Consider the following 115343-nt stretch of genomic DNA (forward strand, 5'->3'; position numbering starts at 1 on the left):
GCGATCCCCGCTACCCTGACGAATAACCCCAACCCAATCGGACCCAGAGACACGAGCCATGAGCACAGACTTTCTTTCTTCGGACGAGATTCGCGATCGCTTCTCGAAGGCCATGTCGGCCATGTACCAGGCCGAGGTGCCCCAGTATTCGACCCTCCTCGAGCTGGTGGAGACGGTCAATCGGGAGACCCTGGACAAGGACCCGGCCCTGGCCGAGCGCCTGGCCGCCCATGACGAGCTGGCGCGTCTCGGCGTGGAGCGTCACGGCGCCATCCGCGTCGGCAGCGCCGAGGAGCTGGCCATGCTGCGTCGCCTCTTCGCGGTGATGGGCATGTTCCCGGTGGGCTACTATGACCTCTCCGAGGCCGGCGTGCCGGTGCACTCCACCGCCTTCCGGCCCATCGATGACGCCGCCCTGGCCCGTAACCCCTTCCGCATCTTCACCTCGCTGCTGCGCCTGGAGCTGATCGAGAGCCCGGAACTGCGCCGCCGCGCCGAGGAAATACTCGCCCGTCGCGATATCTTCACCCCCGGGGTGCGCGAACTGATCGCGCGCTGCGAGGCCCAGGGCGGGCTGAACGAGGCCGATGCCGAGCGCTTCGTGGCCGAGGCCCTGGAGACCTTCCGCTGGCATCAGGAAGCCACCGTGGACCTGGCCACCTACGAGGCCCTCCACGAGGAGCACCGCCTGATCGCCGACGTGGTCTGCTTCCGTGGCCCGCATATCAACCACCTGACCCCGCGCACCCTGGATATCGACGAGGTGCAGCGGCGCATGCCGGCGGCGGGCATGAACCCCAAGGCGGTGATCGAGGGCCCGCCCCGCCGCGACTGCCCGATCCTGCTGCGTCAGACCAGCTTCAAGGCGCTGGAGGAGGCGATCCGCTTCGCCGGCGAGCAGCAGGGCACCCATACCGCCCGCTTCGGCGAGATCGAGCAGCGTGGCATGGCGCTGACCGCCAAGGGCCGCGAGCTCTACGACCGGCTGCTGAACGAGGCGCGGCGCCAGACCGCGGGCCTGGCTAACGAGGAACACCAGCGGGTGCTGGGCGAGGTCTTCACCGACTTCCCCGATCGGGATGACGAGCTGCGCCGCCAGGAGCTGGCCTTCTTCCACTACCGCCTGAGCGAGGCGGGGGAGCAAGCCGGCAAGCAACCGGGTGCCGACCTGGAGGCGCTGATCGAGGGTGGCCTGGTGGTGGCCCAGCCGATCACCTACGAGGACTTCCTGCCGGTGAGCGCCGCGGGCATCTTCCAGTCCAACCTCGGCGGCGGCGAGAACCAGGCCTATGCCGGTAACGCCAACCGCGACGCCTTCGAGGCGGCCCTCGGCGCCCCGGTCACCGACGAGCTGGCCCTCTACGCCGAGCGCCAGGAGGCCTCCCGTCGCCGGGTGCTGGACGCCCTGGCCGGGTAACGTCGGGTCCGTCACGGCATCGGGGGGAAGCCAGTCACTGGCTTCCCCCCGATCGTTTTCAAGCTGGGCGCTGGCTAAGGCGTCTGCGACTAGTCGTCGGTACTCAAGGCCGCGGCGCCGACCAGGTGCTCGACGAAGCGCCGCACCTTAGCCAGCTCGCCCAGGTGCTCCGGGTAGACCAGGTAATAGGCGCTGGCACTGTGCAGCCGATAGGGGGCGGCGATGGCCAAGCGCCGGTCCTGGAGCTCCTCAGCGACGATAAAGCGCGGCACCAGGGCCACGCCGCCGCCGGCCATGGCGGTGCGCACCAGCATGGCGAAGGTCTCGAAGCGGGTGCCGTGGTAGCTGCGGTCGGTGGTCGCCCCCTGCTCGGCGAACCAGCGGTGCCAGGCATCCGGGCGGGTCGACAGGTGGAGTAGCGGCAGGTCGGCCAGCTCGGCCACGTCCCGGGGCGCATGGCGCGCCAGCAGGGGCGGCGCCGCCACCGCCACCATCTCCTCCTCCAGCAGCTTGTGGCAGGCCAGGTTGGGCCAGCTGCCGTGGCCGTAGAAGAGCGCCACGTCGATATCCTGCTGCTCCAGGTCGAAGTCCTCGACCCGATCGTGAAACTCCAGGCTGATGCCCGGGTTGTCGGCCAGGAAGGCGGGCAGCCGGTCCGCCAGCCAGCGGGCGCCGAAACTCGGCAGGGTGGCGACCTTGAGTACCTCGCTGTTGCCGCTGTAGGTCATGATGGCCTGGGTCGACATCTCGAGCTGGGCCAAGACCTTGCGCACGTCGCTGAGGAAGATGGCGCCCTCCGGGGTCAGCAGCAGGCTGCGCCGTACGCGGCGAAACAGCTTGTGCTGGAGGTGCGCCTCGAGCTGGGCCACCTGCTTGCTGACCGCGCTCTGGGTCAGGCTCAGCTCATCGGCGGCGCGGGTGAAGCTCATATGCCGGGCCGCCGCCTCGAAGCACTGCATGGCGGTGGTGGAGGGGAGATTGCGTGAGGCCAAGCGTGAGACTCCTGATTCACGGCGCGCCTCCCCGGCGCCAGGGCGCCGGGGAGACACGAGGGCTCGAGGAGGCTGGCTCATGCCGTCGGGGAGGCCAGGTCCTGATGGGCCGGGCGCCGCGACTGACACCAGGCCACCAGGGCCATGGCCAACAGGCCGATACCGCTGGTCAGCGGCTCGGGAACCACCATGGCCAGTCCGGCCGCCAACAGTACCAGACGTTCCCAGGGCAGGGAATCTCTGACGAAATGCCCGATCAGGGCGCTGCTGACGCCCATGATCCCCAGCAGCGAGAAGAGCACCGCCGCCAGCAGGCCGAGCAGGGTGGCATCCACCATCACCAGCATGGGGTTATAGATGAAGGCGTAGGGGATGATAAAGGCGCCGATGGCCAGCTTGACGGCGGTAAAGCCGGTCTTCATGGGGTTGGCGCCGGCGATCCCGGCGCCGGCGAAGGCCGCCAGGCAGACCGGGGGGGTGATATCGGCGATGATTCCGAAGTAGAACACGAACAGGTGCACCGCCATGGGCGGCAGGCCGAACTCGTTGATCAGGGCGGGCGCGGCGATGGTGGCGGTCACCACGTAGTTGGCGGTGGTGGGCAGGCCCATGCCCAGCACGATGCAGGCCACCATGGTGAACAGCAGCGCCAGGATCAGCACGCCATCGGCCAGGCTGATGATGCCGGCGGCGAACTTGGAGCCCAGGCCGGTCATGCCGACGACCCCGGCGATGATGCCGGCGCTGGCGACGGCGGCGATCACCGGCAGGGCCACCCGGGCGCCCTGCTCGAAGATCTTCACCAGGCCGACCAGGGAGGGGCGGGTCTCCTTGCGGATCATGCCCACGGCGAAGGCGCAGGCGATGCCCAGCAGGGCGGCGCGCTGGGCGGTGAAGCCAAGGCTGATGGTGGTGACGATCACCAGCAACGGCAGCAGCATATAGCCCTTCTCCAGCATCAGCTTGCGCTTGCTGGGCAGCTGATCCTTGGGCAGGCCGAGGATGCGGTGCCGCTTGGCCTCGAAGTGCACGCCGATAAAGATGCCGGCGAAGTAGAGCAGGGCGGGAATCAGCGCCGAGAACATGATCTCCCGGTAGGAGACGCCCACGTACTCCACCATGATAAAGGCCGCGGCACCCATCAACGGCGGCATGATCTGGCCGCCGGTGGAGGCGGAGGCCTCGGCGGCGCCGGCGACCTCGGGCTTGAAGCGGGCATTCTTCATCATCGGGATGGTGAAGGAGCCGGAGGCGACGGTGTTGCCGATGGAGCTGCCGGAGATCATGCCCTGGAAGGAGCTGGCCATCACCGCGGCCTTGCCGGCACCGCCGGTGAAGCGGCCGGTGACCGCGAAGGCCAGATCGTTGAAGAAGCGACCCACCCCGGTGTGCATCAGCACCACGCCGAAGAACAGGAACAGGAAGATAAAGCGCGCCGAGATCTGCAGGGGCGTGCCGAAGACGCCGCTCTCGCGGAACCACAGGTAGGGCGACACCTCGCCGAGGGAGAAGCCGGGATGCGAGAGCATCTGGCTGGGGATATGGTTGCCGAACAGGGCATAGCCGATGGCCAGGGCGGCCATGATCACGATGGGCACCCCCACGGTGCGGCGGGTGGCCTCCAGCACGAAGAGCACCCCCAGCAGGGCGGTGGCCAAATCGAGGCTCGAGTAGCCGGTGACCCGGGCGCGCAGCACCTCTTCGTAGAAGAGGATCTTGTAGTAGGCGGTAAAGGTGGCGGCGAAGGCCAGGATCACGTCATACCAGGGGACGCGGGCGCGACTGCCGCTGCCCCGGGTGGCGGGGAAGAGGATAAAGATCATGCCCAGGGCCAGGCCCAGGTGAACGGCGCCCTGCTGCTGGGAGGGCAGGGTCCCGAAGTAGCCGGTATAGAGGTGGAAGCCGGTCAGCGAGACCCCCATCAGGGTCACCAACCAGGCCCACTTACCCAGATGCAGGCGGGTAGCGGATTCGCGATCGTACTGGTCTAGTACGGACGCATCGTCAGCGGTTTTTTTTTAACCACGGTTCAAGGCCTCACGAAAGGCGGCGCTGCCGGAGGGCCCGGCGGCGCCGCGGGGGGATCGAATCAGTTGACGAGATCGTCGAAGGAGGTGAAGTCGGAGCCTTCACGGGAAACGATCTGGATGACTTCCGGGTAGATGTGGCCGATAAAGGCGACGTTATCCACCTGGGCACCCTCGAACTCGCCCTGGCCGGCCACGGCATCCTGTGCCGGGGCATGTACGGTCATGCCCAGGTCCATGCGACCGTCGCGGATGCTGACCAGGTTCTCGATGGAGGCGCCGGTCTCGATATTGGTGAAGTTCTGCTCATCCAGGTAGCGGTTCCAGATGGTGGCCATCTCGCCGCCCAGCGGATAATAGGTGCCGCCTTGGCTGCCGGTGCCGAGGATAAACTCGCGCTTCTCCTCGATGTCACCCAGCTCGGCCACCGGATTGGTCACGGTCAGGCCCTGCTCCTCGTAGTAGCGCTTGGCGCCCGGGTGGATCGGCAGGCCCTCGGAGCCGTTGAGGGCGTTCTCCAGGGTCATGAAGGCCGACTGGGCGTGGGTGTTCTCCTCGGCATGCTCATGCATCAGGCGCGCCAGCTCGTAGCCCAGCTCCTCGCCGATGGTGTCGGTGCTGCCCACCAGCACGGCATAGGCGGTGACGGTGTCGACGTCCTCTTCCTGGAAGGCGTAGCTGCCGGCGGGAATGGTAAAGCGGCGATAGGCGCTGTGGGTCTCGAGGTAATCGATGGCCGCGTCGCTGAGGCCGACCAGGCGCGCATCGCCGCTGGCCGCCTGGAGGTTCTCGATGCTGCCCGAGGGCAGGCCCAGGATGCCGATGGAGACATCGATATTGCCATCCTGCACGCCATCGAGGGCGGCCCCGAAGCCTTCCTGGTAAGTGCTGTAGGCGTCTTCGCCGATGCCGTAGGCATCGAGGATCAGCTGCGACACGTTCTGGGTGGTGCTGGCGGGCGGGCCGATGGCGATATTCGGCTTGCTGGCGGCATCATCGCCGCAGCCGACCAGCAGGGTACCGGCGGCGAGGCCGACCATGGCCAGGGGGAAAGTGGGCTTCATAACGTCTCCTGATACCTGAGATATCTTATTGTGCCTCCCCGGGCGGGCGGCGCCGGGGAGTGAGCGGCGCGTCCGGCCTCGCGGGTCGGAACGGCATGCGTTGCAGGGTGCCATTGTTCCTGCCCCGGGCATAACAGACAAAAGAAATTTAGTTACCTACGCATTCTTTTTTGGAATCTATGGCCCGGGTGTTCTTATAGTGTGCTGCGTCAGGTGCTAAGTCGTTGGCAGGGCTTCCACTAAGGAATGGAAGGCCGATCTTGGTTGCCACGGGTGCCTGGCGTAGAGTAGGGGGATTACCGACTCGGCGAGGGAGCCGCCCGCGTGTCCTTCTTCAGCCTGCAGACCTGTACCCTGGGGCGCCAGCACGTGGCCCACGAGCATGCCTACCATCAGCTGATCCTGGCCAGCTCCGGCACCACCGAGCTGGCCCTGGAGCATCGCGGCCAGCGCATTACCCGGGAACTGGGCTGCCTGATCCCCACCGCCTGCCATCACGAATACCTGGGCGATGGCCGCAATCAGACCCTGGTGCTGGACGTGCCCCTGGCCAAGCTGGAGCGCCTGGCCTGCGCCGACGAGCTGCAGCGCCTCTTCGAGCGGCCGCGCTTCTTCGCCGTCTCGCCCCAGCTACAGCAACTCACCGTCAGCCTGATGGCCCAGGCCGAACAGGCCCCGGCGCTGCATGACGAGATCGCCACCCTGTTGCTGCGGGCCCTCTACCTGCAGCTGCACGATCAAGAGCTGAAGCGTGCCGAGACCACGCCCCAGGCCCGTTCACGACTCGATCTGGTGCGCCTCAATGCCTGGATCGATGCGCACCTGGACGCCGCCATCCGTGTCGAGACCCTGGCCGAGCTGTGCGCCCTGAGCCCCGGCCACTTCCATGCCTGCTTCCGCGAGGCCACCGGCCTCACCCCCTTGACCTATGTGCAGCGCCGGCGCCTCGACCACGCCCGCGGCCTGGTGGCCGGTAGTCAGCTGAGCCTGGGGCATATCGCCGGCCTGGTGGGCTTTCGCGACCAGGGTAGCTTTACCCGCGCCTACCGCCGCCGCTTCGGCGAGGCTCCCTCCCGGGCGCGGCGCTAGGCTCTGTACGAAAACTGCCTGCGCTCGCCGACTTTTCGTACAAAACCTAGACGAGGCGGTTCGTTGTGATAGCGCCCCGCCTCGCCGCTGGCGCTGTCGTTTCCCCCGAGTCTCGGGCAAGGCCGGCGGAGTCTCGGCCAAGTGGCGGGACCGGGAATGGCTTAAGGTCAAAGAGCACCCTCCAACAACAATCAGGACAGGGACTCATGACCACCACACCGCGACTTCCCAAGCGCTGGGGCAAGCCCCTCGCCCTGGCGGCACTGCCGCTGGCCCTGGCGGCCGCCCAGGCCCAGGCGCAATCCTACGAGATGGTGATCGCCACCCAGTTGCCCGAGAGCCTCAGTAACAACGAGATCTATCCGGCCCTGGTGCACTTCAAGAACCGCGTCGAGGCGCAGACCGACGGTGACCTGGCGGTGACCCTCTTCGGCGGCGGCCAGCTGGGCTCCGAGGTGGAAAACGGCACCGAGGTGCAGGGCGGACGCACCCTGCAGTCCACCATCATGTCGGCGGGGGCCATGTCCTCCTTCTACCCGGACTACCAGCTGGTCACCGCGCCCTTCCTCTTCACCAGCTGGCGCCAGGCCTGGGCCTTCTTCGACGGCGAGTGGTTCGCCGACTTCATGACGGGCACCCGGGAGGCGGCCAATATGCGCTACCTGGGCACCTTCGACGACGGTGGCGGCTTCGTGGCCTTCACCAACAACGTGCGGCTGATCGAGACGGTGGAGGACCTGGAGGGGCTGAATATCCGCACCGAGGAGAACCCCGCCCACGTGGCCATCATGCGCGCCCTCGGCGCCTCCGCCACGCCGCTGCCCTGGGGGGAGCTGATCACCGCCCTGGAGACCGGCCTGGCCGACGGCCAGTTCAATGCCCCGGTGCTCAATACCACCTTCAACTTCGATGCGGTGACCGATTACACCACCCTCACCGGCCACGTCTACAACAGCGCCCCCTGGGTGGTCAGCGAGTCCTGGTATCAGGCGCTGCCCGAGGAGTACCAGGCGGTCCTGGTCGGCGCCGCCCGGGAAGCCATCGAGATCAGCCACGGCATGTCCGGGGCCCTGGCCACCGCTAGCTGGGTGGAGTCCTGCGAGCGCTTCGAGGCCTGCTACCTGATGCCCCCGGCGGAGCGCGAGCGCATGGCGGAGATCGCCCGACCGGCCTGGCAGGAATGGATCGTCGACGACTTCGGCATGGAGGCCGGGCGGGTCGAGGCCTTCCTCGGCGAGGTGGAGCGGGTCGGCCGCCAGGTGGCCGAGGATGACCTGCGGATCTACGGCCAGTAATCGCGCCGAGTCCGGTGCCCGTTCCGGCGGGCGCCGGCCCAACGAGGCTTGCCATGACCCTTCTGGTTTCCCTGCGTCGACTGAGCGATGGCGTCAATCACCTCGCCGTGGTGCTCTGCGTGGCCTGCATCCTGGCCATGCTGGGCATCTCCTTCACCGCCTTCCTCTACAAGCTGCTCACCGGCAGCACCCTGAGCTGGACCTACTCCCTGGCGCGGCTCTTCCTGCCCTGGATCGGCTTCCTCTCCATGACCATCTCGCTGCGTTATGGCGAGCACGTGGCCATGACCCTGCTGGTGCGCAGCCTGCCCCGGCCACTGGTGCAGCTGGCCGCCGGTGCCTGCCTGGCGGTCATGGCGCTCTTCGCCGCCATGCTGGTGTGGTATGGCTGGGGCTTCTTCCAGAACGCCACCCAGATCTACATGGTCTCGGATCGCATCCAGATCCCCAGCCAGGTCACCGCCATCGTGGTGCCCCTGAGCGGCCTCATCATGCTGCTGCACCTGGTGCACGGCTTCGCGCTGCTGGAGCACTTCATCGATGACGAGGCGACCATCCACGACCTGATCGAGACCCCAGACTCGGAGACCCCGCGATGACGCCAGCCATTCTCGCTTTCGTGGTGCTGCTGCTGATCGGCGCGCCGGTGGCCATCGTCATGGCCATGTCGGGGCTGGTGGGGGGCTTCACCCTGGGCGGTGAGCGCATGCTGGGCATCATTGCCGATCGCATGTTCTCCGGCGTCTCCGGCTTCCTGCTGATCGCCGTGCCCTATTTCATCTTCACCGCCGAGCTGATGAATCAGGGCGGCCTGACCCAGAAGCTGATCGCCTTCAACAACGCCCTCTTCGGCCGGGTGCGCGGGGCCCTGTCCCACGTCAATATCTCGGTCTCGGTGTTCTTCGCCGGCCTCACCGGCGCCGCCATCACCGACACGGTGGCGATCGGCAAGATCATGATCCCGGAGATGAAGAAGCAGGGCTACGACGCCGAATACGCCGCCGCCATCACCGCCTGCTCGTCGATCATCGGCCCGATCATCCCGCCCAGCGTGGTGATGGTGGTCTATGCCACCCTGCTGCGGGATATCTCGGTGATCGATCTGTTCGCCGGCGGCATCATCCCCGGCCTGCTGATGGCCCTGGCCCTGCTGCTGGTCAGCTTCTTCCTGGCCTGGAAGCGCGGCTACCCCAAGCAGGCGCCCACCCCGTTCAGGCTGGCGGTGGTCGCCTTCCTGGTGGCCCTGCCGGCCATGGTGGTGCCGCTGATCATCCTCGGCGGCATCCTCTCGGGGCTGACCACCATCACCGAGGCCTCCGGCTTCGCCGCGGTCTACGCCATCGTCATCGGCGTGGTCTTCTATCGCAACCTGACCTGGCAGAAGATCTGGCAGGCGCTGGTGGTCACGGTGCGCTTCTCCGGGGTGGTGTTCTTCCTGCTGGCCACCTCGGCGGTGCTGGGCTGGTTCGTGACCCGCTCCGGCATCGCCCGGGAAGCCGCCGGCCTGATCACCACCTTCAGCGACTCCGCCTTCCTGCAACTGATGCTGGTCTGCCTGCTGCTGATCCTGATCGGCACCGTGATGGACGTGCTGCCGGCCCTGGTGGTGGTGGCGCCGGTGCTGGTCCCGGCGATGATCCAACTGGGGTTCGACCCACTGCACTTCGCCATCCTGATGATCGTGGTGCTGAACGTCTCCAACGTGACACCGCCGGTGGGCATGACGCTGATGACCGCGGCGCGGATCGCTAACGTGCCCTATGAGCGGGCGATCATCGCCTCGCTGCCGTTCTATACCGCCTATCTCGCGGTGATCGTGCTGCTGGCCGCCTTCCCGGCGCTCTCCACCTGGATTCCCTCCCTGCTCGGCTAATAAGGATAAGGACAAGGATTCGCCATGAAGCTCTACTACCACCCCGACCAGGAGCGCCATGCGCCGCCCACCTTCCTGCTGCGCGGCGCCCCGGCCCCGTCGCCGGAGGGGCCCAAGCGCGCCGAGCTGCTGAGCCTCGGCCTGGCCCAGGCGGGGCTCTCGCTGAGCGCCCCGGCCAAGGCCGATACCCCGCGACTGCGCGAGCGGCTGGGGCGCATCCACAGCGACCGTTACCTCGACTTCCTCGAGACCATTCACGCCCGCTGGCAGGCGCTGCCCGGCGCCGCCGAACTGGTGGCGCCCAATGTGCACCCCTGCGGCGGCGGCCATCACTACCCGCGCCATCCGGTGGGCCAGGCCGGCTGGCACCTGCACGACATGGCCTGCCCGATCGCCGCCGACAGCTTCCGCGGCATCCTGGCCAGCGCCGCCAGCGCCGAGGCCGCCGCCGAGGCGGTGCTGGGCGGTGAGCCGGCCGCCTATGCCCTGTGCCGGCCGCCGGGCCATCATGCCGGGCCGGAACGCGCCGGTGGCTTCTGCTTCCTCAATAACTCGGCCCTGGCCGCTACGGTGCTGCGCGAGCGCTTCGCCCGGGTGGCCATCGTCGACGTGGACCTGCACCACGGCAACGGCACCCAGGACATCTTCTATGCCCGCGGCGACGTCTGGACCGGTTCGCTGCATGCCGACCCCACCGACTTCTACCCCTTCTTCTGGGGCGGGGCCGACGAGACCGGCGAGGGGGAGGGGCAGGGTGCCAACCTCAACCTACCGCTGCCGCTCGGCAGCGACGGCACGGTCTTCCTGGCCGCCCTGAAGCGGCTCTTGGCGGCGCTGGCCGAGTTCCGTCCCCAGGCCGTGGTGGTGGCCCTCGGCCTGGACGCCCACAAGGACGATCCCCTGGCCGGATTGAGCCTGGAGACCGAGGACTTCCGCGCCATCGGCGCGCGCCTGGCCGGCCTCGAGCTGCCCACGGTGCTGGTCCAGGAAGGGGGCTACCCCACCGAGTCCCTGGCCGACAACCTGCACGCCCTGATGGCGGGCTTTACCGCCGCCTGAATCCTGGACTTTCGCGAGATCATCCAACTGAAAAGAGAGACACGCCATGACCGTTAGCTATCACCACAGCAATGCCCGCATGAGCCAGATCACCGTGCACAACGGCACCGTCTACCTGGCCGGCCAGGTGCCCAGCGACCCCTCCGCCGAGATGCGCGGCCAGACCGAGCAGGTGCTGACCCGCATCGACGAGCTGCTGGCCGAGGCCGGCACCTCCAAACAGCACCTGATCAGCGCCCAGATCTGGGTCACCAGCATGGCCGAGTTCGATGCCATGAACGCCGCCTGGGACGCCTGGGTGGTGCCGGGACGCCCGCCGGTCCGCGCCGCGGTGGAGGCCAAGCTGGCCAAGCCCGAGTGGAAGGTGGAGATCATGGTCACCGCCGCCCTGCCGGAGGCCTGAGATGCGCATTATCAGCGCCGAGGAGGTCGCCCGGGCCCTGGACTGGCAGGCCCTGGTGGCTCGTCTGGAGAAGACCTTCGTCCAGGGGGTGGAGGCGCCGCCGCGCCACCACCACGCCATGCATCGCCCCGACGGCGAGGCCACCATGCTGCTGATGCCGGCCTGGGAAACCGCCGGCTATATCGGCGTCAAGATGGTCAACGTCTTCCCGCAGAATGCCGAGCACGGCCTGCCGGCCATCGCCGGGGTCTACCTGCTCAGCGAGGGCCGGCATGGTCGGCCGTTGGCCTGCCTCGACGGCAGCGAGCTGACCCGCCGGCGCACCGCCGCCGCCTCGGCCCTGGCGGCCCAGGCCCTGGCCCGGGACGACGCCGAGACCCTGCTGGTGGTGGGCACCGGCAAGCTGGCGCCCATGGTCATCGAGGCCCATGCCGCGGTGCGCCCCATCCAGCGGGTGCGGGTCTGGGGGCGCAATCCCGACAAGGCCCGGGCCATCGCCGCCGACTACGCCGAGCGCTTCGATAGCGCCGCCGTGGAGGACCTCGAGAGTGCCTGCCGGGAGGCGGATATCGTCAGCTGCGTGACGCTTTCCAGCGAGCCGCTGATTCGCGGCGCCTGGCTCGCCCCGGGCAGCCACCTGGACCTGATCGGCGCCTTCCGTCCCAGCATGCGCGAGACCGATGCCGACTGCCTGGCGCGCAGCGAGGTCTACGTGGACACCTACGCCGGGGCCAAGGGCGAGGCGGGGGATATCCTCCAAGCCATCGACGAGGGGGCCTTCGCTTTTGATTCCATTCGCGGCGAGTTGGCCGAGCTGCTGCGCGGCGACACGCCCGGACGCTCCTCGCCCGAGGCGATCACCCTCTTCAAGTCAGTGGGGGCGTCGCTGGAGGACCTGGCGGCGGCCATCGAGGTGTGGGAGCGCCAGGAGGGCGGGGCATGAGTCCGGCCGTCGGGACGGGTTTCTTCTGGCACGAGCGCTGCTTCTGGCACGACGCCGGGGCCATCGGGGTCTTCTCGGCCCCGGGGGAGTTTCTGCAGCCCCAGTCCGCCTCGGAGAGCCCCGAGAGCAAACGCCGCCTGAAGAACCTGCTGGAGGTCTCCGGACTGATCGACGAGCTGGTGGTGCGCAAGGCCCTACCCGCCGACCGCCAGGCCCTGGAGCGCTTCCACACCGCCGCCTACCTGGATGCGCTGGAGGCGGGGGACGCGGCCCGCGGTGGCGATGGCGGCGATTGCGCCCCCTACACCCCCGGCAGCCTGGCCGCGGCGCGCCACTCGGCGGGGCTGGCCATGGCTGCCGTGGCAGCGGTGGCCCGGGGTGAGCTGGCCAACGCCTATGCCCTGTGTCGACCGCCCGGCCACCATGCCGAGGCGGATCGCGGCCGCGGCTTCTGCCTGCTGGGCAATATTCCCATCGCCGTGCACCAGACCCGCGCCACGGGGCCCTTGGGGCGGGTGGCCATCCTCGACTGGGACGTTCACCACGGCAACGGCCAGCAGTCGGCCTTCTACGCGGACCCCGAGACCCTGACGGTGTCGATCCACCAGGCCGCCAACTACCCGCTGGACAGCGGCGCCTTCGAGGAGCGCGGCGCAGGGGCGGGGCAGGGCGCCAACCTCAACCTGCCGCTGCCGCCGGGCTCGGGCCTGGGTGCCTACGATTACGCCATGCGTGAGCTGGTGCTGCCGGCCCTGGAGGCCTTCGCCCCGGAGTTGATCATCGTCGCCTGCGGCTATGACGCCGGCGCCAAGGATCCGCTGGGCAAGATGCTACTCAACAGCGCCGCCTTCGCGGCCATGACCGCCCAGGTCAAGGCCCTGGCCGAGCGCGTCTGTGGCGGACGCCTGGTGATGATCCACGAAGGCGGCTACTCGGAAGGCTATGTGCCGCTGTGCGGCCATGCGGTGATCCAGACCCTGGCCGGCAGCCGCATCGCCGTGCCCGACCCCCAGAACGATGAGATCGCCGCCTGGGGCTACCAGGCCCTGCAACCCCACCAGCGCGAGCTGATCGACGGCTGGCGGCGTAGGCTCGAAGGAGAGGCACGATGACGCCCCCGCTGTATGATCGGGATGGTGGCACTTGTCAGCGGCTCGACGGCCGGCGCCGTCTCCCGGATCCTCGGAAAGGAGAGGCACGATGACGACTCCGCTTTATGATAGGGACGGTTGGCTCTGGCTCGACGGCGACTGGCTGCCCTGGCGGGAGGCCCAGACCCATCTGCTGACCCATAGCCTGCACTACGGCATGGGTTGCTTCGAGGGAGTGCGCGCCTACGCCGGCCCCGGCGGCACCCACCTGTTCCGGGTGGCGGAGCATACCCGGCGGCTGCTGGATAGCGCCCACGCCCTGGATATACCGTTATCTTGCAGCGCCGACGAACTGATCCAGGCCCAGCGCCAGTGCCTGACCAAGAACGGCCTGAGCAACGCCTACCTCAAGCCCACCGTCTTCCTGGGCGCCGAGGGGCTGGGACTGCGCGCCAAGGGGCTCACCAGCCATGTGATGATCGCCGCCTGGGACCTGGGCGACTATATCTCACCCCAGGCGGCGCGCCTCGGGCTGCGCGCCCTGACCTCTTCCTGGGCTCGCCACCACGTCAATATCAGCCTGTGTCGAGCCAAGACCAACGGCCACTACGTCAATGCCATGCTGGCCCTCAATACCGCGGTCAAGGCGGGCTTCGACGAGGCCATCATGCTCGACCCGGAGGGCTATGTGGCCGAGGCCTCGGCGGCCAATGTCTTCCTGCTCCGCGACGGGGTGCTGCATACCCCGGAGGTCACCTCCTGCCTGCAGGGCATTACCCGCGACAGCGTGATTCGCCTGGCCCGCGAGGTGCTGGGGATGGAGGTGCGCGAACGGCGCATCACCCGCGACGAGCTCTACCTGGCCGACGAGGCCTTCCTCACCGGCACCGCCGCCGAGCTGCTGCCGCTGCGCGAACTCGATGGCCGCCATATCGGCGCCCGGGCCGGGGCGCCGGCGGTGGGCGAGCCCATCGCCGACGACTCGCTGACCGCCCGCCTGCAGGCGCTCTACCGGCGGGTGACCCGGGGCGAGCTCGCCCCGGAGCTCGCGGCCTTCCGCGACTGGTTGACCGCCGTTTAAGCCTTATCGCGGCATCTCTGGCATCATAAGCGCGAATTCAGGGCGTCGGAGGTGGCATGGCGTGGGCGGTGTTACTGGTACTGCTGTCGGGGAGCTGGGGGGCACTCGCGCTGGAGTATCGGGCGGGGCGCCCCTGGGCATTGGCCTGGGGAGGAATCAGCCTGGTGATGCTAGGCCTGGCCCTCTGGGGCCGGCCCTGGGCGGCGGCGCTGGCCCAGGGTGGCCTGCATGCGGCGTTGCTCGCCTGGTGGTGGCACCTGCGCCCCTGCCTCGACGGAGACTGGCTGCCGGAGCTCGCCGAGCTGACCCATGGTCGGGTGGAGGGCGAGCGGCTGATCCTCGCGGGGGTGCGGGACTTCCGCTGGCAGGACCGCCATCGCGCCGAGCCGTGCTGGGAGACCCGCGACTACGACCTGGCGCGGCTCGCCTCGGTGGATCTGTTGCTCTCCAACTGGGGGCTGCCGATGATCTCCCATGTGATGGTGTCCTTCGGCTTCGATGATGGCGAGGTCGTGACTTTCTCGGTGGAGATCCGCCGCGAGCGGGGCCAGGCCTTCTCGGAGCTGGCCGGCTTCTTCAAGCAGTACGAGCTGAGCATCGTCGCCGGCGACGAGCGCGACCTAGTGGGGGCCCGCGTGCGGCATCGGGACGAGCGGATGCGCCTCTATCGCATCCAGATGTCGCTCAGGGCGCGGCGGGAACTGCTGCTGGCCTACGTGGAGGAGGCCAACGCGCTGCGCGAGCGGCCACGCTTCTATCACACCGTCACCGCCAACTGCTCGACCCTGGTCTACGCCATGATGCGGCGCATCGTCGACGGCCTGCCCCTGGATTATCGATTGCTGCTCACCGGGCGGCTGCCGGCCTATATCCACAAGGTCGGCGGCCTGGTGCCGAACCACTCCCTGGCCGAGCTCCAGGCCCGCGCCGATATCACCGAGGCGGCACGCACCGCCGGCGAGGCCCAGGACTTCTCCCGGCGCATCCGTCAGGGCGTGCCGGGGTGGGAATAACCAAAAAAAACGCCGCCGACTCCCGTCGGTGGCGTGGTGATCCTGGCCCTCCCTGGGCACCCTCCCGGTGCCGATGTTCCCTGCGGGGCCTCCTGACCCCTCGCGTCCCTGGCGTGGCGCTTGGCAGTGTCCCTTGCCGCCATTTCACTCTAGTCGGCATAGATGACAATCGCATAACGATGTCATTAACGGTTGATGACGGCCAGACTTTGTTTGAAAAGTCGGCGAGCGATGGCCAGACAAGGCAAAAATCGGCGAAAAGACGGAGTTTACGGGCTGTAAATGAGTACTTTGATCGGACTCGCGCACGAGCCGATTTTTAACGCCGTATGGCCGAGCGCAGCCAGTTTTCAGGCACAGCCTAGCGTAGGGCCCGCTCCAGGATCCTTAGCCGCCCGGGCGCCAGGGCGTCCTCCACTGCGGTGATGCGCAGGATGTGCCCCAAGGCCGGGTGATTGGGGCGGGCGATCAGTCGGCCCGCCTCCAGCAACTGGCGATTGACGCTTTCGGCCAGCTCGGCATCGGCCAGGCGAATGCCGATAAAGTTGGTGGCGCTCGGCAGCACCTCGGCGCCGAGGGCGCGGAAATGCTCGGCGAGACGCTCGCGGCGGGCCTTGACCGCGGCGATATGGGCGGCTACCTCCTCCGGGTGATCCAGCACCACCTCGGCGGCGGCCTGGCTCAGGGTCGAGACCGCGTAGTGGATGCGCACCTTCATCAGCAAGGCCAGGGTCTCGGCCTCGGCGATGGCATAGCCGACCCGCAGCCCCGCCAGGCCGTGGGCCTTGGAGAGGGTGCGCAGGCGCACCACCCCGGGCAGGGCCTGGTTCAACTCGGGCGCCTCGGCGTCGTCGCGGAAGTCGTGATAGGCCTCGTCGAGCAGCAGCCAGCACTCCTCGGGCAGGCGGGCGCGCAGGGTGCGGATGGCCTCGTCGTCGTGGAGGTGGCCACTGGGGTTGTCCGGGTTGGCCAGGTAGACCAGGCGTGCCTGGGTGTCATGGGCCGCCGCGATCAATGCCTCCAGGTCCGGGGCCAGTACGCCCGGCGCCTCCCGATAGGCCACCTCGTGCAGATCGAGCCCCTGACCCTGGGCGAAATAGCCGAAGGTGGGGTAGGTGCCGGCGGTGGTCACCACCGTCTCACCGGCGCTCACCAGGCCGCGCAGCGCCAGGGCGATCAGGCTGTCGGCGCCGGCATCCACCAGCAGTTGCTCCAGCGGCATGCCGCGTTGCTCGGCGAGGCGTTGGCGGATGCCCAGGGCCTCCGCATCGCCATAGCAGTAGACGTGCTCCGCGAGGGCATCGCCGAAGTGTTCGCGCAGCGCCCGATGAGGCATATCGAGGCCCTCGTTGGAGCCCAGGCGGTGGGGAATCTCCCGACCCAGGCGCCGCTCCAGGACCTTGATGCCGGGGAAGGGGTTGGTCGGGCCGGAACCCGTCAGATGCTGGGGAAAGCGGGGCATAGCTCAGCCTTGTTGCCGAAAAGCGATGGCCCCATGGTGCCATAACCGGGCGGGGATGGGGGCCTGCTGGGGCGCCTGCGGCGCCAATCGTTCGGGAAACCCGAACTCCCACAACACCAGTGGCCACCCATACCGTGGGAGCGCGGATTTCGACGGTCCGACGCTTCGGCGATATCGCCCGAAGGGCGATCCTGGTGTCGGCGTCGGTGGGATTCTACGGCTCCAGCGACGCCAGCAGCCCGCGCAGCAGGGAGAGCTCCTTGCGGTTGGGCTGGGCGCGGGCGAACAGCGCCTGCAGGTGCTGTTCGGTGCGGGCGTGGGGCTGGGTGATAAAGCCGCTGGCCTGCATCACCCGGGCGAGGTGGGCATGGAAGTGCGCCAGTTCCTCGCGGCTCGGCTGGCGCTCCTGGGTGGGGCGAGGGGGCACATAGCCGCTCTCCGGCCGCCGGCGCCAGGCCTTGAAGACCTCATAGGCCAGCACCTGCACCGCCTGGGAGAGATTGAGGATGCCGTAGTCCGGGTTGGCGGGAATGCTCACCTGATGGCTGCAGCAGCGGATCTCGTCGTTGGTCAGGCCGAAGCGCTCGCGGCCGAAGACCAGCGCCACCGGGTCGTGCTCGGCCTGGGTGACCAGGTCGCGAGCCATGGCGTCCGGCTCGTCGTAGTGGGGCAGCGGCTGGTTACGCAACCGGGCGCTGGCGCCTACCACCTGCACGCAGTCCGTGACCGCCGCCTCCAGGGACTCCACCACCCGGGCGGATTCGACGATATCCTCGGCGCCGGCGGCCAGCCGGCTCGCCTCCGGGTCGGGAAACTGGCGGGGATTGACCAGCACCAGGTCCGTCAGCCCCATGGTCTTCATGGCCCGGGCCGAGGCACCGATATTGCCGGGGTGGTAGGTCTGGACGAGGACGACGCGAAGATTGGCGAGCATGGCAGAGTGGCACCGGTGATCAAAAACAGGCGGCAGAGTCTAGCACGGTGATAGGGGGAAGGCTGGCGTCTTCCCCAAGGGCGCCTGCGGCGCCAATCGTTTTAGCCATGGTCCGATGGTTCGTCGATTCCGCCTATCTCAGCCATCAGATAATCACGAATAAAGTGGTGCTTTCTTTCGGCAACCAGACCGAGCACGACCTCGATATCCAGATTCAGGTAGTCGTGGACGATACGGTTCCGCAGCCCGATCACGGCGTTCCAGATCGGCAGGTCGGCGGAGTCTACTCGGCCGTGAATCGATAGGCTCTTGAAGGCATCGTAGGCGGAGACCGGCACGGGTTGATTCATGGCCTTGAGGGTATGTTTCGCCTTGCCGATGGCATTTTCGCTGAGCACTTGCAGGCTGTGCAGGACCCCATTCTCCTCCAGCGGGCTCAGGGCGCGCCCTTGATCCAACAAGGTCGCGGCCTGATCCAGGACGGCACTCTGTCGTGCTGCCAACTGGCGGGTTTCCGCCAGATAAAGATCAAGCCGCATACTCTTGCTCCAGATACCAATGCTCGAGGTCATGCCAGGTACGACTCAAGAAGCGCATCCATGGCAGGTCGTCCTCTCCGGCCAAGGGAATGCCTTCTTCGGCAACTACGGCGCGAATCGTCAGGTTGGCCCGCTTCAGGTCGATAATATCGATGGTGTCCGGCTCACAGGCCAAGTGCTGAGCCAGGACGGATTTGAGACGCTCATTGCGTGACAAGGTCTCCAGTGCCGATGTGTTGTTATTTTTCCACTGGACGGCGATATCCCAGTCACTGTCCGGCCGCGCATCATCCCTGGCGCGGCTACCGATCAAGGTCGCGAAATCAAGGCCGTCGATAATCGAGAGGGCATGGCGCAGCGCTACCAGAGATTCCTGCATGGCCATCGTGGCTCCTTGGACCGCCTATCGATATCCCCATTGTCGGTGGCGTCCACCGGAGTGGCAACCGTCGGTTGTGGATTCAACCTATCAGTGCCGTGACAGCCGGGTCAGGCTGGCGGGGGCTAGGGGCGGTCGGTCGCGGTGCTCGCTTAGCGGCCGCCCTTCCAGGGCGGTGAGCAGGATCTGCAGGGGGTCGCCGTGGCTGACCAGCAGCAATGTCTGGTCGGCGTGGCGGCGCTCCAGCTCGTCGATCACCGCGGTCAGGCGTGCGGCCACCTGGGCGACGCTCTCCACCCCGGCGTGGCGGTGGGTCGGGTCTCGGGCGTCCCGGGCCCAGACCTCAGCGTAGTGGCCGTCGTCCTTGCCCTCGAAAGCGGCGAAGTGGCGTTCCCGCAACCCCGGGTGCGGAGTCAGCGCCAGGCCGAAGTGGTCGGCCAGGCGCTGGGCGGTCTGGGTGGTGCGTAGGAAATCGGAGTGGTAGATGGCGTCCGGGGCCGGGTCCTGCCAGGCGTCGATACAGGCCGCCAACTGGGCCTCGCCGCGGGCCGAGAGGCCGAAGCCGGCGACCCCGCGGACGGGGTCGCTGACGATGAGTCCCGCGGCATTGGCCTGGCTATGGCCGTGGCGCATCAGCAGATAGCGGTTGGCGAGCGGCATGGATAACTCCTAGATCAGGCGCTTGCGGATCTGCACCACGAGCAGCTCGATCAGCAGCACCACGGCGAAGATGGTCAGCAGGGCGGTGGCTACCTTGGGCCACTGGAAGAGGTTCATGGCGTCGTTGAGGACCACGCCGATGCCCCCGGCGCCGACCAGGCCGAGCACCGCCGACTCGCGCACGTTAATGTCCCAGCGGAACAGTACCACGCTGTAGAAGGCCGGCTTGGCCTGGGGCCAGTAGGCCTTGAGCAGCACCGCCAGCGGCGAGGCGCCGGTGGCGCGTAGCGCCTCCACGGTGTCCATGTTGACCTCCTCCAGGGCCTCGGAGAAGAGCTTGCCGACGAAGCCCACCGAGCGCAAGGCCACCGCCAGCACCCCGGCCAGCACCCCGGGGCCGAACACCGCCACGAAGAGCAGTGCCCAGACCAGGGAGTTCACCGAGCGCGAGGCCACCAGGAAGAACTTGGCGACCCAGTTGAGCCAGGCGGAGGGGGTGATATTGCGTGCGTTGAGCAGTGCCAGGGGCACCGCCAGCAGCAGGCTGAGCAGGGTGCCGAGGGTGGCGATATGCAGGGTCTCGAGCATGGCGCCATGGATCGTGGCCGGGTAGGCGGCCAGGTCGAGGGGCCACATGCGCCGGAACATGTCCGCCATCTGCTGGGGGGCGTCGTAGAGGAACTCGGGGATGATCTCCACGGTGCGCAGCGAGGCGATAAAGGCGGCCACCACCACCAGGTAAACCAGGTAGCGGGCGCTGCGCTCCAGGGGCGTGAAGCGCTGCCAGCGGCGGCTGTCTTGGGGCTTGGTGACGATGGATGCGCTCATTGGAAGACCCTCCGCACGGTGTTGGACAGTGCCTCACCGACCAGGATCAGGGCGATGATGGTGATCAGGATGGCGGTGACGAAGTCGTAGTCGAAGCGCTGGAAGGCGGAGAAGAGGGTGCCGCCCAGGCCGCCGGCGCCGACGATGCCGACCATGGTGGAGTTCCGCAGGTTGGAATCGAGCTGGTACATGGAGAAGCCGATAAAGCGCGAGAAGACCTGGGGCAGCACCCCGAAGAGGATGATGCTGGCGAAGCCGGCGCCGGTAGCGCGAATCGCCTCCACTTGCTTCAGCGAGATCTCCTCGATGGCCTCGGCGAACAGCTTGGCGATGAAACCGATGGAGGCCACGATCAGCGTCAGGATACCGGCCAGCGCGCCGAAGCCCACCGCCTTGACGAAGAGGATGGCGATGATTACCGGGTGGAAGGTACGGCACAGGGCGATAAACACCCGCATCGGCGCGCTGACCAGATTGGGCATCAGGTTGCGGGCGGCCAGCAGGCCCACGAACAGCGAGATCGCGATGCCCACCACGCTGGCGATGATGGCGATCTGCAGGCTCTCGATCAGGTCGCTCAGCAGCAGCTCCCAGCGCGCGAAGTTGGCGGGAAAGAGTCGCCCCAGCAGTTCGCCGCCCTGGTCGATCCCTACCAGGAAGCGCGCCCAGGTCAGGTCGAGGGTGGTGACCGCGTAGACCAGGTAGAGCACGAGGCCGGCCCACAGGGCGCGGCTGCCCCAGCTGGTACGGAAGGGGTGGGCGCGCTCTGGGTCGCTGGCCCGGGGGGAGGTGTGGTTCAGCTCAGCCATGATTCCCCCCCGTAGATGCGCTTGAGGTGGTCGTCGGTGATGCCGTCCGGGGCGCCGTCATAGACCACTTCGCCGCCGCTCATGCCGATCATGCGCTTGGCGAAGCGCCGCGCCAGGTTGACGTCGTGGATATTGACCAGGGTGGGGATGCCCTTGTCGTTGGCCAGGGTGGTGAGCAGTTCCATGATCTCCACCGAGGTCTTGGGGTCGAGCGACGAGGTGGGCTCGTCGGCCAGCAATACCACCGGGTCCTGCATCAGCGCCCGGGCAATGCCGACTCGCTGGCGCTGGCCCCCGGAGAGGGCATCGGCGCGCTGCTTGGCGAAGTCGCCGAGGCCGACGAAGTCGAGCAGGTCGAAGGCGCGCCGGATGTCCTCGGCGGCGAACTGGCGCCGCCAGGCCTTCCAGGCGGACATGTAGCCGAGGCGCCCGGTCAGCACGTTCTCCAGCACCGTGAGGCGTTCCACCAGGTTGTACTCTTGGAAGACCATGCCCACCTGGCGGCGCAGTTCGCGCAGCGGGCGGCCCTGGACCGCGGCCACGTCATCGCCGCGGAACAGGATGCTGCCGCCGGAGGGCTTGATCAGGCGGTTGATGCAGCGCAAGAGGGTGCTCTTGCCGGTACCGGAGGGGCCGATGATGGCCACGATGCCGGGCTCGTCGATGGTGATATTGATATCGCGCAGGATCGGCGTGTCGGCCACATAGGCGTGGTGCAGGCCGCGAATCACGAGATCGCTCATAGGGGGCTTCCTTCGGGCAAGAGGGGGCCGTCAGGCGGCCACAGTGGCCGCCTGGCTGGGGTCTCGAGAGGACTCGGGTTACTCGCGGGCCGCGGCGGCCTCGCGCTCGGCCAGTTGCTGCAGGCCGCGCTCGGTGTAGGCGGTGCCGGTGGCGTGGGCGATATCGCGGATCACCTGCCAGTCCTGCTGGTAGGTGATGGGGTAGAAGCGGTCGGCGCCGTCGAAGGTCTCCTGCATCTCCTCGGGGAAGCGGTAGCTGAAGAAGGCCTCCTCGATCTGCTCCACCAGCTCCGGGTTCAGGTCATGGGCATAGCCGAAGGCCGAGGTGGGGAAGCGGTCGCTGGTGTAGATGATGCGGAACTCGTCGGCCTCGACGCGGCCCGCCTCGACCATGCGATCGAAGACATCGGAGGCCACCGGGGCGGCGTCGTAGTCGCCGGAGAGCACGCCCATCACCGATTGGTCGTGCTTGCCGGAGTAGACCACCTGGTAATCCTCGTCCGGGGTCAGCCCCATGCCGGGGAAGAGCGCCCGGGGCGCCAGGTTGCCGGAGTTGGAGGAGACCGAGGTATGGGCCACGGTGCGCCCCTCGAGATCCGCCATCGACTCGATATCGCTGTCGGCGCGGACGATGGTGATCAGGTTGTAGCCCTGGAACTGGTCCTCGTAGCCCTTGACGGCGATGGGCACATAGCCGGCCAGGTTCACCGCGTAGCCGGTGGGGCCGGTGGAGAAGCCGGCGATATGCAGGCGCCCGGAGCGCATCGCCTCCACCTGGGCGGAGTTGGAGTGCACGCTGTAGTAGACCACCCGCCGGCCGGTGGCCTCGGAGAGGTGTTCCTGGAAATCGGCGAAGGCGTCCTGATAGACCGCCGGGTCTTCCACCGGGGTATAGGTGAAGACCAGGGTGCTGGGGTCGCGCCAGCGGCTCTCGTCGCTGGGCGTGTCGGCGACCATGTCCTGGTTGTCGTCGCAGTAGATATCGTCCAGGGCGCCGCGGTGGCCGCACTCCTCGGCGAGGACGGGGCCGGCGACGGCCAGCAGCAGGGCACCGGAGCAGGCGAGGGCGGATCGGATCATCATGATATGGGCATCCTTGAGCATGGCGTTATTGATGTTGTTGTTGCCCGCCGCGAAGGCGTGGCAGGACCACCTCGTGTGGCTGTTATCTCCTTAGCAAGGGGGATGCCAACTCGGTGCATCGGCACGCAGAGCGCCCCATGCCGGGGCATTCGCCCTGCCTGGCGCCCAATTCCGCACCCACGTTGGGACACTAATGACCCAAAGACGGGGGCGCCCGGGTCAGGGCTGGGACATCGGCTCCTTGCCATCCCGGAAGGCGGCCTTGTCCAGGCCATGCTTCTTCATCTTGCGGTAGAGGGTCTTGCGGGACATGCGCAGCGCCTCGGCGGCGCGCCCCACCTGGCCCTGATGGTTGGCCAGGGCGTCGCGGATCAGCTCGCACTCGAAGGCCTCCAGGCGACGTTCATGATCCGCCGTCGTGGCGGTGGCGTCGTGCTCGGCGTCCGCGGAAAGGTTAAGCCCCTCGCCCACCAGGCCGAGCACGAAGCGGTCGGCGGTATTGCGCAGTTCGCGCACATTGCCCGGCCAAGGGTGGCTGAGCAGTTGCTGGCGCTGGGCCGGCCCCAGCGCGGGCCGGGGGCGACCGAAGCGCTCGGCGGCCTCGCGGCCGTAGTAGTCGAACAGCAGCAGGATATCCTCGCCGCGCTCGCGCAGCGGCGGCAGGCGCAGGCTGGCCACGTTGAGGCGATAGTAGAGGTCGTGGCGGAACTGGCCCTGGTCGCTGAGGACCTGGAGGTCCGCCTTACTGGCCGCGACCACGCGGATATCGATGGGAATCGGCTGGGTGCCGCCGAGGCGCTCCAGGCAGCGCTCCTGGAGCACGCGCAGCAGGCGGATCTGGGCGGTCAGCGGCATCGACTCGATCTCGTCGAGGAAGAGGGTGCCGCCCTGAGCCGCCTCCAGCTTGCCGATGCGCCGCTGGCTGGCGCCGGTGAAGGCCCCCGCCTCGTGGCCGAAGAGCTCGCTCTCGATCAGCGACTCCGGCATGGCGCCGCAGTTGATCGCCATGAAGCGCTGGTCGCGCCGTGGGCTGGCCTCGTGCAGGGCCCGGGCCAGCACGTCCTTGCCGCTGCCGGTCTCGCCATAGACCAGGGTATCGATATCGGCATTGGCCAGCACCAGCAGCTGCTCGCGCAGCCTCGCCATGGCCGGCGAGTCACCCAGCAGGTGCCGGGCCAACTGGGCCTCGGTGTCGCCCTGGGGCGCGGCATCACGGTGGGCCAGGGCCCACTGGCGGTGACGCTGGGCCTGGCGCAGGCGCTCGATCAGGGTCTCCGGCGCCACCGGCTTCTCGAGGAAGTCCACGGCGCCCTCGCGCATCGCCTGGGTGGCCAGGGGAATGTCGCCGTGGCCGCTCATCAGCAGTACCGGCAGCTCCGGGTCGAGGGCCTGCAGCTCGGCGAGCAGTGCCAGGCCATCCTGACCGGGCAGGCGCAGGTCGCTGAGCACGATCGCCGCCGGATCGGCGTGCAGGGCCGCGACCACCCCCTCGGTACTGGGGAAGGCCTGGGTGGCGAAGCCCTCCAGCTCGAGCATCTCGCCGAGGGTCTCCAGCACGCAGGGGTCGTCATCGATGATCAGTATGCGTATCGACATGGTGGCTTCTTGTGGTGGGGTCGGTCGGGGCGCTGGCGGCCGGTAGCCAGAGCTCGAAACGGGTCCCGTCGGGGCCGGTCTCGGCGAGGCGAATCTGGCCGCCGAAGTCCTGCAGGATGTTGTAACTGATCGAGAGCCCCAGGCCCAGGCCCTTGCCCTCGGCCTTGGTGGTGAAGTAGGGGTCGAAGATATGCTCGCGGCGCTCGGCGGGGATGCCCTCGCCATTGTCGGCGACGCCGATCACCACCCAGGCCGGGTCGGCGGCCTGGGCCCAGCGCACGGTGATGCGTGGCGACGCCTGGCGCTGGGTGGCATCCAGGGCATTGGTCAGCAGGTTGACCAGCACCTGCTCCAGGCGAATCGGCTCGGCCAGCGCCCAGAGGTCGGCCGCGCCGCTCGGCTGCGGGCGACAATGGCCGGAGCGGGTCTGGGCCAGTTCGATGGATGCCGTGACGATGGGCGCCACCGCCACCGGGCCGACCCGGCTGTCGCTCTTGCGGGCGAAGCCGCGCAGGTGGCGGGTGATGCCGGCGGTCTTGTCGAGCAGGGTCGCCAGGCGTTCGAGCCCCGGCAGGGCGCGCTGGGGTTCGCCGCGCTCCAGCCAGCGCCCCAGGCTGTGGACCTGGTGGCGCATGGCCGTCAACGGCTGGTTGATCTCGTGGGTGATGGCCACGCTGAGCTGGCCGAGGGCGGCCAGCTTGCCGGCCTGGATCAGCTCCTCCTGGGCCAGGCGCAGGCGCCGCTCGGCCTGCAGGCGCTCCTCGGTGGCCTGGGCCAGGGCGCGCCGCGAGCGCTCCGCCTGCTGGGCGGTCTGCTGGAAGTGGTGCAGGTCCCGGGCCATGGCCGCCACCTCGTCGCGCCCGCGGATCACCACCTCGGTCTCCAGCTGGCCGCTGGCCAGGGTGCGCATATTGCTCTGCAGGCGCTGCAGGCGGCGCAGGATATTGCGCCGCACATAGAACCAGGAGATGGCCGCCGCCAGCAGCAGGCTGACCAGCGATAGCCCGAAGGTGGCGGTACTGGCGCGGGCCACCGCCTGGCTGGCCAGCTCGATATCCTGGCCGATGTCGCCATGCACCCGCCCCGTGTAGTGGGAGATCTGGGCCGCCAGCTGCTGGATATGCCGCTGGCTGTTGGTGACCAGGTAGCTCTCCTGGTAGCGCAGGTCCAGCGCCTCGTTCTTCAGCGCGAACAGCTCGCCCTCCCGGGAGGCCAGCCGCAGCAGCCGCGTCAGATCCCGCTGGGCCGAGTCGGGGAGGGGCGGCGTGCGGGCCAGCTCGTCGCGTATCGCCTGGCCCAGCGCTTCCAGGCGCAGGAAGGTGTAGTCCAGCTCGTTGAAGCTGGCATCGGTGTAGAGCTTCTCGGCCAGGGCCGCCAGGGAGTGGAGGTGCAGGCGCAGCGTGGCCCAGTCGCCACTGGCGGCATCGCCCAGGGCCTCGTCGATGCGCAGATAGAGCGGATGCAGCTCTAGGCGCCGCTGGTGGGCTTGCCAGTCGAGGCGTTCGCGGCGATCCACGTGGCGATGCAGCAGGCCGATGCTGTAGCGGATCTGGTCGCTGATCTCGACGAAGTAGCGGTTGTAGTCGGGGAGGTGGCCGACCCATTGCTGCATCTCGTCCAGGGTCTCGTCGAGGCGCGCGCGGGTCTGGGCCCGGGCATAGTTGGAGTCGCCGCCGGCCAACTGCGGCACCCGGGCGGTGAGCTGCTGGGTCAATTCATTGAGGCGTGCCGAGGCGTAGAGCGCCTCGATGCTCTCGGCGCGGATGCCCTCGAGGCGCGCCTCCAACTGCTGGCTGCTGCGAAAGGCCAGCCCCGCCGCCAGTAGCGTCATCGCCGCCACCAGGCCCAGCGCCAGGGCCAGGCGGGCGCTGATGCTGTCGGGGAGCAGGGTGCGAAGCAGGCGCTTGTACAAGACGGACATCCTTGGCCGAGGGAGCCCCTCAGGATGTCATGTCCCGCCGTCGGAGCGAGCGCGACCTTGGTCGAAGATGGGTGGGCGGTGCTGGAACAGCATGAATTGCCGGAACAGTTCCGCCTGGCTGCCGATATTCAGCTTGGCGTAGAGGCGCTTGCGATGGTTCTTGACGGTGCCGGGGGTGATGCCGAGCTCGGTGGCGATCTCCGGACCGGTGTGGCCGCGCAGGATCAGCCAGGCGACCTGGCGTTCCCGCTCGCTGAGCACCTCCTGGCCGAAGCTGTGCAGCAGGCTGGGCGACTCGTCCGGGGTGGGCAGGTGCAGGCTGCTGGCCAGCCAGAACTGGCGAATCAGCGCCTCGAGCAGTGGGAAGAGGTAGTCGAGGGTGGCCAGGAGTTCGGCCTGGCTGGTGTGGTTGCGGCGATAGAAGCCGAAGGAGAGCGACAGGCAGTCGCCGTCGTCCAGGGGAAAGAAGGCCGACGCCTCGTCGTAGAGCCCCAGGTCCCGATAGTAGGTGGCGTAGTAGTCGCTGTGGCGAAAGCCCGACGGGGCCAGCTCGTCGAGGCTGGCCAGGCCGCCGTGGCGTTCGGCTTGCCAGTGGCGGTAGCAGGGGTCGAGCAGGTACATGCGCTCCACATAGGGGGCCAGCACCCGGCGCTCCAGGTCGGCGCTGAGGTTATGGGCCAGCACCGTGGGGCGGCCCCGGGCCGCGAAATGAAAGACCACATGGCTGATGCCCGGGAAGTAGGCCTCCAGGGCCTGGCCCAGGCCGGTCAGAAACTCCGGGGAGCGGATCTGGTCCGCCAGCCGGGCCATGGGCGCCAGGCTAGCGGGGGGACGGTTGGTGGGGGACGGGGGAGGGGCCGACACCATGGGGGAGCACTGACTCCGTCAAAAGGGCAAAGTGGTCGAGGGCGACGATCATCCGGCGCTGGGGTAGAGCGATGGGCCTAGCATAGCATGGTGGCATGACCCCCAGGGCACCCACCCGGTGGCACCCCCCACCCTGTAGGAACTGACTTCAGTCGGCGATGGGCGCCAAAGGCGCCCCGATATACCACAACACCAAACGATCTCACTGCGGCCCGCGAATCTCGCCCACCAGGTCGGCGGCGCGTCCGATCAGCTCGGCCTGGTGGGGCTCGAGGCCCTGGCCGCCCCAGCGGGCGATCTCGTCATTGGCGGGGTCCCGGGCAGCGATCGCGCTGCCGGAGAGCGCCTGGATCACCGCATGGCCACAGAAGGGCACATAGCCTTCCGAGTAACCGCCCTCATGCACCATCACCAGGCGCCCCTCGCAGAGCCGCTCGGCGACGGCCACCAGCTGCTCGGTCATGCGCCCGAAGGCGGCGCTATTGAGCAGCATGCAGCCCAGCGGGTCCATGGCGCTGGCGTCGTAGCCGCAGGCCACCACGATCAGCTCCGGCCGGAAGCGCTCCAGGGCCGGGATCACCACCCGCTCCAGGCAGGCCTGGTAGGCGCCGATGCCGCTGCCGGCGGGCAGGGGCACGTTAAGGGTATGGCCGAAGCCCGCCCCCTCGCCGCGCTCCGCCAGGCCGCCACTATCCACCGGGTAGTTGCTATCGTGGTGCAGCGAGATGGCCAGCACCTCGTCGCGCTCCCAGAAGGCCTGCTGGGTGCCGTTGCCGTGGTGGACGTCCCAGTCGAGCACCGCCACCCGACGGACACCGTGGCGTTCCATCATGGTCATCACCGCCACCGGGATATTGCCCAGCAGGCAGAAGCCGCGGCCCCGGTCGCGCTCGGCGTGGTGGCCCGGCGGTCGGCACAGGGCATAGGCGTTGTCGCAGTCGCCGCGCAGCACAGCGTCCATGGCGGCGATGGCCTGGCCGGCGGAGCGTTTGGCGATCGCGTAGCTGTCCTTGCGCAGGGGCGCGCACTCGCCAGCATCGCCGAAGCCCTGCTCGCTCATGGCCGCCAGTCGCTCGAGGTAGTCACGGGTATGGAAGCGCAGCAGGTCGGCCTCCTCGGCGGGGGCGCCCTTGAGCGGCACCAGCTCGTCCATCAGGCCGGTCACCTCCAGCAGGTTGCGCAGGCGGCGCTTGGTCTCCGGGTGCTCGGCGGCGCCGGCGGGCTGCACATGGCCGCCGGGCGCGGGAAACACCGAGCAGGGGCCACCGTCATGCCATAGGCAGTGTTCGTGAAAGGCGAAGGCGGTACGGCGCATGGGGAGTCTCCTTGTGGGTGTTGTGGTTTAGCCGAGCAGGAAGAAGAGGGTGGCGCTGACCCCGGCCGCCAGCAGCACATAGGGCAGTTGGGTCAGGGCGTGTTGCATGGGGGTGATGCCGCAACCCCGGGCGCTGAGCACCGTGGAGTCGCCGAAGAAGCAGGCGTGAGAGCCGAAGGCGCCGGCGGAGATCATGGCGCCGAGGGTCAGCGGCAGGGAGGCGTCGGTGGCCTGGGCCAGCGGAATCACGATGGGGAAGGCGATGGCATAGACGCCCCAGAAGGAGCCGGTGGCGAAGGCGAGCCCCGCCAGCACCAGGAAGGTGATGCCGGGAAGCCAGGCGCCGCGCATTAGCGGCTCCACCCAGCCGATCAGCGTCTCGGTGAGGCCCAGGGACTCGTTCACCGACTGCAGCATAAAGGCGGCGAAGACGATGCCCAGCGGCAGCAGCATCTGCTGGAAGCCGGCCAGCAGCTCATCGAAGAGGCGGTTCAGCGGGGCGATATCCTGGGCCACATAGAGCGCCAGGGTCACCAGCAGGGCGAAGCCCACCCCGATCAGCGCATCGATATCGAACCACCAGGTGGCCAGCAGCAGGGTGGCCACCGGCAGCAGGAAGTTGATCAACCGCGGCGGCCGCCGGGTGCAGGTCTCCTCGGGCTGGGCCAGGGCGTCATCGTCCAGGCGAACTTCTTCGCCACGCTCGGCGGCCTTCATGCGACCCAGCACCGGCACCACCCCCAGGGCCACAAGGAGTACCAGGGCCAGCGCCACCCAGGGGTAGAAGAGGTAGGGCACCAGGCCCAGGTAGTAGGCGAAACCCTGGCCGGACTCGGCCACTCGGTTGCTCTCCAGCAGGCCGGCCAGGTAGATGGCCCAGGTGGAGAAGGGGATCAGCAGGCAGATGGGCGCCGCCGTGGAATCGACGATATAGGCCAGCATGGAGCGGGAGATCTTCAGCTTGTCGAAGAGCCGCTTCATGGCCGCCGAGACGGTCATGGCGTTGAGGTAGTCGTCGATAAAGATCAGTGCGCCCAGGCCCGTGCTACCCAGCATGGCGCCATGGCGGGTCGTCAGGTAGCGCCCGGCGCTGCGGCTAAAGGCCTCGGTGCCCCGGGCGAACTGCAGCAGGCCGATCAAACTGCCCAGCAGGCCGCAGACCAGGATGATCCAGCCCATGGTGGGGTCCTGCATCACCGTGAGGCCGGTGACCGCCATCTCCTGGACGGCGGTGGTGGGGGAGAGCAGGAGAAAGCCGCTCAGGGCCCCGGCCAGCAGCGCTTCCAGGGTGCGTTGGGTAATCAGCGCCATGCTGATCACCACCAGGGTGGGCAGCAGCACATAGGCCCCGTAGTGCCCCTCGGTGGCCAGCCAGTGGCCGCTCAAGCTGGCTACCAGGACCACCGCCAGGAAGATCAAACCACGGCGCAGGCCGCTGTCGGCGCGCAGGCCATGCCCACGCGGATGGGAGGTCGCCTTGTCCATTGTGGTCACCTTGTTGTTGTTGAGGTGTGGTGACGCCAGTGGAGCACCCCGGGCGCTGGCCTGGCGATATCCCCAAGGGGATAGGCGCACGGCCTGAAGCCCAATGAGACAGACGAGAAAGGGCCGTAACGGCTTAAGAAGGTTTCGTCGAGAAGCCAGAGAGGGGCCGGGAGAAGGCGTGTAGAGGCCCCTGGTCCACTAGCGTAGAATTACCAGGCTAGACACAACGGCGGTGCCCTAACGCCAGGGCGCTGTCCACGGGCTGACGGGCAGGGGAATCGTTCCGGAACAATCCCTGGGCGGTAGCGTGCCTGTTTACCGGCTTTACTTGTTGCCCGCCCCTTGACCCTTGTTGCGATTAATTTATGAAACTACTGATCACCGGCGGCGCGGGCTTTATCGGCTCGGCCGTGATTCGTCATATCATCCGTAACACCGCCGATAGCGTCGTCAACGTCGACAAGCTCACCTACGCTGGCAACCTGGAATCCCTGGCGGAAGTGGCCGACAGCAACCGCTATGCCTTCAAGCAGGTCGATATCTGCGATCGCGCCGATGTGGAACGCATCTTCCGCGAGCATCAGCCGGACGCGGTGATGCACCTGGCGGCAGAGAGCCACGTGGACCGCTCCATCGATGGCCCGGCGGAGTTCATCCAGACTAATATCGTGGGCACCTATACGCTGCTAGAAGTGGCCCGCGCGTACTGGAGTGGCCTGGATGCCGAGCGCCGTGATGCCTTCCGCTTCCACCATATCTCCACGGACGAGGTGTATGGCGATCTGGAGGGGCCAGAGGGCTTGTTTACCGAAGCGACTGTCTACGCACCGAGTTCGCCCTATTCGGCTAGCAAAGCAAGCTCGGACCATCTGGTGCGTGCTTGGCAGCGCACCTATGGCCTGCCGACGCTGATCACCAACTGCTCCAACAACTACGGGCCTTATCACTTCCCCGAGAAGCTGATTCCGCTGATGATCCTTAACGCCCTGGAAGGCAAGGCGCTACCGGTCTACGGCAAAGGTGAGCAGATTCGTGACTGGCTCTACGTAGAAGACCATGCCCGGGCGCTCTATAAGGTGGTGACGGAAGGGCGGGTAGGAGAGACCTACAATATCGGCGGCCATAACGAGAAGCAGAATATCGAGGTGGTGCGTACCATATGCGCCTTGTTGGATGAAATGGTACCCGTAGGAGCCCACTTTAGTGGGCGATCAGAACTTTCCTCATATCGTGACTTAATCACTTACGTTGCCGACCGTCCCGGCCACGACCTGCGCTACGCCATCGATGCCGGCAAGATTGAGCGCGAGCTTGGCTGGCGCCCGGAAGAGACCTTTGAATCCGGCATCCGCAAGACGGTGAAGTGGTATCTGGATAACCAGGCGTGGTGCCGTCGCGTGCAAGACGGCAGCTATCAGCGCGAACGGCTGGGTACCACAACAAACGTGTAGGAGCGCAGATTCTGCGCGATCCATCGCGAAGCGATGGTAGCACACAAAACACTAAAAGGAATCACCATGGCACGCAAAGGCATCATCCTCGCCGGTGGCTCCGGCACCCGCCTGTACCCCATCACTATGGGGGTTTCCAAGCAGCTGCTGCCGATCTACGACAAGCCGATGATCTACTACCCTCTCTCGGTACTGATGTTGGCGGGTATTCGCGAGGTGATGATTATCACTACCCCGGAAGACCGTGCCAGCTTCGAACGTTTGCTGGGTGATGGCAGTCAGTTCGGCATCGAGCTGATCTATTCCGAGCAGCCCAGCCCCGATGGCCTGGCCCAAGCCTTTATCATCGGCGAGGAGTTTATCGGCAGCGACAGCGTCTGCTTGGTGCTAGGCGATAACATTTTTTATGGCCAGGGTTTTACTCCAAAATTATTGCAGGCAGCGAGCCGGCAAAGTGGCGCTACGGTATTCGGTTATCAGGTCAAGGATCCAGAGCGTTTCGGCGTTGTCGAGTTTGATGATGAGCAGCGTGCTATTTCTATCGAGGAAAAACCGGCCAAACCCAGGTCACATTTCGCGGTCACCGGTCTCTACTTCTATGACAACGATGTGATCGAGATCGCCAAGGGTGTGGAGCCGTCGCATCGCGGCGAGTTGGAGATCACCAGCGTAAACCAGGCCTATTTGGAACGCGGTGACCTCAATGTGGAGCTGCTTGGCCGAGGATTCGCTTGGTTGGATACTGGCACCCACGAGAGCCTGCTGGAAGCCGCCCAGTTTGTGGAAACCATCGAAAAGCGGCAAGGGTACAAAATTGCCTGCCTTGAAGAGATTGCTTACAACCAAGGCTGGTTATCGACAGTGAGTCTGGAGGCTCAGGCTCACTATTTAAAGAAAAACAGCTACGGTGAGTATCTCTCTGCTTTGCTGCATGGAAAACTCTGAGTGGTGATTTTGTGATCTTGCATGTGGCTGGTCTAGATAAATTTATTCCTCCCTTCGTTAAGCTAGTTAGATTTGAGTTTAATGAGGAAGGACATCATTTTTGGCTCGCTGGCTCACTAGAAGCATACCCACTAGAATGTGAAAGTGATGTTCATCTGTGTGGCGGCGGAATTTATGGGAAAATCAAAGGCTATGTAACATTGTTGCGTCAGCTGCATGCCGCGCGCAAGGTGATACTCCATGGGTTGTTCAATATCAAAGTAGTGCTGTTGCTCGCGCTTTGCCCGTGGCTGTTGTCGAAATGCTACTGGGTTATTTGGGGTGGTGATCTCTACCAGTATGAAAGTGCTAAGAAATCATTGCGTTCGCGGGTTAAGGAGGGGCTGCGCCGCTTTGTGATTAGCAGAATCGGACATTTAATTACTTACATTGAAGGTGATGTCGAGCTGGCGCGGCAGTGGTACGGGGCAAAAGGCGTACATCATGAATGCCTGATGTACCTCAGCAACGTGGTCGATCCCGCTATGATCGCTACACCTACAGAAAAGCGAAATGATGACCCTCTGAATATTCTAGTTGGAAACTCTGCGGCTCCCAGCAATAACCATTTTGAAGTCTTTGAGCGACTGCTTCCCCATAAAGATGATGAAATTAAAATATTTGTTCCTTTGTCATACGGTGATCAGAGTCACGCTAAGGAAGTTATAGCTCTGGGAAAAGCCTGGTTCGGTGAAAAGCTAGTGCCTATGACTGATTTCATGCCGTTCGAGCGGTATCTTAGGTTTTTGAAAGACGTCGATATTGCGGTATTTAATCATCGTCGTCAGCAGGCTATGGGTAATACCATTTCGCTTTTGAGTATGGGAAAAACAGTCTACTTAAGAAGTGATGTGGTTCAATGGGAGCTTTTTAAGAAAGAAGGGATTGCGGTTCTTGATATTGAGCGAAATGATCTTAAACTACTGGATTTCGAGGTGGCTGCCCATAATGTCCAGTTGATTAAGAAGAAATTTAGTCGGGAAAAGCTAATAGAGCAATATGCCAGGATTTTTTATCCGTGAAAAGATTTGCATTTTACCTGCTAGGTAAAAAAGGTTATCTCTGTCTAGCTCGATTTCTCGAAGAGTATGGTGGAGAGGCAGTGGCTTTCGTGGTTTCGGCGAAAGATAAAGGGGTTAAGAAAGACTACTTTGATGAGATATCGGGTCTTTGCCGAAAATATGCTATAAAGCTATACGAACGTTCGGAACGTGTTTGTGATAGCTTTGATGTAAGTTTTGCGATTGGTTGGCGCTGGATGATTCCAGATAGTAGTAAATTGATCGTATTTCACGATTCGCTTTTGCCAAAATACCGAGGTTTTTCTCCTCTCGTGAATATGCTAATCAGAGGGGAGGAAAGGATTGGGGTTACAGCCCTTTTTGCTTCTCATGATTACGATTCAGGAGAAATAATTGACCAGCAATCAATTCGGATAACTTATCCAGTAAAAATATCCGAAGCAATTGACAAAGTGTCTTGCCTTTATGAAAAGGTGTTTCTAAGGATAATTGGTTGCTTGGTTTTTGGGGAGGAGCTGAAAGGTGCTCCACAAGATGAAGACGTCGCAACGTTTAGTTTATGGCGTGATGAGTCGGATTATGAAATAGATTGGGGCGTTGGTTCAGACGAACTGAAGCGCTTTGTGGATGCAGTGGGGTATCCATACTCTGGAGCCAAAACAAAATTGCATGGCGAGTGGGTTCGAATTGCGGACGTAGAGTTAGTGAAGGATGTTGAGGTTGAAAGCAGGAAATCTCATCTTGGTAAAGTTATATTTATGGATGATGGTTGTCCAGTCGTAGTTTGTGGCAGGGGGTTAGTGAAAGTGGTTAATATTGTTGATGCTAATGGCAACTCCCTGATTGGAAAAATCTCCTTTCGAACACGATTTGGTGCCTGACTATATGAAAGTTCCATTTAATTTACCTCCCCGAACAGGCAGCGAAGGAAAGTATATCGCTGAGGCAATTAGTGGTGAAAAGCTCTCCGGTGATGGTCCCTTTGGCCAAAAGTGCCAAAGTTGGTTTGAAGCCAATCTCCCGGCTAGCAAAGCTCTATTGACACCCTCATGCACAGCAGCCCTAGAGATGGCGGCGATGCTGATCGATATTCGGCCGGGTGATGAAGTCATCATGCCCAGCTATACCTTCGTCAGCACGGCTAATGCTTTCGTGTTGCGTGGAGCCAAGATTGTTTTTGTTGATATTCGTCCTGATACGATGAATATCGATGAAAAATTGATTGAGGCGGCAATAACCGGAAAAACTCGCGCCATCGTTCCCGTACATTATGCGGGAGTTAGCTGTGAGATGGATGTCATCATGGAGATAGCAAATCGCCACAGATTGTATGTGATTGAAGACGCTGCCCAAGGAATGATGAGTTATTATAATGGCCGGGCGCTAGGCACGATCGGTCATATGGGTTCATTCAGTTTTCATGAGACCAAGAACTATACTAGCGGTGGGGAAGGTGGCCTCATCATGATCAATGATGAGCGGTTTATTGAGCGCGCCGAAATCATAAGAGAAAAAGGGACGAACCGCAGCCAGTTTTTCCGTGGTATGGTAGACAAGTACCAGTGGGTAGACGTTGGCAGCAGCCATCTTCCCAGCGAGCTACAGGCAGCTTATCTTTGGGGGCAGCTTGAAAGTGCTCAAGAAATCAACGATGTGCGTCTCGCTGCTTGGAAATTCTATGAAAAAATGCTTCGACCGTTGGAAAATGAAGGCTGCATAGAATTAGCATCTGTTCCTTCTGGTTGTGCTCATAATGCCCATATGTTCTACCTGAAAACAGAGGGTCTTGAAGAGCGTACTGCGCTATTAGAGTATTTGAAGCGTCGAGAAATAATGGCAGTATTTCATTATGTGCCGTTACACACTGCCAAGGCTGGACTTGATTATGGACGTTTTCATGGAGCAGATCACTTTACTACTAAGGAAAGCGAGCGCTTGGTGAGATTACCCTTGTGGTTTGGTATTGAGCAGAGTGCTCAGCAGCATGTGATCGACGCGATCTTTGAGTTCTACCAGTGACTCCAAAAAAAATCGCCGCCTTCGCCATCGGTCCCATCAGCGGAGCCCTCCTTGGGCTGATTTCGCTGCCGACTATTACCTGGTTCTTCTCCCAAGAAGACGTAGGTAGGATGGCCATGCTTCAGGTGACTATCGGGTTTAGTACACTACTTTTCAGCCTCGGTCTCGATCAAGCCTATGTGCGTGAATTCCATGAAGTGACTGATAAACCATCATTGCTGAAGCGGGCATTGCTTCCAGGTCTCATCCTGCTCACGACTACACTGCTGGTGTTATTGATGTTCGGCGGTACTTTAGCCAACTGGCTATTTGAAATCCCAGAGTGGCATCTCAGCTTACTAGCATCAACTGCCTTGCTTGCGGCATTTCTCTCACGTTTTCTTTCTTTGGTATTGAGGATGAACGAGCAGGGCCTGGCCTATTCGATGAGCCAGCTGCTTCCAAAGCTTTTACTGCTAGCAGTGATTGGCACTTATGTGGTGATAGGCGCTGAAAAGTCACTAACTAATCTTGTAATTGCCAATGCGGCTGCGCTGGCCTTTGTCTGCATAGTGTTTGCTTACAATACGCGACGTGAGTGGTTAGCCAGCATGACGGCATCTCTGGACTTTCAACACCTTAAGCATATGCTCCGCTTCGGCCTGCCATTGATACTTGGGGGTATCGCTTTTTGGGGCTTGACCGCTATCGATAAGATGTTTTTGCGCACTCTTGCCAGCTTTGAAGAGCTTGGTCTGTACTCAGTGGCGGTAAGTTTTGCTGCCGCAGCCACTATCTTGCAAAGCGTATTTTCCACCATATGGGCACCAACTGTATATAAGTGGGCAAGTAAGGGTGAGGGTCTAGAGAATGTTCACAAAGTTAGTCGGTATATTCTCGCCCTTGTTGTGCTTGCATTCTGCTTGGCTGGTTTGCTCTCTTGGGTTGTAACTTTTGTTTTGCCTCCAAAATATGATGCTGTGCGGTGGATCGTTGTTTCCTGCTTAGGCTTTCCCTTGCTGTATACACTATCCGAAACTACGGTAGTCGGCATTGGTATCTCTAAACGCACCGGTTTCGCCATGTTGGCAGCGATTTCAGGTTTTGCGATAAATTTAGTCGGCAACTGGCTTTTGATACCTCACTTTGGGGCCGCTGGAGCAGCGGTAAGCACCTGCATATCTTTTTGGGTGTTTTTCGTGCTAAGAACTGAGTTTTCTATCTATCTTTGGAAAAGTATGCCAAGGCTTTTGCTTTATTCCTTCACATTGGTCTGCGTATCCGGAGCCGCAGTTTTTACCCTTTGGGGAGACTCTCTAAAAGGCCTGATGGCGGCATACTGGGTGCTTCTTTTGTGTGCTTCGGGCTTTGCGTTTAAAGATGAAGTTCGAGATTTGTTCGCATTTTTAAAAAATTTTAAATTTGATGATGTTAGGCATGGCTCTTAGAGTGTCTGGTTAGTTTAATTGGTCGTTAGGGTTGATTGGGCTTATTTTTTCTGAATTCAGCCAAGTGCAAGTGGCTTGGTGTTAAAGAAATTCTTGAAAATAAATAATTTGAAAATTTAATTATGATGTCTTGTTGAGCTTTTAGTCAATGAAAAAAGATGTTGATATTACCGTTATAGTTCCTGTGTACCAGCACTGGGATTTGGCTATTTGTTTGTTTGATGGCCTAGGAAAGCAGTCTTTTCCCAAGGATCGTTGGGAGTGCATTATAGTTGATAATGGCTCGGCGAACCTTCCTGATCCTTCAAAGTTGCCGGATTTTGTGACGCTCCTCCACTGCGAAAAACCGGGGTCCTATGCGGCCAGGAATGTTGGTCTGAAGCAGGCCCGGGGACGCTTGATCGCTTTCACAGATGCCGATTGCAGACCTGTCAATGATTGGCTTGCTCAACTTTGGGATGCTTATGAGAATGGCTCTGGAGAAGGGTTGATTGCAGGTGGGGTCGAAGTAAAGAAACTTGATTCAGGAAAGCCCAATTCTGTTGAGCTCTATGATATGGCCATGGGGCTTCCCCAAGCTAGGTATGTCAAGCGAGGCTATGCGGTCACGGCTAATCTGGCAATTCCACGTGAAGCCTTCACTACTGTTGGTCAGTTTGATAATGCTCGGTTTTCTGGAGGTGATGCTGACTTTTGTCGTCGAGCCTGTAAAAAAGGAATCGATTTAGACTATGTTCCGTCGGCTTTGGTCTATCACCCGGCAAGATCGGAAATGACCGAACTAGTGACAAAACTGAAGCGAGTGAAAGGTGGGCAGATATGCTCAGGATCATTTTCTCGGCGCCTTAAGTTTTTCGTCAGAACATTTGTTCCTCCGGTATGGGCATTCTGGTTTGCTGTCAAGAAAGATGGGTTGAGCTTTTATGAAAAAATGGTGGTTTGCTCTGTTCAATCCAGGCTTTGGATCGTGGAGATGTGTGAAGTTGTGCGGCTTGTGCTAGGAAAGCAGCCTGAGCGTCGCTAGAAATTTCCACGGTTAATAACGTTCATGAGGTTCCAGGTGCCCAAGGTGACTATTGTTACACCTGTTTATAATTCGGCTGAGTTTCTCGGTGAAACAATTGAGTCGGTGCTCGGACAGTCATTTTCTGATTGGGAGATGGTGGCGGTTGATGACTGTTCATCGGACGGCTCAGTAGAGTTGGTGAAGCGCTATTCAGAAAAGGACTCCAGAGTTAGGTTGATACAGCTTGAGAGAAACTCAGGTGCGGCTGTTGCTAGGAATATTGCGATAGAAGAAGCTAAAGGCCGTTATATCGCCTTCCTGGATAGCGATGATTTGTGGCTTCCCAAAAAGCTGGAAAGACATATTTCCTTTATCGAGGAAGCGGACGCCGCGCTTTCCTATACGGCATATGAGAGGATCACCGAAGCGGGTGAACGGACGGGTGTGGTTGTTACCCCCCCTGAGAGCCTTGCTTATGATGATCTTCTCAAGTCCAATCGTATCGGTTGCCTGACGGTCGTTTACGACACCCAGAAAATTGGCAAGGTGACCATGCCCTTGATCAGGAAGCGGCAGGACTATGGGCTTTGGCTGAAGATTCTAAGGGATAGCGGGCCCGCCATTGGGTTGTGTGAAGCGCTATCGTTGTATCGTGAGCGAGACGGCTCAATCTCTAGCAATAAAGTCGAGATGGTGAAATACCACTGGTCCTTGTTTCGTGATATCGAAGGGCTTTCGAGGGTGAAGTCTGCCTACTACCTTTTATGCAATATATGGAACAAGGTGCTCCGTGGCTAATCTCTGGTGGTGGGACGTATGAAGATTCTTGTGACGGGCGCGAGTGGCTTCGTCGGCGGCCAGGCGTTGGGTTACCTGAAGGCCTGCGGCAAGCATGAGGTGATCGGCTGTTCCCGGTCCGGCGATCATGGCTTGCGGGTCTCTCCGGAACTGTCCGAGGGCGCCGACTGGTCCGGGCTGCTATCGAATGTCGATGTGGTGGTCCATGTTGCCGGCCTGGTGCATGATCCCTCAGCTTCTTTTGAGGCGTACCAGCGGGTCAATGTTCGCGGAACGCTGGCCCTGGCAGAACAGGCGGTCGAGGTGGGGGTGAGGCGCTTTATCTTTATCAGTTCCATCGGTGTCAATGGTTACAAGACGACGGACAACGCTTTTACCGAGCGAGATATCCCCAACCCGGGCAACGATTATGCCCGCTCGAAGTGGCAGGCGGAGCAGGTCCTGCGGGACTTCGCCGCGACATCGGGGCTGGAGGTAATAATTATTCGTCCTCCCCTGGTGTATGGCCCCCAGGCGCCGGGCAATTTCGGTATGCTGACCCGTATCGTGGAAAAGTCCCTCCCATTGCCTCTGGCGGGCATCGATAATCGGCGTTCTTTCGTCTCGGTCTGGAACCTGGCGGATCTAATTCGCTGCTGTATCGACCACCCCGAGGCGCCGGGGCAGGTGTTTCTCGTGTCGGATGGCGAGGATGTCTCGACGAGCGATCTGCTGAGCAAGCTGGGCGAGGCCTCGGGCAGTCCGGTGCGACTGTTCCGGGTGCCGGTCTGGTCCTTGAGGCTACCGGCGACCCTGCTGGGCAAGCGGGGCATTTATGATCGCCTCTTCGACTCCCTGCGGGTCGATATTCATCATGCGCAAATGCGGTTGGAGTGGCGCCCAACCCTGGGGCTCGATGAGGGCTTGCGTCGCTGTTTTTGCTCCAAAGACAAGGCAGGTCAATGATTCGACTCCTGGATATTCAGCTCTCCCTGTTTGGCCTAGTGGTCAGTGTGCCGCTACTCCTGGTGCTATGGATCATCGGTTATTTCGATACTGGCTCGCCGCTGTTCCGGCAAGAGCGGGTGGGGCGGCGGCAGCGCCCCTTTACGCTGGTGAAGTTTCGCACCATGCGTCCCGACACTGCCTCGGTGGCATCACACCTGGCCGATGCCTCGGCCGTCACTCCTTTTGGTCGTTTTCTGCGTCGTACCAAGCTCGACGAGCTTCCCCAGCTGTGGAACGTGCTCAGGGGGGAGATGAGCCTGGTGGGGCCACGCCCTTGTCTCTTCAATCAGCAGGAGCTGATTGAGGAGCGCCAGCGCCGCGGGGTCTTCGAAGCCCGTCCCGGGATCACTGGCCTGGCTCAGGTCAACGAGATCGATATGTCTACTCCGCAGTTGCTGGCCGAGACCGATAGCGAGATGCTGAGCGGTCTCACGATTGTCAATTATTTTCGTTATATTGCGTTAACCGTTATTGGCAAAGGCAAGGGGGATCGGGTCCGTGGAAAATAACCAGCCGACTGCTATGTCCTGTGGACCGGCATTATGTGTTATTACCTGATGCCGAGAAAAGTTTAGAGTGTGGGGAAATCAATGAAAATCGCCATTGCCGGGACCGGCTATGTAGGCCTTTCCAACGCCATGCTGCTTGCCCAGCACAACGAGGTGGTGGCGCTGGATATCGTGCCCGAGAAGGTGGCCATGCTGAATGACCGACGCTCGCCCATTGAGGACGCCGAGATCAGCGACTTCCTGGCCAATCGCAAGCTCCATTTTACCGCTACCCTGGGTAAGGAGGCGGCGTACCGCGGCGCCGACTTCGTGGTGATCGCCACCCCCACGGATTACGACCCCGAGACCAACTACTTCAATACCTCGACGGTCGAGGCGGTGATCGAGGACGTGATGGCCATCAACCCCGAGGCGGTGATGGTGATCAAGTCCACCGTGCCGGTGGGATATACCGCCGAGGCCAGCGAGCGCTTCGGTACGGATAACCTGATCTTCTCGCCGGAGTTCTTGCGCGAGGGCAAAGCCCTCTATGACAACCTCTACCCGTCGCGGATCATCGTCGGTGAGCGTTCCGCGCGCGCCGAGGTATTCGCCGGTTTGCTCAAGCAGGGGGCAGTGAAAGAGGAGGTGCCGGTGCTGTTCACCAACAGCACCGAGGCCGAGGCGATCAAGCTGTTCGCCAATACCTACCTGGCTATGCGGGTGGCCTACTTCAACGAGCTGGACACCTATGCCGAGACCCATGGCCTGGATACCCGCCAGATCATCGAAGGGGTGGGGCTCGACCCGCGCATCGGCAGCCACTACCACAACCCCTCCTTCGGTTACGGCGGCTACTGCCTGCCCAAGGACACCAAGCAGCTGCTGGCCAACTATCAGGAGGTGCCCAACAACCTGATTCAGGCCATCGTCGATGCCAACACCACCCGCAAGGACTTTATCGCCGAGTCGGTGATCAAGCGACAGCCCAGGATCGTCGGCGTGCATCGACTGATCATGAAGGCCGGGTCCGACAACTTCCGGGCCAGCGCCATGCAGGGGGTGATGAAGCGGATCAAGGCCAAGGGCATCGAGGTGGTGGTCTATGAGCCGGTGCTGGAAGAAGAGACTTTCTTCAATTCCCGGGTAATCCGCGACCTCGACGCCTTCAAGCGGGAGTCGGACCTGATCCTGGCCAACCGCATGGTCGACGAGCTGGCCGATGTGGCCGACAAGGTCTATACGCGGGACCTGTTCGGCAGCGATTGATAGACTGACTGTGACTCTTCGAAAAAACGGGCAAGCGCGATGAGGTGCTTGCCCGTTTTTTTATGCTGCCTTTTCCTGGCTGAGGACGAGCAGGGTTGCCTGCAGCAGGCCGTTGCTGGCGGTGATCATCTCCTATTGCAGCAGGGCCTCGGTGAGGCCGCAGAGGGCAGCTGTCAGGGTGACGATCACTCCGCTGGCCGCATAGCGGTGGCCGGGGGTTCTCAGTGCCTGTCTGAGGTAATAGAAACCGGAAGCATCAACATGGTGACGAGGACGAGGCCACCGAGGCCATACGCTTTTCGACGCCGTCGAAGGCCTGGCTGCTCTCAGGTATCAGGGCGCCGGCGAACAGCTCGGTAGCTGTGGCCGAGTGGAAGAGTCTCGATGTCATAGGCGGCCGCAACTTGATGGTTTCCGGCATCACGATCCCTGCCCCGATAGGATGTTCTAATTTGTATTTTTGGTTAAGAAAAATCTTACCAAGTGCCGATTTTCGATAAGGGAAAGCTATAGCAGGAATGGGCGCTTGCTTGCCTATTGGCGGCGGTATTGCCAGTGTCCCAGCAGGCCGACCAGGGTGGCGACCAGCAGGGCCAGGGCCACACCACCCACGACCGAGATCAAGTTATCGAAGGTGTCGGGAAGCGTGCGGGGACTCGCCAGCATGCCATGATGCGCCAGGCGCAGGGCGCCGTAGGTGGTCCAGGCCACCAGGCAGAGAGGTGCGGCACCACGGAGTGGTGAGAGTGGAGCCAGCAGGCGTGCGAGGCGACCGGGTGCCTGGGGCTTGCTGCGCTTGGTGGTTTGCGACTTGCTACGGCTAGAGCCTGGTCTGGCCCGGCGAGAGCGGTTGGCCGGGGCTCGCCGGGGCCGGACCAGGCGAGTGACCTTGATCACCAGCCAGGCAACGCTGAATAACACACTGAGGGCGATGGCGCCCATCACCAGGAAATAGAGCATAGGCGCTAGGTGCGAGTATTCGATGGGCGGGGAGTGGAGGTTTGTCTAAATAGCCCCCAGAGCACGGCCAGCCAGAAGGCGTAGATCATCACCCCGCTATTATGTTCGAAGAACGCCTGGGTAGCGCCGAAGCCAAGATAGGCGACGGGCAGCAAGGCGCCAGCGGCCTCCAGGGCCCGGCGCTGCGGGCAGGTCGCCTGCAGGCCCTTGGCGAAGGCCGCTAACGGCACCAGGTAGAGGCACAACAGGGCGATCACTCCCACGACGCCGCGTTTGGCGGCGGTGTCGACCAGCTCGTTATGAGCATGACCGAATTCGGCCACGCGAGGGGCGATCTCGCCCCGCTCGGCCATCTCGGCCAAGGCCTCGCGATAGCCATGCTCCCCCCAGCCGAATAGCGGGCGCTGCTGGAATAGCTCGCCGGCGGCGTCCCACATCTGGAAACGCAGGCCGACCGAGGTGTCGTGATTCTCACCGCTCAGGTAGTTGGTGATGTTATCGGTAGCCGTATGGACGCGCTGCTGGACGCCTAGCTCCGGAATGGCATAGCCGATACCCCCGGCGATCAGCACCGCCATTACCAGGCCCAACTGTGCACGGCCTGGCAGGCGACGTCCCTCGGCCCAGTAGAGCACCAGCAGCATCAGCGGGGCCGCCAGCCAGCCGCCGCGGCTGCCCGAGAGCAAGGACGCCAGCAGGCCGCCCACGGCGCCCAGCCCCATCCACACCAGCCAGGCCCGGTGGCGCGGCTGTACCCAAGCCCAGCCCAGGCCGGCCAGACAGAGCATGCCCAGCAGCAGGCTGATATTGCCGTACTGGATGATCTGGGTGAAACCGCCGGCTCGGCTGGCGCCTTCGATCAGCTTCTGCCAGATGGCCAGGCCGCCGGTTGCCATGCCGCCGATGGCTAGACCGTGCCACAGCCAGCCCAGACGCGGAGGGTAGGCGATCAGCAGCAGCAGGGCGGGAATGGCGAGCAGGAAGCGCGAGGGCTTGTCGAGCCCCCGCGAGCCCTGGCCATCGAGCCAGGCGGAGAGCGCGGTGACCGTGAAGTAGAGGCCCAGCACCAGCAGAATGGCCTGATCCTCGCGAGTCAAAGCGAGGGGGCGGGGGCGAATCGCCAAGATCGGGCTGGCCAGCACCAGCATCAGGGAGCCCACCGAATAGCTACTAGGTAGACTCATGGCGAAGGCGCCGAGCAGGAAGACGGCAATCCCGGTGTATTGGACCATGATACCGCCCCGTGAATGGGTCGGTGCCGGAGATGTCGTCATGCTTACTGGGGCCTGAGTCGATGAATCTTGGTGTCGTTGCCGGTGGCGGGTAGCAGCAGGTCGCAGATGGCGCTGCTGTGCTTGAAGCCGCGGATGCCATTGCGCAGGACCTCGCAGGCGCGATGGCTGTCCATCTCGTCTTCCGCTTGCTCCAGCTCGTCGAGCAGGGCATGTAGCCGCTCGCGAGGCAGGACTTCCTCCTCGGCGCGCAGGATCTTGGGATGGGCGGTACCGATGACTGCGTCACCGATCAATAGCTCCTCATAGAGCTTTTCGCCGGGGCGCAGCCCGCTGAAGGCGATAGCGATATCGCCGTCGGGATTGGTCTCGTCCTGCACCTCCAGGCCGCTGAGCTGGATCATGCGTCGGGCTAGGTCGACGATCTTCACCGGGGCGCCCATGTCGAGGACGAAGACATCGCCGCCCTGAGCCATGGAGCCGGCCTGGATCACCAGCAGGGCCGCCTCGGGGATGGTCATGAAGAAGCGGGTGATCTCGGGGTGGGTCACGGTGACCGGGCCGCCTTCGGAGATCTGCTGGCGGAACAGCGGCACCACGGAGCCGGACGAACCCAGCACATTGCCGAAGCGCACCATGGAGAACACCGTAGCGTTGGCATCCCGGGCTAGATCCTGGAGGATCAACTCGGCCATGCGCTTGCTGGCGCCCATCACGTTGGTGGGTCGCACCGCCTTGTCGGTGGAAACCAGGATGCAGCGCTCCACTTTCAGTCGCGAAGCACTTTCGGCCACCACTCGGGTGCCCTGGACGTTGTTGCGGATGCCCTCCAGCACGTTGTTCTCGACGATCGGCACATGCTTGTAGGCAGCGGCATGGTAGAGGGTCTGGACGCCATAGCGGGAAATCACCGCCGACACGCGGCGCGGATCGCAGACGTTACCCAGCAGGGTGTAGATGGGAAAGGTCTCGCCAAGCTCCCGCTTGAGGGCCTCTAGTTCCTGATCCAGGGCATAGAGGCTGTATTCGTTGATCTCGTAGAGCACCAGGGCGCGGGGGCCGCCGCGCATGATCTGACGGCACAGCTCGCTGCCGATGGAGCCGCCGGCGCCGGTCACCATCACCACCTTGTCGTTCAGGCTGGCGTTGATAAGCTCCTCGCTGGGGGGCACCGGGTCGCGCCCCAGCAGGTCTTCCAACTCCACTTCGCGCAGCTGATCCACCGAGGCCTCGCCGGAGACGATCTCCGGCATGGAGGGCACGGTCAGCACGTGCACGGGGGCATCGGCCAGCTTATCCAGGGCCCGCTTGCGCTGCTGCTTGGTGGCCGAGGGCAGGGCCAGCAGTACCCGCTTGATGCCCAATTGGTCGGCGACCTCGTGGAAGGTCTCTGGCGCATACACCTTGACTCCTTTGATGGTGCTGCCCCACAGGGCGGTGTCATCGTCGAGAAAGGCGGCCACGTAGAACTCGCGGCTACTGGATAGCGCCAGGGCCAACTGGGCGCCGGCGCCGCCGGCCCCATAGATGGCCACCGCTTCCTTCTCGGTGTAGTGCTTGATCAACCACTGGTAATAGCTGCGCACCAGGAAGCGGGTGCCCCCCACGTAGACGGTGGCCACCAAGGCGAAATTGATGGGAATCGATCGGGGAAAACCTTGTAGCTGCGCGAAGTAGGCCAGGGCCCACATCAGAACCGCCAGCAGCAACACGCCCTTGACCACGGCCCACAGTGCCTGGGGCCCGATAAAGCGCACCACGGCGCGATAGAGTCCCAGCCGGGCGAAGATATAGACCCCTACGGGAGGAATCACCAGGAACAGCGACCAGAAGGGCTCCAGGTAGCGCTCCGGCCACCAGTCGGCGAAGCGCAGCGCATAGGCGGACCAAAGGGCCACGGGAAGGGCGACCAGGTCGGAGAGGACCATGATCAGCCGCTTCTTAGTCCGGCTCATCTCGGCCACGCGCTGATGCAGCCGGGAGGAGTCATTCATTGGGTTCCCATCCTTTGTGTCTCGTCTTGGCTCATCGTCCGATAGGGCGCCTATCATACCGGGCTTTGCCGGTCATCACTACGCGGCGGGTGGTGAAACCGTGTCGTGGGAGGCTATGGATCCGATGCGATTGGGTCATTTCCATGCCCCCGGAAGGTGGGGCCGGACTGGTCCTGGAGCAGAGAACGTCGGAGTGAACCCGGTATGACTCCGGGCGCCGGGCGAAGCGAGGGTGTCGGCGTTGGTATCTCCCAGTGGCTTCAGATGGTATTGCGCAGCCCCAGCTCATAAGGGTGCGGGTCCAGGTAGGTCTGGGCGCGGATATAGTCGGAGCCGTGGCGCTTGACGTAGTGGGTGAGCAGGCGCAACGGCACCACCAGGTTGACCTGGCCCAGGCGGTACTCCTCGATGGCCTGGAGCAGGTCCTGGCGGCTGGGGCCGTCGAGGCTCTGCTTCAGGTAACCCAGCACATGGGTGAGGGCGTTGGTGTGGGTCTTACGGGTGGCGCGGCGACTCAGCGCCGCCATGAAGTGACGCAGGTAATGGGCCATGGCGGCGTCCAGTGGCTGCCGGTGGGCCTCGGCCAGGTAGCGGCCCAGTTCCCGGTAGCTCTCCACATGGTGGGCCATCAGCAGCAGCTTCTGGCGGCTATGGAACTGCAGAAGGGCATGGTAGCTCGGCTCTGCTTCCACGTGGCGTTTCCAGTCGTCGAAGGCGTAGACCCGGGTGATAAAGTTCTCGCGCAGCACCGGGTCGTTGAGGCGTGCCTCCTCTTCCAAGGGCAGCTCGGGGAAGTGCTCCTTGAGGGCGCGGACGAAGGCGCCGGAGTCGGCGTGGCTGGGCATGCCATTGAAGTGGTAGACCTTGACCCGCTCCAGGCCGCAACTGGGTGAGCCCTTCATCAGGATAAAACCACGCAGGTGACGGTGGCCGGCGATAAAGCGCTCGCTGACCCGGTCCAGGGCCTCGGTGACGTCGCGACTGTAGTCCTCGGTGCCGACCACCCGGGGCCGTTCTCCGAGCTTGCCCATCAGGCGAATCGGCTCCCGGGGCACGCCGAGGCCCGCCGCCAGTTCCGGGCAGAAGGGCTCGAAGGCGAAGCGCTCGCCGAGCACCTCCAGGCAGTAGCGGGAACGCTTGTGGCCGCCGTTGTAGCGGACTTGGTCGCCCATCAGGCAGGCGCTGATGCCTACCGGGATTCCTGACTCGCTAGCGTGCCCCTGGGTCATGGCTGGCTCCTTGAGTTGGCCTCTGTCCTATCATCGCCGATCCGCCGGATCGCTGTGAAGCAGGCGCCCACGATGTGTGGGTGGTCACTGAGGCGGACGATGGCACATATCGATATATTGTCCAAGGGTTGTATAGTGGTGACCCTGGTTCGAAGACGGCGACGGCGGACTCATGACCCTCAAGCGACTCCTTCCCCTGATGATCCTGGCGATCGGCATCGTGGGCTTCGTGGCACTGCGCCTGACGCGCCCCGAGCCGCCCCCGGCGGCGAGCCAGGAGCGTAGCTGGCGCATCGCGGTGCAGGAGGTGCGGCTGGGGGAGGAGGTGCCGATCCTGCCACTGTTCGGCGAACTGGTGGCACCACAGCGGGTCACCCTGACCGCCTCGTTGACCGCCCATATCGCGGAGCGCCCGGTGCGCGAGGGGCAGCGGGTGGCCGAGGGCGAGGTGTTGGTGGCCCTGGACGAGGCGGATATCGCGCCGCTGCTGGCGCAGGCCGCCGCCGAGGTGGCCGACCTGGAGGCGCAGCTGGCCAACGAGGCGCTGCGTCTGGAGAGCGATCGGGCGGCCCTGGCCCGGGAGCAGGAGATCCGCGATAACGCCGCCCGGCAACTGGAGCGTACCCGCAGCCTGGTGGAGCGTAACCTGGCGTCCCGGGCGGACCTGGACGGCGCCCGCGACGCCTTGTCCCGGGCTCGACTGACCCTGACCACCCGCGAGAATGCCATCGCCGAACACCCCGCGCGTCGCGCCAGCTTGGAGGCGCGGCTGGCACGCGCCGAAGCCAACCTGGCGGCGGTACGCCGAGATGCCGGGCGGGCCCGGGTCACCGCGCCCTTCGATGGCATCGTCAGCGATGTCCGGGTGGCCCCCGGCGACCGGGTGGCCAGCGGGGCGACCCTGCTGTCGCTCTATCCCGAGGCGGGGCTGGAGCTGCGGGCGCGGCTGCCCCGTGAGCACGAGGCCGAGCTGCTCGCGGCCCTGTCCCGCGGCGAGTCCCTCCTGGCCCGGGGCGAGAACGGCGCGCGCTTCGAGCTGATGGGTTTCGCCGGGGAGGGGGATGCCAGCGGCAGCGAGGCGATCCTGGCGCTGCGCGAGGCCGCGCCCGGGCTGCGCCCCGGCAGCCTGATCACGGTGACCCTGGCGCGCCCCGCCCACCCCCGGGCCCTAGCGCTGCCCTATAGTGCCCTGCACGGCAACGGCCGGGTATATCGGGTGGAGGAGGGGCGCCTGGTGCGCCTGGACGTGGAGCGCCTGGGCGAGACCCGCGGCGCCGATGGCGAGCCACTCGCCCTGGTCACCGGCGAGGCCCTGGTTGACGGTCAGCGCATCATGGTCACCCACCTGCCCAATGCCATGCAGGGGCTGCGGGTCGAGGTCGCCGATGCCGCAGATACCCCCGAGGAGCCCGAGGGGTGAGCAAGCGGCGTGGGGTGATCGGTTTCTTCGTCCACCATCGGGTGGCCGCCAACCTGGTGATGCTGGTGATGCTGGTGGGCGGCGTGCTGGGGCTGTCGCGGATGAACATCCAGTTCTTCCCGACCTTCGCCCTGGACGTGGCCAGCGTGCGGGTGGTGTGGAGCGGTGCCTCGGCGGAGGACGTCGAGCAGGGCATCACCCTGCCCCTGGAAGAGCGACTGCGCAGCATCGATGGCCTCAAGCGCATGACCTCTACCTCCACCCAGGGGGTGGCCAGCATCACCCTGGAGTTCGTCGAGGGCACCGACCCGATACTGGCGCTGGACGACGTGCGCCAGGAGGTTGAGAGCTTCACCAACCTGCCGGCGGACGCCGAGCGACCCCAGGTCAATCGGATCGCCCGCTACGAGCCGGTGGCTCGCCTGCTGCTGTATGGCGACCTGGCCGAGGATGAGCTTCGGGCCTTGGCGCAGCGCTTCGAGTCCCAGCTATTGCAACGCGGCATCGACCGAGTCGAGCTGGAGGGCGTCGCCGAGCAGCAGATCAGCGTCGAGGTGCCCGCCGAGCGACTGCAGACCCTGGGGCTGTCACTGGCGCAGGTGGCCGAGCGTATCCAGGGCATGTCCCGGGACCTGCCGGCGGGACTGCTGGGGCAGCAGGACAGCGCCCGGGAGCTGCGCGCCGTGGAACAGCGCCGCGCCGCCCGCGATTTCGAGAACCTGACGATCCTCAGCGGCGACCGGGTGCGGTTGCGTCTGGGCGATATCGCCATCATTCGCCAGGAGCCGCGGCGTGGCCAGGTGCGCCTGACGCACCAGGGGCAGCCCGCCGTCGAGCTGCAATTGCAGCGGGCCGAGGCGGGCAACTCCCTGGCGGCGGCGCGCATTCTCGATGACTGGCTCGAGGAGGTGCGCCCGAGCCTGCCGCCCTCGGCGCATCTCAAGGTGCACGATGAGAGCTGGCAGCTGATCGCCGAGCGTATCTGGCTGCTGATCGGCAACGGCCTGGGCGGCCTGGTGCTGGTGATCGTGCTGCTCTACTTCTTCCTGCCGGCGCGGGTCGCCGCCTGGGTCGCGGTGGGGATTCCCACCGCCTTCATGGCCGCCATGCTGGTGTTCTGGGGGATCGGTGGCTCCATCAACATGATGTCGCTGTTTGCCCTGATCATGGCGCTGGGGGTGATCGTCGACGACGCCATCGTGGTGGGGGAGGACGCCGATGCCCACTACCGCCTGGGCGAGCCCCCGCGCAGCGCCTCGGAGGGGGCCGCCAAGCGCATGCTGTGGCCGGTGGTGGCCTCGTCGCTGACCACGGTGGCGGCCTTTATGCCGCTGCTGATGGTGGGCGGGGTGATCGGCAATATCCTCGGCGATATTCCGGTGATCATGATCTGCGTGCTGATCGCCTCGCTGCTGGAGTGCTTCGTGGTGCTGCCGGCGCACCTGCGTCACGCCTTCGACCCGCGTAGCGAGGCGCCGAGCCACCGCCTGGAGCGCTTGCGCCAGGGCTTCGAGGCGCGTTTCGAGGCCTTCCGCGAAGGGCCCTTCCGGCGCGTCTCGGCGCTTAGCCTGCGTCACCGCGGCGCCACCCTGGCCGCCGCCGTGGCGGTGACCCTGGTCACTGCCGGCCTGGTGGCGGGGGGGCGCATCGGCTTTACCTTCTTCCCCTCGCCGGAGCCCACGGTGCTCTATGCCAATGCCAGCTTCGTGGCGGGGACCGAGGCGGCGCGGGTGGAGCGCTTCGTCGCACACCTGGAGACGACCCTGGAGGCGGCGGAAGCCGAGCTCGGCGGCGAGTTGATCCGCACCCGGGTGACCCGCTACGGGGCCAGCCTAGGGGCCGGGGGCACCGGGCGGCGCGCCGACGAGCTGGGCTCGATCATGATCGAGCTGATCTCCCCGGACGACCGCGAGGTGCGCAACAGCGAGCTGATCCGCGCCTGGCGGCAGCGCATCATCATGCCGGCGGGCCTCGAGGCCCTGACCATCACCGAGCGCGCCGCCGGACCGCCGGGCCGCGATGTGGAGATTCGCCTGACCGGTGACGACGCCCTCGCCCTGCGGCATGCCGCCGACCGCCTGCGCGAGGCGCTGGCCAGCCTGCCCGGGGTGCTGGATACCGAGGACGATATGCCCTGGGGGCGCGAGCAGTTGATCTACCGGGTCAATGCCCAGGGCGAGGCCCTGGGGCTGACCACCAGCGAGCTGGGGCGTCAGCTGCGCACCGCCTTCGATGGCCAGGTGGTGCAGGTCTATCAGCAGGGTGCTGACGAGGTGGAGGTACGAGTGATGCTGCCCCGGGCGCAGCGCGAGCGCCTGGCAACCCTGTCGCGGCTGGCCATCGAGGTGCCGGATGGCCGGCTGGTGCCGCTGTCGCAGGTGATCTCCCTGTCGCCGGATCAGGGCTTCGAGGCGTTGCGGCATGCCGATGGGCGTCTGGCGGTGCAGGTGGGGGCGGAGCTGGATAGCGCCATGACCTCCGCCCAGGAGGTACTGGCGAGCCTGGACCGCGAGACCCTGCCGGAGCTGGCCCGGACCTTCCATATCGCCTATAGCTTCGAGGGGCGCGCCGCCGACCAGCGCGAGACCCTGGCCGATATGCGCACCGGCCTGATCGTCGGCCTGGGGCTGATGTATGTGGTGCTGGCCTGGGTCTTCGCCTCCTGGAGCCTGCCGCTGATCGTGATGGCGATCATTCCCTTCGCCCTGGTGGGCGGGGTGCTCGGTCACTGGCTGCTGGGCATCGAGCTGACGGTACTGTCGCTGTTCGGCCTCTTCGGGCTCTCCGGCATCGTGGTCAATAACGCCATTATCCTGGTGACCTTCTACCGCCAGCAGCGCCGTCAGGGGCTGACCATCGATGCCGCCCTCAACGAGGCGGTGGTGCAGCGGGTGAGGGCGGTGTTGCTGACCTCCCTGACCACCATCGGTGGCCTGATGCCGCTGCTCTTCGAGACCTCGCTGCAGGCCCAGTTCCTGATACCCATGGCCGTCTCCATCGCCTTCGGTCTGGGCCTCTCCACCCTGCTGGTGCTGCTGGTGATTCCGGCGCTGCTCTCGTATCTGGAGCATCTACGGGCCCGGCTGGGGCGGCATGGGGAAGCGCCTCCAACCGTCGAGGCGACAAACCGCGGCTAACGCCCGCTCAAGGTATAAGGGTTGCCATTGGTGTTGTGGGAGTCCGGCTCCGCCGGACGATTGGGCGACACCGTCGCCCTTCGGGCGAATCGCACGGAATCCGCGCTCCCACCAACCCTGTGGATCGGCGGAGGCCGCGCCAATCCGCCACGGTCGAAACTCTTGTGTGGACGGCAAGCGGCTGGTAGATTGCTAAATGCAAGTCATTTTCATTGGCAAAGAGGAGTTGCAATGAAGCACTTCATGTTTCTGGCGGCCCTGACCTTCGGGCTGGTGGGCGAGGCCCTGGCCGAGCGGGTCGATCACTTTCAGGGCGAGGCCGCTGAGACCCTGCAGGCGGCGGTGGCGAATTTCACCGAATACAATCAGCGTCTCGATGCCCTCCTGGCCCAGGAGAGCCTGAGCGACGAGGAGCTGGGGCAGGTCCATGAGCTGACCTACACCCTGGAGAATGCCCTGCAGACCATCTCCGAGGAGGTCGATGAGATGGCCGTGGAGCTCGAGGAGGTCCACCTGGCCTCGGAACGCCTGGATGGCGAGGCCGTCAAGGTCCACGGCCAGGCCTACCTGGACAAGGCCAAGACCCTGACGACCCGGGAGTGAATGATCACAGGCCCTAACGGCCATTGCCGGCACCCCGGCGCCCTTGATCACGACCGGCCCCGCTAATGGCGGGGCCGGTCTCGTTGTGCGCCTTACAAGCCGCGTATCGCCTCGAAATCGAACCAGGCTCCCTGCCAGCCCTCCTCTGTCTCGACCCTGACCCTGGCACGCCAGGACATGACCTCCTCGGTACAGACGCCCACCTGGGCCGGGCCGGCGAAGCGGCCTGGCTCGGTGCGCTCTAGCGGGAAGCGGTGCAGCCCCATCTCCATGCCGAGGCCTTCGAAGTCGACGCGGACGCGTCGCACCTCGGCGGCATCGCTCTCCACGCGCAGCGTCAGCGGCGTCAGGGCGCGAATCGGCCTCTCGCCGTCGATGGCGAAGCGCAGCCGGCTGCCATCGGCCAGGGTCGCCTGGCAGGGGCCCTGCTGAAGGTCGCAGGGAGTGTCGCTGGCTTGCCAGGCGATGCCGTCGCGGGAGGCGAGGCGCTGCATGGCATACCAGGAGGCACCGCCCAGGATCAACAGGGTCACGAGAATCAGCGTATTGAGGCGTAACGAGGTAACCATGGAATCATCAGCGATGGGTAGGGCCGAATACTCTAGCAGGTCGCTAGGATCCGTACCCGGGTGAGATTGTCGCAGGGGGCGGCAGGGCGCTTCATAGCGGGAATAACCAGGGGGCAGGGGGCCTTATCGTTACTTCGTGTTACTTTTTGCGAGGTAAGCTTAGGAGTCATATAACGACAATACCCTGACTCCTCTCCTGGCTGGAATGATTCCAAGAACAACGACCTCCTGGTGAAGTGAGCGAGTCTTTATATACGACCCCCGGACGGCAGAGACCCGCCGCGGGCTTTCGCCAGCGCTCACGCACAACCAGGTAGCTAGCATGAGAAACAATGGGTACGTCAGCCAGCGTAATCATCCCCTTGAGCCCGACGACTTCCTGATCTCCCGCACGGACCGCCGAGGCATGATCTCCTATGCCAATCCGGCCTTCGTCGAGATCAGCGGTTTCTCCCGCGAGGAGCTGATCGGTTCGCCCCATAACATCGTGCGCCATCCGGACATGCCGCCGGAGGTGTTCGCCGATATGTGGGCGACGCTCAAGCGCGGTCAGGGCTGGCAGGGTATCGTCAAGAATCGTTGCAAGAATGGCGACCATTACTGGGTACATGCCCATGTGGTGCCGCTGATAGAAAGCGGGCGTATCGAGGGGTTCGCCTCCCTGCGTACCTTCGTTCCCGAGGCGCAGATCCGGCGAGCCGAAACCCTTTACCGGGAGATGCGCGAGGGGCGCTGTGCCTATCGGGTCAAAGATGGCCAACTGCGGCGCAAGGGGTGGCTGGGGTGGTGGCAGCCCTCCCGATTGACTGGACTGCAGAGCAAGCTGATGAGCTTTACTCTGGCCGCGGTCGGCATCGCACTCGCGGGTGCCAGCCCCTGGTTCTCTCAATTGCCGGCCCTGGTCGCCTGGCCGCTGGCTGGCACGGCCCTGGCCGGGCTCCTGGTGGCGGGTTGGCGGCTGAGTCACTCCATGACTCGGGCGGTGGAGCAGGCCGGCGATTTTTCGTTGCAGATCGCCGCCGGCAACCTGGACGCTACCCCTCCCGCACCGCGCTCGGATCAACTGGGCCAGGCGGTTCGCTCCCTCGACCTGATGCGCAAGTCCTTGCTGGCGATTACCGGGGGGATTCGTCGCGGGGCCGATGTGATCGGGCCGACGGCCAGCGATATGGAGCAGAGCAACCAGGCCATGGTGGGACGGCTGGAACAGCAGGCCTCGGCGATCCAGGATACCGCCGCCAGCATGGAGGAGATCGCTTCCACCGTGCAGCACAGCGCCGATAACGCCCAACTCGCCACCGAAGCGGCCGACAGCAATGTCGCCGAGGTCGACGAGGCAGCCAAGCGCATGCAGTCCCTGGCCAGTGCCATGGAGACGATCACCCGGCAGACGCAGAACATGGCCGCCATGGTCGAGACCATCGACAATATCGCCTTCCAGACCAATATCCTGGCGCTGAATGCCTCCGTCGAGGCGGCCCGGGCCGGCGAACACGGGCGCGGGTTCGCGGTGGTGGCGGGGGAGGTGCGTAGCCTGGCGAATCAGGCCGCCGATGCCGCCAAGAAGGTGCAGCTCCTGATTGCGGAAGCGGGCAAGGGCGTGGCCTCCGGCGTGGAGCATACCCGCGATACCGAGGCGGCCATGCAGCGGATTCGCGAGGCCAGTCATCGGGTCAATGACCTGATGGCGGAGATCAGCGCCGCCGCCCGCGAGCAGAGTGAAGGCGTGACGCAGGTCGGCCAGTCGATTCATGCCATCGACCGCGCCACCCAGGAGAGTGCCGCCGAGATGCAGCGCTATCATGGGGTGACTCAGTCGCTTCGCGGCGAGGCCGAGGCCCTGAATACCAATGCGCGGGCGTTCAGCACCCGATCGGCCGCCCAACGGCCGGTCGCCGATAGGCCGAAGCTAGCCCCTGAGGCACTACCGATGGCGTCCCCGTCTCGGGAGGAGGCGGAGTGGGAGAACTTCTGAGGGCAGCCGCCCGCTAGAAGCGGTAGCTAAGGCGGGCGCTGGTGATATTGAGGTGGTCGAGGCGGTCGGCGTCGATGTATTCGTATTCGAGCCGGCCCTGCCAGGCGTTGTGCTGCACGCTGGCGCCCAGGCCGAAGGTCTGGGCGGTGCCATTGAGGGAGTCCTGTTGCCAGTCGCCTCCCAGGTGACCGGCCATATCGGCCTGCCAGCCGGCGAGCCCGGTCTTGCCGTAAAGGCTTAGCTGACCCAGGCGAAATCCCGCCATTACGGCACCTCTCAGGCTGGTGCTGTCGAGCTGCACCGGCATGCCCTGATAGGTGGTGGGTAGCTGCTCGCTCTCGAGGTAGGCGAATTCGGCGCCGATCTCGAAGCGCGGTAGGCGCGGGATCAGGTAGGCGGCGGCGACCCGGAAGCCGGAGGTGAAACCGTCATAGAAGTCGATCTCCTCGCCATCCACCTGCATGCCATTGTCGAGCTGCAGGCTAGCCTCATCCGCCTCTTGTGCCGCCGTGGCAGCGAGGGGCAGACTCAGCAGCAGGGGCAGGCAGAGCAGGGCGAAGGGGTGGGCCGGGATCGACATGGCGGGCGTCCAGGTGATGAGTCAGTGACGGATTAGTTTAGTCGACTGAAGCGGGAATACCAGAGGCGAATCGCGCGCATTCACCGCAAGGCATCCTCGGGAAGGTATACTGGGACGCCACTTTATAGCCTGACAGGATATGCCGTGAACGAGATCACCCTGACCCAGCCCGACGATTGGCATCTGCACGTGCGTGACGACGCCGTGCTCGACCGGGTGGTGCCCTACAGTGCCCAGCAGTTCGGCCGGGCCATCATCATGCCCAATCTCAAGCCGCCGGTCACCACTACCGAGCAGGCCCTGGCCTACCGCCAGCGCATCCTCGCCGCGGTGCCGGAAGGGGTGAGCTTCGAGCCCTTGATGACCCTCTACCTGACCGATAACACCTCGCCCGAGGAGATCGAGCGGGCCGTGGCCAGTGGCCAGGTACATGGCGTCAAGCTCTATCCCGCCGGGGCCACCACCAACTCCGATTCCGGCGTGACCAGCGTCGACAAGTGCGCCGATGCCATCGCCGCCATGGAGCGCCTGGGGCTGCCGCTGCTGGTGCATGGCGAGGTGACCCATGCCGAGATCGATATCTTCGACCGTGAGGCGGTATTTATCGAGAAGGTGATGAAGCCGCTGCTGGCCCGCTTCCCCGACCTCAAGGTGGTGTTCGAACATATCACCACCCGTCAGGCGGTGGAGTTCGTGGAGGCGGCGCCGAAGACCATCGCCGCTACCATTACCGCCCATCATCTGCTCTTCAACCGCAATCAGATGCTGGTGGGCGGTATCCGTCCCCACTACTACTGCCTGCCGGTACTCAAGCGCGAGAGCCATCGCGAGGCGCTGCTCTCGGCGGCTAGCTCCGGTAGCCGCAAGTTCTTCCTGGGCACCGACAGTGCGCCCCATGCCAAGGGCGCCAAGGAGAGCGCCTGCGGCTGCGCGGGGGCTTTCACCGCACCGGCGGCCATCGAGCTCTATGCCACGGCCTTCGAACAGGCCGGTGCCCTGGATCGCCTGGAGGGCTTCGCCAGCCATCATGGGCCGGACTTCTACGGCCTGGCGCGCAATACGCGCACCATCACCCTCAAGCGCGAGACCTGGACCCTGCCCGAGAGCCTGCCCTATGGGGACGAGGTGATCGTGCCGCTGATGGCCGGCGAGCGACTGCACTGGAAGCTGGCGTAACTCGCCTACTTCTTATCGCCGGCTAAAGCCCGCTCCTGCAAAATCAGTGGCCACCCAGCCTATTGTGGGAGCTCGCGGTCCGGCGTTCCGGCTGTGCCGAGCGATTGGCGCCGCAGGCGCCCCAAGCATGATCTATCATCGCCGAGGCACCGACGATGCCCTAGCGCCGGCCGCTCCGGCGCTGGCGCACCTCGAAAATCAGCGACTTGGTGAGGATGGTGAGCAGGAACATCAGCCAGCCGGCGGTGGCCAGCACATTGAACAGCAGCATCCGCTGGTCGCCGTCGAGGGGCGTCACCAGGGCCTCGAAGGGGATCGCCAGGGCCATCGCCAGGAGCAGCGGCAGGGCCACCAGATGCATCAGCATCTCGGTGCGCCGCTTGCGAATCCGATAGCGCCCCAGCATCAGCCGCAGTGGGCGGTGCCCCAGGGCGACGATCAGGCAGGTGCCGGCCAGGCAGAGTGCGGTCAGGCTCGGCATCAGGGTGCCCTGCCACAGGGAGAGGCTCACCGACCAGGCCAGGCCCAACCAGATGACCCCTTCCAGGCTGGCGATCAGGTCCCCCGAATAACGCACTCGGTTCATATCCTCTCCTTGATGCGGGGCGTCGCCTCGCCCCCTAGCGGCGCCATAGCGCCCGTACCCAGCGCCAACGGTTGATCAACAGGGCGGCGAAAATCAGCCCGCAGCCCAGTAATTGCCAGGCGGTCATGGTCTCGCCGAACCACAACGCCGCCAGCATGGCGGTCCAGACGCCCTCCAGCATCATGATCACCGCCGCATGGCTGGGGGTGGTCAGGCCCTGCGCATAGACCTGCAGGAAGAAGCGCAGGGTGCTGGCCAGCAGCACGCTGGCGGCCAGCCAGGCCAGGGTATCGCCGCCCAGGCGGTTCGGCCAGGGCTCGCTAAGCGCCGACAGCGCCGTGAGTACCAGCCCGACTACGATCAGCTGGATCGCCGTCAGGGGCAGGGCGGGGAGCTGGCGTACCACCCGCGAGTTGAGGTTGAAGAGCAGGGCGAAGAGGGCGGCCGCCGCCAGGAACAGCCACTGGCTCGCCTCCAACTGGAAGCCTCGCTCCAGGGAGAGGCAGGCCAGCCCCACCACCGCCACCGGCAGGGCGATCCAGGTGGTCTTCGGCGGCCGGTCACCAAACAGCAGGCGCGCCATCACCGGCACCAGCAGGATCCCCAGGCTGTTGATAAAGGCGCTTTCGCCCAGATGAGAGGCATGGGCCAGGCCCAGCACCCAGAAGGCGATGGCGGCGGCAAACACCAGGCCGACCCCCAGGGCGCCGCGGAATTGGGCCGGACGGCGTTTGCTGAGGCTCGACCAGGCGAAGGGCAGCAGCAGGAGTCCCGCCAGCAGGAAGCGACTGCCGATAAACAGCAACGGCGGCAGGCCGTCGAGTGCCTCCTTCGAGAAGATCCAGCCGGCGGCGGCCAGCAGAGTCACGCCAAGTAGCAGCAGGTCGGCCTTGAGGGGCGGTCGGGAGGCGGTGGTCATGACACTCCTGGCGTCGAGGGGTAAGCGTCCTTGCCGGGTCGATGATACGTGATCGGGACTAGGCCGCCCAGCGTCGCCATGCGTGGTGCCTGCCTAGCGCCGCCGCTCGTAGCGCCGGGTGATCACGGTTCCCTCGGCGTCGAACTCCAGGCGCCGATTGCGCCCGGCCAGGCAGGCGAAGACGGCGGCGAAGCCGGCGATACCCACCAGCACGGCGGTGACGGTGGTGAGGCCCGCGCCCAGTTGCAGCAGCAGCCCGATGACCAGGGGGCCCATGGCCGCCAGGGTGTAGCCGAAGCCCTGGGCCATGCCGGAAAGCTTGCCGGCCAAACGCGAGTCGCCGCTACGCAGCACGATCATGGTCAGCGCCAGGCTGAAGGCGCCGCCCTGGCCGAGGCCGAGCAGGATGGCGCCCAGCCAGCGCTGGGAGAGGGGGGCCTGCAGCAGCATCACAAACCCGGCGGTGGTCAGCCCCAGCACCACCAGCATGGCGGGGCGCTGGTCGCGGTGCAGGCGCGCGAGCCAAGGCGCGCCCAGCGCCGAGATCAACTGCACCATCACCGAGCCGGCGAGCAGCCAACCGGCTTCCCCCTCGCTCAGGCCGCGCCTCTGGAGCAGCACGGGCAGCCAGCCGAAGACGATATAGGCCAGCGACGACTGGCTCCCCATCAGCGCCGTGACCTGCCAGGCCAGGCCATGGCGCCATAGGCGCACCCGCGGGGCCTTGGGCAGGCTGCCCGGTGCCGGCGGCTTGGGGTGGGGCATTCCCAGCCGCCAGGCGACCAGGGCCGCGACGGCCAGTAGCGTCCAGCTGGCGAGGCTCAGGTGCCAGTCTCCAAGCCAATCGGCGAGCGGGATGCCGAGGCCGGCGCCCAGGGCGCCGCCGAGACACAGGGCCATGGTGTAGACGCCGGTCATCAGGTCGGCGCCCTTGGGCAGTTCGCGCTTGACCAGGGCCGGCAACAGGCTGCCGGCGATGCCGATGGCCGCCCCGACCCCTAGCGTGCCTAGGAACAGCAGCGGGGTCAGCGAATTGGCGCGCAGCAGCAAGGCGCCGGCCAGCAGCAGCAGGGCCAGCGACAGGGCGCGCTCGGGGCCCAGGCGCTTGGCCAGCCAGGGGGCCAGGGGCGCGAAGAGCCCCAGGCAGAGGACCGGCAGGGTGGTCAGGGCGCCGATCCCCAGCGGCGACAGGCCGGTGTCGGCCTGGATGCGGTTGAGCAACGGTGAGAGGGAGGAGAGGGCGGGCCTCAGGTTGAGGCCCACCAGGACCATCAGGGCGAGGAAGCCGATCAGGCGTCCCCGGGATGGCTGAGTCGGTTTAGCGGTCATTTCTGTCTCGTCGTTCGCGGCCGCCCACGGCGGCGGGGCCCGACCAGCGATTGCCGGCCTGCCCCTGCTGGGCGCCTTTTTCCGTGGTAATCCCTTCCAGGGGCTCGAGACCATAAAGCTGGCTGTGGCGCGGCGCGGCGGCCTGGGGCGTGGCCTTGGCGCGGATGCCGGCCACGTCCTCGACGCTGATCAGCCCGATGCGTCCGCCCGCGGCACTGGCCTGGGTGGTGAGGCGACCCTCGTAGGTCCAGCAGCGTTGGGGGACCCAGGAGACCTGCCAGAGACGGTCCCGCCACTGGGCCCGGTCCTGGTCGTCGATACGCAGTGCTTCCAGCGGCACCAGGGCCGCGAAGAGCCGAGAATTCAGGACCAGGCCGCTGTTGTTAAAGCTCACGGGGCCCTCGTAGCGTCCGCTGCGCAGCTTCGCCTGCCGTGCCTTGGGGCGCTCCCGGGCGGTGGCCAGGCCGCGGCCGCAGAGGTGCAGCAGGTCGTCGTCGATCTGCTTGATGACCCAGCATTCGGGGGGCTTGCCCTTGAAGAAGCTCAGCACGGAAGCTCACCTCCACCCTGGTCGGTGCGGGTGTCCTCGAGAGTTCACATTCGCACAAACTAATAGAGCTGGCCAGCGGTGGTGCCGCTGGCCAGGGAGTTCGGTCGTTTAGGATGACGCTCGGCCGGTCGCCTAGCCCTGCTGGGCCGAGCGTCGGGGCCGGCGTCGACGCGCGGGCTTGGCGGCGTCGTTATCGCGGTTGCCGGATCGACGCGCCTCGCCACCCTGGCGACGTTGCTGACCCTGATTGCGACCGCCGTTATTCCGGCCGCCATTGCCGCGGCCGCGATTGCGACCATTCTCGATCGGCTCGGGCTTGGCATTGGGGTCGGGCTCGAAGCCGGGCTCGATGCGCTTGTCCAGGTCGCGCTTGATCAGTCGCTCGATGCCCTTGAGCAGGCCGTGTTCATCGACGCAAACCAGCGACACCGCTTGGCCCTCGCTACCGGCGCGGCCGGTGCGGCCGATGCGGTGCACATAGTCTTCGGCGACGTTAGGCAGCTCGAAGTTGACCACATGGGGCAGCTCGCTGATATCCAGGCCGCGGGCGGCGATATCGGTGGCCACCAGCACCTGCAGCTCGCCGCTCTTGAAGGCGGACAGGGCCTTGGTGCGGGCCGACTGGCTCTTGTTGCCATGGATGGCCATGGCCGGAATGTCCTGCTTGCTGAGCTGCTCGGCCAGGCGGTTGGCGCCATGCTTGGTGCGGGTAAAGACCAGCACCTGGTACCACTGATGCTGGGTGATCAGGTGAGCCAGCAGCTCGCGCTTCTTCTCGCGATCGACCTTGTAGACCGCCTGATCGACGGTCTCGGCGGTGGTGTTGCGCCGCGCCACCTCGATCTTGGCCGGGTTATCCAGCAGCTTGTGGGCCAGGGCCTGGATCTCGTCGGAGAAGGTCGCCGAGAAGAGCAGGTTCTGGCGCTTCTCCGGCAGCAGCTTCAGCACCTTCTTGATGTCGTGGATAAAGCCCATGTCGAGCATGCGGTCGGCTTCGTCCAGCACCAGGATCTCGATGCGCGAGAGATCCACATGCTTCTGCTGGTGCAGGTCGAGCAGGCGGCCCGGGGTGGCCACCAGCACGTCGAGGCCGGGGCGAATGGCGTCCACCTGGGGCTGCTGGCCGACGCCGCCGAAGATCACATGGCTCTTGAGGGTCAGGTGGCGACCGTAATCGGCCACGCTCTCGCCGACCTGGGCGGCCAGCTCCCGGGTCGGGGTCAGTACCAGGGCGCGCACCTGGCGCTTGCCGGGACGCGGCCCGCCGGCCAGGCGCTGCAGCATCGGCAGGGTGAAACCGGCGGTCTTGCCGGTGCCGGTCTGGGCGCTGGCCAGCAGGTCGCCGCCACCCAGCACGGCGGGAATCGCCTGGCGCTGAATCGGGGTCGGGGTGGTGTAGCCCTGTGCCTCGACGGCACGCAGCAATTCGGCACGCAGGCCGAGATCGGTAAAGCTCATGGAAACTCCATCGACCCCGTCGCCACCCGCCGCGGCAATGGCGGCGCGGGTCCCGGGCGGCGGGGCAAGAAACGTCGGGTGACAGATGCGGCAGGAGGGACCGAAATAGGCCGCGCCGGCATCATGACAGAAAAGCCCTGAGAGTGCGAGGGTTACGCCGATGGCGACGAGGCGGTATTCGCGTGCTGCCGCAGGGTTCGACGCTAGGCGATAGGAAGTCGGCGAGGCGTCGGGGCGTGACTAACGCCGGCGCCTAGGGGGTAGGGGACGCTCCGGAGGGGAAGGCTTAGTCTGCCTCGCCTTGCCCCAGGGCGCGGAGGATCCGCGCCCGGTGCCCGGCATTGAGGCCGGGCACCTCGGCCAGGCCTGCCTCGTCGCTGGCCTGCACCTGCTCCGGGGTGACCAGCCCATGCATGAAGAGGCGCCGGGCCAGGGTGGGGCCGATGCCATCCAGCCGGGTCAGCGGCTCGGCATGCTCGTCTAGATAGGCCTGGCGGCCCGCCTGGTCCAGGTCGTCACAGCCGCCTTCGCGATAAAATGCCAGGGCCAGTTCGGCGAGATGGCGGCGGGCGCGCTCGATGCCCGCGTGGATTGCCTCGGGCAGTTCCGTGCCGGCTTCCAGGGTGGCGAGTCGCACCCGGGCCATGCTCAGGCCATGGCGACGGGCCTCGGGCTCGGCCCCCTCGGACACTTCGAGCTCCTGATACAGCTCGCGGATGCCCTGCAGGAGGGCGTTGAGGCGATGCTCGTCCATGGTGGTCTCCTCAGGAGTCGGCAGATAGGTGGAGGGCCAGCGCCGTCGCCAGCTGGTCGGCCACGGCGTCCCAGCTCGCGCCGAGGGCTCGCACCAGGGCCGGGTAGCCATCATCGGCCAGGGGGCGTTCGGCGTGGAAGCGCCCCCGGGCCAGCGGCTGGCCCGCTGCGTCTTCCAGGCGCCAACGGCCATCGGCGATGGCCATTCCATCATAGCGTCCCTCGAAGCGCTCCACCGTCAGCAGCAGGCGTGGCGCCGAGGCATCGCCGCCCTGGGCCAGGGCCACCTGGGTTCGGGGGAGGCGTTCGGCGAGGCGGTCGCGTAGCCCCCGGGCCAGGTGCGGGCCCGGGGCCTCGATCCAGCGATGCTCGCGGGCCTGGTGGCGACTGATATCGTCGAGCTGCAGGACGATGCCCTCCTGATTGAGGTACTCCACCAGCTGCAAAGGGGCGATCAGTAGTCGGGTCTCCCCGGCGGTCGTTGTCGGCTCGGGGCCGGGCAACGCATAGCGCTGGGTCGGGGCGCCGCCGCTGGCGCAGCCGGCCAGCAGGACGAACAGCAGCAGGGGCAGTAGCAGGTGTCGCATAAGACCTCCTTGTCAGGGCCTGGGGGCGCGGGGTTGGGGATCGCCATCGTTGCCGCGGTCGAAGAGCAGCGCCCGGGGATCCTCGTCCAGGGTACGAATCACCGGCTGCATATCGCGCATCAGCCGCTCAAAGCGCTCCAGGGTGCGCAGCAGCTCCTGGTAGCCCTCGCCCTGGGGCGAGACACCCTCGAGGGTCTGCTGTAGGCCCTCTAGGGCGCGATTGACGTTGCCCGGCAGGGCCTGGGTCTCGGGGCTGTCGACCAGGGCGCCGACCCGCTCGGTGAGTTCGCGGACCTCCGCCACCAGCGCTTCGGTGCCGGCCAGGTTCGTGGCCAAGCCGTCGAGAATGGGTTCCACCTCCAGGGCGTTGAGCTTGTCGAGTAGGCTCGAGACCTTCTGCTCGATCTGTGCCAGGCCCCCCGAGATGGTGGGAAAGACCTGGCGTGACTCGAACTCCTCAACCGCATAGGGCTCGCCGTCTTGGTGGAAGTTGATATCCACGAAGAGCGCGCCGGTCAGCAGGTTGCCGGCCTTGAGGGTGGCTCGCAGGCCGAGGCCGAAGAGTCGCTCGAAGCGCTGGCGCCACTCCTCCAGGTCGAGCTCGCCCTCCAGGCCCAGGCGCTGGGGCTCGATACGGATCAGCACCGGGATGGCGAAGCCCTGGCGCCCCTCGGGCTGGGGGGCGCTGAAACGCCAGGGCACCGCGGCCACGGTGCCGATACGCACCCCGCGAAATTCCACCGGGGCGCCTCGGGAGAGGCCACGCACGGTGTCATCCACCAGCAGCACATACTCCAGGTAGCGATTGAAGGTGCCCTGGCGGGCGTGCTCCTCGTCCGGGTAAAGGATAAAGGAGGCATCCTCGCCGACCGCATGGCCCAGGGGCAGGTCCTCGAGCACGCCGAAGGTGACGCCGCCACCGAGCAGTGACTCCAAGGAGGCGACGTTGACGCGGAAGCCCTCCGAGTCGAGGCGCAAATCGACGCCGCTGGCGGCCCAGAAGCGGGTGCTGTCGGTGACTAGGCTATCGTAGGGGCTCTCGATAAATAGGCGATGGCGCATGCGGCGTGCCTCGGGATCGAACTCGGCGCTCTCCACCCGGCCCACGGTGTAGCCCTGGTAGGTGACCGGGTCGCCGATACGCAGGGAGTTGCCGAGCTGGCTGATCAGGGTGATGCGCAGACCCTCGGCATCGGCGGGCGACGCCGGGGGCAGGTCGAGAACCCGGAAGTGGCGCTGGGCGACATCGCTGCTGCCGGGCTGCAGCTGCAGGTAGGCCCCGGATAGCACCGTATTCAGCCCGCTGATGCCCTCGCGGCCGATGCGTGGCTTGACCACCCAGAAGCGGGTGTCCTCCACCAGCATGCGCTCGCTGCCGGGGGAAAGGCGAGCGGTAATCTCGGCATGGCTCAGGTCGTCGGAGAGCTCGACCCGATCGACCCGGCCGATATCCACGTTGCGGGTCTTGATCAGGGTGCCGGCCTCAATGCCCTCGGCATTGGGGATTTCAAGGGTGATCTGGGGGCCGCGGCGGCTGTAGTTGTCGTAGATCAGCCACAGGCCGATCATCACGGCCACCAGGGGCACGATCCAGATCGGCGAAATCCGCGCCTGGGCGCTGACCCGGGCGCGCGTGTCGTCCTGACGGGAGCTAGCGGTCATGGGCAACTTCCTCGAGATGTTGGGGGCGCGAGTGGTCCGGGCCGTCCCAGATCAGTCGGGGGTCGAAGGTCATGGCGGCCAACATGGTCAGCACCACCACGCCGGCGAAGGCCAGGGCGGCGGGGCCGGGGGTGATCGACATCAGGCTGCCGGCACGGATCAGGGCCACCAGGATGGCCACCACGAAGACGTCGACCATGGACCAGCGGCCGATCAATTCGGTCAGGCGATAGAGCCGGGTGCGCGTCGAGGCATGCAGTTCGTCGCTGTGGCGAACCGCCAGGCAGAGCCAGGCCAGGGCCACGACCTTGCCCACCGGCACCAGGATGCTGGCGACGAAGATCACCGAGGCCACCGGCCAGGAGCCCATCTGCCACAGGTCCACCACCCCGCCGATAATGGTCGAGGGCTGACTATGCCCCAGGCTGGTGGTGGTCATGATGGGGTAGAGATTGGCCGGCAGGTACATCACGCAGGCCGCCGCCAACAGTGCCCAGGTGCGTTGCTGGCTGTGCGGCAGGCGGGCCCGCAGGCGTTCGCCGCAGCGTCGGCACTGACCTCGACCGCGCTCGTCCAGGCGGCCGATCAGGCCACAGGTGGGGCAGCCGGTGATGCCCTGGCCGGCGGCCCGCTCGCCGGGGCGCGTGCCTTGTGGGGCGCGGGGTTCGCCGGCCAGGGTAAACCACATCCAGTCGCCGTCGATGGATTGTGTGGTCATCAACAGCAGCACGGCGAAGGCGCAGAAGGCCCAGAAGGCGGTGCCCAACTGGACCTCCGCCATGCCGGCGATCTTAATCAGGCTGACCAGGGCGCCGATGATAAAGACGTCGGCCATCATCCAGGGATTGAGGTGATCCAGGGAGCGCGCCAGGGCGCGACTGCCCGGCCAGGGGGCGCCGCGCATCAGGCCGCTCTGCAGCCAGATGACCCCGAGTAGGTAGACCGCCGGCAGCACCACGATGGTCAGCAGCACCACGATCGCCACCAGCGGCTGGTGGAAGCCGATCAGGGTGGTGGCGGTCTGGGTCAGCTCGATGCGGTTGCCGATGCCACCGACCTGGAAGCTGACGAAGGGGAAGCTCACGCCCAGCGCCAGTGCCACCAGGGCGGCGACGGCCAGGGCCAGGCTGCGTTGAGCGGCACGGTAGTGGCGACGCACCAGGGTATGGCCGCAACGCGGGCAGTCGGCCTTTTCGCCGGGACGCAGTGGTGGTAGTGCGGCGACCCAGTCGCACTCGTGACAGGCGCGTAGCCGGCGTGGCGGCAATGTGGCACCATGCCGCGGCTCGTCGAGCGCGGCCTGGGCGGTCGAGGCCTGTGGCGAAGGCGGCGATGGCACGGCAGGCGTCCTGAGTGGGTGGTCGGGCTATGGCTGCCATTATGCAAGGTCGCCGGGGTTCTACAACCAACGCTAATGCGAAAGGAGAGATCATGTTGCTTTGGTTAGGCGCCGTGGCGCTGGGTCTGGTGGTACTGGTGTGGAGTGCCGAGCGGTTCGTGGCCGGGGCCGCGGCTACCTCGCGTCACCTGGGGTTGCCGCCGTTGGTGATCGGCATGCTGGTGCTGGGCTTCGGCACCTCGGCGCCAGAGCTGGCGGTCTCGGCCTTGGCGGCGGGACAGGGCAACCCCGGGCTGGCCCTGGGGAACGCCTATGGCTCGAATATCGCCAATATCGGCCTGATCCTCGGCCTGGTGGCGCTGATTTCGCCGCTGGCGGTGCACTCTCGGGTATTGCGCCGGGAACTGCCGATCCTCGGCGCCATTACCCTGCTGGCCCTGTGGCAGCTGCGCGATGGGGTGGTGGGGTATGGCGATGCCTGGCTGCTGCTGGGGCTGCTGGCGGTGTTTATCGGCTACAGCCTGTGGCAGGGGCGCCAGGCCGATAGCCTCGGCGACGAGACCGAAGAGCTGCTCAACGAGGCCCCCATGGCCCTGCCCAAGGCCCTGACCTGGACCCTGATCGGCCTGGTGCTGCTGGTGGCCAGCTCGCGGCTGCTGGTATGGGGCGCGGTGGAGATCGCCGAGAGCCTCGGCGTCAGCGACCTGGTGATCGGCCTGACCATCGTCGCGGTGGGTACCTCCCTGCCGGAGCTGGCGGCCTCCGTCAGCGCCCTGCGGCGGCGCGAGCACGACCTGGTGCTGGGCAATGTGGTGGGCTCCAACCTCTTCAATACCCTGGGGGTCGTCGGCCTGGCGGGGGCGATCGCGCCCATCGATGCCGGCGCCGAGGTGATCATGCGCGACTGGCCGGTGATGGCCGCCATGACCCTGCTGATGGCCATCTTCGCCATCGGCTGGCGTGGGCGTGACGGCCGCATCAACCGCGTCGAGGGCGCGACCCTGCTGGCCATCTATGTGGCCTATCTGGGCTACCTGGCCTGGCTGCTGGGCGCCGCCTAGGTCAGTCCGCCAAGGTCCGGCCCTTGGGCGGGCAGCAGCGCCTCTTCTGGCCTTCGCGCGCCGACTTTTCAGGCGCTGGCCGAGTCAGTCCGCCGAGCGTGGTTCGTCGGCGGGCAGCGGCCCCCGCCACGCCTTTTCGGCTTGCGCGAGGGGCCGTGCGGCAATCGACCACAGCCGAAATCCCGCCAACTGCGGCAACCGGACACACCCTTAAGGGAGCGAATCCATTCCCCCTGATGCGTCAGGGGCCTAGCATAAGCAGATCGAAATAGGCTCGCCTACGACGCGAACCGAATTTGTCACTAGGCTCAATTAGCGTCATCGGCTTACGTCGCCAGCAGGGAGACAACCATGGAGCTCGACCCCTTACTGCTATCGCGAATCCAGTTCGCGTTCGTGGTGTCCTTTCACGCCATCTTCCCGGTCTTCACCATCGGCCTGGCGTCCTATATCGCCGTGCTGCATGGGCTCTTCTACAAGACCGCCAACCCCGCCTGGGAGCGCCTGGCGGTGTTCTGGACCAAGGTCTTCGCCGTGGTCTTCGGCATGGGAGTGGTATCGGGCATCGTGATGTCCTTTCAGTTCGGCACCAACTGGAGCAACTTCGCCCAGGCCTCGGCCAACTTCCTCGGGCCGATGCTCAGCTATGAGGTGGTGACCGCCTTCTTCCTGGAGGCCGGCTTCCTCGGTGTGCTGCTCTTCGGCCGCGGCAAGGTGCCCCAGGGGGTGCATCTGTTCGCCGCCATCATGGTGGCCGTCGGCACCTTTATCTCGGCCTTCTGGATCCTCGCCGCCAATAGCTGGATGCAGACGCCGGCCGGCGTCGAGCTGATCGATGGGCGCTTTCACGTGGTCGACTGGAGCGAGGCGATCTTCAATCCCTCCTTCTCCTACCGTTTCTCCCACAAGGTGCTGGCCTCCTTCCTGACCGGTGGCTTCGTGGTGGCCGGGGTAAGCGCCTGGTACCTGCTGCAGAAGCGCGACGTGGAAGCCAACAAGAAGGCGCTCTCCATGTGCCTGTGGCTACTGCTTGTCCTGGCGCCGGCCCAGGCGGTGGTGGGCGACTTCCATGGCCTCAATACCCTGGAGCATCAGCCCACCAAGGTGGCGGCCATGGAGGGTAACTGGGAGACCTCGAGCCATGTGCCCCTGCTGCTGTTCGCGATTCCCGATCAGGCCAACCAGACCAATGCCGTCGAGATCGGCATTCCCAGCTTGGCCAGTATCATCCTGCGTCACGACCCCGAGGGGGTGGTGCCGGGGCTGACCGAGGTGGCCCCGGAGGAGCAGCCGCCGGTCTGGCTGGTGTTCTGGTCATTCCGGGTCATGGTGGGCCTGGGCCTGCTGATGATCCTGGTGGCGGTGGCCGGCCTCTGGCTGCGTCGCGGCGGCCGCCTCTACGAGCATCGCGGCTTCCTGCAGCTGCTGCGGCTGATGAGCGTGACGCCCTTCGTCGCCGTGCTGGCGGGCTGGTTCGTCACCGAGACCGGCCGGGCCCCCTGGCTGGTCTATGGCCTGATGAACCAGGCCGAGGCGCTGACCCCGTCGCTGACCGGGGGCATGGCGCTGTTCACCCTGATCGGCTATGCGGCGGTCTATGCGGTGGTGTTCTGGGCGGGGGTCTACTACCTGACCCGAGTGGTGCGCCAGGGCATGCAGGACGGCGAGGAGATCCAGGGCGAGGTGGAGCGCCCGATGCGACCGCTGTCGGCCAGCCACACGCCCTTCGACGATGGCCCCGGATCCGCGGCCCCCGGTACGCAACACTAAGGAGACGACAGCATGGGTGGTATCGATCTGGCAATCATCTGGGCCGTGATCATCGGTTTCGGGGTGATCATGTACGTGCTGATGGATGGTTTCGACCTGGGGCTCGGGATTCTCTTCCCCTTCGCCCCGGACGAGGCGGCCCGGGACGTGATGATGAACTCGGTGGCGCCGGTCTGGGACGGCAACGAGACCTGGCTGGTGCTGGGTGGGGCCGGCCTGCTGGGGGCCTTCCCACTGGTCTACTCGGTGTTCCTGCCGGCCCTCTATATCGGCGTCTTCCTGCTGCTGGCGGGGCTGATCTTCCGCGGCGTGGCCTTCGAGTTTCGCTTCAAGTCGCGGGCCAACCGCCACTGGTGGAACCGCGCCTTCTGCTGGGGCTCGGCGGTGGCCGCCTTTGCCCAGGGCGCCGTGGTGGGGGCCTATATCCAGGGCTTCGCCGTGGAGGACTTCGTCTATGTGGGCGGGCCCCTGGACTGGCTGACCCCCTTCAGCGTGCTCACCGGGTTCGGCCTGATGGCCGGCTATGCGCTGCTCGGCGCCACCTGGCTGATCATGAAGTCGGAAGGGCATGTGCAGGCCTGGGCCTATCGCATCACCCCGACCCTGCTGGCCCTGGTGCTGGCGGTATTCCTGATCATCAGCCTGTGGACGCCCTTCGTGAACCCCGACGTCTGGGAGCGCTGGTTCGGCCATATCCAGCTGATCTGGCTCTTCCCGGTGCTGGCCCTGGGCTGTGCGGTGCTGATCTACCAGGCGGTGCGTAGCCGCCGCGAGGGGCTGCCCTTCGTGGCCACCGTGGGCCTCTACATCTTCACCTACCTGGGCCTGGTGGTCAGCAAATGGCCGGTGATCGTGCCTCCCAACTACACCATCTGGGACGCCTCCTCGGCACCGGAATCCCAGCTCTTCCTGCTGATCGGGGTACTCTTCGTGATCCCCATCGTGTTGACCTATACCGCCTGGACCTACTGGGTCTTCCGCGGCAAGGTCAAGGTGGGTGAGGGGTACCATTAAGCCCATGGCGGAGTCCCTGACGCCGCGCCGCTGGCTTGCCGGGCTGGCGGCGGGGGAGCGCCGGCGCCTGAGCCTGGCCACCCTGGCCGGCCTTGGGGTGGGGCTGGCGACGCTAGCGCAGATGGTGTTGCTGGCCTGGGTGATCTCAGACCTGCTGGTGGCGCATCGCTCCCTGGCCGAGTTGTTACCGGCGTTCCTGGCCCTGGCGGCACTGTTGCTGGTTCGCGCCCTGCTGCAATGGGGGCAGGAGGCGCTCTCCCAGGCCGCCAGCCTGGCGATTCGCCGCCGCGCCCGGGCCGTGCTCCTCGATCACCTCACCGCCTTGGGGCCGGTGGGGCTGGCGGGGCGCCATAGCGCCGGCCTGGCCTCCCAACTGGTGGAACAGCTCGAGGCCCTGGACGGCTACTTCGCGCGCTTCCTTCCCCAACTGCGCCTGGCGCTGCTGCTGCCGCTGACCCTGTTGGCGGTGGTGTTCTGGCTCGACTGGCTGGCGGCGCTCTTCCTGCTGCTGGCCATGCCACTGATTCCCCTCTTTATGGCCCTGGTGGGGATGGGCGCCGAGCGGCTCAATCGCGAGCAGTTCGCCGCCGTGACCCGCCTGGCCGGCCACTTTCTCGACCGCGTTCGGGGGCTCGCCACCCTGCAGCTCTTCGATCGCACCCGGGCCGCCACCGAGGAGGTCTACGTCGCCGCCGACGAGTATCGGGGCCGCAGCATGAAGACCCTGCGCCTGGCCTTCCTCTCCTCGGCGGTGCTGGAGTTCTTCGCCTCGGTGGCCATCGCCGTGGTGGCCATCTACGTGGGTTTCGGGCTGCTAGGCTATATCGACTATGGCCCCTCGCCGCGGCTGACGCTGTTCAGCGGCCTGCTGATCCTGCTGCTGGCGCCGGAATTCTTCCAGCCGCTACGCAGCCTGGCCCAGCACTATCACGACCGCGCCGCGGCCCTGGGCGCCGCCGAGTCGCTGGTGGCCCTGCTGAAAGAAACGCCGCCCCGGGACGCCACGCCGTCGGCGCTGATCTCGCCCGATCATCTGCTTGAGTTGCAAGGGGTGAGCCTCGCCTATCCCGGGCGAGGCCTGGTGGTCGGTCCGCTGGATCTCGCCGTGGGTCGCGGCGAGATCCTGGCCCTGGCCGGGCCTTCCGGGGCGGGCAAGTCGAGCCTGTTGCGCCTGATGGCCGGCTTTATGGGCCCGGCCGAGGGCGATTTGCGTCGCGATGCCGTGCCCCTGGCCTGGATGGATCAGCGACCGCTGATCCTCCAGGGCAGCCTGGCGGAGAACCTGCGTCTGGCGGCACCCAAGGCCACCGATGAGGCCATGACCGAGGCGCTGCAGCGGGCCGGTCTCGGCGAGCTCTTGGCGCAATTGCCGGAGGGGCTGGCGACCCGGGTGGGAGAGCGTGGCAGTGGGCTATCCGGTGGGCAGGCGCAGCGCCTGGCCCTGGCCCGGGTCTTTCTTTCCCGGGCACCGCTGGTGCTGCTGGACGAACCCACCGCCAGCCTGGATGCCGACAGCGAGGCGGCGGTAATCCATGGCCTTCGGGCCCTGGCCGCCGAGGGGCGCACGTTGGTGGTGGCGAGCCATCAACCGGCCCTGCTGGCCCTGGCCGATCGGGTGATTCGCCTGGACAGTGGCACGATGCCGGAGGAAGAAGGTGATGACCGAGTCGTCGCGGCGGCATTCGATCACGACCCAGCCGGCCCTGCCCGACTGGGTGATTCGCCTGGACGAGGGCGCGACACTGGAGAGGGCGGTGATGAGTAACCCTTCGCTATGCCAGACCCTGGCGCCTTGGCTGCGGCTACTGGGGCGACGCCGCCGGCGCCTGCAATTGGGCGCCCTGTTGCTGCTGGCCACGGTGGCCTCGGCCATCGGCCTGCTGGCGTTGTCCGGCTGGTTTATTACCGCCACGGCCCTGACCGGCATGTTGCTGGCGGCCGGGGTGGCAGCGAGCCTGGATGTCTATGTCCCGGGTGGCGGGATTCGCTTCTTCGCCGTGGCCCGCACCGTGGCCCGCTATGTGGAGCGCCTCTATAACCACGACAGCGTGCTGCGACTGCTGGCGGATCTGCGCGCTCGGCTGTTCGCGGTACTGGCCGGCCTCGATGGCCATTCGCTGGCCCGGCGCCGGGCCAGCGAATGGCTCAATCGCCTGACCGCCGATATCGATACCCTGGATGGCCTCTACCTGCGCCTGCTGGCCCCGCCCGTGGTGGCGCTGCTGGCGATCCTCGGGGTGGCGGGTTTCCTGGCCCTCTTCGTTCCCATGATCGGCGCCTGGGTGGCATCGATCCTGCTGCTGGCCTGGTGCTGGTTGGTGGTGGGTCAGGCCCGTTGGGGGCTGGCCCCCAGCCGGCGACGGGTGGCCAGCCTCGACCAGTTGCGCGGGCAGGCGGTGGAGACCCTGCAGGGCCTCCCCGAGTTGGTCGCCTTCTCTACCCTGGAGCGGCAGCGGGCGCGCCTGGAGGCGGAGGAGGCGGCGCTCTATGCCGACCAGTGGCGGCTGGGGGTACGCGGTGCCTTCGGTACGGCCCTGGTAGGGCTGGTGGTCGGCGGCACGGCGCTGCTGGCGCTATGGCTGGGCGCCTCGGCGTTTCAGGCCGGCCAGGTGTCGGGGCCGGTGATGGTGATGATGCCCCTGGCATTGCTGGCCATGGGGGAGGCCCTGGGGAGCCTGCCCGCGGCCTTTACCCAGTTTGGCGCCAGCCTGGCCGCCGCCGAGCGGCTCAATGCCCTGGAAGCGGCGCCACCCGCGCCGCTGGGGGGCGCGCGGCCCTTGGGGGGCGAGGTGCCGGAGCTCGTGCTGGACAAGGTCGGCCTGCGCTACCCGGGGGCCCTGACGTCGGCGCTGCACGACGTCACCCTGCGCCTTGCCCCGGGCGAGCGCATCGCCCTGCTGGGGGCCTCCGGTGCCGGCAAGTCGAGCCTGGCGGCGCTGGTGGCCGGGCAGCTATCGCCAAGCGCCGGTCAGGTAAGTGTGGCCGGGACGCCGCTCGGCGAGCTGGCGCCCGCGGCCTGGCGGGAGGCCCTGGCCTGGCAGACCCAGCGCCTGGAGCTCTTCGATGACAGCCTGGCCGCTAACCTGCGCCTGGCCGCCCCCGACGCCGATGAGGCGGCGCTGAGGCGGGTGTTGGCGCTGGTGGAGCTGGACGACTGGGCCGCGACCCTGCCCCAGGGGCTGCAGACCCGGGTCGGCGAGAGCGGTGGCCTGCTCTCGGGGGGGCAGGCGCGGCGCCTGTCGCTGGCCCGGGTGCTGCTGCGCGAGCGGGCCCGTATCGTGATCCTCGACGAGCCGTTCGCCGGGGTCGATGCGGCCATGGCGGCGCGCATCGCCGCGCGCCTGGACGCCTGGCTCGAGGGACGCAGCCTGCTCTATCTGATCCATCAATGGCAGGACGCCGCGCCGCTACCCGGCATCGAGCGCGGCTACCGCCTGGTGGAGGGGCGGCTCGAGAGCGTTTGACGCAGAAGCTTTGCGCAGGTGGTCAAGATCTAGCAGGATAGGACAAAGCCCAACGAGGAGATGGCCATGCGAGACTTTTTGACCCGTCTGCCCAAGGCCGAGCTGCACCTGCATATCGAGGGCACCCTGGAGCCCGAGCTGATGTTCGAGCTGGCCGAGCGCAACCGGGTGCGCCTGCCCTATGCCGACGTGGAGGCGGTCCGCCGCGCCTACGACTTCGACGACCTGCAATCCTTCCTCGACCTCTACTACCAAGGCATGGGCGTGCTGCAGCGCCGCGAGGACTTCCACGAGCTGGCCATGGCCTACTTCCGCCGCGCCCATGCCGAGGGCGTGGTGCATGTGGACCTACACTTCGATCCCCAGGCCCACCTGGCCCGGGGCCTGCCCCTGGCGGTGCCGGTGGAGGGCCTCTACCGGGCCATGCGCGACGCCGAGCGGGAACTGGGCCTCTCCACGGGACTGATCCTGGCCTTCCTGCGCGACCGCCCCGCCGAGGAGGCGATGGACGTGCTGGAGGCGGCCTCCCCCTACTGGGAGCTAATCGATGCCGTGGGCCTGGATAGCGCCGAGATGGGGCACCCGCCGAGCAAGTTCGAGGCGGTGTTCCGCCGCGCCAAGGAGCTGGGCCTGCCGCGGGTGGCCCATGCCGGCGAGGAGGGGCCGCCGGCCTATATCCGCGAGGCCCTGGATCTTCTCGAGGTATGTCGTATCGACCACGGGGTGCGGGCCATCGAGGATCCCGAGCTGATGCGCCGCCTGGCCGCCGAGCGCATCCCGCTGACCGTCTGTCCGCTCTCCAACCTGCGCCTCCGGGTGGTCCGGGAGCTCGGCGAGCTGCCCCTGCCGCGACTCCTCGAGGCGGGCCTGGTACTGACCCTGAACTCCGATGACCCCGCCTACTTCGGCGGCGGCGTGCTGGACAACTACCTGGCCTGCCAGCAGGCCTTCGGCTGGGACGAGGCGACGTTCCTGGGCCTGGCGCGTAACGCCCTGGAGGCGGCCTTTATGCCCGAGCCGCGGCGACGAGAGCTTCTGGCACGCCTCGACGAGATGACCTAGAGCGATGAGTTAAGGAGACGGCCGGCGGGTGTCACAGCAACTCGGCGTGAACCCGTCCCTTGCCGGCGCGCTTGGCCCGATACATGGCCTCGTCGACTCGCTGCAGCAGCCGACCCGGGGGCTCCTCGGCCTCGGCCAGGATCACCCCCAGGCTGGGGGTGACCCTCAGTGCCTCGCCCTGCCAGGGGACCGGTGGGCTCAGGGCCTCGAGCAGCTTGTCGGCGATCTGCTGGGCGTTTTCGGCGCTGGTGCCGGGAATCACCACCAGGAATTCATCGCCGCCCAGGCGGGCGATGGTGTCACCATCGCGTAGGCTACCGCGCAGTCGCTCGGCGACCGCGACCAGGACCGCATCCCCGGCCTGGTGGCCGTGGGTGTCGTTGACCGCCTTGAAGTCATCCAAATCGATCAGGATCAGCGCCGGTGGGCGCGTCCCCCTCGGCACTTCCAGGGCCTCGGCCAGCTGACTGCGGTTGGCCAGGCCGGTGAGCGGGTCCACCTCGGCGCGCTCGCGCAGCGCCTCGAACTGATCCTGGCGCTCCATGGCGAAGGCGGCGGTCTGGGCCAGGCTGGTCAGGAAGTTATCTTCGGCGGGAGCGGGGCGCACCGATTCCTCGACCAGCACCCAGAGATCCCCCAGCACCCGCCGGCGATCCTCGCTGAGCAGCGGATAGCGCCACCAGGCCCGGTAGTCGGCCTGGATGGCGCAGCAGCCTGACGCCAGGGAGAAGGGGGGCGTGGCCTCGTCATAGAAGGCCGGCTGGCGCTGATTCGCCTCGGGAGCAGGGCAGCCGCCGCCCAGCAGCTCCGGTGCCGAGGCGAACTCGATATCCAGGGCACCGTCGTGGACATGGGTGATCAGCACCCCGGCGCCGGGGCGGTGATAGTCGATGGCGCCACCGATGGAGGAGAGGATCTCCGGCAGGGCGTTCTCCAGGGTCACTTCGCGCAGGGTATGCGCCTTGGCGTCGCGCAGGGTCTCGTCGAGGCGCTCCAGGGTCTTGTCGGCGATCACGCAGAACAAATAGGCCTCGTCGTCCAGGCGCAGGCGCTCCACGCTGACCTCGGCGACCCTCAGGGCGCCGTCGCCGGCCAGCAGTGGCCAGTGACCACGCACCCGCAGTCCGTGCTCCAGGCAGGCCCCGAGCAGGCGCCGAATGCGTTCGGCCTCGCTGCTCAGGGTCAGGCTGACCGGATCGATGCCGATCAGCGTCTCCTGGGGCAGGTCCAGGAAGCGTGCCGCCTCCTCGTTGAGGTCGAGAATCTCGCCGTTCGCATTGAGTAGGCAGAAGCCGGTGGCGGAGGCGCGCTTGATCGCCTCCAGCAACTGGGTCTGGCGGGTCGCGGCGCGGCGACTCTCCTCCAGGTGCTGGTGGGTGTCCAGCAGCCCGGCGGCGAGCCGTGCCAGGCCGCCGAGGCGTTGCCGGGTCAGTGCATCGGGCCGGCGCGGTTCCGGGGAGAGCACCCAGAGGGTATCGGCCTGACCCGAGTCCCGCGGCAGCGGGACGCCGACGTGGCTGGCGACGCCCTCGATGGCGGCAGCGCCGTCCGGCACCAGGGCGCGGGCGATACGCGCCGCCCGCTCGGGGGACAGGCCATGCCGGGTGAGTGGCATCGCGGTATCGCCGGCCTGCCGCGTCAGCAGCACCCAGGGGTGGTCGCTGAGCTCGGCGGCCAGGGCCGCCAGCTCGGTCAGCGCTTCGAGATCGCTCTCCCGAGGCAGGCGCGACGCCTCCCAGGGAGTAAGGGTTAGGGGCAAGAGCGAACTCCTCCCTGCGTAATAGCGTACCAGCCGAGGCCTGCGGTCATCGGGGCGTCTCTCCGATGGCTCGCCGCCAGGGCCGAAAAGTTATTGGTATAGTCGAGTGGTGGCTATCTTCCCGATAGCCGGTGCCCCGTCAAGCCTTTTTGCTGTTGCAATGCGGCATCGAGGTGGCCGCTCACAAAAAAGGGGCGGTCCATGCATGGCATGGCCGCCCAATAGCGCGAGGCAACAGGAAAACTCAGGATGTCTTAGGCGATGGCGTCCCTCCGGTGCAGGCACTCTCCACCGGCCCAGGTGGCGTAGACCGTGCGGTCATCGCCGAGGATCATCAGCGCGAAGAGGGTCTCCGCCAGGCTCTGGGTGCGGGCGGTGCGCCGCGCCAGCAGCGGCGTGGCGGCGGGGTCGAGGACCACGATATCGGCCTCGGCGCCGGGGCGCAGGCTGCCGATATGCTGGTCGAGGTGCAGGGCCCGGGCATTGCCCAGGGTCAGGCGGTAGAAGCCCTGCCAGGCGGTCATCGGCTGGTCGAGCAGTTGACCCACCTGGTAGGCGGCCTTGAGGGTGGCCAGGCCCGAGAGGTCGGTGCCGCCGCCCACGTCGCTGGCCAGGGTGGTGTTGAGGCCGGCGTCGCGGCAGGCCTGGCGATCGAAGAGGCCGCTGCCCAAGAAGAGGTTGGAGGTGGGGCAGAAGGCGATATTGGCGCCGGCGGCGGCCAGGCGATTGCGCATCTCCTGATCCAGGTGGATGCCGTGGGCGAAGGTGCTGCGCGGGCCCACCAGGCCGAAGCGCTCGTAGACCGCCAGGTAGTCCCGGCACTCCGGGAAGAGCTCCGCCACCCAGGCGATCTCGCCCTTGTTCTCCGAGAGGTGGGTCTGCAGGTGCAGGTCCGGGGCGTTGCGCAGGATGCCGCCGGTGGCGTCCAGCTGCGCCGGGGTGGAAGTGGGGGCGAAGCGCGGGGTCAGGCTATAGCCGAGGCGCCCCTTGCCGTGCCAGTCGGCGATCAACCGCTCGCTGTCGGCGATGCCGCCCTCGGCGGTATCGGTGAGCGCCTCCGGGGCGTGGCGGTCCATCAGCACCTTGCCGGCCAGCATGCGCAGGCCGCGCTTCTGGGAGGCGCCGAAGAAGGCCTCTACCGAGTTGGGATGCGAGGTGCAGAAGACCTGGGCGCTGGTGGTGCCGGCGCGCAGCATCTCGGTCAGGAAGGCGTCGGCGACCTCCTCGGCGTGGGCGCGCTCGGCGAAGCGGCACTCCTCCGGGAAGGTGTAGTCATTGAGCCAGTCGAGCAACTGGCGGCCGTAGGAGGCCATGATATCGAGCTGGGCGTAGTGCACATGGCTGTCGATAAAGCCCGGCAGGATCAGCTTGCCGGAGTAGTCGACCACCTCGATGCCCGCGGGTAGCTGCGGGGCCAGCTCCTGGTAGTCGCCGACGGCACAGATGCGGCCGTCTTCCAGCCACAGGGCGCCATCTTCCAGGTGCAGGACGCTGCCCTCGGCGGGGCTGTCGCCCTCGCCGGGGTCGTTGATAAAGCTCAGCAAGGGGCCGCGCAGGACCCGAGTCTGGGCATTGCTCATGGGGTTCTCCAGGGGCGGGTGGTCGAGCCACCCGTCGATCATGATGTCTTGGGTTGCGAGAAGGCGTCGCGCAGTGCCTCGGGGGCCACCCCGCGGCGATCCGGCTGGGCCGTCTCCGGCTTGAGGGTCAAGAGCTCCGCACTCACCGCCAGGGCGATCTCGTAGGGCAGCTTGCCCTTGGCGCCGGGGATGCCGATGGGGCAGCGCACCCGGGCCAGGGCCTCGGGGCCGTGGCCGGCGTCCGCCAGGCGGCGCTTGAAGCTGGCCCACTTGCTGTCGGAGCCGATCAGCCCCAGGGAGGCGCAGTCGTCCCGGGCCAATAGGTCGTCCACCAGGGCGCGGTCCTCGCCGTGGTCATGGGTCATCACCAGGGCGTGGCAGCCGGCGGGCAGGGCCGCCACCGCCTCGGTGGGGTCCGGCGCGTGACGACATTCGAGGCGTGGCTGGTCGGCGGCCCAGGCCGGGAAGGCGTCTGCCCGGCTGTCGTGCCACAGCACCCGCCAGGGCAGCGGCGCTAGCAGCCCCACCAGGGCCTGGCCCACATGGCCGGCGCCGAACAGCGCCACCGTCATCTCGGCGCCGCCGAACACCTCGATCAGCACATGCACATAGCCGCCGCAGCACTGGCCGGAGCGCCCGCCCAGGGGGAAGGCCTCCAGTCGCGGGCCGAACGCGTCCTCGGCCAGGGCGCGGCGGGCGGCGTCGATCACCTGGTACTCGAAGGTGCCGCCGCCCAGGGTGTCATGGACGGCATCCAGGGTGATCACCATCTTGGCGCCGGGTTCCCGCGGGGTGGAGCCGGCGGCGCCCACCACGCTGGCCAGGGCATGGGGCACCGCCTCGCGCTGGAGGCGATGCAGGGCCTGGTGCCAGGAGAGGGCGCCCATCTCAGGCCGCTCCCTGGGCGTCGCGCAGGGCCTGGGCCACCATCAGCACCCGCTCCGGGGTGGCCGGGGTGTCGAGCTGCGGGGCGACCCGATAGTCGGCCAGGCTGGCCAGGGCGTCGCGCAGCGCCGACCACACCGAGATGCCGAGCATGAAGGGCGGCTCGCCGACGGCCTTGGAGCGGTAGATGCTGGCCTGGGAGTTGGGGTGACCCTCCAGCAGCTTGACGTTCATTACCGGCGGCAGGTCGCCGAAGGCGGGGATCTTGTAGGTGGCGGGGCCGTCGGAGACCAGGCGACCGGCGTCGTTCCACTTCAGCTCCTCGCTGGTCATCCAGCCCATGCCCTGGATAAAGGCGCCCTCGACCTGGCCGATATCGATGGCCGGGTTCAGGGAGTCGCCCACGTCGTGGAGGATATCCACCCGGGTGACCTGGTATTCGCCGCTCAGGGTATCCACCTCCACCTCGCTGACCGCGGCGCCGTGGGCATAGTAGTAGAAGGGGCGGCCCTTGCCGGTATTGCGGTCGTAGTGGATCAGCGGGGTGGCGTAGAAGCCCTTCTCGGAGAGCGAGACGCGCCCCAGGTAGGCGGCCTGCACCAGTTCCGCCCAGGGCAGGCGGCGCTCGGCCTCGCCTTGCCCGGCCACCAGGGCGCCACCCTCCAGGCGCATGCCGTCGCGATCCAGGCGGTAGTGCTCGGCGGCGAAGTCGAAGAGCCGCTCGCGCAGCTTCGAGGCCGCGTCCTTGGCCGCCTGGCCGTTGAGGTCGGCGCCGCTGGAGGCCGCGGTGGGGGAGGTGTTGGGCACCTTGTCGGTACGGGTGGCGGTGATTCGCACCCGCTCGATATCCAGGCCCAGCTCCCGGGCCACCACCTGGCACACCTTGGTGTGCAGGCCCTGGCCCATCTCGGTGCCGCCGTGGTTGATCTGCACGCTGCCGTCGGTATAGACGTGGAGCAGGGCGCCGGCCTGGTTGAGGTGCTGGACGGTGAAGGAGATGCCGAATTTCACCGGGGTCAGCGCCAGGCCCTTCTTGATGATCGGGCTCTCGCGGTTGAAGTCGCTGATCGCCTGGCGGCGCGCCCAGTAGTCGCTGCTCTGCTCGAGCTCGCCGATCAGGTCATGCAGCAGCTGCAGCTGCTCGACCCGCTGGCCGTAATGGGTGACGTCGCGGCCGGGACGGTAGAGGTTGCGCTTGCGCACCGTCAGCGGATCCTCGCCGATATGCCGGGCGATATCGTCCATCACCTGCTCGATGATCATCACCCCCTGGGGGCCGCCGAAACCGCGGAAGGCGGTGTTGGAGGCGGTATGGGTCTTGGCGCGGTGGCCGGTGACCCGGGCCTGGCCCAGGGAGTAGGCGTTGTCGGAGTGGAACATGGCGCGATCCACCACCGCATCGGAGAGGTCTGGCGAGTAGCCGCAGTCGCCGATCACGGTGATCTCGCCGCCGACCAGCACGCCCTGGTCGTCGATGCCCAGGCGGTAGCGGTTATGGAAGGGGTGGCGCTTGCCGGTGGCGCGCATGTCCTCGGCGCGGGGCAGGCGCAGCTTGGCGGCACGATGGGTGCGCCGGGCGATCAGTGCGGCGATGCAGGCCCAGGGCGAGGCCTGGGTCTCCTTGCCGCCGAAGCCGCCGCCCATGCGGCGCATCTCGGCAGTGACCGCGTGGAAGGGGATATCCAGCACCTCGGCGACCAGCTTCTGGGTCTCGCTGGGGTGCTGGTTGGAGGTGTGGATCACCACTCCCTCGTCCTCGCTGGGGGTCACCAGGCAGGCCTGGCCCTCCAGGTAGAAGTGCTCCTGGCCGCCGACGAACTGCTCGCCTTCCAGCACGTAGGTGGCGTCGCGCAGGGCCTGCTCCCAGTCACCGCTCTGGTGGTGATGGGTGGGGCGCACGAACTCACCGCGCTCGGCGGCGGCTACCGGGTCGAGGCTGGCCGGCTGCTCGTCGATCTCCACCTCGGCCAGGCGCACCGCCTTGCGGGCGGCCTGGTAGCTCTCGGCGGCGACGGCGAAGATCACCTGGCCCACGTAGCTGATCTCGTCGTCGACGAACAGCGGGTCGCCGGGGAAGACCGGGCCGATATCGGTGTGGCCGGGCACGTCGACGATGGTGATGACGTCGACCACCCCGGGGGCGGCCTTGACCTGCTCCAGGTCGAGGCGGGTCAGGCGGCCATGGGCCACCGGCGACAGGCCGAGTGCCACGTGCAGGGTGTCGGCGGGGCAGGGGATATCGTCGATATAGGCGGCCCGGCCGGTGACGTGCTTGACGGCGCTCTCATGAATGCGGGACTGGCCGGCGGCGCCGCTGCCGGTCTCGGCCCGGGGGCTCGGGGCCTGTTGGGAAGCCTCGGGGGCGAGTTCAGTGAGCGTACGCATCGAGAGTCACCTTAGTGTCGTTGTGGGTGGTGTCGATCATCAGCCGCAGGCGTTCGAGGAGGTTGGCGGCGGCCAGCTTGCGGTACTCGGCGCTGCCGCGCACGTCGCTCATCGGCGAGAGCTCCTGGTCGAGGGCCGCCTTGGCCGCGGCGAAGGCCTCGAGGCTGGGGGCCTGTCCCTCCAGGGCCGCCTCGGTACGCGGCACCCGGCGGGGAATCGCCGCCATGCCGCCGAAGGCCAGGCGCACGTCGCGCATCACGCCCTCCTCCAGGCGCCAGGCGAAGGCCGCCAGCACCGCGGAGATATCGTCCTCACGACGTTTGGACAGCTTCCACACCTTGAGATTCTGCTCCGCCGTCGGGCGCGGCAGGAAGATGCTGCGGATGAATTCGTTGTCGGCCAGGGCGGTCTTCTTGTAGTCGAGGAAGAAGTCGCCCAGGGGCAGTTCCCGCTCGCCGTCGGGGCCGTCCAGCAAGAGCCGCGCCTCGAGGGCCAGCAGCACGGGGGGGCTGTCGCCGATCGGCGAGGCGTTGGCGATATTGCCGCCCAGGGTGGCGCGGTTGCGAATCTGCTGGGAGGCGAAGCGGTGCAGCAGATGCGCGAAGGCGGGGTAGGCCTCCTCCAGCAGGGGCTCGAGCCGCGACAGGGGCACGGCGGCGCCGATCCACCAGCCGTCGTCGGTGGCCTCGATCTCGTTGAGTTCGGCGACCCGGCGCACATCGACCAGGTCGTCTAGGGCCTTGAGCTGCTGGGTGGTCTCCAGCCACAGGTCGGTGGCCCCGGCCACCAGCCGCGCCTGGGGACGCTCGGCCTTGAGACGACGCAGCGCGGCCAGGTCACGGGGGGCGCTGAAGTGGCCCTGAGACGCCAGTTCGGCGGGACTTTCCTGGCGCTGCTTGCCCACGTCGACGGCCAGGCCCGGATCGTCGGCCCAGCTGGGGTGAGTGTCCGGGTAGTCGCCCATGGTCAGGGCGGCGTCGCGGATCGGCCGGTAGCCGGTGCAGCGGCACAGGTTGCCGCCCAGGGCCTGCTCCAGGCGTGCCTGGGTTAGTGGCGCCGGGGTGCGGCGCTGGGTCTCGTGGAGGGTGAACAGCGACATCACGATGCCCGGGGTGCAGAAGCCGCACTGGCTGGCGTGGCACTCCACCATCGCCGCTTGGGCCGGGTGCAGGGCGTCGCCCCGGGCCAGGCCCTCCACGGTGACCAGGTGGCAGCCCTGGAGCTGGTGGGCCGGGGTGATGCAGGCGTTGGCGGTGCGATACTCCAGCTCGCCGTCGGCGTTGGGTTCGCCGATGGTAACGGTGCAGGCGCCGCAGTCACCGGAGGCGCAGCCCTCTTTGGTGCCGGTCTTGGCGAGTCGGGTCCGCAGCAGCTCGAGGACGCTGGTGTCAGGGGGCACCTCGACGCCGCTCTGGCGTTGGCCATTGAGATAGAAGTCGATCATTGGCGTATCCGCTGGTTGTTATCGTCTGTCGTTGTCTTGACCGATTGGTCAACTTTTAGAAAGCGTGGCTGATCCCCGCCCAAAGTGCAAGGGGAAATTTCAGGCTCATTGCACTCTGACGTGAATACGCTGTGGGAGCTTGGGTTTCCCGAGCGAATGGCGCTGAAGGCGCCCCAATGGCGTGACCTGCCTTGATGCTCGTCGCCTGGGAGCCCTTCGGTCTCCAATCGCCGAGACGTCGGACCGCGGCTTGAGGGGCAACATAGAATCTCCCACAATAAGTCGCTGGAGATTGGCCATGGCGAGGAGGGCCCAGGCGTTGCACCGGGCCCGGGGCTACGGCAAGCTTGTGGCTTTGCAGCCGAGCGGTAAGTGATGACCTCCATGAATTCCGTCGATTCGACGCCGACCCGAACCCGCAACGAGCAGCTGATTCTCGAGGCCGCCGAGCGCGTCTTCGCCTGCCACGGCTACCGTGGTGCCAGCGTTCAGGCCATCGCCGAGGCCGCCGGGTTGCCGAAATCGAATGTGCTCTACTACGTGGGTAGCAAGCGCCGGCTCTATGTCACCCTGCTGGAACGGATGATGGGGCGCTGGAACGCCATGCTCGACGATATTCGCGTCGAGGACGATCCCGCCGAGGTGCTGGAGGCCTTTATCCGCAGCAAGATGGCGCTGAGTCGCAGCCATCCCCAGGGCTCTCGGCTGTTCGCCGCGGAGATCCTCGGCGGCGCGCCCTTCCTCCAGGAGTACCTGCACGGCGAGCTGCGCGACTGGGTGCAGGCCCGGGCCCGGGTCTTCGAGCAGTGGGCCGAACGGGGCCTGATGGACCCGGTGGATCCGGTCTGGCTGATCTTCCTGATCTGGTCTTCTACCCAGCACTACGCCGATTTCGAGGCTCAGGTGTTGGGCATCACCGGCAAGGAGAGCCTCTCCGACGCCGACTATGAGCGGGCCACCGATTTCCTCTGTCGGGTGATCCTCAAGGGCTGCGGCGTCAAAAGCGCCGCCGACGCCGTAGCTCCAGTGTGACGCCACCGTTTTTTGTATACACTATGGGCAGTAAATGATGTTCAGCGACTGCACCATCGGAAAGGGCAGGCTGGGATACCAACAAGACGGAGTGGAGTGGGCGCCAAGCGATGAATAATCAATGGCAGGAGACCATGCTCGCCGAGGTCAAGGCGGGCGGACGCATCAGCGATCAGCATATCGTCGACATGATTCGCCAGGCGGTGCTGAGCCAGCGGCTGCCCCCGGGCACTCGCCTGCCGGAGGTGGCCCTGGGCGAGATCTTCGGCGTCAGCCGCTCGGTGGTACGCAAGGCCCTGACGCGGCTGGCTTCCTACCATGTGATTACCCAGCAGCCCAATCAGGTGGCGCGGGTCTGTGCCCCGGATATCGACGAGACCCATGAGATCTTCGCCGCCCGGCGCCTGGTGGAGGGCGAGGTGGTGGCCCTGCTGGCCGGTGCCCTGGAACCGGAGCAGTGTGCGGTGCTGGCCAACCATATGGAGGCCGAGAAGGCCGCCTATGCCGAGGGCGACGAGAGCGCCCGCATCGAGCACTCCCTGGCCATTCATCACTACCTGGCCGATCACGCCCCCAATCGCATCCTCGGCAAGATGCTTTCCGAGCTGATCCTGCGCACCTCCATCGTGATCGCCCTCTACAAGCAGCCGAGCCTGGCCTCCTGCTACCTGGTCGGGGATCATGACACCCTGCTGGCCTGCCTGCGCGATGGCGATGCCGAGGGCGCGCGTCGCGCCATCGATCAGCACCTGGCGAGCCTCGAGCAGCTCCTCGACCTGCGCGCCCAGGAGAATCGCATCGATCTGGCGGCGATTTTCGGTAAACTGGGCGGCTGATACGGCGCCAGGTTTTTCCCCGCGGCCCGGCGACTCGTCGGGCCGCGGTCGTTGGCGGCCCAGCCATCGCCCGGACCTCGAGACTCCCATGCGTGATTCCTTGCCCATCGATAGTCAGTTACCCGAGATTCAGGCCACCCTGGAGGCGCACTCCCGGGCGCTGTTGATCGCCGAGCCCGGTGCCGGCAAGACCACCCGGGTGCCGTTGGCGCTGCTCGAGAGCGACTGGTGTCGACAGGGGCGCCTGCTGTTGCTGGAGCCGCGGCGAGTAGCGGCGCGCCTGGCGGCGGCGCAGCTGGCCGCCAACCTGGGTGAGAGCGTCGGCGAGACGGTGGGCTACCGCATGCGTGGCGAGTCTCGGGTCGGTCCGGCAACTCGCCTTGAGGTGGTCACCCAGGGCGTCTTGACCCGCATGCTCCAGGCCGATCCGAGCCTCGAGGGGGTGGCCGGGGTGATCTTCGACGAGTTTCACGAGCGCAGCCTGGAGGCCGACCTGGGCCTCGCCCTGAGCCTGGATGCCCAGGCGGGGCTGCGCGAGGAGCTGCGTCTGCTAGTGATGTCGGCGACCTTGGATGAAACCACCCTGCTCGGCGTGCTGGGCGAGGCAACCCCGACGCTGCGCTGCCCGGGGCGCACCTATCCGGTCACCACCCACTACCGGGCCATGCCTTCCCGCGAGCGCCCCGAGCGCCACCAGGCGGCGGTGATCCGCGAGGCCCTGGCCGCGGACCAGGGCGACATGCTCGTGTTCCTGCCCGGGGTGGCGGAGATTCGCCGCCTGGCCCGGGAGCTCGGCGACTTGGACACTCCGGTGCTCGAGTTGCATGGCCGGCTGCCGCTCGCCGAGCAGCGCCGCGCCCTGGCCCGGAATCCCGAGGGGCGGCGTCGGGTGGTGCTCTCTACCGCCCTGGCGGAGTCCAGCGTTACCGTGGACGGGGTGCGCATCGTCATCGATGCCGGCTTCGAGCGGGTGCCGGAGTTCCAGCCCCGCACCGGGCTGAGCCGACTGGTGACTCGCCGGGTCAACCGGGCCAGCGCCGAGCAACGCCGGGGGCGGGCGGCGCGCCAGGGGCCCGGGGCCTGCTACCGGCTGTGGGCGGCGGAGCAGGCCCTGCCGGCCCATGGCGAACCGGAACTGCTGCAGGCCGACCTGGCGCCCCTGGCCTTCGAGCTGGCGCGCTGGGGCGTTGTCGAGGTCGAGGCGCTGGCCTGGGTGACGCCGCCTCCCGCCGCCGCCCTGGCATCGGGGCGCAGGGCGCTCCGGCGCCTGGCGTTGCTGGATTCCGATCACCATTTGACCGGCCTGGGACGCGACGCCGAGCGCTGGCCCTGTCATCCGCGCCTGGCGGCGATGCTGGTGCGCGCCGCCGAGATCGATGCCCGGCCCCTGGCCTGCTGGCTGGCCGCCGCCCTGGAGACGGGCATCGAGGCTGATGACCTGGCCGCGGCCTTGCGCCGGCTGCCCGGCCCCCGGGCCCAGGGTCTTGAGGCCCAATGGTACCGCGAGGCGAGGCGCCTGGCGCGGATCGCCGGGGTGGGCCTCGAGGTCGCGGATCTCGGGCCCCTCGGGGAGCTGGCCGCCCTCGCCTGGCCGGAGCGGGTGGCCGTCCGGCTGGCGCCGGGGCGCTTCAAGCTGGCCGGCGGCAGCCAGGCCTGGCTGCCGGACGCCCATCCCCTGGCCCAGGCCGAGCTCCTGGTGGCCCTCTCCCTGGACGGCAAGCCGGAAGGGGCGCGGATCTTCAGTGCCCTGAGTGTGGATCGCTCGCGCCTGGCGGCCTGGTACCCGGAGATCGCGACCTGGCGGCCGCTGATCCGCTGGGACGCCGAGGCCGGGCGCCTGGTGGGGGAGGAGGTCAAGGCCCTGGACGAGGCGATCCTGGCGCGTCGTCCCCTGGCCAAACTGCCCGCCGAGGCGGTGGAGGCGGCGCTGCTCTCGGCCCTGCGCGAGCGGGGCCAGCTGGCCTTCGACGAGGAGGGCGAACAGCTCCGGGCGAGGATGGCCTTGCTGCGTCGTGAATTGCCCGAGGCGGATTGGCCCGACTGGTCGACGCCGGCCCTGCTGGCCGCGCTGGAGACCTGGCTCGGGCCGCATCTGGCGGGGGTGCGCAGCCTGGAGGCGGTAGACCGCCTGCCCCTGGGCAGGTTACTGCTGGATGGCCTCGACTGGCCCTTGCGCCAGCGCCTGGAGCAGCTGGCGCCGACGCACCTCAGGGTGCCCAGTGGCTCCCGGGTGCGCCTCGATTACCGGGGCGAGTCGCCGCTGCTGGCGGTCAAGCTCCAGGAGCTGTTCGGGCTGGCCGAGACCCCACGCCTGGTGGCAGGGCGGGTGCCGGTACTGGTGCAGCCGCTGTCGCCGGCCCGTCGCCCCCTGCAGACCACCCTTGATCTGGCGAGCTTTTGGCGTCACGGCTACTTCGAGGTGCGCAAGGAGATGCGCGGCCGCTACCCTAAGCACCCCTGGCCGGAGGACCCCTTGTCCGCCGAGGCCACCGCCCGCACCAAGCGCCACGGCCAATAAGTCAGGTTCTTCGCAGATCAGCGTGAAGTCACGACATGGCCACTCTCCGGCAAGCCATTGTAGGAGCTAGCTTTAGCTGGCGTTTCGTGGGGGCTGGCTTTGGCCGCGGTCCCGCAATGGTATTCACGCCAGAACTGATCCGGCGCTGGCTCCCTCGTCCTTCTACCCAGGCATGCTGATTTAGCATGATTGGCGGCTTTCAGGCCCCCTCACTATAGTGACAGAGGTATGGTTGCCGGGCCCGGCGGGTTGGCGGGCCGAGGAGAGGCCGATGATTATCGCCTGGGTCGTGATCCTGCTGACGCTGGGGTCGGTGCTCTTCTATCTCGTCTCGCCCTGGCAACTGACGCCGCTGGCCTCCAACTGGGGGACCATGGACACCACCATCCAGATCACCGCCCTGGTCACCGGGGCGGTCTTCGTTGCGGTCAATCTCTTCCTCGCCTGGGTCATCCTGCGTTATCGCCACCGCGCCGGCCGTCGCGCCGACTTCGAACCCGAGAACAAGCGCCTGGAGGGCTGGCTGACCCTTGTCACCGGCGTGGGGATCGCCGCCCTGCTGGCCCCGGGGCTCTGGGTCTGGGGCGATTTCGTCCGGGCCCCCGAGGAGGCCCATCGGGTGGAAGTGGTGGGCCAGCAGTGGCGCTGGAGTTTCCGCCTGCCCGGCGAGGACGGCGAGTTCGGGCGAGTCGATCCCCGCGCCCTCGAGGCGGACAATCCCTTCGGCCTCGGCGAGGATCCCGCCGGCCTCGATGATCGCCTAGTGATGGAACCACGCCTGTTGTTGCCCCAGGGGCAGCCGGTGCAACTGCGGCTGCGCTCCAAGGACGTGCTGCACAATTTCCAGGTGGCCAACTTCCGCGCCAAGATGGACCTGGTGCCGGGCCAGGTCTCCCACTTCTGGCTGACCCCCACCGAGCCGGGCGACTATCAGGTGGTCTGCGCTGAGCTGTGCGGCATCGCCCATTTCGCCATGCGCGCGCGCATCGAGGTGGTGGCGCCGGAGGTCTTCGAGGCCTGGCGGGACGGGCTGCCGACCCAGGCCGACTGGCTGGCTCGGGCCAACCCCGATCTCGAGGCGGGCCGTACTCATTACGCCAGCTGTGCCGCCTGCCATGGCGCCAGCGGTGGGGGCAACGCCGCCATCCAGGCGCCGCCCCTGGCGGGCCTGACGCCCGACTACCTGTACCGTCAGCTCGAGCTGTTCCGCCACGGTGCCCGGGGCACCCATGCCGAGGATGGCCCGGGCCAGCAGATGCGCCCCTTCGCCCTGCAACTTCCCGATGAGGCCGCCATCGGCGATGTGGCGGCCTATATCGCCACCTTCGAGCCGGCGATCTCCCCACCCGCCGAGGCCGGCGACCCGCGGCGCGGGGCCGGCCTGTATCGCACCTGCGCGCATTGTCACGGCGCCCGAGGGGAGGGCGTGGCGGCGACCCGGGGGCCCCCCCTGGCGGGGCTGCCGGACTGGTACCTGATCCGGCAACTGGAGCATTTCCGGGAGGGCATCCGCGGCCGCCACGCCGACGACCCCTATGGCAACCAGATGGTGGACATGGCCCAGATGCTGGTGAATCGGCGAGCGGTGGAAGACGTGGTGGCGCATATCACCCGCGTCGGCACCGGGACGGAGGAGTGACCCATGGGCGAACCGAGTCGCGAGGCGCTGCTCGACGAGGAGATGGAGCTGGTCCACCCCAGGACCTTCCTCGGCAAGTACATCTGGAGCCAGGACGCCAAGGTGATCGCCATCCAGTATGCCCTGACGGCCACCGCCATCGGCCTGGTGGCCCTGGTGCTGTCGATCCTGATTCGCCTGCAGCTGGGGTTTCCCGGCACCTTCTCGCTGATCGACCCGAGCAGTTACCTGCAGTACGTGACCATGCACGGCATGATCATGGTGGTCTATCTGCTGACCGCCTTCCTCCTGGGAGCGTTCGGCAACTATTTGATTCCCTTGATGATCGGCGCCCGGGACATGGCCTTTCCCTTCCTCAATATGCTCAGCTACTGGTTCTACCTGGCCTCGGTGCTGATCCTGGTGGCCGGCTTCTTCGTGCCCGGTGGCCCCACCGGCGGGGGCTGGACCCTCTACCCGCCCCAGGTGATCAGCGCCGGCACTCCGGGGGCGGAAGGCGGCATCGTGCTGATGCTGGTCTCGCTGATCGTGTTTATCGCCGGCTTCACCATGGGCGGGCTCAACTACGTGGTCACGGTCCTCCAGGCACGCACCCGGGGCATGACCCTGATGCGCCTGCCGCTGACCGTCTGGGGTATCTTCATGGCCACGGTGCTGGCGCTGCTGGCCTTTCCCGCCCTGCTGGTGGCGGTCCTGATGCTGCTCAGCGACCTGCTGCTGGGGTCCAGCTTCTTTATGCCGGCGATGCTCAACCTGGGCGAACCTTCCTCCCACGAAGGCGGGAGCCCGCTGCTCTACCAGCACCTGTTCTGGTTCTTCGGGCACCCGGAGGTCTATATCGTCGCGTTGCCCGCCTTCGGCATCGTCTCGGATATTCTCGCCTGCCACGCCCGCAAGAACATCTTCGGTTACCGCATGATGGTCTGGGCCCTGATCCTGATCGGCGTGCTCAGCTTCGTGGTCTGGGCCCACCATATGTTCGTCAGTGGCATGAGCCCCTATTTCGGCTTCCTCTTCGCCACCACTACCCTGATTATCGCCGTGCCCACGGCGATCAAGGTCTACAACTGGGTGCTGACCCTGTGGCGGGGCAATATCCGCCTCACGGTGCCCATGCTCTTCGCCATCGGCTTCCTCTTCACCTTCGTCAACGGCGGCCTGAGCGGCCTCTTCCTGGGCAATGTCACCGTGGACGTACCGCTTTCGGACACCTACTTCGTGGTGGGCCACTTCCATATGGTGATGGCCGTGGCGCCGGTGCTGGTGATCTTCGCCGGCCTCTATCACTGGTACCCCAAGGTGACCGGTCGGATGTTTCACCAGGGGCTGGCCAAGTGGCACTTCTGGCTTACCTTCCTGGGCACCTATGTGGTCTATTTCCCGATGCACTTCATGGGCTTCGCCGGGGTGCCCCGGCGCTATTATGCCTATGGCGAGAGTAGCTTCATTCCCGACTCGGTGATCACCCTGAACATGGTGATCACCCTGGCGGCCCTGGTGGTGGCGGCGGCGCAGCTGCTGTTCCTGATCAATATGGCCTGGAGCCTGCGCCGCGGCGAGCGGGCCGACCCCAATCCCTGGGGCGCCACTACCCTGGAGTGGCAGACGCCGCATACGCCGCCGCGGCACGGTAATTTCGGCGAGCGGCTGCCGGTGGTCTACCGCTGGGCCTACGACTACAGCGTGCCGGGGGCGCCCCGGGACTTCCTGCCCCAGAATCAGCCGCCCCAGGCTCAGGGCGAGGAGGCGCCGCGATGATTCCCTCCCTGGCCCTGATCAGCCTGATGATGCTGCTGCTCGGCGCCTGGCTGTTTCGCCACACCTGGGGGGCTCGCCCCTGGGAGGTCCAGGCGACCGGCCAGCTCCCATCTCGCCAGGCCCCGCCGGAGGCGACCCCGGCGCGGGTCGGCCTGGGCGTGATCCTGGCGATGGTCACGTCGCTGTTTGCGCTGACGGTCAGCGCCTACCTGATGCGCCTGGGGATGGCCGGCGAGACCCCGTCGCTGCGCCTGCCCGGCGTGCTGTGGGCCAACACCCTGCTGCTGATGACCGCAAGCGTAGCGTGGCAATGCGCCTGGGGGGCGGCGCGGTGCGGCCAACCCGGGCGGCTGCGCCGTTCGCTCGCCTGGGCCGGGGGCTTGAGCCTGACCTTCCTGGCGGGGCAGGGGCTGGCCTGGTGGCAGCTGACCGCCGGGGGCATCACCCTCCAGGCAAGCCCCGTGGGTGCCTATTTCTATCTGCTAACCCTGCTGCATGCCCTGCACCTGCTGGGGGGGCTGGTGGCCTGGTGGCGTGCCTGGCGGCGCCTGGGGCGGGGGGGCGATATCGCCTCCGGCGTCGAACTGGCCGCCCTCTACTGGCACTTCCTGCTGCTGGTGTGGGGCGTGCTCTTCATGCTGCTGCTGATGACCTGAGGAGGCGATCATGAGCGATTCGCAGGGTTCCCCATCGCGCCTCGCCGGGGTCGGACGAGACCTGGTCGCCGACTGGGCGGCGGATCGTCGGGTCTTCGCCATGCCCTGGGACAAGGCGATGATCTGGCTGTTTATCCTCAGCGATGTGTTTATCTTCGCCTGCTTCCTGGTGGGTTATATGGCGCTGCGCATCGCCGCCACCGAGCCCTGGCCCGATGCCGGCGAGGTGTTCGCCCTGCACCTGGGGGGCGAGGCGGTCCCGCTGCTGCTGATCGCCATCATGACCTTCGTGCTGATCAGTAGCAGCGGCACCATGGCTCTGGCCGTCAAGTCCGCCCATGCCGGGCGGCGTGGTGCGACGGCCCTGTTGCTGGGAGTGACGGCGCTGCTGGGCTTGACCTTCGTAGGCATGCAGGCCTTCGAGTGGACCAAGCTGATCGAGGAGGGCGTCCGGCCCTGGGGCAATCCCTGGGGGGCGGCGCAATTCGGCGCCAGCTTCTTTTTGATCACCGGCTTCCACGGCACCCATGTCAGCATCGGCGTCCTCTTCCTGGTGATCATGACGATCAAGGCCTGGCGGGGCTCCCTGGGCGAGCGGCGCCCGGGCTTCATGACCCGGCGGCGAGGACGCTATGCCATGGTGGAGTCCCTGGGGCTCTACTGGCACTTCGTCGATCTGGTGTGGGTCTTTATCTTCGCGTTCTTCTACCTCTGGTAGCGGGAGGTCGTCATGTCGGAGTCCGCTCATCCACCGCTGCGCGCCTACCTCTGGGTATGGCTGGCGCTCTTCGTGCTCAGCGTCTTCTCCTATGCGGTCGACTATGTCGGCCTGGAGGGGTACCTCAAGTGGCTGCTGATCACCGCCTTTATGCTGCTCAAGGCGGGGCTGATCATGGCGGTCTTTATGCATCTGGCCTGGGAACGGCTGGCGATCGTGGTCACGGTGCTGCTGCCGCCCGGGGTGTTGCTCTTCCTGGCCGCCCTGATGGCCCTGGAGTCCCACTACACCCTGCTTAGCCGGCTGAGCGTCTTCTTCTCCTGAGCAGGGCGGTGCGCCTTCGGCCGATAGGCTCGGTGATTTCGACCACGCCAAGCCGGCGCTCCGGGGCCTCGGAGCCAAGCATTTGAAAAAAATCGCAAATTAGGGGTTTTCATTTGCCGAAATCTTGGTAATATACGCCTCGTTCTCGGGGCACACGAAGCGCCGGAAACGAGTCGGAGCGTGGCGCAGCTTGGTAGCGCGCTGCAATGGGGTTGCAGAGGTCGCAGGTTCGAATCCTGTCGCTCCGACCATGAACATCAAGAGAAACGCCCACCGTCCTCCCGAGGCCGGTGGGCGTTTTTCGTCGTGGGGCCTTGTCGCAGGATTTCGGGGCGTGGGGTAAAGCCCGGTCGTCTGTCGCCGATATATCGCTAATCAAGCATAGCGTACTGAGGCAATGGCATGGAGTCATCCCCCCCACCCGATAACGCGTCGGCGCGCCTCGCGGCACCGGAGGCGCTCGCCGTGCCGGAGCCTTCGGCGGATCCTGCCCTGGAGCGATTGGCGACCCTGGCTCGGGACCTGTTCGAGGTGCCGACCGCCCTGGTCACCCTCCTGGAGCGCCGCCGGCTGCGTTGTATTGCCGGCCAGGGCTGGACGCGGCGCGACCTGCCCCCAGAGGGAACCTTCTGTAGCCATGCCATTGCCGGCGGCGACACCCTGGTGGTCGAGGATGCCCTGGCGGACCCGCGCTTCGTCGGGGCACTGCGGGTCGACGGCATCCCGGACATTCGTTTCTATGCCGGAGTGCCGCTGCGACCCGATGGGGAGGCGGTAGGGACCCTGTGCCTCCTCGATAGTCGGCCGCGGAGCCTGTCGCCTCGGGAGCGCCAGCTGCTCGAGCAACTGGCGGCCCAGGCCGAGGTACTCCTGACGCAGCACGCCCTTCGCCAGCGCCAGCGCCGTCAGCAGGAGGAGCTCGAGCTCAGCACGCAGCGCATGGCCGCCGTGCTGGAGGAGTCCGCCGCGGGCATTATCCGCATCGATCGCCGCGGCACCATGCGCGATATCAACCCCTTCGCCCTGCGGCTGCTCGGCTACCCGCGCCATGAGCTGGTGGGGGAGAACATCAAGGCCCTAATGCATGATGGCGAGGCGAGTCGCCACGATGGCTACCTGAGCCGCTACCTGGCGGGAGAGGCGCCGCGGATCATCGGTCAGGGCCGCGAAGTGGTGGCCCGCCACCGCGACGGCCGGCGGGTGCCGGTGCACTTGGCGGTCAGCGCCATTCGTGGCGGCGACGGCGAAGTGGACGAGTTTATCGGCATCCTGACCGACCTCAGCGAGATCCATGAGGCGCGGCGTGCCGCCCAGCGTGAACGGCGGCTGTTGGGGGCGATCATCGATGGCAGCCGCGAGCCCATCTATGCGCGCAGCAGCGGGGGGCGTTACCTGGCGGCGAACCGCGCCTGCCGCGAGCTGCTCGGCCTGGGCGCCCTGGAAGGGGAGCCTCCGCCGCTCTCCGTCTTGCTCTCCCACGCCCTGGCGGCACAGATCGAGTCCGCCGAGCGCGAGGTGGTGAGCCTGGGCTCCCCCCGGCAACTGGTGCTGGGCGAGGTGAAGGGCCGCCATCTGGAGCTAAGCCTGTCGCCCCTGGGCAATCGTGAGGAGGGCGTGCGTGGAGTAGTGGGCGTGGTGCATGACACCACCGAGGCGCGCCGCCAGTCGAACCTGCTGCGGGTGTTGCACCAGGGGATCACCGACTACCAGGCGTTGATGTCCGGCCACCGGCTCTGGGAGTTCTTGATGGAGGCCCTGCGCGAGCTCACCGACAGCGACTATGCGCTGATCGGCGAGGTGGTCGAGGCCGAGGGGGCGCCGGCCCTGAAGCTCCACGCCATCACCGACCTCTCCTGGAGCGAGGAGTCCCGGCGGCTGATGGAGCGGTTGCGCAGCGGTGACATGATGCTCACCAACCCGGACAGCCTGCTGGGGCGGGTCTTTGCTCACGGGGAGGTGATCATGACCGAGGACCTGGCCAGCCACCCCGGGCGGGGTGGCTTTCCGCCGGGCCACCCCAGTCTGCGCAACTACCTCGGCGTGCCGATCCATGATGGCCAGTCCGTGATCGGCATGTTTGCCATCGCTAATGGGCGGCGTCGCTATGATCAGGCGCTACTGGAGTGGCTCAAGCCCTTTACTTCCACCTGTGCCCTGCTGATCAATCTGCACCGTGGCCTGGCGGAGCGGGAGCGGGCCACCGAGGCCCTGGCACAGGCACGCGACCAGGCCGAGCGCGCCAGTCGGGCCAAGAGCGAGTTCCTCTCCTCGATGAGCCATGAGCTGCGCACCCCGCTCAACGCGGTGCTCGGCTATGCGCAGCTGCTGGCCAACAGTCGGCAGCAGCCGCTCAACGAGCGCCAGGCCCGGCAGGTGGCGCAGATCGAGCGCAGCGGCCAGCACCTGCTGGCGCTGATCAACGACGTGCTCGACCTGGCCCGCATCGAGGCCGGCAAGCTATCGCTCTCCCTGGAGCGGGTGCGCCTCGACGAGCTGGTCGGCGATGCCTTGATGAGCGTCCAGACCAGTGCCGCCGACGCCGGGGTGACGCTGAGTGCCCCGGAGATTAGCGCCCTGACGGAGGTGCGGGCGGATTACACTCGCCTGAAGCAGGTGCTGCTCAATCTGCTCTCCAACGCCATCAAGTACAACCGCCGCGGCGGGCGGGTCGAGGTGTCGGTGAGCGGTGAATCGGCGCGGGTGTGGGTGAGCGTGCGCGACACCGGCCTGGGCATCGCCCAGGAGCACCAAAGCGCCCTGTTCGAGCCCTTCCAGCGCCTGGGCGCCGAGCATGGGGCCATCGAAGGCACGGGAATCGGGCTGTCGATCACCCGCCAGCTGGTGGAGGCGATGAGCGGCGAGATCTGGGTCGAGAGTCGCCTGGGGGAGGGGAGCGTCTTCCATGTCGCCCTGCCCCTGGCAGATGCCGGCCCGGCGCCGGAGGCCGCCGCCAGCGAGGCCGCCCCCAGCGGCGGGCAGGGGCCGATGGCATCCTGCCGGGTGCTCTACGTGGAAGACAATCCGGCGAATCGCCAACTGATGCATGAGGTCTTCGCCGAGCTGGAGGGCGCGGAGCTGATCACCGTCGGCTGTGCGGAGGAGGCGCTGGAACGCCTCGGGCGGGAGCTTCCCGATCTCTTGCTGCTGGATATCCATCTGCCGGGTATGGATGGCCATGCCCTGCTCGCGCGGCTGCGCCGCGAGCCGCAGTGGTCGAGCCTGCCGGTGCTGGCGGTGACCGCCAGCGCCATGCCCAGCGATATTCGCCGTGGGCGGCTGGCGGGTTTCGACGGTTATTTGACCAAACCCCTGGACCTGGAGCGCCTGAGGCGGGTCCTGAACGAGCACCTACCCATCGAGGGAGAGCCCCATGCCTGAACGTCTGACCGAGGCACTGCGGCGACTGCCGATCCTGGTGGTGGACGACAATCCCATCAATGTGGAGCTGTTGACCGATCTGCTCGAGGATCAAGGCTTCACGCAGGTGGAAGGCTTGCTGGAGTCCCGCGAGGTGGTGGCGCGCTGCCGGCAGTCGATGCCGGCGCTGATCCTGTTGGATATCCGCATGCCGCACCTGGATGGTCACGGCGTCATGCGGGCCCTGGAATCGGCCTTCGGCAGCCGTGGCCCGGCGGTGATCGTGTTGACCGCCCAGGTGGATGAGGCCACCCGCAGCCAGGCCCTGAGCCTGGGCGCCCGAGACGTGGTCACCAAGCCCTTCGACCATGGCGAGGTGCTGCAACGGGTTCGCAACGCGCTGGAGGTCGAGCTGCGCTACGCCCGGCGTCATCAGGAGGCGGTGGCGCTGGAGCGCTTGGTCGCCGAGCGTACCCGGGAGCTGGAACTGCTCTCGAATACCGACCCGGTGACCGGCCTGCCCAACCGGCGTGCCCTGATGGAGGCGCTCGATGGCATCATGGCCGGGGAGCGGGGAGCCGCGGTGCTCTATATCGTCCTCGATGCACTGCATGACATCGCCCGCCTGCATGGTCATGACGTGGCCGAGCGATTGGTGGCCCAGCTCGGCCGGGGGCTCGCGCAGTGGCTCCCCGAGGGGGCCCGGCAGGGGCTATGGGGCGGCGCGGAACTGCTGGTGGTCCTCCCGGACCCCGGCTATGTGGCACTGCTCGAGCTGGCGGGAACCCTGCAGCACTGGCTGGCCGACGAGCATGCCTTCGATGGCATGTCCCTGACCATGGCATCCCGGGTCGGCGGGGCCGCCGGGCGGGGAGTGGCGGCGCAGCGGCTGGTTCAGATGGCGGCGCTGGCGCTCCCGGACCCTGGCGAGGCGCCGGTGCGCTTTCACAGCGATGCCCTGGAGGCCGCCCAGCGGGACGATCTCGAACTCAATCAGGCGCTGCGTGGCGTGACGCAGCGTGGCGAGCTATTCCTCGCCTACCAGCCCAAGCTGCGGATGCCGACCGGCGAGGTGATCGGCGCCGAGGCCCTGCTGCGCTGGGAGCACCCCGGTCGCGGCCTGATCTCGCCGGGGCGCTTTATCCCCATGGCCGAGGCCAGCGGCGAGATCCTGGCCATCGGCGACTGGGTCCTGGAGCACAGCATGCAGGCACTGACGGCATGGCTGGCCGAGGGGCGTGTGCCCGCCGATTTCTCCCTGGCGGTCAATGTCGCCGCCCGTCAGCTCTGCCGGGAGGGCTTCGCCCAGGACCTCCTGGCGCGCTTGAGGCGCCATGGCCTGCCGGTCGAGGCGTTCTCCATCGAGGTCACCGAGTCCGGGCTGATGGCCGACCTGTCCCAGGCGCGAAAACAGCTGGCCGTGCTCGATAGGGAGGGAATCCGGGTCGCCATCGATGACTTCGGCACCGGCCACTCCTCCCTGGCCTATCTGAAGACCCTGCCCGTCTCGACCCTGAAGATCGATCGCGCCTTCGTCACCGGCATCGCCGAGCACGCGGACGATCGTCAACTGGCGGCCACGGTGACGGCCCTGGCCCATGGCATGGGCTGTGATGTGGTGGCCGAGGGGGTCGAGACCCGGGGCCAGGCCGAGTGCCTGATCGCCATGGGCTGCGATATCGGCCAGGGATATCTCTATGCGCGCCCGCTGCCGGCCGAGGCCTTCCTGCACTGGTGTGCGGACGCCCGGGCGTCCGCCGAGACCGTCCCGACCGGCTAGGACGGCATCGGCGCGACGCCTGGGCCTCGGTATACTGTGTCGGCGGCGCCGACGCCGCGGGCGGAGACAAGGGAGGACGGATGCCGATCGTCGTGGGAATGAGCGTGCTGCTGGGATTCCAGCTGCTGGGCGAACTGCTGGCCCGGGGGCTGACCATGCCGGTGCCCGGGCCGGTCATCGGCATGGCGCTGCTGCTGGGGGGCTTGCTGGTGCTGGGGCGGGTGCCCGAGGGGCTGCGGTGCACCGGGGAAGGGCTGTTGCGGCATCTGACCCTGCTCTTCGTGCCGGCGGGGGTCGGCATGATGGTGCACTTCGAGCTGATTCGCGCCGACCTCTGGCCGCTGCTGATCACCCTGGTGGCCTCCACCGCCATCACCCTGGCGGTGACCGCCAAGGTGATGAGCCGGCTGAGTCGCCGGGAAGGGGAGGGGCGCTGATGCTGACCGACCTCGACCGGCTCTGGGTCTACCTGGCCAGTCAGCCCTTGCTGGCGCTGTTGGCGACCCTGCTGGCCTTCCTGTTGGCCACGCGTATCAATCGTTGGCTGGGAGGCACGCCCCTGGTGCATCCGGTGATCCTGGCCATCGCCCTGCTGATCGGCTTCCTGCTGCTGGCCGATATCGACTATGTCACCTACTTCGAGGGGGCCCAGTTCATCCACTTCCTGCTGGGGCCGGCCACCGTGGCCCTGGCGATACCGCTGTTCGATCATCGCGAGCGTATTCGCCGCCGCCTGATGCCCATCCTGGCGGCTTGCCTGACCGGCATCGTCACCGCCGTGGCCTCTACCCTGGGCATCGCCATGCTGCTGGGCGCCAGCCGCGAGTCGCTGCTGAGCCTGGCCCCGCGCTCGGTGACCTCGCCCATCGCCATGGGGGTCGCCGAGCAGCTGGGGGGCATCCCCGCCTTGGCGGCCGGCCTGGTGCTGCTGACCGGCTCCATCGGTTGCGCCCTGGCGCCCTGGATCTTCCGTGCCCTGCGCATCGAGGAGCCGGATGTCCGCGGCTTTGCCATGGGGCTGGCGGCGCACGGTTTCGGCACCGCCCATAGCTTCGCCCAGTACGGGGCCCTGGCCGGTGCCTTCTCGGGGCTAGCCATGGGGCTCACCGGCCTGTTGACCGCCTTCGTCCTGCCCTTGGTGGCTCGCCTGCTGGGACTATGAACCGCCGACACGCGACAGGGGCGCCCGAATGGGCGCCCCTGTTGCATCCACGGTCCATCGGAAGGGGTCAGAGCTCTTCCCAGACCTGCTGACGAAAGTCATTGGGCAACTGGCTGACCCGGTGCAGGCGCTGAAACTGGGCGTCGGTCATCTCTTTCACCAGCGACTGGTAACACTCCCCGAGGGCCTGGGGATCCTTCTCGTGACTCAGGCAACGATTCCAGCGACGCTGCATATCGGCGCAGGCGCCGAAGAACTCCAGCTCGGCCTGGAGCGTCTCGCCAGCCATGGAGAGCCAGGCCAGCTGCAGGCGTGCCATGGGCGGGGCATGGTGACTCCAGGAGATGAGCCACCAGTGCATCAGGGGCTGGGTTGCGTCCAGGGGGGCGGGGGCGACTCGGGGCATGGGAGACCTCCATGAGGGGGTGTCGGGGCAAACTCGTTAAGTGTAGTCGCTGGCCCTGGCGTTGAATGGGCGACCGGCGGCTTTCCTTGTTCTGGGTCAAGGTAGTGATGAACGGAACAGCGGGAGGCAAGCGATGTGGCAGGTCATCAAGTCGGTACTGGCGGCCTTCTTCGGCGTCCAGAAGGAGCGGCAGCGGCGGCGCGATTTCGAGCAGGGACGCCCCGGCCACTTTATCCTGGTGGGGCTGGTCGCCGCCGCCGTGCTGGTGCTGTTGGTGGTGCTGCTGGCCAGGCTGGCCGCCAGCTAAGGCGGCATTGGGCTTTCCCCCTGCGTTGATGATTGCGTTTAGGGGGAGCCGGCCCCCCGGGAAGGCGAGCCGGGGATCTTTCCTATACTCCTTCCAGTCTTGACTAATATTCGGTTTGCCAGGCCCAAGGCGGTCAATAACAACGAAGGAGGCGCCGATGCCCAGGAGGCTTGCTTGGCTATCGGGAGCGGGCGGTTTCGCCTTGAGCCCCCAGGTGCTGGCCAATGGCTGGAACATGCCGGTGGGGGTCACCGACCTCAGCCGGGAGATCCACTCCCTGCATATGACCATCTTCTGGATCTGCGTGGTGATCGGCGTGGTGGTCTTCGGCGTGATGTTCTATTCGCTGTTCCGCTATCGTCGCTCCCGCCAGCCGCAGGCGGCCAACTTCCACGAGCACACCACCGTGGAGGTGATCTGGACGACCCTGCCCCTGCTGATCCTGGTGGCCATGGCGGTGCCCGCCACGGCCACCCTGAAGAACATGTACGACACCGGCGATGCCGAATTGGACGTGATGGTGACCGGCCAACAGTGGCGCTGGCGTTACGACTACCTGGGCGAGGAGGTGGCCTTTACCTCCAGCCTCAGCACGCCCCGGGCGCAGGTCCGCGGCGAGGAAGCCCGGGGCGAGACCTACCTGCTCGACGTGGACAACCCCCTGGTGTTGCCGGTGGGGCGCAAGGTGCGCTTCCTCTTTACCTCGGACGATGTCATCCACTCCTGGTGGGTGCCGGAGCTGGCGGTCAAGCAAGACACCGTGCCCGGCTTCGTCAACGAGAACTGGGTACGCATCAACGAGCCCGGGATCTACCGGGGCCAGTGTGCCGAGCTGTGTGGCATCGACCATGGATTCATGCCCATCGTGGTGCAGGCCATGGCGCCGGACGAGTTCGATGCCTGGCTCGCCGAGCGGCGTGATGAGGCGGCCCAGGAGGCCCTGGGCGTCGACCGTGACTGGGGCCATGAGGAGCTGATGACCCGTGGCGAGGAGGTCTATGCGGCCATCTGTGCCTCCTGTCACCAGCCCGAGGGGCAGGGTGCGCCGCCGACCTTTCCGGCCCTGGCCGGCAACCCGCGGCTCCAGGAGGACCTCGGCTGGCAGCTCGACACCGTCATCAACGGCGTCTCCGGCACCGCCATGCCGGCCTTCCGCAACACCTTGAACCCGGTGGAGCTGGCGGCGGTGATCACCTATACGCGCAACGCCTGGGGCAATGCCACCGGCGATGTGGTCCAGCCCGCCCGGGTCGCCGAGCGTCTCGCTCGCTAGAATCAGCACAAGGGAGAACACCGATGGCATCGAAGCTGCCCAAGTCCCCCCTGGAGCATAGCGCCGGCGGTGCGGGTGCCGCCGCGGAGTCGCCTGGCGCGCCGCCCAGGGGCCTGCTGCGCTGGCTGTTGACCACCAACCACAAGGAGATCGGTACCCTCTACCTGGTCTTCTCGCTGAGCATGTTCTTTATCGGCGGGATCTTCGCCCTGGTGGTGCGCCTGGAGCTCTTCCAGCCGGGGCTGCAGTTCGTCGAGCCGGAGTTCTTCAACCAGATGACCACCCTGCACGGCCTGATCATGGTCTTCGCGGCGGTGATGCCGGCCTTTACCGGCCTGGCCAACTGGATGATTCCCCTGCAGATCGGCGCCCCGGACATGGCCCTGCCGCGGCTCAACAACTTCAGCTTCTGGCTGCTGCCGGTGGCCTTTACCCTGCTGCTTGCCACCCTGCTGATGCCCGGCGGTGGGCCCAACTTCGGCTGGACCTTCTATGCGCCGCTCTCCACCACCTATGCGCCGCCGTCCACCACCTTCTTTATCCTCGGCATGCACCTGGCCGGGATCAGTTCGATCCTGGGGGCGATCAATATCATCGCCACCATCCTCAATCTGCGCGCCCCGGGGATGCGCATGATGGACATGCCGCTGTTCGTCTGGACCTGGCTGATCACCGCCTTCCTGCTGATCGCGGTGATGCCGGTGCTGGCCGGGGTGATCACCATGATGCTGCTGGATATCAACTTCGGTACCAGCTTCTTCAATGCCGCCGGCGGCGGCGACCCGGTGCTCTTCCAGCACCTCTTCTGGTTCTTCGGGCACCCGGAGGTCTATATCATGATCCTGCCCGCCTTCGGCATCGTCTCGGCGATCATTCCCACCTTCGCCCGCAAGCCGCTGTTCGGCTACGCCTCCATGGTCTATGCCACCGCCTCCATTGCCATCCTCTCCTTCTTGGTCTGGGCGCACCATATGTTCGTGGTGGGGCTGCCCCTGGTGGCGGAGCTCTTCTTCATGTACACCACCATGCTGATCGCGGTGCCCACCGGGGTGAAGGTGTTCAACTGGATCACCACCCTGTTCCAGGGCTCCATCAGCTTCGAGACCCCGATGCTCTTCGCCCTGGCCTTCGTGGTGCTGTTCACCATCGGCGGTTTCTCGGGGCTGATGCTGGCCATCGCCCCGGCGGACTTCCAGTACCACGATACCTACTTCGTGGTGGCGCACTTCCACTATGTGCTGGTGCCCGGGGCGATCTTCTCGATCATGGCCGCGGTCTACTACTGGCTGCCCAAGTGGACCGGCCACTACCCCAGTGAGCGCCTGGGACGCTGGCACTTCTGGCTGTCGGTGATCGGCGTCAACCTGACCTTCTTCCCCATGCACTTCTCGGGGCTGGCCGGCATGCCGCGACGGATTCCCGACTATGCCCTGCAGTTCGCCGACTTCAACCTGGTGTCGAGCCTGGGGGCCTTCCTCTTCGGCTTCTCGCAATTGCTCTTCGTGGTGGTGATCGTCAAGTGCGTGCGCGGTGGCGAGAAGGCGCCGGCCAAGGCCTGGGAGGGGGCCCAGGACCTGGAGTGGAGCGTGCCCAGCCCGGCGCCGCTGCACACCTTCGAGACGCCGCCCCATGTGACGCCGCAGCCGCATCCCTGAGGTCTGGCGACGGGGAAGCCCGTCGGGAGGAGGTCGATGAGCCCGGTACAGCGCACCGTGAGTCGGACCCTGCTGGTGCTGGTGGCGATGTTCGCCTTCGCCTTCGCCCTGGTGCCCCTCTATGACGTCTTCTGCCGGGTCACCGGGCTCAACGGCAAGGTGGATACCACCGCCCAGGCCCTGGTGCATGAGGGGGTGGATGAGTCCCGCTACGTGACCGTGCAACTGGTGACCCGCAGCGGCGCCGGCCTGCCATGGCGCCTGGAGGTGGAACAGCGCCAGCTGCGCATGCACCCGGGCCAGACGGTGGAGGTGGGCTTCACCTTCGTCAATCAGGGGGCGGCGGAGCAGTGGGGGCGGGCGGTGCCCAGCGTGACGCCGTCCCAGGCCAACCGCCACCTGCGCAAGCTGAGCTGCTTCTGTTTCGAGGAGCAGCGCCTGGCGGCGGGGGAGCGGCTGGCGCTGCCGCTGGTCTTCCAGCTCGATCGCGACCTGCCCGCCGAGATTCATACCGTGACCCTGGTCTATACCCTGTATCCGGTGGCCTCCGGCGAGATCGCCCGAAGGGCCCCCGAGGCGCAAGGAGGTGAAGCATGAGCGGTGGTAGCTACTATGTTCCGGCGACCAGCAAGTGGCCGATCCTCGGCTCCCTGGCGCTAGGGGGAATGATGCTGGGGGCCGGCCTGCAGATGGTCCATGGCTGGGGGGCGCCGCTGCTGGGGCTCGGCGTGGCGGCGATACTGGCGGTGATGGCGCTGTGGTTTCGTGACGTGGTGCGGGAATCCCTGCAGGGGCTCTACGATGCGCAGATGGATCGCTCCTTCCGCTGGGGCATGGGCTGGTTCATCTTCTCCGAGGTGATGTTCTTCGCCGCCTTCTTCGGCGCCCTCTTCTATGTGCGCACCTTCGCCCTGCCGTGGCTGGACGGCGAGGGCGCCAAGGGGGTGGCGGCGCTGCTATGGCCCGACTTCACCGCCAGCTGGCCGCTGCTGAACCCGCCGGATGCCTCGGTTTCCGGTCCCCACGAGGTGCTGAGCCCCTGGCAGTTGCCCCTGGTCAACACCCTGATCCTGGTCACCTCCAGCCTGACCCTGACCATCGCCCACGAGGCCCTCAAGGAGGGCTACCGGCGCACCTGCCGCAACTGGCTGGCGGGGACCGTCTTCCTCGGCGCCTGCTTTATCCTGGTACAGGGCTTCGAGTACTACGAGGCCTATGCCCACTACGGCCTGACCCTGGATGCCGGCATCTACGGCAGCCTCTTCTTCCTGCTGACCGGCTTCCACGGCATGCACGTCACCGTCGGGGCCATCATCCTGGCGGTGATGCTGGTGCGCATCCAGCGGGATCATTTCAGCGGCGACGACCATTTCGGCTTCGAGGCCGCCGCCTGGTACTGGCACTTCGTCGATGTGGTTTGGGTCGGCCTCTTCCTGTTCGTCTATGTCTTCTGATCACTGTGTCGGCGCTCAGCTCAGGCCGCCGTAATAGAAGCCATAGAAGAGCAGCGCCAGCAGCACCAGGGCACAGGCCACCCGCAGCTTGAGCGACACCAGCAGGCGCCGCGAGGCGCCGCCGTCGCGGAGCAGGAAACCGGCGCCGGTGGCGAGGCTGGTCAGCATCAGCAAGAAGACCAGGGCGATGGCGAATTTCAGCATGGGGCACTCCGTGGCATCGATTGATCACAGTTCAAGGAAGCCACCGGGCGCTGTCAAGCGCCGTCTGTGGTGGGTCTTGTGGCCGAGCCTGGTGATCCTCGGCCTGATCCTGGGAAGCTGGCAGTGGCAGCGGGCGGCGGACAAGGCGGCCTACCTCGAGGCCCGGGCCGCGGCGCCGGCGCTGATCGACCCCGACGAGGCGCCCATGGCGGGTGCCACCCTGACCCTCAGCGGCGAGTTCATCGCCGACCGGACCCTGTTTCTCGATAACCGGGTCCGGGAGGGGCGGGTCGGCGTGGCGGTACTGACGCCGCTGGTGGACGCCCAGGGGCGGCGCTGGTTGATCCAGCGAGGTTTTATCGCCACCGGCCCCTACCGGGTCGATCCCGAGATTACCACCCCCGAGGGGCCGGTGACCGTCAGCGGTACCTGGCAGCCGGCCGGTGACGGTGGCCTGCTGCTGGGGCCCAATCGCGAGGGACGGCGACTGCAGCGCATCGCCCTCGAGGCCTGGCCGGAGGGTTTCGCCCATGCCGGCTGGCTGCATCAGCAGGCCGGGGAGGGCGCCTATGAGGCATGGTGGCGCCCCAGCGTGATGCCGCCCGGGGGACACCGTAGCTATGCCTTCCAGTGGTGGGGCCTGGCGCTGGCCGCCCTGGTGATCATGATCCTGGGCGGCCGCCGCCTGACGCCCCGTCCATCTGCCGTCATCGAGGAGTCCCGATGAGCGCCATTCGCTATCCCCGCGTGAAACTGCTGCTGTTGATGGCCCTGTTCGCCGCCCCCCTGGTCGTCGCCTGGGTAATGGTGACCTGGCGAGTGGCGATCCCCGAGGCGCGCACTGCCCATGGTCGGCTGGCGCCGGAGGTGCCGGCCCTGGCCGAGTGGCCGCTGCTGGCGCCGGCCACCGGCGAGGGCTGGCGGCTGGCCTTCGATTGTCGTCTCGATTGCGCCGACCAGGCGGATCGCTGGTGGCGCCTGCATCGGGCCCTGGGGCGGGAGGCTCCCCGGGTGGAGCGGCTGCGTATCGTCGCCGCCGGGGCGCCGGGGCAGGAGACCCTCCCCGGAGAGCGCCTGGCACGCTGGCGCATGCCGCCGGCGTGGAGCGAGCCGGGGGCGCTGTGGCTGCTCTCCCCGCAGGGGGAGGTGTTGCTGGGTTATTCCCCCGGGGCGCCATTACGAGAGGTGATGGACGACCTCCAGCACCTGCTGCGGGTCAACCCCGAGCGTGACCTGGCGTCGAATTGAGCGGCAGCCTTCAACGCCGCAGAGGCATAAGCTGAGCACAGACGAGGGTTAACCGCGAGGGCACGCCATGACCGAATTCCGGCTCCACCTGCTCAAGTGGCTCAGCCTGCTGGGCACCCTGGCGACCCTGGGGGTCATCCTGCTGGGGGCCTGGACCCGGCTGATGGATGCCGGCCTGGGCTGCCCCGATTGGCCGGGGTGCTACGGGCGCCTGGTGGTGCCCGATGCCGCCACCGCCGCGGCCCATTCGCCGCAGGCGCCGCTGGAGGCCCTCAAGGCCTGGGTGGAGATGATCCATCGCTATGTCGCCTCGACCCTGGGGCTGGTGGTTCTCGCCCTGGTGGCCCTGGGGGCCGGGGCGCGCCGGCGGCCCGGTTATCCCTGGCACCTCTCCCTGGCGCTACTGGGAGCGATCCTGCTGCAGGGGGCCTTCGGCGCCTTTACCGTGACTCTCAAGCTGTGGCCCCAGGTGGTCACCCTGCACTTGCTGGGGGGCATCGGCGTGCTGCTGCTCTTCCTGTGGGTACATCTTCGCCTGCGCGAACTGGTCGCCGCGAAGCCTCCTGCGAGCCGCCGACGGCTCTCGCCGCTCTGGGGGCTGGCGGCCGTGCTGCTGGTGGGCCAGCTGGCCCTGGGCGGCTGGGTCTCCAGCAATTATGCGGGCATCGCCTGCCAGGGCTTTCCCACCTGTAACGGCCAGTGGTGGCCCGCCACCGACTGGAGCGAAGGCTTCCACCTGACCCAGACGGTGGGGCCCAACTACCTGCACGGCCAGTTGCATGCCGATGCGCGCACCGCCATCCACCTCGGCCATCGCCTGGGCGCCCTGGCCCTGGGGCTGGGGCTCGTGCTGCTGGCCCGGCGGGAGTGGCGGCGGCCGCCACTGCGGCCTTGGTTGATGGGCCTGCTGGGCCTCTACGGCGTTCAGTTCACCCTGGGAGTGGCCAATGTGCTCTGGTGGCTGCCCCTGGGCCTGGCCCTGGCGCATACCGGCGGGGCGGTGGCCCTGACCCTGGCCCTGGCCCTCGGGGCCTGGCAGGCGAGCCGTGTCGGCAACGCACGGCAGGCGAGCGAGAAGGAGATGGCCCATGCGTAATGCCCTGATGATGCCCGCGCGGTTCGAGCGGGTCGGCGAGTCCTGGCGGGATCTGCTGACCCTGTGCAAGCCCCGAGTGGTACTGGTGATGCTGGTCTGTGCCCTGGTCGGCATGGCGCTCGCCGCGCCGGGGTTGCCGTCGCTCGCGGCGGTGGTCAATGGCCTGCTGGGCATCGGCCTGGCCGCCGGCGGGGCGGCCGCCTACAACCATGTGCTGGATCGCAAGCTGGATGTTCTGATGGCGCGCACCGCGCGGCGGCCCCTGGCCACGCGGCGGCTGGCCACGCCCCTGGCCCTGGCCTGGGCGACCCTGCTGTCGGTGCTGGGTATCGGCCTGCTGCTGTGGCAGGTCAATGCCCTGACCGCCTGGCTGACCCTGGCCTCGCTGATCGGTTATGCACTGATCTATACCGCCTTTCTCAAGCGCGCCACGCCACAGAATATCGTGATCGGCGGGGTGGCCGGGGCGGCGCCACCGTTGCTGGGGTGGACGGCGATCACCGGTAGCCTGGGCCCCGAGCCGCTGCTGCTGATGCTGATCATCTTCGCCTGGACGCCGCCGCATTTCTGGGCGCTGGCCATTCACAAGCGCGAGGAGTATGCCCGGGCGGGGGTGCCCATGCTACCGGTCACCCATGGCGAGGCCTTCACCCGCTTGCAGATCTGGCTCTATGCCTGGCTGACCCTGGTGGTGACCCTGCTGCCCTTCGTGATCGGCATGAGCGGGGCCGTCTACCTGGTGGGGGTGATGGCGCTGAACCTGCGCTTTATGGTGTGGAATTACCGGGTCTGGCGGGGGCAAGATCCGCGGGCGCCGCTGGCCGCCTTCTGGTTCTCGATTCGTTATATTCTCGGCGTCTTCGGGGTGTTGCTGCTCGACCATTACGCCGTGGCCTGGCCTTGGTAGCTGGCGTCGCGCCCCCGAAGCCACAGACGCCGCCCCTCAGGCGGCGTCTGGCGTCTGGGGAGCCGGGCCTTACCAGAACCAGTTCACCAGCAGGTAGGCCATCAGGGTCACCACCAGGGTGCTCAGGATATTGAGGGCGAAGCCGGCGCGGATCATCGACTGGATCTTCATATGGCCGGTGGCGAAGACGATGGCGTTGGGCGGCGTCGCCACCGGCATCATAAAGGCGCAGCTGGCCGCGATCGCCGCCGGCACCGTGATCAGCAGCGGCGAGATATCCAGCGACAGCGCCAAGGCGCCGAGCAGGGGCAGGAAGGCCGCGGCGGTGGCGGTATTGGAGGTGATCTCGGTGAGGAAGATGATTACCAGCACCACGATGCCGACCAGGGCCAGCAGCGGCAGTACCCCGAACAGCGAGAGCTGCTCGGCGATCCACTCGGCGAGCCCCGACTGACTGATGGCCCCGGCCAGGGCCAAGCCACCGCCGAACAGCAGCAGGATGCCCCAGGGCAGGGTCTTGGCGGCGTCCCAGTCCAGCAGGCGCTCGCCCCGCGCGCGGCCGCTGGGGATCAGGAACAGCAGCAGCCCCGCGGCGATGGCGATACCGGTGTCGCTGAGCCAGTCGAGGCCCAGGTCATTGAGCAGCGGGCGTGATACCCAGGCCAGGGCGGCCAGCAGGAAGACGATGCCGACCCGGCGCTCCGCGGCGCTCAGGGCGCCCAGCTGATTCAGTTCATCGCGGATCATCTGGCCGTTGTCATCGCCCTGACGCAGCGCGAAGCCGCCACGGCTCAGCCACCACCAGGCCAGCAGCATCATCACCGCGCTGATCGGCAGGCCGATCACCATCCACTGGGCGAAACCCACATCGATGCCCCGGGACTCGGCCAGGTAGCCGGCCAGCAAGGCGTTGGGCGGGGTGCCGATCAGGGTGGCCACGCCGCCGATGCTGGCGGAGTAGGCGATGGCCAGCAACAGGGCGGTGGCATAACGGGCCAACTCCTGGGGATCGTTATCCTTGCCTAGCAGGCTGACCACCGACATGCCGATGGGCAGCATCATGATGGCGGTGGCGGTATTCGAGACCCACATGCTCAGAAAGCCCGTAGCCAGCATAAAGCCGGCGATCTGCCGGCGCGGCTGGTGACCCACCAGACGCAGTACATGCAGGGCGATGCGCCGATGCAGTTCCCAGCGCTGCATGGCGATGCCCAGCAGGAAGCCGCCCAGGAAGAGGTAGATGATGGGATTGGCGTAGCTGCCGCTGACCTGGCCCATGGGCGCGATGCCCAGTGCCGGGACCAGCAGCAACGGCAACAGCGACGTGGCGGGAATCGGAATCGCTTCCGTGGACCACCAGGTGGCCATCAGCAGGCCGAGACCGGCACATAGCCAGGCGCTCTCGCTCATCCCGGCCGGCGCCGGGGAGAGCAGGGTGAACAGCAGCCAGACTGGACCCAGCCACAGGCCGATACGGGCGGCCAGGTTGGGTGGTTGAGGCGCCGCGGTCGCGGGCGCGGAGTCCTGGTTGGCCATGGCATATCCTTATATGAGCAGGCGAAGTCGCGCGCATTGTACGAGCCCGCCGCGACGTTCGCCAGCTAAGCAAGGCCATCCCTTGCCGCGTCGAGACTCTGCCGCTAGGGTAGCGGCTTCGACACCGAGGAGCAGATCATGGCATCCAGTGAATGGCTTCCGCGAGCGGCATTGCGCGAGCTCTGCGTGCGGGCCGGCGAGGCGATCCTGGCGGTACGCGCCGGCGGCGATTGGGCGGCTCGCGAGAAGGCCGATGCCAGCCCGGTGACCGCCGCCGACCAGGCCGCCCATGACGTGCTGATGGCGGGGCTGGCGGCATTGACCCCGGAGGTGCCGGTGCTCTCGGAGGAGGCCGTGGTGCCCTGGACGACTCGCCGCCACTGGACGCGCTACTGGCTGGTGGATCCCCTGGATGGGACTCGCGAGTTTATCGACGGCTTCGATGACTTTACCGTCAACCTGGCCCTGGTCGAGGCGGGGCGTACCCGCTATGGGCTGGTGCATGCGCCGGTAACCGGGACCACCTGGGAGGGCGGCTCCGCCCTCGGCGCCTGGCGCTGGCAGGGCGATCGGGCCGAGGCGATCACGGTGGCGTCGCGGTGGCCGCCCCGGGTGGTGGCCAGTCGTGCCCATTTGGACGAACGGACGCGCGCCTGGCTGGCGGGCTTTCCCGAAGCGTCGCTGCTGCGCTATGGGAGTTCGGTGAAGTTCTGCCGTATCGCCGAGGGAGAGGCCGACCTCTATCCGCGTTTCGCGCCCACCAGCGAATGGGATACCGCCGCCGCTCAGGCGGTGCTGGAGGGCGCCGGTGGTGCCGTCTTGGTGGCCGATACCCTGTTGCCTCTGACCTATAATGGCGGCGAGTCGCTACGCAACCCGGCCTTTGTCGCCTGTGCCGAGGCCCAAGGACGGTGGCGAAAGGGGACGTCATAGTTGTTCGTTTTCTATGTTATGTATAAGCTTTGTCCTAAATTCCCCGCGTTTCGGGGACGCCGACGCAAGATGAGGTTCGTTCCATGAGTACCCCCCTGGCCATCGGTCTGGCCGCCCTGGCGCTGCTGATTATTGCCGGCCTCTCGGGCTATGCCTGGAGCCTGTGGCGCGAGGTCAAGCGCCGCGAGGCCTTCCGCGCCGAGGAAGTCCGTCGCGCCCACGAACAGTGCCTGGAAGGGCTGGATGCCGTGGCGCGCGCCATGCTCAGTGAGCAGGTGGATATCACCGAGGGCGCGCTGCGTTGCAAGGTGATGCTGGATATCATCGACCCTCGGCTGGTCGAGCGTGACGCCTTCCGGGTCTTCGCCGAGGTGCATGCCCGCACGTCGCACCTGCATACTCACTCGGCGCGTCAGGCCCTGTCGCCTCGGGAGCGCTTCCAGGAAGACAAGCAGCGTCTGGCGGTGGAGGACGAACTCAAGCCTTCGGCGCTGGCGGGCGCTCGCGCCGTGCTGGAGTTCAAAGAACGTTGGCCCGAGGGCTTGCACTGATCGGCGATCGCCTCTTGGCAGCCAATGGGCGCCATGAGATGATGAAACATGCGTATAAGCTCTGGTCGAATTAGGCCATTGTGGTTACTTTGCAAAGGAATGCTGCGTGGTTGCGGCTTTCCCTTTTCGGGCTCTCGGGCTGATTCTCCGAGATCCGTCTTGTGCGTCACGCGACGTTCGCACTGCGTCAAAGAAGGAGTTGTACATGAAAAAATCAACGACTGGCCTGCTGCTTGGTTCCGCCCTGGTGATCGGTCTCTCCGGTTGCGCCTCTACCAATAGCAACCCGAGCGCTCCCGATCGTGCCTGGTATCAGCAGCCCCTGGTCTGCGGTATCGCCGGCGGCCTGATCGGTGGTGGCATCGGCTACGCTACCAGCAGCGAGTCCGATGAGGATACCGGTGCAGCCATTGGCTCCACCGCCGGTGCGACCATCGGTGCCATGCTGTGTGCCGACTACTCCGAGGAGCCGGTCGCCGAGCCCGCGCCGATGCCGGAACCCGCGCCGGAACCCGAGCCGGTGCCGGAATTCGAGCCGCTGGTGCTCTCCAGTGAAGTGAACTTCGCCTTCGATTCCGCCGAGCTGATGCCGGCCGCCCATGCCACTCTGAATGACGTGGCGCGCCGCCTGATCGAGAACGAGCGTAGTCAGGACGTCCGCGTGCACATCGGCGGCCACACCGACTCCGTGGGTTCCGATCAGTACAACCTGGGGCTCTCCCAGCGTCGTGCCGACTCCGTGCGCGATTACCTGATCGCTCGTGGCGTCGAGGCGGATCGTCTGGTGGCCCGTGGCTTCGGCGAAGCGCGTCCGGTGGCCAGCAACGAGACCGATGCCGGTCGTGCCCAGAACCGTCGCGTCGAACTGAACGTGCTCAACTAAGCACGTCATTCGCGATCCGATCTCAGGGGCGCCTTCGGGCGCCCCTGCTGCGTTAGGTGTGGATGGCGCGAGGCCATCTCGATCTGCTAAAGTTCTCCCCCTTCGTGTCCTCGGTGCCGCCGGCTACTGCCGGATGGTCGTCGCCCATGGTGGGGGCGCCCCGATGGACCCGAACGTATCCCATTCTCTCGACCTGCGACACGTGAGCCCTGGTATGGCCCACCACTGCGCGTTAAGGATAAGCAATGCCCATCGTTACCCTGCCCGACGGCACTCAGAAGACCTTCGACGCTCCGCTGACCGTGATGGAGCTGGCGGAGTCCATCGGCCCCGGCCTGGCCAAGGCCTGCGTGGCCGGCAAGATCGACGGCGTCGCCGTGGATGCCGCCGATGTGATCGATCGTGATGTCGAGGTGGCCATTCTCACCGCCCGCGACCCCGAGGGGCTGGAGGTCATTCGTCACTCCTGCGCCCACCTGATCGGGCATGCCGTCAAGCAGCTCTATCCCGAGGCCAAGATGGCCATTGGCCCGGTCATCGACGACGGCTTCTATTATGACGTGGACTTCGGTCGCTCGGTGACGCCGGAGGACCTCGAGGCCATCGAGCAACGCATGAAGGCGCTGATCGACACGGGCTACGATGTGGTTCGCGAGTACGTGGATCGCGACAAGGCGATGCTCACCTTCCTGCATCGTGATGAGCCCTACAAGCAGGAGATCGTTCGCGATATCCCGGAAGGCGAGAGCATTCGTCTCTATCACCACGAAGAATATACCGACATGTGCCGCGGGCCTCATGTGCCCAATACCCGGCATCTCAAGGCCTTCAAGCTGACCAAGCTGGCCGGCGCCTACTGGCGGGGTGACGCCTCCAAGCCGATGCTGACGCGCATCTACGGCACTGCCTGGGGCGACAAGAAGGCCCTCAAGGCCTACCTCAAGCGCCTCGAGGAGGCGGAGAAGCGCGATCACCGCAAGCTGGCCAAGAAGCTCGACCTCTTCCACCTCCAGGAAGAGGCCCCGGGGATGGTCTTCTGGCACCCCAATGGCTGGACCATGTACCAGGCCCTGGAGCAGTACATGCGTCGGGTGCAGATCGCCAACGGCTATCAGGAGATCAAGACGCCCCAGGTGGTGGATCTCTCCCTGTGGAAGAAGTCGGGGCATTGGGGCCATTACAGTGAGCTGATGTTCACCACCGAGTCGGAGAAGCGCGACTACGCGGTGAAGCCGATGAACTGCCCCTGCCATGTGCAGGTGTTCAATCAGGGCCTGAAGAGCTACCGGGACCTGCCGCTGCGCCTGGCGGAGTTCGGCAGCTGTCACCGTAACGAGCCATCCGGTGCCCTGCATGGATTGATGCGGGTGCGTGGTTTTACCCAGGACGATGCCCATATCTTCTGCACCGAGGGGCAGATCCAGGCCGAGGCCGAGGCCTTTATCGCCCTGACCCTCGAGGTCTACAAGGAGCTCGGCTTCGAGGACGTGGAGCTCAAGCTCTCTACTCGACCGGAGGACTTCCTCGGCGAGCCGGAAATGTGGGACCGCGCCGAGGCGGGGCTCCAGGCGGCCCTCGACAGCACCGGGCTCGACTGGGAGCTACAGCCGGGGGAGGGGGCCTTCTACGGACCCAAGATCGAGTTCTCCCTGCGCGACTGCCTCAACCGGGTCTGGCAGTGCGGTACCCTGCAGCTCGACTTCAATCTCCCGGGCCGCCTCGGTGCCCAGTACGTGGACGAGGAGGGGGTGCGCCAGACGCCGGTCATGCTGCACCGGGCCATCCTCGGCTCCTTCGAGCGCTTCCTGGGGATCCTGATCGAGCACTATGCCGGGGCCATGCCGCTGTGGCTGGCGCCCCAGCAGGTGGCGATCCTCAATATCACCGATGCCCAGCGCGATTATGTGCTCGATCTCGAGCAGCGGCTGCAGAAAATCGGCGCACGGGCCAAGGCGGACTTGAGGAACGAGAAGATCGGCTTTAAAATCCGGGAGCATACGTTGCAGAAGGTTCCCTACCTCTTGGTGGTGGGGGATAAGGAAGTCGAATCCGACGCTGTTGCCGTGCGTACCCGCAGTGGCGAGGATCTCGGCAGCATCAAGGTCGACGACCTGCTCGCTCGGCTGACCGCCGAGGGGTTATAATGACAACGTCACTCAGAACGGAGATTTAGCGATCAAGCGTAATAATCAGCGAGGGCGCGTCCAGGACAAGCGTCCGCCAATGAACGAGCGTATCACCGAAGACCAGGTTCGCCTCATCGACGCCGATGGTGAACAGCTGGGCATCGTCTCAACCCAGGAAGCCCTGGAGAAGGCCGAAGCCGCGGGTCTCGACCTCGTACAGATCTCCAATGCCGATCCCATCGTCTGCAAGATCATGGATTACGGCAAGTTCGTCTTCGAGCAGAAGAAGCAGAAGGCGGCACAGAAGAAGAAGACCAAGCAGATCCAGGTCAAGGAGGTCAAGTTCCGGCCCGGGACTGACGAGGGTGACTATCAGGTGAAGCTCAAGAACCTGACACGTTTCCTCGAAGGGGGCGACAAGGGCAAGGTGACCCTGCGCTTCCGGGGCCGCGAGATGGCCCACCAGGACATCGGCCGCAAGCTGATGGAGCGGATCGCCGCCGATCTCGAGGAGATCGGTAGCGTCGAGTCCTTCCCCAAGATGGAAGGGCGTCAGATGATCATGATTCTTGCCCCCAAGAAGAAGTGATCGTCGACAAGAAGTGATCCACAGGCAAGCTAACGGGCCCTCGTTTCCCCCGGGAGGCGAGGGCAGGCCTTGGGTTTTCTGAAAAACATCGAGCGGAGTTTTCCCTCATGCCGAAGATCAAGAGCAACAGCGGCGCGGCCAAGCGCTTCAAAAAGACTGCCAACGGCTTCAAGCACAAGCAGTCTTTCCGTAGCCACATCCTGACCAAGAAGTCCACCAAGCGTAAGCGTCAGCTGCGTGGGATGAAGCAGATCCACGACGCCGACAAGGCCCTGATTCAGCGCATGCTGCCGAATCTGTAAGCCCTTTTGGTCGACCATTTCTAACGTCAGGAGAAAGCCATGACTCGTGTCAAGCGTGGTGTCGTCGCACGTCGCCGTCACAAGAAGATTCTGAAGCAGGCCAAGGGCTACTACGGTGCCCGTTCGCGGGTCTTCCGCGTTGCCAAGCAGGCCGTCATCAAGGCCGGTCAGTACGCCTACCGCGACCGTCGTCAGCGCAAGCGTCAGTTCCGTGCCCTGTGGATCGCGCGTATCAACGCCGCGTCCCGTCAGAACGGCCTGTCCTACAGCCGCTTCATCGCCGGCCTGAAGAAGGCGGGTATCGAGATCGACCGTAAGGTCCTGGCCGATCTCGCGGTTCACGAAAAAGCCGCCTTTGCCGCCATCGTCGAGAAGGCCAAGGCTGCCCAGTAAGTGAGACCGGCCCACAGGGATATCCCGCCGTATTGGCGGGGTGTTCCTGCGAAGGTTCCAGGGGAAGAGCAGCCGCTCTTCCCCTGTTTTTTTATCAGACCGCCATGGGGTCGATTCCGTGGCGGCACATTCGGAGCGCAACGGATGGATCATCTTCCCACTCTGGTCGCCGAGGCCCGCCGCGCCATCGAGCAGGCCGATACTGTCCAGGCCCTGGATGAGGTGCGGGTGCACTACCTGGGCAAGAAGGGTGAGATCACCGCCCTGCTCAAGGGTCTCGGCAAGCTCTCCGCCGAGGAGCGCCCGGCGGCGGGCGAGCGCATCAACCAGGCCAAGCAGGAGCTCGCCGGCGAGCTGGAGTCGCGTAAGGCGAGCCTGGAAAAGGCCGCCCTGGAGGCGCGCCTGGCGGCGGAGCGCCTGGACGTGACCCTGCCCGGTCGTGGCCAGCCCCAGGGTAGCCTGCATCCGGTGACCCGCACCCTGGAGCGTATCGAGGGGCTCTTCACCCGCATCGGCTACGACGTGGCCGTGGGTCCGGAGATCGAGGACGACTACCACAACTTCGAGGCCCTCAATATTCCCGCCCACCACCCGGCGCGGGGCATGGCGGATACCTTTTACTTCGATGCCACCCGCCTGCTGCGTACCCACACCTCGCCGGTGCAGGTACGCACCATGAAGGAGGGCAAGCTGCCGATTCGCATCGTCTGCCCGGGCCGGGTCTATCGCAGCGACTCGGACCTGACCCATACCCCCATGTTCCATCAGGTCGAAGGCCTGCTGGTGGATGAGGATGTCAGCTTCGCCGACCTCAAGGGCACCATCGAGGACTTCCTCCACGCCTTCTTCGAGCGGGACGATCTCTCGGTGCGCTTCCGCCCCTCCTATTTCCCCTTCACCGAGCCCTCCGCCGAGGTGGATATCCAGTGCGTGATGTGCAGCGGCGAGGGCTGTCGGGTCTGTGGCCACAGCGGCTGGCTGGAGGTGATGGGTTGCGGCATGGTGCATCCGGAGGTGTTCCGTCACTCCGGTATCGACACCGAGCGCTATACCGGCTTCGCCTTCGGCATGGGCGCCGAACGCCTGGCCATGTTGCGTTACGGGGTCAACGACCTACGGCTGTTCTTCGATAACGACCTGCGCTTCCTGCGCCAGTTCGCCTGATAACCCGGACCGCTCAACACAGGATTCGTCATGAAATTTTCCGAACAGTGGCTGCGCGAGTGGGTCTCTCCCAGCGTGGCGACCCAGGCGCTGGCCGATCAGATCACCATGGCCGGCCTGGAAGTGGATGCCGTGGAGCCGGTGGCGCCGGAATTCTCCGGCGTGGTGGTGGCCGAGGTCATCGACAAGACCCAGCATCCGGACGCCGACAAGCTGAATGTCTGCCTGGTCAATGATGGCGGCGACGAGCCGGTGCAGGTGGTGTGTGGGGCCCCCAATGTGGCCGCCGGCCAGAAGATCGTCTTCGCCCGGGTCGGCGCCGTATTGCCCGGCGACTTCAAGATCAAGAAGGCCAAGCTGCGTGGCCAGGCCTCCCACGGCATGATCTGCTCGGCCTCCGAACTGGGCATGGCCGAGGAGACCTCCGCCGGCATCCTGGTGCTGCCCGTGGAGGCCCCGGTGGGTGAGGACTTCCGCGCCTACATGGGCCTCGACGATCACACCATCGAGGTGGACCTGACCCCCAACCGCGGCGACTGCCTGAGCCTCCAGGGCCTGGCCCGGGAAGTCGGCGTCCTCAACCGCCTGGCGGTCGAGGGGCCTGCCGAGTCGCCGGTGGCCGACACCCATCAGGA

103 protein-coding genes and 1 tRNA gene (1 of these 104 running past the window's edge) are annotated in these 115343 nt (G+C 66.3%); 64 read left to right on the forward strand and 40 right to left on the reverse strand.

What is annotated here, in order from left to right; translation table 11 throughout:
• Positions 1-58: 58 nt before the first annotated feature.
• Positions 59-1417: a 2-oxoadipate dioxygenase/decarboxylase HglS gene (gene hglS / locus HPA02_RS00745; protein WP_146800894.1), complete on the forward strand. Its 1359-nt coding sequence runs from the start codon at positions 59-61 to the stop codon at positions 1415-1417.
• A gap of 89 nt (positions 1418-1506) precedes the next feature.
• On the opposite strand, the gene HPA02_RS00750 is transcribed toward hglS, so the two are convergent.
• From HPA02_RS00750 to HPA02_RS00760, 3 genes are all read right to left on the reverse strand, one after another.
• Positions 1507-2409 (reverse strand): LysR substrate-binding domain-containing protein, encoded by a 903-nt coding sequence (locus HPA02_RS00750; protein WP_146800896.1) that lies wholly within the window; start codon positions 2407-2409, stop codon positions 1507-1509.
• Positions 2410-2486: 77 nt separating this feature from the next.
• Positions 2487-4340, reverse strand: coding sequence for a TRAP transporter permease (locus HPA02_RS00755; protein ID WP_244945834.1), 1854 nt, complete (start codon positions 4338-4340; stop codon positions 2487-2489).
• A 158-nt stretch (positions 4341-4498) separates the two neighbouring features.
• On the reverse strand, positions 4499-5500 hold the full coding sequence (locus HPA02_RS00760; protein WP_146800900.1) for a TAXI family TRAP transporter solute-binding subunit: 1002 nt from the start codon (positions 5498-5500) through the stop codon (positions 4499-4501).
• Between the two features lie 324 nt (positions 5501-5824).
• Between HPA02_RS00760 and HPA02_RS00765 the strand changes: the two genes are divergently transcribed.
• From HPA02_RS00765 to HPA02_RS00810, 10 genes are all read left to right on the forward strand, one after another.
• Positions 5825-6589, forward strand: coding sequence for an AraC family transcriptional regulator (locus HPA02_RS00765; protein WP_146800902.1), 765 nt, complete (start codon positions 5825-5827; stop codon positions 6587-6589).
• Positions 6590-6795: 206 nt separating this feature from the next.
• Positions 6796-7884 (forward strand): TRAP transporter substrate-binding protein DctP, encoded by a 1089-nt coding sequence (gene dctP / locus HPA02_RS00770; protein ID WP_146800904.1) that lies wholly within the window; start codon positions 6796-6798, stop codon positions 7882-7884.
• Between the two features lie 53 nt (positions 7885-7937).
• Positions 7938-8483, forward strand: a complete 546-nt coding sequence (locus HPA02_RS00775) for a TRAP transporter small permease (protein WP_146800906.1) — start codon at positions 7938-7940, stop codon at positions 8481-8483.
• Positions 8480-9757: a TRAP transporter large permease gene (locus tag HPA02_RS00780; RefSeq protein ID WP_146800908.1), complete on the forward strand. Its 1278-nt coding sequence runs from the start codon at positions 8480-8482 to the stop codon at positions 9755-9757. The genes HPA02_RS00775 and HPA02_RS00780 overlap by 4 nt, the downstream gene beginning before the upstream one ends.
• Positions 9758-9781: 24 nt before the next feature.
• On the forward strand, positions 9782-10816 hold the full coding sequence (locus HPA02_RS00785; RefSeq protein WP_146800910.1) for a histone deacetylase family protein: 1035 nt from the start codon (positions 9782-9784) through the stop codon (positions 10814-10816).
• 46 nt (positions 10817-10862) lie between these two features.
• A complete protein-coding gene (locus HPA02_RS00790; protein ID WP_146800912.1) occupies positions 10863-11219 on the forward strand; it encodes a RidA family protein in 357 nt (118 codons plus the stop codon).
• A gap of 1 nt (position 11220) precedes the next feature.
• A complete protein-coding gene (gene lhpI, locus HPA02_RS00795) occupies positions 11221-12162 on the forward strand; it encodes a bifunctional Delta(1)-pyrroline-2-carboxylate/Delta(1)-piperideine-2-carboxylate reductase (RefSeq protein ID WP_146800914.1) in 942 nt (313 codons plus the stop codon).
• Entirely contained in the window at positions 12159-13274 is a 1116-nt protein-coding gene (locus HPA02_RS00800; protein WP_146800916.1) for a histone deacetylase-like amidohydrolase, read from the forward strand. The genes lhpI and HPA02_RS00800 overlap by 4 nt, the downstream gene beginning before the upstream one ends.
• 88 nt (positions 13275-13362) lie before the next feature.
• Positions 13363-14334 carry a branched-chain amino acid transaminase gene (locus tag HPA02_RS00805; RefSeq protein ID WP_146800918.1) on the forward strand — a complete coding sequence of 324 codons (972 nt, stop codon included), beginning with the start codon at positions 13363-13365 and terminating at the stop codon, positions 14332-14334.
• A gap of 56 nt (positions 14335-14390) precedes the next feature.
• A complete protein-coding gene (locus HPA02_RS00810; protein WP_146800920.1) occupies positions 14391-15347 on the forward strand; it encodes an Lnb N-terminal periplasmic domain-containing protein in 957 nt (318 codons plus the stop codon).
• A 361-nt stretch (positions 15348-15708) separates the two neighbouring features.
• On the opposite strand, the gene HPA02_RS00815 is transcribed toward HPA02_RS00810, so the two are convergent.
• The 14 genes from HPA02_RS00815 to HPA02_RS00880 form a co-directional block, all read right to left on the reverse strand.
• A complete protein-coding gene (locus tag HPA02_RS00815) occupies positions 15709-16809 on the reverse strand; it encodes an aminotransferase class I/II-fold pyridoxal phosphate-dependent enzyme (protein ID WP_146800922.1) in 1101 nt (366 codons plus the stop codon).
• A gap of 214 nt (positions 16810-17023) precedes the next feature.
• A complete protein-coding gene (locus HPA02_RS00820; RefSeq protein WP_146800924.1) occupies positions 17024-17743 on the reverse strand; it encodes an RNA methyltransferase in 720 nt (239 codons plus the stop codon).
• Between the two features lie 101 nt (positions 17744-17844).
• The gene (hepT, locus tag HPA02_RS00825; protein WP_146800926.1) at positions 17845-18282 is read right to left on the reverse strand and encodes a type VII toxin-antitoxin system HepT family RNase toxin; all 438 of its coding nucleotides are present in this window, start codon (positions 18280-18282) and stop codon (positions 17845-17847) included.
• Positions 18272-18667: a type VII toxin-antitoxin system MntA family adenylyltransferase antitoxin gene (mntA, locus tag HPA02_RS00830; RefSeq protein WP_198057808.1), complete on the reverse strand. Its 396-nt coding sequence runs from the start codon at positions 18665-18667 to the stop codon at positions 18272-18274. The genes hepT and mntA overlap by 11 nt, the downstream gene beginning before the upstream one ends.
• 84 nt (positions 18668-18751) lie before the next feature.
• A complete protein-coding gene (locus tag HPA02_RS00835; RefSeq protein ID WP_244945831.1) occupies positions 18752-19321 on the reverse strand; it encodes a histidine phosphatase family protein in 570 nt (189 codons plus the stop codon).
• 9 nt (positions 19322-19330) lie between these two features.
• Entirely contained in the window at positions 19331-20149 is an 819-nt protein-coding gene (gene phnE / locus HPA02_RS00840) for a phosphonate ABC transporter, permease protein PhnE (RefSeq protein WP_146800928.1), read from the reverse strand.
• Positions 20146-20958 carry a phosphonate ABC transporter, permease protein PhnE gene (gene phnE, locus HPA02_RS00845; protein WP_146800930.1) on the reverse strand — a complete coding sequence of 271 codons (813 nt, stop codon included), beginning with the start codon at positions 20956-20958 and terminating at the stop codon, positions 20146-20148. The genes phnE (HPA02_RS00840) and phnE (HPA02_RS00845) overlap by 4 nt, the downstream gene beginning before the upstream one ends.
• Entirely contained in the window at positions 20946-21701 is a 756-nt protein-coding gene (phnC, locus tag HPA02_RS00850; RefSeq protein WP_146800932.1) for a phosphonate ABC transporter ATP-binding protein, read from the reverse strand. Before phnC ends, phnE (HPA02_RS00845) begins: the two co-directional genes overlap by 13 nt.
• Positions 21702-21779: 78 nt before the next feature.
• Complete coding sequence (phnD, locus tag HPA02_RS00855; protein ID WP_146800934.1) at positions 21780-22784, reverse strand: phosphate/phosphite/phosphonate ABC transporter substrate-binding protein; 1005 nt, start codon at positions 22782-22784, stop codon at positions 21780-21782.
• Between the two features lie 219 nt (positions 22785-23003).
• Positions 23004-24380 carry a sigma-54-dependent transcriptional regulator gene (locus HPA02_RS00860; RefSeq protein WP_146800936.1) on the reverse strand — a complete coding sequence of 459 codons (1377 nt, stop codon included), beginning with the start codon at positions 24378-24380 and terminating at the stop codon, positions 23004-23006.
• Complete coding sequence (locus HPA02_RS00865) at positions 24352-26292, reverse strand: ATP-binding protein (RefSeq protein WP_186809897.1); 1941 nt, start codon at positions 26290-26292, stop codon at positions 24352-24354. The genes HPA02_RS00860 and HPA02_RS00865 overlap by 29 nt, the downstream gene beginning before the upstream one ends.
• 36 nt (positions 26293-26328) lie before the next feature.
• The gene (locus tag HPA02_RS00870; RefSeq protein ID WP_146800940.1) at positions 26329-27168 is read right to left on the reverse strand and encodes a helix-turn-helix domain-containing protein; all 840 of its coding nucleotides are present in this window, start codon (positions 27166-27168) and stop codon (positions 26329-26331) included.
• Positions 27169-27370: 202 nt separating this feature from the next.
• Positions 27371-28483 (reverse strand): histone deacetylase-like amidohydrolase, encoded by a 1113-nt coding sequence (locus HPA02_RS00875; RefSeq protein WP_146800942.1) that lies wholly within the window; start codon positions 28481-28483, stop codon positions 27371-27373.
• 27 nt (positions 28484-28510) lie between these two features.
• Positions 28511-29968: a Na+/H+ antiporter NhaC family protein gene (locus HPA02_RS00880; protein ID WP_146800944.1), complete on the reverse strand. Its 1458-nt coding sequence runs from the start codon at positions 29966-29968 to the stop codon at positions 28511-28513.
• Between the two features lie 365 nt (positions 29969-30333).
• On the opposite strand from HPA02_RS00880, the gene rfbB reads away from it, so the two are divergent.
• The 11 genes from rfbB to HPA02_RS00935 all read left to right on the forward strand — a co-directional run bounded on the left by rfbB (position 30334) and on the right by HPA02_RS00935 (position 41419).
• Complete coding sequence (gene rfbB / locus HPA02_RS00885; RefSeq protein WP_146800946.1) at positions 30334-31419, forward strand: dTDP-glucose 4,6-dehydratase; 1086 nt, start codon at positions 30334-30336, stop codon at positions 31417-31419.
• 66 nt (positions 31420-31485) lie between these two features.
• A complete protein-coding gene (gene rfbA / locus HPA02_RS00890) occupies positions 31486-32364 on the forward strand; it encodes a glucose-1-phosphate thymidylyltransferase RfbA (RefSeq protein ID WP_146800948.1) in 879 nt (292 codons plus the stop codon).
• An 11-nt stretch (positions 32365-32375) separates the two neighbouring features.
• Positions 32376-33425 (forward strand): TDP-N-acetylfucosamine:lipid II N-acetylfucosaminyltransferase family protein, encoded by a 1050-nt coding sequence (locus tag HPA02_RS00895; protein ID WP_186809898.1) that lies wholly within the window; start codon positions 32376-32378, stop codon positions 33423-33425.
• Positions 33422-34306 carry a formyltransferase family protein gene (locus HPA02_RS00900; protein ID WP_146800952.1) on the forward strand — a complete coding sequence of 295 codons (885 nt, stop codon included), beginning with the start codon at positions 33422-33424 and terminating at the stop codon, positions 34304-34306. Before HPA02_RS00895 ends, HPA02_RS00900 begins: the two co-directional genes overlap by 4 nt.
• A 4-nt stretch (positions 34307-34310) precedes the next feature.
• Entirely contained in the window at positions 34311-35444 is a 1134-nt protein-coding gene (gene rffA / locus HPA02_RS00905) for a dTDP-4-amino-4,6-dideoxygalactose transaminase (protein ID WP_146800954.1), read from the forward strand.
• Positions 35441-36871, forward strand: a complete 1431-nt coding sequence (locus HPA02_RS00910) for a lipopolysaccharide biosynthesis protein (protein ID WP_146800956.1) — start codon at positions 35441-35443, stop codon at positions 36869-36871. Before rffA ends, HPA02_RS00910 begins: the two co-directional genes overlap by 4 nt.
• Positions 36872-37019: 148 nt before the next feature.
• Entirely contained in the window at positions 37020-37895 is an 876-nt protein-coding gene (locus HPA02_RS00915; protein ID WP_146800958.1) for a glycosyltransferase family 2 protein, read from the forward strand.
• A 36-nt stretch (positions 37896-37931) separates the two neighbouring features.
• Positions 37932-38675: a glycosyltransferase family 2 protein gene (locus HPA02_RS00920; protein WP_222593965.1), complete on the forward strand. Its 744-nt coding sequence runs from the start codon at positions 37932-37934 to the stop codon at positions 38673-38675.
• 18 nt (positions 38676-38693) lie between these two features.
• Complete coding sequence (locus HPA02_RS00925; RefSeq protein ID WP_198057823.1) at positions 38694-39620, forward strand: NAD-dependent epimerase/dehydratase family protein; 927 nt, start codon at positions 38694-38696, stop codon at positions 39618-39620.
• Positions 39617-40171 (forward strand): sugar transferase, encoded by a 555-nt coding sequence (locus HPA02_RS00930; protein WP_146800965.1) that lies wholly within the window; start codon positions 39617-39619, stop codon positions 40169-40171. Before HPA02_RS00925 ends, HPA02_RS00930 begins: the two co-directional genes overlap by 4 nt.
• 81 nt (positions 40172-40252) lie before the next feature.
• On the forward strand, positions 40253-41419 hold the full coding sequence (locus HPA02_RS00935; RefSeq protein WP_146800967.1) for a nucleotide sugar dehydrogenase: 1167 nt from the start codon (positions 40253-40255) through the stop codon (positions 41417-41419).
• A 534-nt stretch (positions 41420-41953) separates the two neighbouring features.
• Here the strand turns inward: HPA02_RS00935 and HPA02_RS00940 are convergent.
• The 4 genes from HPA02_RS00940 to HPA02_RS00955 all read right to left on the reverse strand — a co-directional run bounded on the left by HPA02_RS00940 (position 41954) and on the right by HPA02_RS00955 (position 46834).
• A complete protein-coding gene (locus HPA02_RS00940) occupies positions 41954-42379 on the reverse strand; it encodes a hypothetical protein (RefSeq protein WP_146800969.1) in 426 nt (141 codons plus the stop codon).
• A 5-nt stretch (positions 42380-42384) separates the two neighbouring features.
• Positions 42385-43611, reverse strand: a complete 1227-nt coding sequence (locus tag HPA02_RS00945; protein ID WP_244945832.1) for an O-antigen ligase family protein — start codon at positions 43609-43611, stop codon at positions 42385-42387.
• Between the two features lie 44 nt (positions 43612-43655).
• A complete protein-coding gene (locus tag HPA02_RS00950) occupies positions 43656-45605 on the reverse strand; it encodes a polysaccharide biosynthesis protein (RefSeq protein ID WP_232341075.1) in 1950 nt (649 codons plus the stop codon).
• Between the two features lie 260 nt (positions 45606-45865).
• Positions 45866-46834 carry a YbgA family protein gene (locus tag HPA02_RS00955; protein ID WP_146800971.1) on the reverse strand — a complete coding sequence of 323 codons (969 nt, stop codon included), beginning with the start codon at positions 46832-46834 and terminating at the stop codon, positions 45866-45868.
• 172 nt (positions 46835-47006) lie between these two features.
• Here HPA02_RS00955 and HPA02_RS00960 point away from each other — a divergent pair, with 172 nt between their 5' ends.
• The 3 genes from HPA02_RS00960 (at position 47007) to HPA02_RS00970 (ending at position 51994) form a co-directional block, all read left to right on the forward strand.
• A complete protein-coding gene (locus tag HPA02_RS00960; protein WP_146800973.1) occupies positions 47007-48254 on the forward strand; it encodes an efflux RND transporter periplasmic adaptor subunit in 1248 nt (415 codons plus the stop codon).
• Positions 48251-51391 carry an efflux RND transporter permease subunit gene (locus HPA02_RS00965; protein WP_146800975.1) on the forward strand — a complete coding sequence of 1047 codons (3141 nt, stop codon included), beginning with the start codon at positions 48251-48253 and terminating at the stop codon, positions 51389-51391. The genes HPA02_RS00960 and HPA02_RS00965 overlap by 4 nt, the downstream gene beginning before the upstream one ends.
• A 231-nt stretch (positions 51392-51622) precedes the next feature.
• Positions 51623-51994, forward strand: a complete 372-nt coding sequence (locus HPA02_RS00970; protein WP_146800977.1) for a DUF6746 family protein — start codon at positions 51623-51625, stop codon at positions 51992-51994.
• A gap of 92 nt (positions 51995-52086) precedes the next feature.
• Here HPA02_RS00970 and HPA02_RS00975 read toward each other — a convergent pair whose 3' ends face one another.
• Complete coding sequence (locus HPA02_RS00975; RefSeq protein WP_146800979.1) at positions 52087-52563, reverse strand: hypothetical protein; 477 nt, start codon at positions 52561-52563, stop codon at positions 52087-52089.
• Between the two features lie 322 nt (positions 52564-52885).
• On the opposite strand from HPA02_RS00975, the gene HPA02_RS00980 reads away from it, so the two are divergent.
• Positions 52886-54538: a methyl-accepting chemotaxis protein gene (locus tag HPA02_RS00980; protein WP_146800981.1), complete on the forward strand. Its 1653-nt coding sequence runs from the start codon at positions 52886-52888 to the stop codon at positions 54536-54538.
• Positions 54539-54551: 13 nt separating this feature from the next.
• Here the strand turns inward: HPA02_RS00980 and HPA02_RS00985 are convergent, their stop codons facing one another.
• On the reverse strand, positions 54552-55118 hold the full coding sequence (locus tag HPA02_RS00985; protein ID WP_146800983.1) for a porin family protein: 567 nt from the start codon (positions 55116-55118) through the stop codon (positions 54552-54554).
• 144 nt (positions 55119-55262) lie between these two features.
• Between HPA02_RS00985 and pyrC the strand changes: the two genes are divergently transcribed.
• Positions 55263-56294 (forward strand): dihydroorotase, encoded by a 1032-nt coding sequence (pyrC, locus tag HPA02_RS00990; protein WP_146800985.1) that lies wholly within the window; start codon positions 55263-55265, stop codon positions 56292-56294.
• A gap of 160 nt (positions 56295-56454) precedes the next feature.
• On the opposite strand, the gene HPA02_RS00995 is transcribed toward pyrC, so the two are convergent.
• From HPA02_RS00995 to HPA02_RS01035, 9 genes are all read right to left on the reverse strand, one after another.
• Positions 56455-56880 (reverse strand): hypothetical protein, encoded by a 426-nt coding sequence (locus HPA02_RS00995; RefSeq protein WP_146800987.1) that lies wholly within the window; start codon positions 56878-56880, stop codon positions 56455-56457.
• A 34-nt stretch (positions 56881-56914) separates the two neighbouring features.
• Positions 56915-57799 (reverse strand): DMT family transporter, encoded by an 885-nt coding sequence (locus HPA02_RS01000; protein ID WP_146800989.1) that lies wholly within the window; start codon positions 57797-57799, stop codon positions 56915-56917.
• Between the two features lie 93 nt (positions 57800-57892).
• Positions 57893-59128: an MFS transporter gene (locus HPA02_RS01005; protein ID WP_232341076.1), complete on the reverse strand. Its 1236-nt coding sequence runs from the start codon at positions 59126-59128 to the stop codon at positions 57893-57895.
• On the reverse strand, positions 59118-59678 hold the full coding sequence (locus tag HPA02_RS01010) for a hypothetical protein (RefSeq protein ID WP_146800991.1): 561 nt from the start codon (positions 59676-59678) through the stop codon (positions 59118-59120). Before HPA02_RS01010 ends, HPA02_RS01005 begins: the two co-directional genes overlap by 11 nt.
• Before the next feature lie 132 nt (positions 59679-59810).
• Positions 59811-61136: a DEAD/DEAH box helicase gene (locus tag HPA02_RS01015; protein ID WP_146800993.1), complete on the reverse strand. Its 1326-nt coding sequence runs from the start codon at positions 61134-61136 to the stop codon at positions 59811-59813.
• Between the two features lie 286 nt (positions 61137-61422).
• Positions 61423-61890, reverse strand: coding sequence for a helix-hairpin-helix domain-containing protein (locus tag HPA02_RS01020; protein WP_186809899.1), 468 nt, complete (start codon positions 61888-61890; stop codon positions 61423-61425).
• A gap of 10 nt (positions 61891-61900) precedes the next feature.
• On the reverse strand, positions 61901-62476 hold the full coding sequence (locus tag HPA02_RS01025; protein WP_146800997.1) for a PqiC family protein: 576 nt from the start codon (positions 62474-62476) through the stop codon (positions 61901-61903).
• Positions 62477-62488: 12 nt separating this feature from the next.
• Entirely contained in the window at positions 62489-64138 is a 1650-nt protein-coding gene (pqiB, locus tag HPA02_RS01030) for an intermembrane transport protein PqiB (protein ID WP_146800999.1), read from the reverse strand.
• Positions 64128-65405, reverse strand: a complete 1278-nt coding sequence (locus HPA02_RS01035) for a paraquat-inducible protein A (RefSeq protein ID WP_232341086.1) — start codon at positions 65403-65405, stop codon at positions 64128-64130. The genes pqiB and HPA02_RS01035 overlap by 11 nt, the downstream gene beginning before the upstream one ends.
• A 164-nt stretch (positions 65406-65569) precedes the next feature.
• Here HPA02_RS01035 and HPA02_RS01040 point away from each other — a divergent pair, with 164 nt between their 5' ends.
• The 6 genes from HPA02_RS01040 (at position 65570) to HPA02_RS01065 (ending at position 73848) form a co-directional block, all read left to right on the forward strand.
• Entirely contained in the window at positions 65570-66538 is a 969-nt protein-coding gene (locus HPA02_RS01040) for a calcium/sodium antiporter (protein WP_146801003.1), read from the forward strand.
• Positions 66539-66889: 351 nt separating this feature from the next.
• Positions 66890-68308: a cytochrome ubiquinol oxidase subunit I gene (locus HPA02_RS01045; RefSeq protein WP_146801005.1), complete on the forward strand. Its 1419-nt coding sequence runs from the start codon at positions 66890-66892 to the stop codon at positions 68306-68308.
• Positions 68309-68320: 12 nt separating this feature from the next.
• The gene (gene cydB / locus HPA02_RS01050) at positions 68321-69322 is read left to right on the forward strand and encodes a cytochrome d ubiquinol oxidase subunit II (protein ID WP_146801007.1); all 1002 of its coding nucleotides are present in this window, start codon (positions 68321-68323) and stop codon (positions 69320-69322) included.
• A gap of 4 nt (positions 69323-69326) precedes the next feature.
• The gene (gene cydD / locus HPA02_RS01055) at positions 69327-71087 is read left to right on the forward strand and encodes a thiol reductant ABC exporter subunit CydD (RefSeq protein ID WP_146801009.1); all 1761 of its coding nucleotides are present in this window, start codon (positions 69327-69329) and stop codon (positions 71085-71087) included.
• Complete coding sequence (gene cydC / locus HPA02_RS01060) at positions 70981-72786, forward strand: thiol reductant ABC exporter subunit CydC (RefSeq protein ID WP_232341077.1); 1806 nt, start codon at positions 70981-70983, stop codon at positions 72784-72786. The genes cydD and cydC overlap by 107 nt, the downstream gene beginning before the upstream one ends.
• A 66-nt stretch (positions 72787-72852) precedes the next feature.
• Positions 72853-73848 carry an adenosine deaminase gene (locus tag HPA02_RS01065; RefSeq protein WP_146801011.1) on the forward strand — a complete coding sequence of 332 codons (996 nt, stop codon included), beginning with the start codon at positions 72853-72855 and terminating at the stop codon, positions 73846-73848.
• A 31-nt stretch (positions 73849-73879) separates the two neighbouring features.
• On the opposite strand, the gene HPA02_RS01070 is transcribed toward HPA02_RS01065, so the two are convergent.
• The 5 genes from HPA02_RS01070 to xdhA form a co-directional block, all read right to left on the reverse strand.
• Entirely contained in the window at positions 73880-75607 is a 1728-nt protein-coding gene (locus HPA02_RS01070; protein ID WP_146801012.1) for a GGDEF domain-containing protein, read from the reverse strand.
• A gap of 254 nt (positions 75608-75861) precedes the next feature.
• Positions 75862-77187, reverse strand: coding sequence for a guanine deaminase (guaD, locus tag HPA02_RS01075; protein ID WP_146801014.1), 1326 nt, complete (start codon positions 77185-77187; stop codon positions 75862-75864).
• Positions 77188-77225: 38 nt separating this feature from the next.
• Positions 77226-78074 (reverse strand): xanthine dehydrogenase accessory protein XdhC, encoded by an 849-nt coding sequence (gene xdhC / locus HPA02_RS01080; RefSeq protein WP_146801016.1) that lies wholly within the window; start codon positions 78072-78074, stop codon positions 77226-77228.
• 1 nt (position 78075) lies between these two features.
• The gene (xdhB, locus tag HPA02_RS01085) at positions 78076-80457 is read right to left on the reverse strand and encodes a xanthine dehydrogenase molybdopterin binding subunit (protein ID WP_146801018.1); all 2382 of its coding nucleotides are present in this window, start codon (positions 80455-80457) and stop codon (positions 78076-78078) included.
• Entirely contained in the window at positions 80441-81901 is a 1461-nt protein-coding gene (xdhA, locus tag HPA02_RS01090) for a xanthine dehydrogenase small subunit (RefSeq protein ID WP_146801020.1), read from the reverse strand. The genes xdhB and xdhA overlap by 17 nt, the downstream gene beginning before the upstream one ends.
• 375 nt (positions 81902-82276) lie before the next feature.
• Here xdhA and HPA02_RS01095 point away from each other — a divergent pair, with 375 nt between their 5' ends.
• The 13 genes from HPA02_RS01095 to HPA02_RS01155 all read left to right on the forward strand — a co-directional run bounded on the left by HPA02_RS01095 (position 82277) and on the right by HPA02_RS01155 (position 97681).
• On the forward strand, positions 82277-82933 hold the full coding sequence (locus HPA02_RS01095) for a TetR/AcrR family transcriptional regulator (RefSeq protein ID WP_146801022.1): 657 nt from the start codon (positions 82277-82279) through the stop codon (positions 82931-82933).
• 110 nt (positions 82934-83043) lie between these two features.
• Positions 83044-83769 carry a GntR family transcriptional regulator gene (locus HPA02_RS01100; RefSeq protein WP_146801024.1) on the forward strand — a complete coding sequence of 242 codons (726 nt, stop codon included), beginning with the start codon at positions 83044-83046 and terminating at the stop codon, positions 83767-83769.
• 88 nt (positions 83770-83857) lie between these two features.
• The gene (gene hrpB / locus HPA02_RS01105) at positions 83858-86287 is read left to right on the forward strand and encodes an ATP-dependent helicase HrpB (protein WP_146801026.1); all 2430 of its coding nucleotides are present in this window, start codon (positions 83858-83860) and stop codon (positions 86285-86287) included.
• Positions 86288-86558: 271 nt separating this feature from the next.
• Positions 86559-87926 carry a c-type cytochrome gene (locus HPA02_RS01110; protein WP_146801028.1) on the forward strand — a complete coding sequence of 456 codons (1368 nt, stop codon included), beginning with the start codon at positions 86559-86561 and terminating at the stop codon, positions 87924-87926.
• Positions 87927-87929: 3 nt separating this feature from the next.
• Positions 87930-89684, forward strand: coding sequence for a cytochrome c oxidase subunit I (locus tag HPA02_RS01115; protein ID WP_146801030.1), 1755 nt, complete (start codon positions 87930-87932; stop codon positions 89682-89684).
• Positions 89681-90340 carry a cytochrome c oxidase subunit 3 gene (locus tag HPA02_RS01120; RefSeq protein WP_146801032.1) on the forward strand — a complete coding sequence of 220 codons (660 nt, stop codon included), beginning with the start codon at positions 89681-89683 and terminating at the stop codon, positions 90338-90340. Before HPA02_RS01115 ends, HPA02_RS01120 begins: the two co-directional genes overlap by 4 nt.
• A gap of 10 nt (positions 90341-90350) precedes the next feature.
• On the forward strand, positions 90351-91058 hold the full coding sequence (locus HPA02_RS01125; protein ID WP_146801034.1) for a cytochrome c oxidase subunit 3: 708 nt from the start codon (positions 90351-90353) through the stop codon (positions 91056-91058).
• 12 nt (positions 91059-91070) lie between these two features.
• Positions 91071-91382: a cytochrome C oxidase subunit IV family protein gene (locus HPA02_RS01130; RefSeq protein ID WP_146801036.1), complete on the forward strand. Its 312-nt coding sequence runs from the start codon at positions 91071-91073 to the stop codon at positions 91380-91382.
• Between the two features lie 174 nt (positions 91383-91556).
• Positions 91557-91633, forward strand: a tRNA-Pro gene (locus HPA02_RS01135).
• A 151-nt stretch (positions 91634-91784) separates the two neighbouring features.
• A complete protein-coding gene (locus HPA02_RS01140; RefSeq protein ID WP_146801038.1) occupies positions 91785-94760 on the forward strand; it encodes a GAF domain-containing protein in 2976 nt (991 codons plus the stop codon).
• On the forward strand, positions 94753-96519 hold the full coding sequence (locus HPA02_RS01145) for a putative bifunctional diguanylate cyclase/phosphodiesterase (RefSeq protein WP_146801040.1): 1767 nt from the start codon (positions 94753-94755) through the stop codon (positions 96517-96519). Before HPA02_RS01140 ends, HPA02_RS01145 begins: the two co-directional genes overlap by 8 nt.
• An 80-nt stretch (positions 96520-96599) precedes the next feature.
• Entirely contained in the window at positions 96600-96956 is a 357-nt protein-coding gene (locus tag HPA02_RS01150; RefSeq protein WP_146801042.1) for a CidA/LrgA family protein, read from the forward strand.
• Positions 96956-97681 (forward strand): LrgB family protein, encoded by a 726-nt coding sequence (locus HPA02_RS01155; protein WP_371832405.1) that lies wholly within the window; start codon positions 96956-96958, stop codon positions 97679-97681. Before HPA02_RS01150 ends, HPA02_RS01155 begins: the two co-directional genes overlap by 1 nt.
• Before the next feature lie 67 nt (positions 97682-97748).
• Here HPA02_RS01155 and HPA02_RS01160 read toward each other — a convergent pair whose 3' ends face one another.
• Positions 97749-98087, reverse strand: a complete 339-nt coding sequence (locus HPA02_RS01160; protein ID WP_146801044.1) for a hypothetical protein — start codon at positions 98085-98087, stop codon at positions 97749-97751.
• A 133-nt stretch (positions 98088-98220) separates the two neighbouring features.
• Here HPA02_RS01160 and HPA02_RS01165 point away from each other — a divergent pair, with 133 nt between their 5' ends.
• From HPA02_RS01165 to HPA02_RS01185, 5 genes are all read left to right on the forward strand, one after another.
• Entirely contained in the window at positions 98221-98394 is a 174-nt protein-coding gene (locus HPA02_RS01165) for a DUF2970 domain-containing protein (RefSeq protein WP_146801046.1), read from the forward strand.
• A 157-nt stretch (positions 98395-98551) separates the two neighbouring features.
• Entirely contained in the window at positions 98552-99667 is a 1116-nt protein-coding gene (gene coxB, locus HPA02_RS01170) for a cytochrome c oxidase subunit II (protein ID WP_146801048.1), read from the forward strand.
• 23 nt (positions 99668-99690) lie between these two features.
• Positions 99691-101322 carry a cytochrome c oxidase subunit I gene (ctaD, locus tag HPA02_RS01175; protein ID WP_146801050.1) on the forward strand — a complete coding sequence of 544 codons (1632 nt, stop codon included), beginning with the start codon at positions 99691-99693 and terminating at the stop codon, positions 101320-101322.
• Between the two features lie 36 nt (positions 101323-101358).
• Positions 101359-101919 (forward strand): cytochrome c oxidase assembly protein, encoded by a 561-nt coding sequence (locus tag HPA02_RS01180; RefSeq protein WP_146801052.1) that lies wholly within the window; start codon positions 101359-101361, stop codon positions 101917-101919.
• Positions 101916-102776, forward strand: a complete 861-nt coding sequence (locus HPA02_RS01185) for a cytochrome c oxidase subunit 3 (protein ID WP_146801055.1) — start codon at positions 101916-101918, stop codon at positions 102774-102776. Before HPA02_RS01180 ends, HPA02_RS01185 begins: the two co-directional genes overlap by 4 nt.
• 15 nt (positions 102777-102791) lie before the next feature.
• Here the strand turns inward: HPA02_RS01185 and HPA02_RS01190 are convergent, their stop codons facing one another.
• Positions 102792-102980, reverse strand: coding sequence for a DUF2909 family protein (locus HPA02_RS01190; protein ID WP_146801057.1), 189 nt, complete (start codon positions 102978-102980; stop codon positions 102792-102794).
• Positions 102981-103056: 76 nt separating this feature from the next.
• Between HPA02_RS01190 and HPA02_RS01195 the strand changes: the two genes are divergently transcribed.
• From HPA02_RS01195 to cyoE, 4 genes are all read left to right on the forward strand, one after another.
• On the forward strand, positions 103057-103707 hold the full coding sequence (locus HPA02_RS01195) for an SURF1 family protein (protein WP_244945833.1): 651 nt from the start codon (positions 103057-103059) through the stop codon (positions 103705-103707).
• Complete coding sequence (locus HPA02_RS01200; protein WP_146801061.1) at positions 103704-104228, forward strand: redox-active disulfide-containing membrane protein; 525 nt, start codon at positions 103704-103706, stop codon at positions 104226-104228. The genes HPA02_RS01195 and HPA02_RS01200 overlap by 4 nt, the downstream gene beginning before the upstream one ends.
• A 67-nt stretch (positions 104229-104295) precedes the next feature.
• Positions 104296-105324, forward strand: a complete 1029-nt coding sequence (locus tag HPA02_RS01205; RefSeq protein ID WP_146801063.1) for a COX15/CtaA family protein — start codon at positions 104296-104298, stop codon at positions 105322-105324.
• Positions 105317-106231, forward strand: a complete 915-nt coding sequence (gene cyoE / locus HPA02_RS01210) for a heme o synthase (protein WP_146801065.1) — start codon at positions 105317-105319, stop codon at positions 106229-106231. The genes HPA02_RS01205 and cyoE overlap by 8 nt, the downstream gene beginning before the upstream one ends.
• A gap of 69 nt (positions 106232-106300) precedes the next feature.
• On the opposite strand, the gene HPA02_RS01215 is transcribed toward cyoE, so the two are convergent.
• Positions 106301-107767 carry an SLC13 family permease gene (locus HPA02_RS01215; RefSeq protein WP_146801067.1) on the reverse strand — a complete coding sequence of 489 codons (1467 nt, stop codon included), beginning with the start codon at positions 107765-107767 and terminating at the stop codon, positions 106301-106303.
• Between the two features lie 138 nt (positions 107768-107905).
• On the opposite strand from HPA02_RS01215, the gene cysQ reads away from it, so the two are divergent.
• The 9 genes from cysQ to pheT all read left to right on the forward strand — a co-directional run.
• On the forward strand, positions 107906-108700 hold the full coding sequence (gene cysQ, locus HPA02_RS01220; protein ID WP_146801069.1) for a 3'(2'),5'-bisphosphate nucleotidase CysQ: 795 nt from the start codon (positions 107906-107908) through the stop codon (positions 108698-108700).
• Positions 108701-108783: 83 nt separating this feature from the next.
• A complete protein-coding gene (locus tag HPA02_RS01225) occupies positions 108784-109251 on the forward strand; it encodes a DUF2489 domain-containing protein (protein WP_146801071.1) in 468 nt (155 codons plus the stop codon).
• 205 nt (positions 109252-109456) lie between these two features.
• On the forward strand, positions 109457-110134 hold the full coding sequence (locus HPA02_RS18520) for an OmpA family protein (protein ID WP_146801072.1): 678 nt from the start codon (positions 109457-109459) through the stop codon (positions 110132-110134).
• Between the two features lie 245 nt (positions 110135-110379).
• Positions 110380-112278: a threonine--tRNA ligase gene (gene thrS, locus HPA02_RS01235; RefSeq protein ID WP_146801074.1), complete on the forward strand. Its 1899-nt coding sequence runs from the start codon at positions 110380-110382 to the stop codon at positions 112276-112278.
• 31 nt (positions 112279-112309) lie between these two features.
• Positions 112310-112849 carry a translation initiation factor IF-3 gene (gene infC / locus HPA02_RS01240; RefSeq protein ID WP_273668236.1) on the forward strand — a complete coding sequence of 180 codons (540 nt, stop codon included), beginning with the start codon at positions 112310-112312 and terminating at the stop codon, positions 112847-112849.
• Positions 112850-112956: 107 nt separating this feature from the next.
• Complete coding sequence (rpmI, locus tag HPA02_RS01245; RefSeq protein ID WP_089725334.1) at positions 112957-113151, forward strand: 50S ribosomal protein L35; 195 nt, start codon at positions 112957-112959, stop codon at positions 113149-113151.
• A 39-nt stretch (positions 113152-113190) separates the two neighbouring features.
• Positions 113191-113544 (forward strand): 50S ribosomal protein L20, encoded by a 354-nt coding sequence (gene rplT, locus HPA02_RS01250; RefSeq protein ID WP_146801078.1) that lies wholly within the window; start codon positions 113191-113193, stop codon positions 113542-113544.
• A 144-nt stretch (positions 113545-113688) separates the two neighbouring features.
• The gene (pheS, locus tag HPA02_RS01255; RefSeq protein WP_146801080.1) at positions 113689-114708 is read left to right on the forward strand and encodes a phenylalanine--tRNA ligase subunit alpha; all 1020 of its coding nucleotides are present in this window, start codon (positions 113689-113691) and stop codon (positions 114706-114708) included.
• A gap of 30 nt (positions 114709-114738) precedes the next feature.
• Positions 114739-115343, forward strand: partial view of a phenylalanine--tRNA ligase subunit beta gene (pheT, locus tag HPA02_RS01260; protein WP_146801082.1) — the 5' portion only. 1777 nt of this gene lie beyond the right edge of the window; only the first 605 of its 2382 coding nucleotides appear in the window; its start codon is at positions 114739-114741; its stop codon lies beyond the right edge, outside the window.

Source organism: Bisbaumannia pacifica (assembly GCF_007989625.1).
Lineage (GTDB): Bacteria > Pseudomonadota > Gammaproteobacteria > Pseudomonadales > Halomonadaceae > Bisbaumannia > Bisbaumannia pacifica.

Coding starts and splice junctions, on each gene's coding strand:
- hglS (WP_146800894.1), top strand. CDS start 59: ATGAGCACAGACTTTCTTTCTTCGGACGAGATTCGCGATCGCTTCTCG.
- HPA02_RS00760 (WP_146800900.1), bottom strand. CDS start 5,500: ATGAAGCCCACTTTCCCCCTGGCCATGGTCGGCCTCGCCGCCGGTACC.
- dctP (WP_146800904.1), top strand. CDS start 6,796: ATGACCACCACACCGCGACTTCCCAAGCGCTGGGGCAAGCCCCTCGCC.
- HPA02_RS00775 (WP_146800906.1), top strand. CDS start 7,938: ATGACCCTTCTGGTTTCCCTGCGTCGACTGAGCGATGGCGTCAATCAC.
- HPA02_RS00780 (WP_146800908.1), top strand. CDS start 8,480: ATGACGCCAGCCATTCTCGCTTTCGTGGTGCTGCTGCTGATCGGCGCG.
- HPA02_RS00785 (WP_146800910.1), top strand. CDS start 9,782: ATGAAGCTCTACTACCACCCCGACCAGGAGCGCCATGCGCCGCCCACC.
- HPA02_RS00790 (WP_146800912.1), top strand. CDS start 10,863: ATGACCGTTAGCTATCACCACAGCAATGCCCGCATGAGCCAGATCACC.
- lhpI (WP_146800914.1), top strand. CDS start 11,221: ATGCGCATTATCAGCGCCGAGGAGGTCGCCCGGGCCCTGGACTGGCAG.
- HPA02_RS00800 (WP_146800916.1), top strand. CDS start 12,159: ATGAGTCCGGCCGTCGGGACGGGTTTCTTCTGGCACGAGCGCTGCTTC.
- HPA02_RS00805 (WP_146800918.1), top strand. CDS start 13,363: ATGACGACTCCGCTTTATGATAGGGACGGTTGGCTCTGGCTCGACGGC.
- HPA02_RS00810 (WP_146800920.1), top strand. CDS start 14,391: ATGGCGTGGGCGGTGTTACTGGTACTGCTGTCGGGGAGCTGGGGGGCA.
- HPA02_RS00815 (WP_146800922.1), bottom strand. CDS start 16,809: ATGCCCCGCTTTCCCCAGCATCTGACGGGTTCCGGCCCGACCAACCCC.
- HPA02_RS00820 (WP_146800924.1), bottom strand. CDS start 17,743: ATGCTCGCCAATCTTCGCGTCGTCCTCGTCCAGACCTACCACCCCGGC.
- hepT (WP_146800926.1), bottom strand. CDS start 18,282: ATGCGGCTTGATCTTTATCTGGCGGAAACCCGCCAGTTGGCAGCACGA.
- mntA (WP_198057808.1), bottom strand. CDS start 18,667: ATGGCCATGCAGGAATCTCTGGTAGCGCTGCGCCATGCCCTCTCGATT.
- HPA02_RS00835 (WP_244945831.1), bottom strand. CDS start 19,321: ATGCCGCTCGCCAACCGCTATCTGCTGATGCGCCACGGCCATAGCCAG.
- phnE (WP_146800928.1), bottom strand. CDS start 20,149: ATGAGCGCATCCATCGTCACCAAGCCCCAAGACAGCCGCCGCTGGCAG.
- phnE (WP_146800930.1), bottom strand. CDS start 20,958: ATGGCTGAGCTGAACCACACCTCCCCCCGGGCCAGCGACCCAGAGCGC.
- phnC (WP_146800932.1), bottom strand. CDS start 21,701: ATGAGCGATCTCGTGATTCGCGGCCTGCACCACGCCTATGTGGCCGAC.
- phnD (WP_146800934.1), bottom strand. CDS start 22,784: ATGATGATCCGATCCGCCCTCGCCTGCTCCGGTGCCCTGCTGCTGGCC.
- HPA02_RS00860 (WP_146800936.1), bottom strand. CDS start 24,380: ATGTCGATACGCATACTGATCATCGATGACGACCCCTGCGTGCTGGAG.
- HPA02_RS00870 (WP_146800940.1), bottom strand. CDS start 27,168: ATGGTGTCGGCCCCTCCCCCGTCCCCCACCAACCGTCCCCCCGCTAGC.
- HPA02_RS00875 (WP_146800942.1), bottom strand. CDS start 28,483: ATGCGCCGTACCGCCTTCGCCTTTCACGAACACTGCCTATGGCATGAC.
- HPA02_RS00880 (WP_146800944.1), bottom strand. CDS start 29,968: ATGGACAAGGCGACCTCCCATCCGCGTGGGCATGGCCTGCGCGCCGAC.
- rfbB (WP_146800946.1), top strand. CDS start 30,334: ATGAAACTACTGATCACCGGCGGCGCGGGCTTTATCGGCTCGGCCGTG.
- rfbA (WP_146800948.1), top strand. CDS start 31,486: ATGGCACGCAAAGGCATCATCCTCGCCGGTGGCTCCGGCACCCGCCTG.
- rffA (WP_146800954.1), top strand. CDS start 34,311: ATGAAAGTTCCATTTAATTTACCTCCCCGAACAGGCAGCGAAGGAAAG.
- HPA02_RS00915 (WP_146800958.1), top strand. CDS start 37,020: ATGAAAAAAGATGTTGATATTACCGTTATAGTTCCTGTGTACCAGCAC.
- HPA02_RS00925 (WP_198057823.1), top strand. CDS start 38,694: ATGAAGATTCTTGTGACGGGCGCGAGTGGCTTCGTCGGCGGCCAGGCG.
- HPA02_RS00930 (WP_146800965.1), top strand. CDS start 39,617: ATGATTCGACTCCTGGATATTCAGCTCTCCCTGTTTGGCCTAGTGGTC.
- HPA02_RS00935 (WP_146800967.1), top strand. CDS start 40,253: ATGAAAATCGCCATTGCCGGGACCGGCTATGTAGGCCTTTCCAACGCC.
- HPA02_RS00940 (WP_146800969.1), bottom strand. CDS start 42,379: ATGCTCTATTTCCTGGTGATGGGCGCCATCGCCCTCAGTGTGTTATTC.
- HPA02_RS00945 (WP_244945832.1), bottom strand. CDS start 43,611: ATGGTCCAATACACCGGGATTGCCGTCTTCCTGCTCGGCGCCTTCGCC.
- HPA02_RS00950 (WP_232341075.1), bottom strand. CDS start 45,605: ATGAATGACTCCTCCCGGCTGCATCAGCGCGTGGCCGAGATGAGCCGG.
- HPA02_RS00955 (WP_146800971.1), bottom strand. CDS start 46,834: ATGACCCAGGGGCACGCTAGCGAGTCAGGAATCCCGGTAGGCATCAGC.
- HPA02_RS00960 (WP_146800973.1), top strand. CDS start 47,007: ATGACCCTCAAGCGACTCCTTCCCCTGATGATCCTGGCGATCGGCATC.
- HPA02_RS00970 (WP_146800977.1), top strand. CDS start 51,623: ATGAAGCACTTCATGTTTCTGGCGGCCCTGACCTTCGGGCTGGTGGGC.
- HPA02_RS00975 (WP_146800979.1), bottom strand. CDS start 52,563: ATGGTTACCTCGTTACGCCTCAATACGCTGATTCTCGTGACCCTGTTG.
- HPA02_RS00980 (WP_146800981.1), top strand. CDS start 52,886: ATGAGAAACAATGGGTACGTCAGCCAGCGTAATCATCCCCTTGAGCCC.
- HPA02_RS00985 (WP_146800983.1), bottom strand. CDS start 55,118: ATGTCGATCCCGGCCCACCCCTTCGCCCTGCTCTGCCTGCCCCTGCTG.
- HPA02_RS00995 (WP_146800987.1), bottom strand. CDS start 56,880: ATGAACCGAGTGCGTTATTCGGGGGACCTGATCGCCAGCCTGGAAGGG.
- HPA02_RS01000 (WP_146800989.1), bottom strand. CDS start 57,799: ATGACCACCGCCTCCCGACCGCCCCTCAAGGCCGACCTGCTGCTACTT.
- HPA02_RS01005 (WP_232341076.1), bottom strand. CDS start 59,128: ATGACCGCTAAACCGACTCAGCCATCCCGGGGACGCCTGATCGGCTTC.
- HPA02_RS01015 (WP_146800993.1), bottom strand. CDS start 61,136: ATGAGCTTTACCGATCTCGGCCTGCGTGCCGAATTGCTGCGTGCCGTC.
- HPA02_RS01020 (WP_186809899.1), bottom strand. CDS start 61,890: ATGGACGAGCATCGCCTCAACGCCCTCCTGCAGGGCATCCGCGAGCTG.
- HPA02_RS01025 (WP_146800997.1), bottom strand. CDS start 62,476: ATGCGACACCTGCTACTGCCCCTGCTGCTGTTCGTCCTGCTGGCCGGC.
- pqiB (WP_146800999.1), bottom strand. CDS start 64,138: ATGACCGCTAGCTCCCGTCAGGACGACACGCGCGCCCGGGTCAGCGCC.
- HPA02_RS01040 (WP_146801003.1), top strand. CDS start 65,570: ATGTTGCTTTGGTTAGGCGCCGTGGCGCTGGGTCTGGTGGTACTGGTG.
- HPA02_RS01045 (WP_146801005.1), top strand. CDS start 66,890: ATGGAGCTCGACCCCTTACTGCTATCGCGAATCCAGTTCGCGTTCGTG.
- cydB (WP_146801007.1), top strand. CDS start 68,321: ATGGGTGGTATCGATCTGGCAATCATCTGGGCCGTGATCATCGGTTTC.
- cydD (WP_146801009.1), top strand. CDS start 69,327: ATGGCGGAGTCCCTGACGCCGCGCCGCTGGCTTGCCGGGCTGGCGGCG.
- cydC (WP_232341077.1), top strand. CDS start 70,981: ATGACCGAGTCGTCGCGGCGGCATTCGATCACGACCCAGCCGGCCCTG.
- HPA02_RS01065 (WP_146801011.1), top strand. CDS start 72,853: ATGCGAGACTTTTTGACCCGTCTGCCCAAGGCCGAGCTGCACCTGCAT.
- guaD (WP_146801014.1), bottom strand. CDS start 77,187: ATGAGCAATGCCCAGACTCGGGTCCTGCGCGGCCCCTTGCTGAGCTTT.
- xdhC (WP_146801016.1), bottom strand. CDS start 78,074: ATGGGCGCCCTCTCCTGGCACCAGGCCCTGCATCGCCTCCAGCGCGAG.
- xdhB (WP_146801018.1), bottom strand. CDS start 80,457: ATGCGTACGCTCACTGAACTCGCCCCCGAGGCTTCCCAACAGGCCCCG.
- xdhA (WP_146801020.1), bottom strand. CDS start 81,901: ATGATCGACTTCTATCTCAATGGCCAACGCCAGAGCGGCGTCGAGGTG.
- HPA02_RS01095 (WP_146801022.1), top strand. CDS start 82,277: ATGACCTCCATGAATTCCGTCGATTCGACGCCGACCCGAACCCGCAAC.
- HPA02_RS01100 (WP_146801024.1), top strand. CDS start 83,044: ATGAATAATCAATGGCAGGAGACCATGCTCGCCGAGGTCAAGGCGGGC.
- hrpB (WP_146801026.1), top strand. CDS start 83,858: ATGCGTGATTCCTTGCCCATCGATAGTCAGTTACCCGAGATTCAGGCC.
- HPA02_RS01110 (WP_146801028.1), top strand. CDS start 86,559: ATGATTATCGCCTGGGTCGTGATCCTGCTGACGCTGGGGTCGGTGCTC.
- HPA02_RS01115 (WP_146801030.1), top strand. CDS start 87,930: ATGGGCGAACCGAGTCGCGAGGCGCTGCTCGACGAGGAGATGGAGCTG.
- HPA02_RS01120 (WP_146801032.1), top strand. CDS start 89,681: ATGATTCCCTCCCTGGCCCTGATCAGCCTGATGATGCTGCTGCTCGGC.
- HPA02_RS01125 (WP_146801034.1), top strand. CDS start 90,351: ATGAGCGATTCGCAGGGTTCCCCATCGCGCCTCGCCGGGGTCGGACGA.
- HPA02_RS01130 (WP_146801036.1), top strand. CDS start 91,071: ATGTCGGAGTCCGCTCATCCACCGCTGCGCGCCTACCTCTGGGTATGG.
- HPA02_RS01140 (WP_146801038.1), top strand. CDS start 91,785: ATGGAGTCATCCCCCCCACCCGATAACGCGTCGGCGCGCCTCGCGGCA.
- HPA02_RS01145 (WP_146801040.1), top strand. CDS start 94,753: ATGCCTGAACGTCTGACCGAGGCACTGCGGCGACTGCCGATCCTGGTG.
- HPA02_RS01150 (WP_146801042.1), top strand. CDS start 96,600: ATGCCGATCGTCGTGGGAATGAGCGTGCTGCTGGGATTCCAGCTGCTG.
- HPA02_RS01155 (WP_371832405.1), top strand. CDS start 96,956: ATGCTGACCGACCTCGACCGGCTCTGGGTCTACCTGGCCAGTCAGCCC.
- HPA02_RS01160 (WP_146801044.1), bottom strand. CDS start 98,087: ATGCCCCGAGTCGCCCCCGCCCCCCTGGACGCAACCCAGCCCCTGATG.
- HPA02_RS01165 (WP_146801046.1), top strand. CDS start 98,221: ATGTGGCAGGTCATCAAGTCGGTACTGGCGGCCTTCTTCGGCGTCCAG.
- coxB (WP_146801048.1), top strand. CDS start 98,552: ATGCCCAGGAGGCTTGCTTGGCTATCGGGAGCGGGCGGTTTCGCCTTG.
- ctaD (WP_146801050.1), top strand. CDS start 99,691: ATGGCATCGAAGCTGCCCAAGTCCCCCCTGGAGCATAGCGCCGGCGGT.
- HPA02_RS01180 (WP_146801052.1), top strand. CDS start 101,359: ATGAGCCCGGTACAGCGCACCGTGAGTCGGACCCTGCTGGTGCTGGTG.
- HPA02_RS01185 (WP_146801055.1), top strand. CDS start 101,916: ATGAGCGGTGGTAGCTACTATGTTCCGGCGACCAGCAAGTGGCCGATC.
- HPA02_RS01190 (WP_146801057.1), bottom strand. CDS start 102,980: ATGCTGAAATTCGCCATCGCCCTGGTCTTCTTGCTGATGCTGACCAGC.
- HPA02_RS01200 (WP_146801061.1), top strand. CDS start 103,704: ATGAGCGCCATTCGCTATCCCCGCGTGAAACTGCTGCTGTTGATGGCC.
- HPA02_RS01205 (WP_146801063.1), top strand. CDS start 104,296: ATGACCGAATTCCGGCTCCACCTGCTCAAGTGGCTCAGCCTGCTGGGC.
- cyoE (WP_146801065.1), top strand. CDS start 105,317: ATGCGTAATGCCCTGATGATGCCCGCGCGGTTCGAGCGGGTCGGCGAG.
- HPA02_RS01215 (WP_146801067.1), bottom strand. CDS start 107,767: ATGGCCAACCAGGACTCCGCGCCCGCGACCGCGGCGCCTCAACCACCC.
- cysQ (WP_146801069.1), top strand. CDS start 107,906: ATGGCATCCAGTGAATGGCTTCCGCGAGCGGCATTGCGCGAGCTCTGC.
- HPA02_RS01225 (WP_146801071.1), top strand. CDS start 108,784: ATGAGTACCCCCCTGGCCATCGGTCTGGCCGCCCTGGCGCTGCTGATT.
- HPA02_RS18520 (WP_146801072.1), top strand. CDS start 109,457: ATGAAAAAATCAACGACTGGCCTGCTGCTTGGTTCCGCCCTGGTGATC.
- thrS (WP_146801074.1), top strand. CDS start 110,380: ATGCCCATCGTTACCCTGCCCGACGGCACTCAGAAGACCTTCGACGCT.
- rpmI (WP_089725334.1), top strand. CDS start 112,957: ATGCCGAAGATCAAGAGCAACAGCGGCGCGGCCAAGCGCTTCAAAAAG.
- rplT (WP_146801078.1), top strand. CDS start 113,191: ATGACTCGTGTCAAGCGTGGTGTCGTCGCACGTCGCCGTCACAAGAAG.
- pheS (WP_146801080.1), top strand. CDS start 113,689: ATGGATCATCTTCCCACTCTGGTCGCCGAGGCCCGCCGCGCCATCGAG.